This is a genomic window from Bartonella tribocorum CIP 105476, assembly GCF_000196435.1.
GTDB classification, from domain to species: domain Bacteria; phylum Pseudomonadota; class Alphaproteobacteria; order Rhizobiales; family Rhizobiaceae; genus Bartonella; species Bartonella tribocorum.
Map to the genome: position 1 here is coordinate 2,238,015 of NC_010161.1, position 115,343 is coordinate 2,353,357.

117 protein-coding genes, 1 tRNA gene and 13 pseudogenes (2 of these 131 cut by a window edge) are annotated in these 115,343 nt (G+C 40.3%); 56 read left to right on the forward strand and 75 right to left on the reverse strand.

The annotated features are described in order from the left end of the window. A protein-coding gene (locus BTR_RS09975) for an ATP-binding protein (RefSeq protein ID WP_012232347.1) crosses the window boundary here: on the forward strand, positions 1 to 812 show its final stretch. The gene continues 1,108 nt to the left of window position 1, outside the view; the window shows 812 of its 1,920 coding nt (coding positions 1,109–1,920); its start codon lies off the left edge, out of view; the stop codon is at positions 810 to 812. 16 nt (positions 813 to 828) lie between these two features. On the opposite strand, the gene BTR_RS09980 is transcribed toward BTR_RS09975, so the two are convergent. The 17 genes from BTR_RS09980 to BTR_RS10055 form a co-directional block, all read right to left on the reverse strand. Beyond that, entirely contained in the window at positions 829 to 1,056 is a 228-nt protein-coding gene (locus tag BTR_RS09980) for a hypothetical protein (protein WP_012232348.1), read from the reverse strand. Continuing rightward, positions 1,037 to 1,240 carry a hypothetical protein gene (locus BTR_RS13575; RefSeq protein WP_081458162.1) on the reverse strand — a complete coding sequence of 68 codons (204 nt, stop codon included), beginning with the start codon at positions 1,238 to 1,240 and terminating at the stop codon, positions 1,037 to 1,039. Before BTR_RS13575 ends, BTR_RS09980 begins: the two co-directional genes overlap by 20 nt. Then, on the reverse strand, positions 1,173 to 1,400 hold the full coding sequence (locus BTR_RS09985; RefSeq protein WP_012232349.1) for a hypothetical protein: 228 nt from the start codon (positions 1,398 to 1,400) through the stop codon (positions 1,173 to 1,175). Before BTR_RS09985 ends, BTR_RS13575 begins: the two co-directional genes overlap by 68 nt. Next, positions 1,397 to 2,059 (reverse strand): lysozyme, encoded by a 663-nt coding sequence (locus BTR_RS09990; protein WP_012232350.1) that lies wholly within the window; start codon positions 2,057 to 2,059, stop codon positions 1,397 to 1,399. Before BTR_RS09990 ends, BTR_RS09985 begins: the two co-directional genes overlap by 4 nt. Before the next feature lie 63 nt (positions 2,060 to 2,122). Beyond that, positions 2,123 to 2,452, reverse strand: coding sequence for a hypothetical protein (locus BTR_RS09995; protein WP_012232351.1), 330 nt, complete (start codon positions 2,450 to 2,452; stop codon positions 2,123 to 2,125). A gap of 13 nt (positions 2,453 to 2,465) precedes the next feature. After that, complete coding sequence (locus BTR_RS13580; RefSeq protein ID WP_012232352.1) at positions 2,466 to 6,509, reverse strand: phage major tropism determinant; 4,044 nt, start codon at positions 6,507 to 6,509, stop codon at positions 2,466 to 2,468. 21 nt (positions 6,510 to 6,530) lie between these two features. After that, the gene (locus BTR_RS10005) at positions 6,531 to 6,764 is read right to left on the reverse strand and encodes a hypothetical protein (protein ID WP_012232353.1); all 234 of its coding nucleotides are present in this window, start codon (positions 6,762 to 6,764) and stop codon (positions 6,531 to 6,533) included. 9 nt (positions 6,765 to 6,773) lie between these two features. Continuing rightward, entirely contained in the window at positions 6,774 to 7,904 is a 1,131-nt protein-coding gene (locus tag BTR_RS10010; RefSeq protein WP_012232354.1) for a phage tail protein, read from the reverse strand. Positions 7,905 to 7,911: 7 nt separating this feature from the next. Beyond that, positions 7,912 to 8,925 (reverse strand): tail fiber protein, encoded by a 1,014-nt coding sequence (locus tag BTR_RS10015; protein ID WP_012232355.1) that lies wholly within the window; start codon positions 8,923 to 8,925, stop codon positions 7,912 to 7,914. A gap of 8 nt (positions 8,926 to 8,933) precedes the next feature. Beyond that, positions 8,934 to 9,935: a phage tail protein gene (locus tag BTR_RS10020; RefSeq protein WP_012232356.1), complete on the reverse strand. Its 1,002-nt coding sequence runs from the start codon at positions 9,933 to 9,935 to the stop codon at positions 8,934 to 8,936. 12 nt (positions 9,936 to 9,947) lie between these two features. After that, positions 9,948 to 10,601: a transglycosylase SLT domain-containing protein gene (locus BTR_RS10025; RefSeq protein WP_012232357.1), complete on the reverse strand. Its 654-nt coding sequence runs from the start codon at positions 10,599 to 10,601 to the stop codon at positions 9,948 to 9,950. 37 nt (positions 10,602 to 10,638) lie between these two features. Next, positions 10,639 to 12,828: a hypothetical protein gene (locus tag BTR_RS10030; RefSeq protein ID WP_012232358.1), complete on the reverse strand. Its 2,190-nt coding sequence runs from the start codon at positions 12,826 to 12,828 to the stop codon at positions 10,639 to 10,641. 13 nt (positions 12,829 to 12,841) lie between these two features. Beyond that, positions 12,842 to 14,137, reverse strand: a complete 1,296-nt coding sequence (locus tag BTR_RS12015) for a hypothetical protein (protein WP_012232359.1) — start codon at positions 14,135 to 14,137, stop codon at positions 12,842 to 12,844. A gap of 34 nt (positions 14,138 to 14,171) precedes the next feature. Beyond that, positions 14,172 to 15,023, reverse strand: a complete 852-nt coding sequence (locus tag BTR_RS10040; RefSeq protein ID WP_012232360.1) for a hypothetical protein — start codon at positions 15,021 to 15,023, stop codon at positions 14,172 to 14,174. A 1-nt stretch (position 15,024) separates the two neighbouring features. Next, positions 15,025 to 15,450 carry a hypothetical protein gene (locus tag BTR_RS10045; RefSeq protein ID WP_012232361.1) on the reverse strand — a complete coding sequence of 142 codons (426 nt, stop codon included), beginning with the start codon at positions 15,448 to 15,450 and terminating at the stop codon, positions 15,025 to 15,027. Further along, a complete protein-coding gene (locus BTR_RS10050) occupies positions 15,450 to 16,907 on the reverse strand; it encodes a hypothetical protein (protein ID WP_012232362.1) in 1,458 nt (485 codons plus the stop codon). Before BTR_RS10050 ends, BTR_RS10045 begins: the two co-directional genes overlap by 1 nt. Before the next feature lies 1 nt (position 16,908). Further along, the gene (locus BTR_RS10055; RefSeq protein WP_012232363.1) at positions 16,909 to 17,616 is read right to left on the reverse strand and encodes a phage adaptor protein; all 708 of its coding nucleotides are present in this window, start codon (positions 17,614 to 17,616) and stop codon (positions 16,909 to 16,911) included. Between the two features lie 65 nt (positions 17,617 to 17,681). Between BTR_RS10055 and BTR_RS10060 the strand changes: the two genes are divergently transcribed. Together BTR_RS10060 and BTR_RS10065 are read left to right on the forward strand one after the other, a co-directional pair. After that, the gene (locus tag BTR_RS10060) at positions 17,682 to 17,990 is read left to right on the forward strand and encodes a type II toxin-antitoxin system RelE/ParE family toxin (protein WP_012232364.1); all 309 of its coding nucleotides are present in this window, start codon (positions 17,682 to 17,684) and stop codon (positions 17,988 to 17,990) included. After that, positions 17,971 to 18,255, forward strand: coding sequence for an addiction module antidote protein (locus BTR_RS10065; protein WP_012232365.1), 285 nt, complete (start codon positions 17,971 to 17,973; stop codon positions 18,253 to 18,255). The genes BTR_RS10060 and BTR_RS10065 overlap by 20 nt, the downstream gene beginning before the upstream one ends. 35 nt (positions 18,256 to 18,290) lie before the next feature. Here the strand turns inward: BTR_RS10065 and BTR_RS10070 are convergent, their stop codons facing one another. From BTR_RS10070 to BTR_RS10100, 7 genes are all read right to left on the reverse strand, one after another. After that, positions 18,291 to 18,671 carry a hypothetical protein gene (locus BTR_RS10070; protein WP_012232366.1) on the reverse strand — a complete coding sequence of 127 codons (381 nt, stop codon included), beginning with the start codon at positions 18,669 to 18,671 and terminating at the stop codon, positions 18,291 to 18,293. Between the two features lie 10 nt (positions 18,672 to 18,681). Continuing rightward, positions 18,682 to 19,062 (reverse strand): hypothetical protein, encoded by a 381-nt coding sequence (locus BTR_RS10075; protein WP_012232367.1) that lies wholly within the window; start codon positions 19,060 to 19,062, stop codon positions 18,682 to 18,684. Between the two features lie 22 nt (positions 19,063 to 19,084). Next, complete coding sequence (locus tag BTR_RS10080) at positions 19,085 to 20,212, reverse strand: N4-gp56 family major capsid protein (protein WP_012232368.1); 1,128 nt, start codon at positions 20,210 to 20,212, stop codon at positions 19,085 to 19,087. A 93-nt stretch (positions 20,213 to 20,305) separates the two neighbouring features. Further along, positions 20,306 to 21,193 (reverse strand): hypothetical protein, encoded by an 888-nt coding sequence (locus BTR_RS10085; RefSeq protein ID WP_012232369.1) that lies wholly within the window; start codon positions 21,191 to 21,193, stop codon positions 20,306 to 20,308. 13 nt (positions 21,194 to 21,206) lie between these two features. Continuing rightward, positions 21,207 to 23,225 carry a portal protein gene (locus BTR_RS10090; RefSeq protein ID WP_012232370.1) on the reverse strand — a complete coding sequence of 673 codons (2,019 nt, stop codon included), beginning with the start codon at positions 23,223 to 23,225 and terminating at the stop codon, positions 21,207 to 21,209. Continuing rightward, positions 23,210 to 24,538, reverse strand: a complete 1,329-nt coding sequence (locus BTR_RS10095; protein WP_012231638.1) for a PBSX family phage terminase large subunit — start codon at positions 24,536 to 24,538, stop codon at positions 23,210 to 23,212. Before BTR_RS10095 ends, BTR_RS10090 begins: the two co-directional genes overlap by 16 nt. Next, positions 24,519 to 24,851, reverse strand: a complete 333-nt coding sequence (locus tag BTR_RS10100) for a hypothetical protein (RefSeq protein ID WP_012232371.1) — start codon at positions 24,849 to 24,851, stop codon at positions 24,519 to 24,521. Before BTR_RS10100 ends, BTR_RS10095 begins: the two co-directional genes overlap by 20 nt. A gap of 211 nt (positions 24,852 to 25,062) precedes the next feature. On the opposite strand from BTR_RS10100, the gene BTR_RS10105 reads away from it, so the two are divergent. Continuing rightward, positions 25,063 to 25,464: a hypothetical protein gene (locus BTR_RS10105; protein ID WP_038474209.1), complete on the forward strand. Its 402-nt coding sequence runs from the start codon at positions 25,063 to 25,065 to the stop codon at positions 25,462 to 25,464. Positions 25,465 to 25,554: 90 nt separating this feature from the next. Here the strand turns inward: BTR_RS10105 and BTR_RS10110 are convergent, their stop codons facing one another. The 9 genes from BTR_RS10110 to BTR_RS10155 all read right to left on the reverse strand — a co-directional run bounded on the left by BTR_RS10110 (position 25,555) and on the right by BTR_RS10155 (position 31,640). After that, positions 25,555 to 26,076: a hypothetical protein gene (locus BTR_RS10110; RefSeq protein WP_012232372.1), complete on the reverse strand. Its 522-nt coding sequence runs from the start codon at positions 26,074 to 26,076 to the stop codon at positions 25,555 to 25,557. 15 nt (positions 26,077 to 26,091) lie between these two features. Next, on the reverse strand, positions 26,092 to 26,535 hold the full coding sequence (gene ssb / locus BTR_RS10115; RefSeq protein WP_038474212.1) for a single-stranded DNA-binding protein: 444 nt from the start codon (positions 26,533 to 26,535) through the stop codon (positions 26,092 to 26,094). A gap of 771 nt (positions 26,536 to 27,306) precedes the next feature. Further along, positions 27,307 to 28,062: a Rha family transcriptional regulator gene (locus BTR_RS10125; protein ID WP_012232374.1), complete on the reverse strand. Its 756-nt coding sequence runs from the start codon at positions 28,060 to 28,062 to the stop codon at positions 27,307 to 27,309. A 64-nt stretch (positions 28,063 to 28,126) separates the two neighbouring features. Continuing rightward, positions 28,127 to 28,426: a hypothetical protein gene (locus BTR_RS10130; protein WP_012232375.1), complete on the reverse strand. Its 300-nt coding sequence runs from the start codon at positions 28,424 to 28,426 to the stop codon at positions 28,127 to 28,129. 292 nt (positions 28,427 to 28,718) lie between these two features. Further along, complete coding sequence (locus BTR_RS10135; protein ID WP_012232376.1) at positions 28,719 to 29,117, reverse strand: hypothetical protein; 399 nt, start codon at positions 29,115 to 29,117, stop codon at positions 28,719 to 28,721. 185 nt (positions 29,118 to 29,302) lie between these two features. Continuing rightward, positions 29,303 to 29,764: a hypothetical protein gene (locus BTR_RS10140; RefSeq protein ID WP_012232377.1), complete on the reverse strand. Its 462-nt coding sequence runs from the start codon at positions 29,762 to 29,764 to the stop codon at positions 29,303 to 29,305. Then, a complete protein-coding gene (locus BTR_RS10145; protein ID WP_012232378.1) occupies positions 29,724 to 30,815 on the reverse strand; it encodes a DUF1376 domain-containing protein in 1,092 nt (363 codons plus the stop codon). The genes BTR_RS10140 and BTR_RS10145 overlap by 41 nt, the downstream gene beginning before the upstream one ends. Continuing rightward, complete coding sequence (locus BTR_RS10150; RefSeq protein ID WP_038474229.1) at positions 30,805 to 31,173, reverse strand: DUF1376 domain-containing protein; 369 nt, start codon at positions 31,171 to 31,173, stop codon at positions 30,805 to 30,807. The genes BTR_RS10145 and BTR_RS10150 overlap by 11 nt, the downstream gene beginning before the upstream one ends. Further along, entirely contained in the window at positions 31,173 to 31,640 is a 468-nt protein-coding gene (locus BTR_RS10155; RefSeq protein WP_012232380.1) for a crossover junction endodeoxyribonuclease RuvC, read from the reverse strand. The genes BTR_RS10150 and BTR_RS10155 overlap by 1 nt, the downstream gene beginning before the upstream one ends. Positions 31,641 to 31,715: 75 nt before the next feature. On the opposite strand from BTR_RS10155, the gene BTR_RS10160 reads away from it, so the two are divergent. Further along, on the forward strand, positions 31,716 to 32,426 hold the full coding sequence (locus BTR_RS10160; protein ID WP_012232381.1) for a hypothetical protein: 711 nt from the start codon (positions 31,716 to 31,718) through the stop codon (positions 32,424 to 32,426). Positions 32,427 to 32,578: 152 nt separating this feature from the next. On the opposite strand, the gene BTR_RS10165 is transcribed toward BTR_RS10160, so the two are convergent. From BTR_RS10165 to BTR_RS10170, 3 genes are read right to left on the reverse strand one after another with little or no spacing between them, the layout of a single operon-like run. Next, entirely contained in the window at positions 32,579 to 32,917 is a 339-nt protein-coding gene (locus BTR_RS10165) for a coiled-coil domain-containing protein (RefSeq protein WP_012232382.1), read from the reverse strand. Continuing rightward, entirely contained in the window at positions 32,868 to 32,996 is a 129-nt protein-coding gene (locus tag BTR_RS13720) for a hypothetical protein (RefSeq protein ID WP_280109589.1), read from the reverse strand. The genes BTR_RS10165 and BTR_RS13720 overlap by 50 nt, the downstream gene beginning before the upstream one ends. Positions 32,997 to 33,006: 10 nt before the next feature. Further along, on the reverse strand, positions 33,007 to 33,288 hold the full coding sequence (locus tag BTR_RS10170) for a helix-turn-helix domain-containing protein (RefSeq protein ID WP_012232383.1): 282 nt from the start codon (positions 33,286 to 33,288) through the stop codon (positions 33,007 to 33,009). Positions 33,289 to 33,408: 120 nt separating this feature from the next. On the opposite strand from BTR_RS10170, the gene BTR_RS10175 reads away from it, so the two are divergent. From BTR_RS10175 to BTR_RS10205, 7 genes are all read left to right on the forward strand, one after another. Next, positions 33,409 to 33,738, forward strand: a complete 330-nt coding sequence (locus tag BTR_RS10175) for a helix-turn-helix transcriptional regulator (RefSeq protein ID WP_012232384.1) — start codon at positions 33,409 to 33,411, stop codon at positions 33,736 to 33,738. Between the two features lie 262 nt (positions 33,739 to 34,000). Then, complete coding sequence (locus tag BTR_RS10180; RefSeq protein WP_012232385.1) at positions 34,001 to 34,420, forward strand: hypothetical protein; 420 nt, start codon at positions 34,001 to 34,003, stop codon at positions 34,418 to 34,420. A 48-nt stretch (positions 34,421 to 34,468) separates the two neighbouring features. Further along, on the forward strand, positions 34,469 to 35,215 hold the full coding sequence (locus tag BTR_RS10185) for a phage antirepressor Ant (RefSeq protein ID WP_012232386.1): 747 nt from the start codon (positions 34,469 to 34,471) through the stop codon (positions 35,213 to 35,215). Between the two features lie 12 nt (positions 35,216 to 35,227). Beyond that, complete coding sequence (locus tag BTR_RS10190) at positions 35,228 to 35,698, forward strand: hypothetical protein (protein WP_012232387.1); 471 nt, start codon at positions 35,228 to 35,230, stop codon at positions 35,696 to 35,698. Positions 35,699 to 35,837: 139 nt separating this feature from the next. Further along, complete coding sequence (gene bet / locus BTR_RS10195; protein WP_012232388.1) at positions 35,838 to 36,659, forward strand: phage recombination protein Bet; 822 nt, start codon at positions 35,838 to 35,840, stop codon at positions 36,657 to 36,659. A gap of 1 nt (position 36,660) precedes the next feature. Continuing rightward, positions 36,661 to 37,284 carry a lambda exonuclease family protein gene (locus BTR_RS10200; protein ID WP_012232389.1) on the forward strand — a complete coding sequence of 208 codons (624 nt, stop codon included), beginning with the start codon at positions 36,661 to 36,663 and terminating at the stop codon, positions 37,282 to 37,284. 81 nt (positions 37,285 to 37,365) lie between these two features. After that, complete coding sequence (locus BTR_RS10205) at positions 37,366 to 37,641, forward strand: helix-turn-helix transcriptional regulator (protein ID WP_012232390.1); 276 nt, start codon at positions 37,366 to 37,368, stop codon at positions 37,639 to 37,641. Between the two features lie 4 nt (positions 37,642 to 37,645). On the opposite strand, the gene BTR_RS10210 is transcribed toward BTR_RS10205, so the two are convergent. After that, complete coding sequence (locus BTR_RS10210) at positions 37,646 to 38,818, reverse strand: tyrosine-type recombinase/integrase (protein WP_012232391.1); 1,173 nt, start codon at positions 38,816 to 38,818, stop codon at positions 37,646 to 37,648. Positions 38,819 to 38,979: 161 nt separating this feature from the next. After that, positions 38,980 to 39,064 (reverse strand) — tRNA-Leu (locus BTR_RS10215). 195 nt (positions 39,065 to 39,259) lie between these two features. On the opposite strand from BTR_RS10215, the gene BTR_RS10220 reads away from it, so the two are divergent. The 4 genes from BTR_RS10220 to BTR_RS10235 all read left to right on the forward strand — a co-directional run bounded on the left by BTR_RS10220 (position 39,260) and on the right by BTR_RS10235 (position 42,173). Next, positions 39,260 to 39,865, forward strand: a complete 606-nt coding sequence (locus BTR_RS10220; protein ID WP_012232392.1) for a YqaA family protein — start codon at positions 39,260 to 39,262, stop codon at positions 39,863 to 39,865. Between the two features lie 12 nt (positions 39,866 to 39,877). Next, complete coding sequence (locus tag BTR_RS10225; RefSeq protein ID WP_012232393.1) at positions 39,878 to 40,447, forward strand: disulfide bond formation protein B; 570 nt, start codon at positions 39,878 to 39,880, stop codon at positions 40,445 to 40,447. A 715-nt stretch (positions 40,448 to 41,162) separates the two neighbouring features. Beyond that, positions 41,163 to 41,315 carry a hypothetical protein gene (locus BTR_RS13035; protein ID WP_012232394.1) on the forward strand — a complete coding sequence of 51 codons (153 nt, stop codon included), beginning with the start codon at positions 41,163 to 41,165 and terminating at the stop codon, positions 41,313 to 41,315. Between the two features lie 339 nt (positions 41,316 to 41,654). After that, positions 41,655 to 42,173: a type II toxin-antitoxin system PemK/MazF family toxin gene (locus tag BTR_RS10235; protein WP_038474236.1), complete on the forward strand. Its 519-nt coding sequence runs from the start codon at positions 41,655 to 41,657 to the stop codon at positions 42,171 to 42,173. A 1,381-nt stretch (positions 42,174 to 43,554) separates the two neighbouring features. On the opposite strand, the gene BTR_RS13725 is transcribed toward BTR_RS10235, so the two are convergent. The 3 genes from BTR_RS13725 to BTR_RS13240 all read right to left on the reverse strand — a co-directional run bounded on the left by BTR_RS13725 (position 43,555) and on the right by BTR_RS13240 (position 44,948). After that, positions 43,555 to 43,680, reverse strand: a complete 126-nt coding sequence (locus BTR_RS13725) for a hypothetical protein (RefSeq protein ID WP_280109590.1) — start codon at positions 43,678 to 43,680, stop codon at positions 43,555 to 43,557. A 101-nt stretch (positions 43,681 to 43,781) separates the two neighbouring features. Then, positions 43,782 to 43,994 (reverse strand): hypothetical protein, encoded by a 213-nt coding sequence (locus BTR_RS10245; protein ID WP_038474242.1) that lies wholly within the window; start codon positions 43,992 to 43,994, stop codon positions 43,782 to 43,784. Between the two features lie 291 nt (positions 43,995 to 44,285). After that, positions 44,286 to 44,948 carry a hypothetical protein gene (locus tag BTR_RS13240; protein ID WP_012232396.1) on the reverse strand — a complete coding sequence of 221 codons (663 nt, stop codon included), beginning with the start codon at positions 44,946 to 44,948 and terminating at the stop codon, positions 44,286 to 44,288. A 1,128-nt stretch (positions 44,949 to 46,076) separates the two neighbouring features. On the opposite strand from BTR_RS13240, the gene BTR_RS10255 reads away from it, so the two are divergent. From BTR_RS10255 to BTR_RS12815, 4 genes and pseudogenes are all read left to right on the forward strand, one after another. Then, positions 46,077 to 46,895, forward strand: coding sequence for a VIT1/CCC1 transporter family protein (locus tag BTR_RS10255; protein WP_012232397.1), 819 nt, complete (start codon positions 46,077 to 46,079; stop codon positions 46,893 to 46,895). A gap of 399 nt (positions 46,896 to 47,294) precedes the next feature. Next, the gene (gene dut, locus BTR_RS10260) at positions 47,295 to 47,831 is read left to right on the forward strand and encodes a dUTP diphosphatase (RefSeq protein ID WP_012232398.1); all 537 of its coding nucleotides are present in this window, start codon (positions 47,295 to 47,297) and stop codon (positions 47,829 to 47,831) included. 253 nt (positions 47,832 to 48,084) lie between these two features. Then, positions 48,085 to 48,509, forward strand: a pseudogene (dut, locus tag BTR_RS10265) (dUTP diphosphatase); the annotation flags it as partial. Between the two features lie 891 nt (positions 48,510 to 49,400). Beyond that, positions 49,401 to 49,742: pseudogene (locus tag BTR_RS12815) on the forward strand (Arm DNA-binding domain-containing protein); the annotation flags it as partial. A gap of 329 nt (positions 49,743 to 50,071) precedes the next feature. Here BTR_RS12815 and BTR_RS10280 read toward each other — a convergent pair. Beyond that, complete coding sequence (locus BTR_RS10280) at positions 50,072 to 50,677, reverse strand: biopolymer transporter ExbD (RefSeq protein ID WP_012232400.1); 606 nt, start codon at positions 50,675 to 50,677, stop codon at positions 50,072 to 50,074. Further along, on the reverse strand, positions 50,674 to 51,549 hold the full coding sequence (locus BTR_RS10285) for a MotA/TolQ/ExbB proton channel family protein (RefSeq protein WP_012232401.1): 876 nt from the start codon (positions 51,547 to 51,549) through the stop codon (positions 50,674 to 50,676). The genes BTR_RS10280 and BTR_RS10285 overlap by 4 nt, the downstream gene beginning before the upstream one ends. Before the next feature lie 1,026 nt (positions 51,550 to 52,575). On the opposite strand from BTR_RS10285, the gene BTR_RS10295 reads away from it, so the two are divergent. Beyond that, positions 52,576 to 52,914 carry an ElaB/YgaM/YqjD family protein gene (locus BTR_RS10295; RefSeq protein WP_012232402.1) on the forward strand — a complete coding sequence of 113 codons (339 nt, stop codon included), beginning with the start codon at positions 52,576 to 52,578 and terminating at the stop codon, positions 52,912 to 52,914. Between the two features lie 3 nt (positions 52,915 to 52,917). Next, entirely contained in the window at positions 52,918 to 53,361 is a 444-nt protein-coding gene (locus tag BTR_RS10300) for a hypothetical protein (RefSeq protein WP_012232403.1), read from the forward strand. A 574-nt stretch (positions 53,362 to 53,935) separates the two neighbouring features. Here the strand turns inward: BTR_RS10300 and BTR_RS10310 are convergent. Further along, positions 53,936 to 54,490 (reverse strand): nuclease, encoded by a 555-nt coding sequence (locus tag BTR_RS10310; protein ID WP_012232404.1) that lies wholly within the window; start codon positions 54,488 to 54,490, stop codon positions 53,936 to 53,938. Between the two features lie 323 nt (positions 54,491 to 54,813). Here BTR_RS10310 and BTR_RS10315 point away from each other — a divergent pair, with 323 nt between their 5' ends. From BTR_RS10315 to BTR_RS10400, 17 genes and pseudogenes are all read left to right on the forward strand, one after another. Beyond that, complete coding sequence (locus BTR_RS10315; RefSeq protein WP_012232405.1) at positions 54,814 to 55,164, forward strand: TrbC/VirB2 family protein; 351 nt, start codon at positions 54,814 to 54,816, stop codon at positions 55,162 to 55,164. Between the two features lie 18 nt (positions 55,165 to 55,182). After that, positions 55,183 to 55,506, forward strand: coding sequence for a VirB3 family type IV secretion system protein (locus BTR_RS10320; RefSeq protein ID WP_038474254.1), 324 nt, complete (start codon positions 55,183 to 55,185; stop codon positions 55,504 to 55,506). Continuing rightward, a pseudogene (locus tag BTR_RS10325) lies at positions 55,506 to 57,865 on the forward strand (VirB4 family type IV secretion/conjugal transfer ATPase). The gene BTR_RS10320 and the pseudogene BTR_RS10325 overlap by 1 nt, the downstream one beginning before the upstream one ends. Continuing rightward, entirely contained in the window at positions 57,862 to 58,590 is a 729-nt protein-coding gene (locus BTR_RS10330; RefSeq protein ID WP_012232407.1) for a type IV secretion system protein, read from the forward strand. The pseudogene BTR_RS10325 and the gene BTR_RS10330 overlap by 4 nt, the downstream one beginning before the upstream one ends. Positions 58,591 to 58,613: 23 nt before the next feature. Further along, on the forward strand, positions 58,614 to 58,880 hold the full coding sequence (locus BTR_RS10335; protein ID WP_038474257.1) for an EexN family lipoprotein: 267 nt from the start codon (positions 58,614 to 58,616) through the stop codon (positions 58,878 to 58,880). Positions 58,881 to 58,882: 2 nt separating this feature from the next. Next, a complete protein-coding gene (locus BTR_RS10340) occupies positions 58,883 to 59,299 on the forward strand; it encodes an EexN family lipoprotein (protein WP_012232408.1) in 417 nt (138 codons plus the stop codon). A gap of 2 nt (positions 59,300 to 59,301) precedes the next feature. After that, positions 59,302 to 59,706, forward strand: a complete 405-nt coding sequence (locus tag BTR_RS10345) for an EexN family lipoprotein (protein WP_012232409.1) — start codon at positions 59,302 to 59,304, stop codon at positions 59,704 to 59,706. 26 nt (positions 59,707 to 59,732) lie between these two features. Beyond that, the gene (locus BTR_RS10350) at positions 59,733 to 60,668 is read left to right on the forward strand and encodes a TrbL/VirB6 family protein (protein WP_012232410.1); all 936 of its coding nucleotides are present in this window, start codon (positions 59,733 to 59,735) and stop codon (positions 60,666 to 60,668) included. Between the two features lie 6 nt (positions 60,669 to 60,674). Then, entirely contained in the window at positions 60,675 to 60,962 is a 288-nt protein-coding gene (locus BTR_RS10355; RefSeq protein ID WP_012232411.1) for a hypothetical protein, read from the forward strand. Then, the gene (locus tag BTR_RS10360; RefSeq protein ID WP_012232412.1) at positions 60,959 to 61,630 is read left to right on the forward strand and encodes a VirB8 family type IV secretion system protein; all 672 of its coding nucleotides are present in this window, start codon (positions 60,959 to 60,961) and stop codon (positions 61,628 to 61,630) included. Before BTR_RS10355 ends, BTR_RS10360 begins: the two co-directional genes overlap by 4 nt. Positions 61,631 to 61,632: 2 nt before the next feature. Next, positions 61,633 to 62,484, forward strand: a complete 852-nt coding sequence (gene virB9, locus BTR_RS10365; RefSeq protein ID WP_012232413.1) for a P-type conjugative transfer protein VirB9 — start codon at positions 61,633 to 61,635, stop codon at positions 62,482 to 62,484. Positions 62,485 to 62,530: 46 nt separating this feature from the next. Continuing rightward, positions 62,531 to 63,718 carry a type IV secretion system protein VirB10 gene (gene virB10, locus BTR_RS10370; RefSeq protein WP_012232414.1) on the forward strand — a complete coding sequence of 396 codons (1,188 nt, stop codon included), beginning with the start codon at positions 62,531 to 62,533 and terminating at the stop codon, positions 63,716 to 63,718. Positions 63,719 to 63,781: 63 nt separating this feature from the next. Then, complete coding sequence (virB11, locus tag BTR_RS10375; RefSeq protein WP_038474261.1) at positions 63,782 to 64,834, forward strand: P-type DNA transfer ATPase VirB11; 1,053 nt, start codon at positions 63,782 to 63,784, stop codon at positions 64,832 to 64,834. 148 nt (positions 64,835 to 64,982) lie between these two features. Next, positions 64,983 to 65,387, forward strand: a complete 405-nt coding sequence (locus tag BTR_RS10380) for an EexN family lipoprotein (RefSeq protein WP_012232416.1) — start codon at positions 64,983 to 64,985, stop codon at positions 65,385 to 65,387. A 283-nt stretch (positions 65,388 to 65,670) separates the two neighbouring features. Then, positions 65,671 to 66,075: an EexN family lipoprotein gene (locus BTR_RS10390; protein WP_012232417.1), complete on the forward strand. Its 405-nt coding sequence runs from the start codon at positions 65,671 to 65,673 to the stop codon at positions 66,073 to 66,075. Positions 66,076 to 66,360: 285 nt separating this feature from the next. Further along, the gene (locus BTR_RS10395) at positions 66,361 to 66,741 is read left to right on the forward strand and encodes an EexN family lipoprotein (RefSeq protein ID WP_012232418.1); all 381 of its coding nucleotides are present in this window, start codon (positions 66,361 to 66,363) and stop codon (positions 66,739 to 66,741) included. 46 nt (positions 66,742 to 66,787) lie between these two features. Beyond that, complete coding sequence (locus tag BTR_RS10400; RefSeq protein ID WP_038474268.1) at positions 66,788 to 66,979, forward strand: hypothetical protein; 192 nt, start codon at positions 66,788 to 66,790, stop codon at positions 66,977 to 66,979. 62 nt (positions 66,980 to 67,041) lie between these two features. Here BTR_RS10400 and BTR_RS10405 read toward each other — a convergent pair whose 3' ends face one another. From BTR_RS10405 to BTR_RS10455, 11 genes are all read right to left on the reverse strand, one after another. Further along, positions 67,042 to 67,635, reverse strand: coding sequence for a Fic/DOC family protein (locus BTR_RS10405; protein WP_012232419.1), 594 nt, complete (start codon positions 67,633 to 67,635; stop codon positions 67,042 to 67,044). Beyond that, on the reverse strand, positions 67,622 to 67,810 hold the full coding sequence (locus BTR_RS10410) for an antitoxin VbhA family protein (protein WP_012232420.1): 189 nt from the start codon (positions 67,808 to 67,810) through the stop codon (positions 67,622 to 67,624). The genes BTR_RS10405 and BTR_RS10410 overlap by 14 nt, the downstream gene beginning before the upstream one ends. Before the next feature lie 196 nt (positions 67,811 to 68,006). After that, positions 68,007 to 68,255, reverse strand: coding sequence for a HigA family addiction module antitoxin (locus tag BTR_RS10415; RefSeq protein WP_012232421.1), 249 nt, complete (start codon positions 68,253 to 68,255; stop codon positions 68,007 to 68,009). A gap of 119 nt (positions 68,256 to 68,374) precedes the next feature. Next, positions 68,375 to 68,569, reverse strand: coding sequence for a hypothetical protein (locus BTR_RS10420; protein ID WP_244393465.1), 195 nt, complete (start codon positions 68,567 to 68,569; stop codon positions 68,375 to 68,377). Positions 68,570 to 68,620: 51 nt separating this feature from the next. Further along, positions 68,621 to 68,788, reverse strand: a complete 168-nt coding sequence (locus BTR_RS13040; protein WP_158305317.1) for a hypothetical protein — start codon at positions 68,786 to 68,788, stop codon at positions 68,621 to 68,623. A 260-nt stretch (positions 68,789 to 69,048) separates the two neighbouring features. Next, the gene (glmM, locus tag BTR_RS10430) at positions 69,049 to 70,410 is read right to left on the reverse strand and encodes a phosphoglucosamine mutase (RefSeq protein ID WP_012232423.1); all 1,362 of its coding nucleotides are present in this window, start codon (positions 70,408 to 70,410) and stop codon (positions 69,049 to 69,051) included. 570 nt (positions 70,411 to 70,980) lie between these two features. Then, positions 70,981 to 73,149: an ATP-dependent zinc metalloprotease FtsH gene (ftsH, locus tag BTR_RS10435; RefSeq protein WP_012232424.1), complete on the reverse strand. Its 2,169-nt coding sequence runs from the start codon at positions 73,147 to 73,149 to the stop codon at positions 70,981 to 70,983. 114 nt (positions 73,150 to 73,263) lie between these two features. Beyond that, positions 73,264 to 74,751, reverse strand: coding sequence for a tRNA lysidine(34) synthetase TilS (gene tilS / locus BTR_RS10440; protein WP_012232425.1), 1,488 nt, complete (start codon positions 74,749 to 74,751; stop codon positions 73,264 to 73,266). An 18-nt stretch (positions 74,752 to 74,769) separates the two neighbouring features. After that, the gene (locus BTR_RS10445) at positions 74,770 to 76,758 is read right to left on the reverse strand and encodes a tetratricopeptide repeat protein (protein WP_012232426.1); all 1,989 of its coding nucleotides are present in this window, start codon (positions 76,756 to 76,758) and stop codon (positions 74,770 to 74,772) included. 53 nt (positions 76,759 to 76,811) lie between these two features. Beyond that, complete coding sequence (gene pal / locus BTR_RS10450; RefSeq protein WP_012232427.1) at positions 76,812 to 77,330, reverse strand: peptidoglycan-associated lipoprotein Pal; 519 nt, start codon at positions 77,328 to 77,330, stop codon at positions 76,812 to 76,814. Between the two features lie 201 nt (positions 77,331 to 77,531). After that, entirely contained in the window at positions 77,532 to 78,227 is a 696-nt protein-coding gene (locus BTR_RS10455) for a DUF1013 domain-containing protein (protein ID WP_012232428.1), read from the reverse strand. A gap of 373 nt (positions 78,228 to 78,600) precedes the next feature. Here BTR_RS10455 and BTR_RS10460 point away from each other — a divergent pair, with 373 nt between their 5' ends. Next, positions 78,601 to 79,347: a YebC/PmpR family DNA-binding transcriptional regulator gene (locus tag BTR_RS10460; RefSeq protein ID WP_012232429.1), complete on the forward strand. Its 747-nt coding sequence runs from the start codon at positions 78,601 to 78,603 to the stop codon at positions 79,345 to 79,347. 628 nt (positions 79,348 to 79,975) lie between these two features. Continuing rightward, positions 79,976 to 80,904: pseudogene (locus tag BTR_RS12020) on the forward strand (tyrosine-type recombinase/integrase); the annotation flags it as partial. A gap of 51 nt (positions 80,905 to 80,955) precedes the next feature. On the opposite strand, the gene tolB reads toward BTR_RS12020, so the two are convergent. The 15 genes and pseudogenes from tolB to BTR_RS10550 all read right to left on the reverse strand — a co-directional run bounded on the left by tolB (position 80,956) and on the right by BTR_RS10550 (position 94,112). Further along, the gene (gene tolB / locus BTR_RS10480) at positions 80,956 to 82,281 is read right to left on the reverse strand and encodes a Tol-Pal system beta propeller repeat protein TolB (RefSeq protein ID WP_012232433.1); all 1,326 of its coding nucleotides are present in this window, start codon (positions 82,279 to 82,281) and stop codon (positions 80,956 to 80,958) included. Positions 82,282 to 82,324: 43 nt separating this feature from the next. Further along, complete coding sequence (locus BTR_RS10485) at positions 82,325 to 83,821, reverse strand: cell envelope integrity/translocation protein TolA (protein ID WP_012232434.1); 1,497 nt, start codon at positions 83,819 to 83,821, stop codon at positions 82,325 to 82,327. A 98-nt stretch (positions 83,822 to 83,919) separates the two neighbouring features. Beyond that, a complete protein-coding gene (tolR, locus tag BTR_RS10490) occupies positions 83,920 to 84,372 on the reverse strand; it encodes a protein TolR (protein WP_012232435.1) in 453 nt (150 codons plus the stop codon). Positions 84,373 to 84,386: 14 nt separating this feature from the next. Further along, positions 84,387 to 85,100, reverse strand: coding sequence for a protein TolQ (tolQ, locus tag BTR_RS10495; RefSeq protein WP_012232436.1), 714 nt, complete (start codon positions 85,098 to 85,100; stop codon positions 84,387 to 84,389). Between the two features lie 1,140 nt (positions 85,101 to 86,240). Then, complete coding sequence (ybgC, locus tag BTR_RS10500; protein ID WP_012232437.1) at positions 86,241 to 86,681, reverse strand: tol-pal system-associated acyl-CoA thioesterase; 441 nt, start codon at positions 86,679 to 86,681, stop codon at positions 86,241 to 86,243. 213 nt (positions 86,682 to 86,894) lie between these two features. After that, positions 86,895 to 87,986: a Holliday junction branch migration DNA helicase RuvB gene (ruvB, locus tag BTR_RS10505; protein ID WP_012232438.1), complete on the reverse strand. Its 1,092-nt coding sequence runs from the start codon at positions 87,984 to 87,986 to the stop codon at positions 86,895 to 86,897. Between the two features lie 13 nt (positions 87,987 to 87,999). Continuing rightward, a complete protein-coding gene (gene ruvA / locus BTR_RS10510) occupies positions 88,000 to 88,614 on the reverse strand; it encodes a Holliday junction branch migration protein RuvA (protein WP_012232439.1) in 615 nt (204 codons plus the stop codon). Positions 88,615 to 88,627: 13 nt separating this feature from the next. After that, positions 88,628 to 89,143, reverse strand: a complete 516-nt coding sequence (ruvC, locus tag BTR_RS10515; protein WP_038474282.1) for a crossover junction endodeoxyribonuclease RuvC — start codon at positions 89,141 to 89,143, stop codon at positions 88,628 to 88,630. 1,648 nt (positions 89,144 to 90,791) lie between these two features. Further along, positions 90,792 to 91,108, reverse strand: a pseudogene (locus BTR_RS13585) (DUF1465 family protein); the annotation flags it as partial. Positions 91,109 to 91,127: 19 nt separating this feature from the next. Continuing rightward, a pseudogene (locus tag BTR_RS10525) lies at positions 91,128 to 91,393 on the reverse strand (DUF1465 family protein); the annotation flags it as partial. A 19-nt stretch (positions 91,394 to 91,412) separates the two neighbouring features. Further along, a pseudogene (locus BTR_RS10530) lies at positions 91,413 to 91,678 on the reverse strand (DUF1465 family protein); the annotation flags it as partial. Between the two features lie 19 nt (positions 91,679 to 91,697). Further along, a pseudogene (locus BTR_RS10535) lies at positions 91,698 to 91,963 on the reverse strand (DUF1465 family protein); the annotation flags it as partial. Positions 91,964 to 91,982: 19 nt separating this feature from the next. Continuing rightward, positions 91,983 to 92,248, reverse strand: a pseudogene (locus tag BTR_RS10540) (DUF1465 family protein); the annotation flags it as partial. A 19-nt stretch (positions 92,249 to 92,267) separates the two neighbouring features. Beyond that, positions 92,268 to 92,786 carry a DUF1465 family protein gene (locus BTR_RS10545; RefSeq protein WP_012232441.1) on the reverse strand — a complete coding sequence of 173 codons (519 nt, stop codon included), beginning with the start codon at positions 92,784 to 92,786 and terminating at the stop codon, positions 92,268 to 92,270. Between the two features lie 183 nt (positions 92,787 to 92,969). Beyond that, positions 92,970 to 94,112, reverse strand: coding sequence for an OpgC family protein (locus BTR_RS10550; RefSeq protein WP_012232442.1), 1,143 nt, complete (start codon positions 94,110 to 94,112; stop codon positions 92,970 to 92,972). 358 nt (positions 94,113 to 94,470) lie between these two features. Here BTR_RS10550 and BTR_RS10555 point away from each other — a divergent pair, with 358 nt between their 5' ends. From BTR_RS10555 to BTR_RS10640, 14 genes and pseudogenes are all read left to right on the forward strand, one after another. After that, positions 94,471 to 95,133 (forward strand): thiamine phosphate synthase, encoded by a 663-nt coding sequence (locus tag BTR_RS10555; RefSeq protein ID WP_012232443.1) that lies wholly within the window; start codon positions 94,471 to 94,473, stop codon positions 95,131 to 95,133. Positions 95,134 to 95,444: 311 nt separating this feature from the next. Next, positions 95,445 to 96,185, forward strand: coding sequence for a TIR domain-containing protein (locus tag BTR_RS10560; RefSeq protein WP_041582708.1), 741 nt, complete (start codon positions 95,445 to 95,447; stop codon positions 96,183 to 96,185). 965 nt (positions 96,186 to 97,150) lie between these two features. Continuing rightward, positions 97,151 to 97,516: a helix-turn-helix domain-containing protein gene (locus BTR_RS10565; protein ID WP_012232445.1), complete on the forward strand. Its 366-nt coding sequence runs from the start codon at positions 97,151 to 97,153 to the stop codon at positions 97,514 to 97,516. Between the two features lie 793 nt (positions 97,517 to 98,309). Continuing rightward, a complete protein-coding gene (locus BTR_RS10570; RefSeq protein ID WP_038474739.1) occupies positions 98,310 to 98,675 on the forward strand; it encodes a helix-turn-helix domain-containing protein in 366 nt (121 codons plus the stop codon). A 362-nt stretch (positions 98,676 to 99,037) separates the two neighbouring features. Further along, positions 99,038 to 99,401: pseudogene (locus BTR_RS10575) on the forward strand (helix-turn-helix domain-containing protein). A gap of 336 nt (positions 99,402 to 99,737) precedes the next feature. After that, positions 99,738 to 99,941 (forward strand): hypothetical protein, encoded by a 204-nt coding sequence (locus BTR_RS13790; RefSeq protein WP_012232448.1) that lies wholly within the window; start codon positions 99,738 to 99,740, stop codon positions 99,939 to 99,941. A gap of 649 nt (positions 99,942 to 100,590) precedes the next feature. Beyond that, positions 100,591 to 101,634, forward strand: a complete 1,044-nt coding sequence (locus tag BTR_RS10590) for a tetratricopeptide repeat protein (RefSeq protein ID WP_012232449.1) — start codon at positions 100,591 to 100,593, stop codon at positions 101,632 to 101,634. Positions 101,635 to 102,536: 902 nt separating this feature from the next. After that, positions 102,537 to 102,902 carry a helix-turn-helix domain-containing protein gene (locus tag BTR_RS10595; RefSeq protein WP_012232450.1) on the forward strand — a complete coding sequence of 122 codons (366 nt, stop codon included), beginning with the start codon at positions 102,537 to 102,539 and terminating at the stop codon, positions 102,900 to 102,902. A gap of 384 nt (positions 102,903 to 103,286) precedes the next feature. Then, positions 103,287 to 103,745 (forward strand): helix-turn-helix domain-containing protein, encoded by a 459-nt coding sequence (locus BTR_RS10600; RefSeq protein WP_244393467.1) that lies wholly within the window; start codon positions 103,287 to 103,289, stop codon positions 103,743 to 103,745. A 288-nt stretch (positions 103,746 to 104,033) separates the two neighbouring features. Further along, positions 104,034 to 104,399 carry a helix-turn-helix domain-containing protein gene (locus BTR_RS10610; RefSeq protein WP_012232450.1) on the forward strand — a complete coding sequence of 122 codons (366 nt, stop codon included), beginning with the start codon at positions 104,034 to 104,036 and terminating at the stop codon, positions 104,397 to 104,399. A 385-nt stretch (positions 104,400 to 104,784) separates the two neighbouring features. Further along, positions 104,785 to 105,150, forward strand: coding sequence for a helix-turn-helix domain-containing protein (locus tag BTR_RS10620; RefSeq protein ID WP_012232453.1), 366 nt, complete (start codon positions 104,785 to 104,787; stop codon positions 105,148 to 105,150). A 658-nt stretch (positions 105,151 to 105,808) separates the two neighbouring features. After that, positions 105,809 to 106,384: an elongation factor P gene (gene efp / locus BTR_RS10630; protein WP_012232455.1), complete on the forward strand. Its 576-nt coding sequence runs from the start codon at positions 105,809 to 105,811 to the stop codon at positions 106,382 to 106,384. A gap of 11 nt (positions 106,385 to 106,395) precedes the next feature. Continuing rightward, on the forward strand, positions 106,396 to 107,187 hold the full coding sequence (locus BTR_RS10635; protein WP_012232456.1) for an inositol monophosphatase family protein: 792 nt from the start codon (positions 106,396 to 106,398) through the stop codon (positions 107,185 to 107,187). 21 nt (positions 107,188 to 107,208) lie between these two features. After that, positions 107,209 to 107,770 (forward strand): annotated as a pseudogene (locus BTR_RS10640) (inositol monophosphatase family protein); the annotation flags it as partial. 350 nt (positions 107,771 to 108,120) lie between these two features. Here the strand turns inward: BTR_RS10640 and BTR_RS10645 are convergent. The 3 genes and pseudogenes from BTR_RS10645 to BTR_RS10660 form a co-directional block, all read right to left on the reverse strand. Further along, positions 108,121 to 109,395, reverse strand: coding sequence for a hypothetical protein (locus BTR_RS10645; protein ID WP_012232457.1), 1,275 nt, complete (start codon positions 109,393 to 109,395; stop codon positions 108,121 to 108,123). A 639-nt stretch (positions 109,396 to 110,034) separates the two neighbouring features. Further along, positions 110,035 to 110,662 (reverse strand): annotated as a pseudogene (locus BTR_RS10650) (tyrosine-type recombinase/integrase); the annotation flags it as partial. Between the two features lie 425 nt (positions 110,663 to 111,087). After that, positions 111,088 to 112,878, reverse strand: a complete 1,791-nt coding sequence (locus BTR_RS10660; protein ID WP_012232458.1) for an ABC transporter transmembrane domain-containing protein — start codon at positions 112,876 to 112,878, stop codon at positions 111,088 to 111,090. Positions 112,879 to 113,087: 209 nt separating this feature from the next. Here BTR_RS10660 and rpmE point away from each other — a divergent pair, with 209 nt between their 5' ends. Next, positions 113,088 to 113,309 carry a 50S ribosomal protein L31 gene (rpmE, locus tag BTR_RS10665; protein WP_005774581.1) on the forward strand — a complete coding sequence of 74 codons (222 nt, stop codon included), beginning with the start codon at positions 113,088 to 113,090 and terminating at the stop codon, positions 113,307 to 113,309. A 659-nt stretch (positions 113,310 to 113,968) separates the two neighbouring features. On the opposite strand, the gene BTR_RS10670 is transcribed toward rpmE, so the two are convergent. Continuing rightward, positions 113,969 to 114,256: a hypothetical protein gene (locus tag BTR_RS10670; RefSeq protein ID WP_038474745.1), complete on the reverse strand. Its 288-nt coding sequence runs from the start codon at positions 114,254 to 114,256 to the stop codon at positions 113,969 to 113,971. Positions 114,257 to 115,032: 776 nt separating this feature from the next. Then, positions 115,033 to 115,343, reverse strand: a pseudogene (locus BTR_RS10675) (class I fructose-bisphosphate aldolase) (it continues 226 nt past the right edge of the window).

Genomic DNA, 115,343 nt, shown 5'->3' on the forward strand with positions numbered 1-115,343 from the left:
GCATCTTTACAGAAGATTCATTGATTGAAAAAGCAGAAAAAAAATATTCAAAAAGAAAACTAGAATTCAGAAAAACTCTTCGTGAAGGTAAAGGAATAGCAGAAAAGAATTTTAAAAAAGCACAAAAATTTGCTAGTCTAGAATTAACTCAATATATCGAATTCAGAGATCATATTCTATGCCAATTTTCTAATTTCCTACAACCAAATACCTTGGAAAAAGAAATTCATAATTTATTTATTCAAAAAAAATGTACTGCTGGTAAAAGTTCACCTTTAGCATTAAAAGAAAATAATTTATGGATACTTGATGACAACTTAATGAGCTATACTTATTTACAAAGTGAGAGGAATATAAAGAGCTTTCTTTTAAACGTTAATTCAGCTTCGCTTAGTGTTGAAGAAAATAATAAAAGATTATTGAGTCGACCTGATATAGCTCTGTATTTTGATTCTGAGGAAAGAAAACGGGCTGTCTTAATAGAGTTTAAAAGTCCTGTAGCAGATTATAAAAATACAGGCGTCGCTCAATTAATGTATTACGCTGAAACACTTAAGCAATGGGGTGTTGGGGAGATATATCTTTATCTCATTGCTGAAATAGATGACGCTTTCTCGAAAGTATTATGTGTTACAAATCATTTCACTAAAATTTTTTCTCCAGAAGGAGAGTATTACCGGAATTATTGGTCTGAATTCAACGCTTGTATACAAGTTGTATCTCCAAGAACTCTTTTGGAGAATGCAAAATTACGAAATAGCACTTTTATGGATATTATTAAAAAGGATTCATTGCGTCACAGATCATTATAAATAATCGATTAAACTTTCAAGCCTTTGTTATCCATTTTTTGAGGTGTGAGAAGGTATTCTCTAGGGTTTCTATGAAACGGGAAAAATCCATAACACACATAAAGATAAAAAGGGCTATCCACTTCATGATGCGTGACATCATCTTTAAGCCTTGGTAGGTCTCTATCATCTCATGAAGCAACTGTCGTTCTGTTTGTGAGAGATCTTGTTCCTCATGACGTTTTTTACTCATTTTGCCAACCACATAAGCGTGCTCCCTGTTGATTATGTTTCAAGATATCTCTTGCTAGGTTGGAACTGATGACGTTGATATCTTGCTTATCTAAATAAATGGGTAACCAACCAACACAAGAAACAGACTTATTTGCCCCGCACCCAACGAGACAAAGCAGAACGCACACCAGTATCACTTTTTTGATTAACTTCATTTTCAACCTCAAAACGGGTGATTGCTGTCTTTAAAGCTTTCTCTGTTTGCTTGTTCCGCTCACTTTTCTTGCCAAGGTGAAAGGCTTTGGCGAATGCCATTAAAAAAACGGCTAAAGCCGCTAACAGAAGAGACAGATTTCTTTTGAACCAAAAAATCACAAGCGCTGCTCCCGAAAACGCTTGGCAACAATCACAAGACCTGTACAAGCGGCTAAAACCATAATCCCTGCTAAAGCCCACTGAATTGGTCCATTGCCGACCAATAATCCTCCAAACCCAGAACAAGACCCTATAATCGGCGCGAGTGCTTCTACTTTGAAAAGACCTCTCGCCTCTTTCGTTTCCACTCTTTGATAGTTTGAAGAAACATAAGACCCTTTCGCCCACAAACCTGCTTCCGCTGCTCGACGGTTGGCTAATCCCGCAAGAAGCTTTCCACCGACCTTATTCCATTTCTGTAATTCTGCTGGAACGGCTTCATAATCCCCTTGATTCAGTTTTTTCAAAAGACTCGACTTGCAAAAAGCTGTTGTTCCTACATTATAACAAAACGACACCAATGCCGCGAATTGGCAATCTGTTAATGAAACCGTGACCGATTCCTCTACCGTCTTCTCAAATTGCTTTAAGTCTTCACAAAGGATTTCTTCTGCTCGCTCTTTCGTAATACGCATGCCTTTTTTGACAAGCGGGTTACCAGCATTGCTGGTGTGACCATAACCAATGGTCCAGATACATGCCGTATCTCTATACGCTTCTAAACGTAATCCTTCCCATTGTTTGATTAGCTCCAAACCTTCTTTGGATATCTTTCTCATCCCATCCTCCATAAAAAAAGCCCCACATCAGTGGGGCGGTATAAAAATCTTCTTTGATGATCTCTATTGACTATGCTCTTTGATCAATTGTTCCACTTCGTCAACACGAAAGCCAAGCTTAAATATCGGCGCATATTCACTTTCCTGTAATTCATATTGATAACGCTTTGCTATAGAAGGACCGTCTAAATCAACCGGCGTTTCTGTTTCTACACAAACCCTATGTGTATCATCTTCTATCCCCTCTTCTCCTTCACTGAGTTCTTTAACAAAGACCCAATAAAAACGCGTTGATAAAAGCATCTCTAGCCTTCTTACTGTTTCAATTTTGTCAAAAGAAAGCATGTTCAGATAATCTTCTTTGCTATTTAAGTGCTCTGGATAATCTATCATCTTTACATCCTCCCTAAACAAAATAACGTGGACGGCTACAACCACGCGCACATAATTGTTCATTACCTCTAGCAGAAGATATGGTGGAACGTGCAAAACATCCGCTATCTACACCATGGCTCCACCCTCCTCCTCCTGATAACCATCTCATTTCTAGCCTAGCCTGCCCCCTATTCGTTATTTGCATAGGAAATGTTCCTGATAAAAACTGCCAAACATAACCACAACCTTCCTCACAACCGATATGCGAGATCATACGACGATTGGCTGTATCAACGTGACCTCCTGAAGTCTTAGGAGAGGGTGCCTTCTTGCCCGTAATACTTGTTTTGTCATTACTTCCAGACATCGCAGATGCAAATTCCACATCACTTAGTAACGTTTTCTTGACACGCAACATATCTGCTACATGGTCTGTATAGATACGACCCGTTGTGATCGGAACATTATACGCAGAGCGGGTATTTTCACCCGTCCCTGACTGAAGATAAATATCAACCCAAAGATCTTGGGAGGGGTCATACACCATCCCTTCTGGACTACTATACGGGCGGTGATTCAAACACCAAACTGAATGGGGTAATATATCCCCTGCCCTATAACCAGACAATGGGTGAGCGGAAATCGTGCCAACATCCGTACAGAGCGTATGAAACCCTCCTATCTTGCGCGAGTTATTAACTGTGTAATCCCTTGGATAAGTAGAGTTTTCTGATAAAACCAGTTTGTGAGCCCCTCCTCCATCAAAAACCAAATAAACATAATAATCCTTGCCCGCAGAAAGAGAAGGAGTACTTATTCTTGTATCTACCGTATAACTTGCAACTAAAATATCATTGTCTAATGCCAAGGTTATACGCGTTCCTTTTTTCAACGTTAATTGACTTTTTCCTGTCGCAATAAGAAACGGCGTCGAAATGGAAAGGATTGCTAAATTGGACTGTTTTAGTAAAGTATTTATCTCTTCTGCTAGTGCTTTTGCCTGTGTAGCTGTTGTTTGAGCTGCTGTTGCCGTTGCGAGAGAACGCTTAATACCACCAAGCTCTTGCTTTGTTGTATCGACTGTTTTTTTGGCTTCTTCGGCTAGCACCTTCGCCTGATCAGCAGCTTTCTTGGCTTCTCTTGCTTCTTCTTGCGCTTCTTCAGCATCTGTTGCCGCAGAAGTAGCTGTCAATTTTGCCGAATTAGCGGCAAGCTTCGCTTCGTTCGATTCATCTTGCATTTCCTCCGCTAGCTCTTTGGCTTCTTCGGCTAGAGCTTTTGCCTCAGAAGACGCCATGACAACCGTTTCTAAACGACCTTTGACTTCGTTCGCTACGCTTTCTGCTGTTAAAGCCTTTGCTTTTATAGAAAGAATATCTGCTGTCGCTTTCTTTGCTAAATTTTTCGCATCTTCTGCTGTTTCTGTCGCTGTAGCTACCGATTGCTTTACTTCTTCCACTAAACCTTTTGCTTCTCCGGCTGTCGTTTTGCTTTCATTGGCTTTCGATAACGCTTCTGAAGCTATAGTGGAGGCTCCTTCTGCTGTTCGTTTTGCTTCTTCCGCTAGGCTCTTGAATGCTTCTGCGCCAGCACTTACCGCTTGTCTGTCAACACTCGCCGCCTGTTCTGCTGCCGCTTTGGCTTCATTCGCTACTTTTGTCGCTTGCTCTGCAACACTCTTAGCTGCCTTTGCAACTTGAGAAGCATCATCAGCCTTTGTGATTGCCGTTTGCGACGATTGTTGCGATTTCTCTGCTACTGTTTTGGCTTCTTCGGCTGTCCTTTTCGCTCTATCAGCTGTTTCCTTGGCTTTCTCTGCTTCACTCTTGGCTTCATACGCTTGGGAATTTGCTGCCTCAGCTCTTTTCTTGGCTTCTTCTGATGCCATCTGCGCTAAACTTACCGGAGCTTTAAAATTATCAACAACTTGATTGATATCTATAACGCGACTCATCGTTGATGAAGCTGTTTTTTCTGCTTTTTCTGCTATTGACCGCGCCTGTCCTGCTTCATGTTTAGCATAACCGGCTGTATCTTTTATAGCCTTTACCGCATCATTCGCCTCATCCGCCTTTGACCATGCTGTATTGGCTGTTTTCTTAGCTTCTTCAGCCGCTCTCTCCGCAGATTGGGCTATGGACTTCGCACTCTCCGCTAATTCCTTGGCTTTCCCTACTTCACCCTTAGCTTCATACGCGTAGTTATTGGCTTTCTCCGCTATTTTCTTGGCTTCTTCACCTGCTGTTTCCGCTAAACTTGCTCGAACTTTGGCTCCATCCGCCACTTCCTTCGCGTCGTAGGCTTTACTCAACGCTGTACTCGCTGTACTTTTTGCATTTTCTGCCTCACTACGCGCTTGTCCAGCATCATGTTTGGCATAACCGGCTGTCTGTTTGGCTTCTTTCGCTATCTTTTCAGCTTCACCCGCTACTGTCTCTACCTGTGATGCCTTCTTTTGTGCACCATCGGCTACCTTCTTTGCCTCTTCGGCTGTCGACTTCGCACTACCTGCTACTTGTTTTAGACCATCCAAAGCACCTTTCGTTTCTTCTGCTACCTGCTCTGCTGCTTCCGCTTTACTCTTTGCTGCTATAGCTATACCCTTCAACGCCTCTGCATCAATCTGCCCTGACCTCTCTCCTGAACGCGCTGCTGCCTCTGCCGCTGCTTTGGCTTCAGAAGCTATTCGCGTTGCTTCGGTTGCACTCTGGTGCGCTTGCTCTGATTTTGTCTGCGCACTATCCGCAGAATTTTTCGCTTCCTCTGCTAAGTTCTTGGCTTCACCAGACTTCATTAATGCTTCTGAGCTTTGTTGGCTTATCTCCTCCCCCTTCTGCTTGGCTTCATTGGCGGTTGATAATGCCGTTTCCGCTAATCCTTTAACTGCTTCAAGGGTTTTATTCGATTCATCAAAAGCATTCTTATTGTCCTGAACAAGTTTCTTTGCCTCTTCTGATAATGTTTTAGCTTCCTCAGCACTCCCCTTCGCATCCATAGCTGTGTTAGACGCACTATCCGCCGTTGATTTCGCTGCTCTAGCTTCACTGAGAGCTTGCTCTGATGTCTTTTGTGCCTCTCTAGATACCGTCGTTGCTTGTTCCGATAACCCTTTAGCGGTTTCAGAAATACCCTTTGCTTCTGAAGCTGTTTGCAATGCTTGTTCGCCTGCGCCTTTTGCCTCCTCTGATTTCTCCTTGGCTTCTCTTACCTCTGTTAAAGCTGTCTCTACTGACTTTTCTACTTGAGATACTGTTTTTGTAAGTTCTGTAACTGAATCCGTCGCCCGTTCCGATAACCCTTTTGCCTTTTCCGCCATATCCTTGGCATCATCAGCTGTCTGTTTGGCGCCAGCCGCCTTAAGACTGGCTTGCATGGCTACAGTCTTAACTTCATGACACGTTGCTACCGCCGTCGCGGATACTTGCGTCGTCTCGTTTGCCGTTTGTGAAGCTTCTCTTGCTGTTTGTTCTGCACGGGTTGCAATGATCTTCGATTCATCAGCTAACCTCTTGGCTTCGGTCGAGATATTAACGGCATTCTCACTTACCTGCTTAACCTCTTCAAAACTTTGCAATGCCGTATCCAATGAACCTTTCGTACTATTGATTTCCCCTGAGGCTCTATCGACTGCTGCTTTTGCCTCTTCTGCCATGTGCTTCGCAGCATCAGAAGCATTCTTGGCTTCTTCTGCTAAGCCCTTCGCTGTATCCGCTGTATCTTTCGCAAGACTAGCCGTTGTCGTGGCTGCTTTAACTTCTTCCTTCGCTTCATGAGACGTCGTAAGCGCCGTCGTGGCTGTTTGAACTGTTTTTGTCACTTCGCTAAGCGCTTGTTCCGAAACCCTCTTCGATTCTTCGGCAACCTGTTGCGCTCCATTTGCACGTGCCATGGCTTTTTCAGACTCTTGACGTGCATTTACAACCTGTTCTAACGGCGCAAAGGTTTCATACGAATACAAAGATGCCGTTCCTAAAAGCTTCGGAACAACAACCGTATCTTGCGATATCCCTTCTCTGATTTCCTCTTGTGTTGCTACCGGTATCAAATATTCATGACTATGATCGGGTATCTTCATCTGCTTTCCTCCTTACATCATTCAGAGAGCTTCATCCAATGAACACTCTTTCAAGTCTTCAACCTCTTCCCTTAAGGCTTCTAAGCACTTCTCTAAATCTTTTAACGAACCATCAAGCTCGCTTTTCAAAGCTGTTTTCAGTAAATCAAAAACACCATGAAGCGGGGCGTGAACAAAATGATCCCCCGAATACAAAACGACCCGTACTTGAGACGGGTCGCTAAGCTCTGATATGGCAAACGGTTTTAAGGTCATTTCAACTCCTCATGTCTTGATCCCATAAACGATACTCACATTAACCGGGCGCGTCTCAACACCACCAACACTCTCCGCCATAAGGTGATGTTCATGATGCGCTGTCATGACGCCTTCTTTGATCGGCGTCGAATAATATAAAAAGTTTGCAAAGGGGCTCCGGATAAACCAAGGCAAACGAGCTGGCTTATCTTTTTCTGTGAACCAAAAGGGAGCCTCTACCTGTGGACTTCCGGCTATTTGGTCAAATTCTTTATTACAGCTTGCCAAGGCATCCCCATCCAAGCCTAAACACTCTTCGTCTATAGCTCTCTTGCGCCTTCTCAAGGGCGCTTGAGAAGAAGAAACATCCCGTTTCTTTCGAGAAGAATGATCACCTGAAGACTCTGGACCAATAACATGTTCATGCGCTTTCAACGAACAAGCTTGTTGACTTGCAAAAGAACGCCAAGGGTCTAAATTGCGTTCATAGTCCATGCCTCTTAAAAACATTCCCCGAAAATCAGGAACATTAAACGTCGTAGCACCATCCCCTTGACCCCACGTCGTGCCTATCGCATCAAACAAGGCTCTATACGTTCTTCGCGAATAAGCACGCCCATCACAAGGTAACCAACCGTCCGGCAAGCGTTCCATGCCAAAAGGACCGATTAAACCAGACGGTAAACGTTTTAAGAAAGAAACTTTTCCCCTTGTGGGATTGAGAATTTGCCAACCGGTTATATCTTCATCGTAAATAACTCTATAAAGACTGCCATCTTGGATTTCGCCTCCCGTTAAAGCTAATAAACCAGTATCTGTTGCCTTATAAACGGGCTTGCCGGCTAAATTATTCAAAGCAATCGTAGTTGCCCCTACATTCTTGCCCTTCGCTTTAAAACAAAGCGATATCCCATTCTTATACTCTAAAAAATGAGAGGAACTTTGAAGACGTATCGCACTTGTCTTTTGTTTATCATCAAACGTAACAATGCCTTCAATCACACCCCCTATATCGGATAAATATTCACGCACACGCTGCATCATAAAACGCGCACTATTATTGACCGTGTTCGGATGTTGTCCTTCTGACCAATTAATCAGATTATCCGCACCACCATTCTCGGAGGCGCTTAAAGACCAATCATAAATCGTCGACATCTTAACCTCACGTCTTGATCGCAAACACAACACTCATATTAATCGGACGTGTCTCACTGACACCGGAACTGGTCAACGCAACATCACGCATATGAAGGTGTGTATGAGGAAAAGCTAGCGAATGACGAACCCGTATATCCTCTGCTCTCACCCCCAAACGTTCGGCTAGCTTTAACCTTTGCTGGTCATTAAGTGTATAACCCCAGATGATCGTCATATCACCATACCAACTCTCTTCCTCATTTTCATCATTAAAAATCGTAACGGTGTGACCCCCATGTTCATGCTTTCTCATGCTATCAGTCTGGAAAGTACCCAAATAACGAAAACGGTCTATCTCGCGGTCATCATCAACGCCACGCAAAAAAACACCACGCAAATCCGGAACGTTAAAATGGGTAACACTATCACTGCCCCCCCACCTGATCCATATCGCTTTGTAAAGAGCACTATACTCACTGCGCAAATAAGCCTTACCATCACACAACAACCAGCCCTCCGGCAAAACTTGCATCCCAAAAATCCCTATCGTCCCTGCAGGATAAACGGGGAGAATCGGCTCTGATGGTAAAGAAACCGGCGTAGGATTTAAGACATGCCAAGCATCTGCTCTATAGACCAAGCTATAAATGCACCCCTTTTGAAATTCCCCTCCCGATAAAGGACTGATGCCTAATTCCGTCGCCTTGTAAACGGGCTTGGCGGATAAATCATTCAAAGCAATCGTGGTCGCCCCTACATTCTTGCTCTTCGCTTTAAAACAAAGCGATATCCCATTCTTATATTTCAAAAAACGCGATTGGCTTTGAAGTCTTATCAACGTTGTCTGCTGTCCAACATCAACCGTAAACGTGCTTTCAATCACACCACTCGTATCCGATAAATACTCACGCACACGCTGCATCATCCCACGCGCACTATTATTCACGCTACTAGGGCGCTGTCCATCTGACCAATTAATCAACCCATCACAATACGCATTCTCAGAGGCTCTCAAAGACCAATCATAAATCGTTGACATCTTAAACCTCATGTCTTAATCGCAAACAAGACAGAAACATTGACTGGACGCGTTTCACCTTCTCCAGTGCTTTCCAAAATAACTTCTTGATTCTCATCAAAGGAATAGGGAGTTGCAACGTGACTCTTTAAATTCTCACTCTCTATACCCATAAAATTCGCTAGAGCTCCCCCTCCAAACAAGCCTAGACGATAACCTAATACCTCCGTCGTATTCCCATCCCAAAAGTTTTCGTTGCTGGTAAAATGAGGCATCGAAAGAGTTTGACCTTCATGTTGGTGAGACTGGATTAAATCTGTCTGAACACTTGCAAACCGACGATTGGGGTCTAAATTACTTCCACCATCAACTCCCCGTAAAAACATTCCTCGAAAATCCGGAACATTAAATGTCGTTACACTATCTCCTTCTCCCCAAACCGTTCCTATCGTCTCAAATAAATCGCGATAGTCACGACGCAAATAAGCCTTCCCATCGCAAATTAACCAATCTTTTGGAACATCACGCATACCAAACGTGCCTATAAATCCAGTAGGATAAAGACTGATTTCTTCTTCTCTTGGCATAGGGGTAGGATTAACAAGATGCCAATAGTCTTCACAAGACACCACTGTATAAACACACCCTTCTTGGAGTTCCCCTCCCAATAAAGGACCAACCCCTAATTCTGTTGCTTTATAAACCGGCTTGCCATCTAAAGCATTCAAGACAATCGTTGTCGCCCCAACATTCCTGCCCGTTGCCATAAAGCGCAAAACAATCCCATTCTTATACTCTAAAAATTGCGATTGGCTTTGAAGTCTTATTGTGCTCGTTTGTTGAACATGGTCATTGATAACAATGCCTTCAAGCGCTCCACCCGTATCCGATAAATATTCTCGCACGCGCTGCATCATCACACGGGCGCTCTTGTTTACACTGCTAGGATGCTGTCCCTCTGACCAGTCAATTAAAGCATCACAACGCGTATTATCCGCCGCTCTAAGCGACCAATCATAAATCGTTGACATCTCTCATGAATCCTAATTTCGGTAAAATGGTCCGTAAAATGCCCGCATGAATGGCGTCATTAAAGGGTTATCATCTTCATCACTCTCTTCTTCTTCCGAAGACTCTTCTTGTGATGCTAATAATGCCCGTAAAACCTCTAACATGTTGTCCCTATTGCCAAAACCACCTTGCACAATAGGGCTTGCTCGATAAGGCTGTCCCCCATACATCTGTAACACACGGTTAACAAAATCACTTGCGCGCATTGCGTTATTGCCTGCATTCAAACCAACCGCATTACTCCCAACCAATTGCGCTGCATTAGCATGGGGATTTTGCAAAAGACGCGCGGCTCCACCTGCCCCTTGTTGGTGTGCTAAATACAATTCTGCATCGGTAGGCGCCCTTCCCAAAACACGGCTTAAATGATTACGATTGTCAAGGGTCAAGCGCCCCATGGCATCTGCCGCTTGCATGGGATCAAAACGGTCTTGCAAACCATATTGTTTGGCGGTGCTGTCTATAAATTGATACAAACCACCCGCAGAAGAACGGGGGTTCCTTGCATTGGGATTGCCACCACTTTCCACTTGCGCAACACGGTATAAATAGCTTTCTGGCAAACCATAACGCGCTGCTGCTTGACGGATCGCTTCATCTACTGAAGGACTATAATAGCTAGTCATTTTGTTAGCTTTCCCCATTGTTGATATCACTATTGCATTACTCAGAATTCCTAGATCCCGCTGTCATCATTCCCCACATTAATCGAGATAAAGAAGCATGAAAGCGTTTTGCAATATCATTGTTTACAAGTCCTTTTTCATAATCATTAATGAAATCTTGAATAATTTTTGCTACTTGTTTGTTATTATATCCCCCTACTTTTAAAGAATCGAGCTCTAGCATTTTTTTATCTAGTTTCTGGAGAGCTTTTAGATTTTTCTGGCTTGTTGTCATCCTGTGTGCATTTCTTAGTATTCTTACAACAGCATGCGGAAATTGCCCAATATCTTTATATTCTTTAAGCCCTTGAAAAAGTTTTGGGCGTGCTCTATCTCTTAGCTCTGGAATTCCCTTATAGGTTTTATTATACAATTGTTCGTACTCAAAAGCGTCCTTTAGTCTCTTTACAGCATCTTCACCAAAAAGAGATTTTAGTTTTTCTACATAGCTGTCTGTGTTGAAAAGATTTTTATAATATTCTAACTTATCGCTAGAATTGAACATTTCATCATCAATCTTACTTCTTGTGCCTAATTTATAAGCATCTTCGAATGACGGAGCTCTATCACCAACAGATGACACTTTACCTTTACTTTGATATAGATTACTTTTATTCAGAGCCTCATTGATAGAAACAGAAGAACTCAAAGAATCGTATCCTTCTTTTATAGCTTTAGAGAGATCTTTATAAGAGGCAAAAACCTCCCTTGCTGTCTTATAATCCCCTGAAATGTCCTCTAGCAACTTTATAATATACTTTTCAAGTGAAACAAGATCCGCAGTGTCTATACCATTTAGATTATCACGTTTAATCTGATTGCTAATCTTTACTTTGGTTCGGTGAAGAATATCCATTATAGAATCAGGATATTTTTGTACATACGCCGCATCCGTAATTTTTCGATTATTGACATCTTGCGTAGCTTCTTCGTAAGCTTTCTTAAAATGTGAATGCTCCATTAACTGTTGCACCTTTTTTTGGTGTTCAGGCTTTAAAGCAGTACTTAATGCTGTATCATATAATGGTTGTGACTTTATACTACCTATATTATCAAAAGCTTTTTGAAGCTGTCCTGCATCCAGAGTCGAAGTAGATTTGTTTACTGACTCTTCTAAAACATCTTCAAGATCTCCACTTCCCTTTCTTTTGATAAAGTTTTCATCTAGAGCTTTGCCCATTCGTCCTGAAATTCCAGCTGCTCTTTTACCAAGCTCTTCATTAAGCTGCTCATGAAGCATCCTATTGTTTTGAACTATACCATAAATATGATTTTTAAATCCTGGAATAATATCACTAAGACGTGCTTCAGAACCACTTTTTGCAAGAGTATCTGGTAGGTTTTTTATCCCCGAATGATATGCATAACTAGCAATATTCCGTAAATCTCTCTTAGAAAAACCATCTGGAGCTTTCTTTCTTGCATTGCCGATAGCATTATACCCTCTCCCAGCAAAAGAACCTACGATAGAGAGAAATGGAGACGCTACACTTCCAATTGCAGCATTATTTATCCCACTATCTATAGAATCTTCCCATCCTACACCACTTCCAACTCCTGATAACGCTCCTGATAATGCACCTGATCTCACCGCTGTTTTAAGACCTAAATCTTTTCCTGGAATACCTATTGCTTCACCTAAAAGACGGGGAAACAAACCAGCTTTTCTAGCTCCAAATGCTGCTAACCCTAACCTACTCGCAATTAACGGCACTCCCCCTGTCGCTATCAATGGTAAAATAGACCCTATAACATTTCCACCAAATGATAACCAAGGGTATGCTCTATGTACTGCCCTCTGATAAGCGCGTGCCTTCTTTACAGCCTCATCATAATTGCTTCCTGATAAGTAGGAAAACAAACCTTGAAGCTCATCACTAAAGTTTGCTGTAAGTCCTTCTGCAGTAGAGCTTTTGAGAGCATCCCATATCGAAATATTTTCAGGAGGATATTCTTCTTCTAACTTTTGTGTTTCTTCTGGATGCTGCGTAACCCCTGTATAGCTATTTTGTGCATTCCAAATTTTTTCCATTATATCTTTATCTGAAATATGACCAATGATAGGAGAATAAGGTGTATAATTACTCGTCTGCTGGCTGCTATTTTTATACAATGCCGCTTGAATTTTTTCCATTATGTCTTTATCTGAAATATGGCCAATAATAGGAGAATAAGGTACATATCCCATATCAATTTCTCTTTCACTTGTTTCTTACGTAACCACCGTCATCTACAAAGAATTCACCTTTAGACAATCTATCCTCATCATCTTTATTTTTTACATGTGTAAATTGTGAAATAGGTAAAGTAGGCAATGATAGAAAATCATTATATTCAGTGTTCCAATTATTTAAAAGTTTTTGTGTATTACTCCTTGCCTTCAACACTGCCTCTTTTACAGCTATAATTTCTTCTAACAATACATCTCGCCTCAGGTTTGGATCTAAATTTCCCAAACGGGTCTGTAATGATGTAAATTCTTGTATATTCATATTTCCATACCCTGACGCTCCATTTGGTGACTTCTGTTTCATTTCCTCCAAAGTATCACGTGCAAGATTCTTTTTAATCGCTTCAATATTTGACTTTAATATTGCAGCGTCAGTTGAAGATAATATTGAAAATATTGGTGCGAATATATTTGTACCAGTTAATGTAGATCGAACTAGTTTTTCTGTATTCTCAAGTAACCTAATATTAGTATTCTGACTAACTAATTCAGATTCAAAAAAATTTTTTTGCTTTGTAAGCTTTTCTTTTTTTTCCTCATATGTCTTACTTCTTTTAACAACATTTGCTTCCCACTGTTTAGTCTCAGGATTAAAAACACCATAGTAATCAGGAGAAAGTTTAGGTGATGTATTATCTATTTGTTGAGAACTAGAACGTGCATTCATTCCTTGTGTAAACAACCCATTAAGCATTTGAGGATTCCGTGCCATGAACCGCGCTTCTTCTTCACTGTAGCCTTTAGATTTTAGATACTCGACGGTCTGGTTAACCTGCCCTCTTTGTTTATCGCCTTCATGCAAGTTCTTCAGCCCCTTGGCAAAACGTTGCCATCCAGACGAATCTGGACTTGCCGTTATCGCCCCCATAAGAAAATCATCAATATTTTTACTAACATCAGACTGTGAAAAACGTGAAAGTTTATCCCAAAAACTAGGTTCTGGTTTAGAATTCTGTTCTTGTGGTATAACTTGTTCTGTTGGAACAGATGCATGATTTCCTACACTAGGTGGAATTTCTTCTCTTGGAATTGGAGAAGGTTTATTTTCCTCACTACCTATCTGAGCAGGACGAATAGAACCTATTGGGGCAAAAGAAAAGGAACCTATATTGTATGGATTATTCATAGAAATCATACTAGGAAGAGCTGGTACTTGAGATCCAAATCTTTGATTTTCCTGTATTGCTTCCTGTAATAACTCTGTTCCCGTTTTTTTTCGTTTTAATGCCAAACTTCTATTTCTCTGGTCAAAATCCATAAAAACCATTACACTACCCCTTATTTTTCTAAGATTATTCAAACTAACCGGCAGCATTTGCTGCCTTTTCCGCAGCCTTCTTTAATCCAAAAAGCACCATCATAGCATTCTGCCAAGGGTCGTTACCATGCATCTTAGAGCCTGACATATTATTCGTTGTCGTGCCGTAATTTCTTGCAAAACCATGACCGGCGTTCATAAGCATATTCAACCTATTCCAACCGCTATTGTCTTGCTCCAGCCAACGTTCGCGATTGGCATCAACAACTCTCTGATTGTGAGTATCAAGCACTCCTCCCCCCTGTATGGCATTGGAATAAGCATTCCCATAACCCTGTAAGAAGTTATTGGAGGCTCCCAATTGATTTTGATTGGCTTGGTCTATCATGGCATTGGCTTGCATCATGCGGTCCGCATCACGATTATATTGCTCTAACATAGCACGCGCGTAGATAGAATCTCTTCCTTTCCGCACTTCCTCTCTGTGATCAGGAGTTGCATAACGACCAATCCCTGAGAAATATCTGTTAATTTGAGTGTCTGAATCATCTAATGCTTCTTGAAGTGCTTGTTTGAAATACGAATTTTCTCCCATCATACCACCAGAAGCTACATGTCGAAGATTCATCATTGATGATGTCGGATTGTAAATTGTATTCATCAAAGAGCGATTTTGATAATGGTTAGGAATACTACCAAGACCACCAATTCCATAGAGCGTCTGATCACTTAATGGCGCTACACGAGGACCGCCATAAACATTCCCACCCATCCCTGTATCATACAGATTATACGCATCAGCACCACCTCGCTTAAAGACATTCTGCATCCAACTAGGAGGGGCGCTTGTCTGAACCTGTTGTTGTTGTGTTGTTTCTGGTCTCTTGCTCCCCATTTCACAATTCCTTCCTATAATAAAGCATATCTATGCCATAACCTTGTTTGTTCAGTGCACGTTTCCAGCCTAAACGACCCAAGATCTCTATCTCAAAAGCACCATTCTCACGCGCCCAATCCTCTGCAACCTGCAAATTGTCAACTTGATCAAGAACACCCTTGCCACTACATTCACAAATCAGTGCGCGCTTCTTTCCTAAAACTGTCTGCTGTATCTGGGTCGTGAATGCCGCTAAAAAGCGCTCGTCATCATCCAAAACAAGCCATAACTGTTTTTCCCCCGTGCAAATGGCTTCAATAAGATCTTGCAACGTGATTTCATGTTTAAAACGTTCTACATATGCTCTAAAGGATGCAATGATGTCTTCCAGATAAGGCGCTATACGCTCCATATCCCAAGACGTGGTCAAATAGACTTTTGCCATTACCCTCTGCCTAAAGGACGTAAATCAACATCAAACCCCGTAATTGCCGTCCAAGGTTCATTTTTAGGAATGCGTAATTTAAACCGGTGATAACGATTGCGTGAACGACCGTGATAAGCACCTGTAGCATAGGAACATTCTCTCTCCTTGTGCCATGTGATCGGCGTCTGATGATTGCGAAGACGACGTTCTCCGATACTTAAAAGACCTTGCGTCGTATCAACTTCGGCAAACATCTTCGTGATAAAGTTAAAACTTCCATCCGGTGCCCCCATCTCTTGCGAAACAACCGTTGCCTCCATCGGTGCGCCCGTAAACATAACAAGACAATTGTTTTCATCAAAAGCACCAAGCATGGGAGCGCCACTTTGCCAACGAGGGCTGTCTAAAGAAGCAGGCAAGGACTCAAGATTGATCGAGATCTCATCTAACTGTTCTAAAGTATAACCTGTCGTAAATACGGGAAACAATGTGAAAGGCTTTCCCTGTAGCGTCGACCATTTCTGCAAGCCCCAATCATAAACAAAGGTCGTTTGCTCGTTATTACCTCTCTTTAATGACCAGTAAATCCGGTTATCAATGGGATCTATAACCCCTTGCATCTCATCAAGAGCAAACTTATCAAAGCTTTTAAAAACCGTTCTATCAACTTTCTCAAAGCCTATCGGTAAAAATTGACCATCAGCACTCATCTGATAAAAGCCACCATCACCAGCAAAAAAAGCATCACTGCCTCGACAAGCTATAGAGGCTGCACTGCGCGCCCCGCGCTTGTCTTGAAGCTTTTGAAAAATAAAAGGAACCTTAGAGCCTAACGTAAAACAACCAGCATAAATAGCAGAACGCAAAAAAACGAGTGGATTGCTCGATTCTGTCGCACCTTGCACATATTCTCCATCATTAAAATTATGATAATAACAATCTTTATCACCTACCGTCCAATGAGTTGCGTCATTCAAACCCGACCAATGAATACGATTGGGATGATCTGTCAATTGCATCAAACAAACAAAATCACCCCAAACCTTGACCAATCCTGCTTTCGGTGGATTGCCTCCTAATTCTTCAAACCGTTCAGAACTACGAACCTTGAAAACTTGCGGTTTATCATTTTTGTTTACCGCAATAATGGATTCGCCAAACAACGCAAAGGACCATTGATTATCCTCATTTGCTTGATAGGTCACACCGCTTTGGCTTATGTCTTTCCAACCCTGCGTTTGACTATCATAACTATAAAGCTTTTTGGCTCCTCCTACGATAATCTTAACCCCATTACCACTTCGAAACGCTATACACCCCAAAGGCTTTTCTCCCAAAGGAGCCGATACTACCATTGCGCTAGGCATAGGAATATAGCCTCCATCTGCCGGTAAAACATTCACAAGTGTATCCGTAAAGCTGCCATTGACGACCGAAACATCGGGGCGATAATCAGCGATTGGAAAATAAACCATTTTAGAAATCCGTTGGAATTATGCGTGTGACGTTATGACGTTTGGACGTCTCTGCACGCAATTCATGCAACTGCTCGGTAAAGTCATTATAAGCTGCCGTTGCACAATCGGGTTCTTTAAGGATATTCTTGTACAACTCATATTTTGCACGCGCCTTAATCAGATCAAACGCGTGCACAAACCATAGATGCTCTTCATCAACACGCTCTATCTCTGATAAACGCTGTGGAGAGAGTATGAGTTGAATCTGATAGGCTCTGTCCGGTGTGGGATAAAGATGCAGTTTCCTATCAAAATAACTGTAACAAACCGGTGTTCCTCGCTGCTCTGATGATAACGAAGACTCTAGAGAAAAAGGACTCCTGTGCTCTAATTCAATCTTATGATGTGGATCAGAACAAAGATAAACGCTCCTTATTTTGACAGCTGTTTCAATATGGCGGGTGTCCGTTGCATCATAAGCGCCTTGACCCGCCCGTGTTTCAAACACCACATCACGGCTTTCGTTAAAGTAAAAAGTTTCCCTCTCACAAAAACGAATAGCAGCAAAAATACTTTCTTGGATTTGTGCTACATACTCGTCCGTAATGTCATCAATCTCATCTTGGATAACAGACACCATGTGTGAAAGCGTTTTTCTATGGTGATAAACATTTTGACTAGCCGGTATTGGTCCGCCTGTCCTAACCCGAATATAATGACGCGTCATCAAAATACCTTTCTGTAAGGAATATTATTATTGACATTACACATCATGTGCATTACAGTGCACTAATGATATTCATTCATAAAACGATAGAATTTGATAATTGGCTTAAGAAACTCAAAGATAAAAAGGCTAAAGCGATTATTCTTCAACGTGTTGTACGCTTAAAACAAGGACTTTTGGGTGATGTTAAGTTCTTCAATAGCATAGGTGAAGTACGCATCCACTATGGTGCTGGTTACAGAATTTATTTTACCCAAAAAGGCTCTGATTTTATCCTTTTGTTATGTGGTGGAGATAAATCAACGCAGCAAAGGGATATCGAACAAGCGTTAAAGTTAAAAGAGGAGTACAGTGATGAAAACAACCCCATTTAAACCAGAAGAATATCTTGAAGACATTGAAGTACAACAAGCATTTCTCAATGAAGCCTTCAAAACTGGTGATGCCGCTCATATAGCGGATGCCATTGGTATCGTTGCTCGCTCTCAAAATATGCGTGCTTTAGCAAAAGAAACCAATCGCGAACGCAGTGGATTATATCGCTCCTTAAGTAAAACGGGTGACCCCAAGCTTTCTACTTTAGTCGCTGTCTTATCTGCCCTTAACCTGCAACTCTTTGTACAGTCTTCTACTTCATAAACTGAAGGAGAGTTAATAGATCTCTCCTCTCAATTTCAGTGATTGGTTACGAATTCAACGACTATACTTGCTTGACCAGCTTGGACTGTTTTATCGGCTTTGGCATAAAGCGTGACCTCTTTATCAGAGGGAACAAACTCCTTCTGATTAGAAATCGTCGCTGCTTTAATACCCGCTTGTTTGATCTCTAACTCACCAAATTCAGTCCCGCCAGCAGTGCTGCCTATTTTGACCTTTGTGTCCGAAAATGCTGTCTTAATAAACGCCTTGATCGAAATAATTAAAGCACCACGAGGGAGAGTGCCTATCTTCATTACGTTTTCTTTGTTTTCATAGCTAAAATTAAGACGCAAGAAGCTTACTTGCTGCGTATGAAGGTTTCTCCCCTGTAAGGGCTCTGGTAAATAATCTGCCATGTTGTATTCCTTAATGATTTGCCACAAATTGCACGACCACAACACATTCACCAGCATCTGTGGTTTTATCTCTTGTTGCATAAAGGGTCATTTCTTTATCCTCTGGAGCAAAAACCTTTTGGTCTGTTGGTGTAAAATCTTGTGTAGTTTGGGCTTTGATATCTTTTTCGCCAAACTCATTGCCCCCATAGCTGCTGCCAATCTTCAATTTCGCTTCGGAAAATGCCGTCTTCACAAACGTTTTAATTGAAGTAATCAAAGCGCCACGAGGCAAAATTCCGATTTTCTCTGTAAGATTCTTCTCTTTATGTGAGATATTCAAACGCAAGAAGCTTACCTGCTGCGTATGCAAATTTCTCCCTTGTAATGGAGGGGGTAATTGATCTGCCATGTCTTGTTTTCCTCCTTAATGTTTACGCTGCGGCTTCACCGCTGTAGGTAGGAATAACAATCGTTCCAAAATCTTGGGCTGTCTGTCCACTATTTGGCATTTGGAAACGAGTTTTCTTCATTCCTATCAAAGTTTTTGCTGCAACACCAAATTCACGTTCATAATCAAAATACTCTTCTTTAAGGGTGTAATTTGTTGCACTATGATTTTTCCCAAAACCTATAATTGCACTCTGCGCTCCTAAGAACACCGCACGACGCACACTTTTGACAGCTGTATGATCTGTCGATTTTACACCGTGAGTGACATGAATAGCTTCGCGTAAAATAACACCATTATACATGCCAAGAGAACCATCAAAGATTGGGTTCTTTGCACGAGAAGTCGCATAAACTGATTTTTGGATATCTAACCATTCACCAGCAGCTGTATTGGTGCGCAATTGCATCACTTGTGTTGGGTGCAAATAGAGAACGTAAACATCATCACCATTGACATGGACAGGAGAAATTTGCGGATTGGCAAGTTTTGCTTGTTTAACCGCTTCATCAATCAACTTCAAGCTAAAGCTATGTTTCGCTTTATCGGTGAGATCTTCATCCTTGGTTTTTGCATCGGGACGAATAATCCGTTCACTGCTTGGTGCCATGATTTCATTAAAGCCATAATGAACCGGTTTAATGTACACTTCTCGACCATCAACACTAATGGTACGGGCTGTATAACCACATACTTGCAAAAAGAACATGATGCTTAAACGATTGGCATACCAGCGAACCAAGCCTTCTTTGGCTTTCTTGCGTAAATTCGGGAGGATTCTCTGTTGGTCAATCGAGTCATCATTGGCAACACGTGCTGCATGTAAGAGCTCGTTAATTACCAACCGATCATTCATAAATTGAAGCGCTTCTTCATTGCCCTCTAAGGTTTCACCCTGCGTGACACCGTCCCCAAACAGATTGACCAACAAACTGAATGTAACGCTGTCCCCTGCACTCTTATGGGTTTCGTTATAAAGCTGGATAATACTATTCGAACTTTTGCCAATCAGAGGGGCAATTTTCGTCGCTTTCAAAACTTCATTGCTTAATTTCTGTGACCACAATTTCACCGATTGCGGATCATGAGTCCCTATATGTGTTGTTGCCATTTTTTGTTTCACCTTTCTTTGCTATAAAAAAACCGGCTTTAAAGCCGGTGGAAAACCCGCATCAGAGGCGGATTATGCTGTAAAATCTATTGCCTAATCGGGGTCTGCACCCATAATTTCATAAAAACGCGCTTCATTCTTCGGATTGGATATCCACACATCAAATTCCTTCTCTGACATATCGGATAGAGTTTGTTTAGTCATTGGTCCAGTACTCCCTCCTCCACCAGATGCCGTTAAGGTTCGCGCAGAATTCTGACGGTTTTGAAGCGCCGCAACTTGATTATTCGCTTGCACTGCTTGATTTTGATAGCCAAGATTTTGCGCTATCCTATAAAGCTCTTCTGCCGGATTGAGATCTCTTTGTGCACAAGTCGCTACAAGCGCATGCAATTGATCTTTTATAATCGCATCTATTGTGTTTTGATCTGCACACTCTGGATAAAGTGACGACCAAGACCTCAATTCTTTTGCACGCGTCTCATAAAGAAAATTTGCTGCCGCATCAAAATCACTGGATTTAGTTTTAAATGTCTCAACAGAATTATTGAAAAACTGACCAAGACGCATATCATGCTGTTGCTGTTCCTCAGCTTGTCTTAGCGCCTCTTTCTGTGCCCTAATATACGCATCTTGCTCTTGTAACTTTTTTCCCATCCAACCCATGTAACCAATAATGTCTTGTGTAGGGTCTGGAGGTCCACCTTCTCCTTCAACCATGGGTGTCTGGGCTTGGGGTTCATAAAACTTGACAAGCGCTTCACGGGCTTGTTTGGCTTGTTCTACAGCGCGCTGCTGCTCTATACTAGGAACGATTTCTGAAGGCTTGTCAACGGGCTCTGCAACCGGCTCTGAAGGTGTCGCATCATGGCTCTCAACTGTCTCGACATCATAATCGCTCTCAAAAGAGCTCTCATCATCAAAGACCGGTGCTCCAACCCTGTAATCTTCATTCATAGCTTCGTTCATTTCTGCATTCATTCTCTAACCTCTCTCAAATATGCATGCCTCTGTGCAATGCTATTCTCTCTCGCATAATCTGATTGTGTGCTTGTTCATTGAGAAGCTTCTGCCGTTCAATGTCATGCCTCTGTTGCATCATTTCTGCTTCCAATTCTGCTCTCTTTTGACGCATGAACAATTCAATCTGCTTGCCTTGCAAATCCATCTGTTGCATCTGACTTTTAGCAGCAATATCCTGCTGCTTTTCTTGCAACTTCATTTCTTGTTCCGGATTCATTTGCTGTTGCTGGGCTTGTTGTGCCATTTGCTGCTGTTGCATCTTCTCGCTCACACGATTAAGCAGAGACGCAGGCAAGGGTGAGTAACGAAGCAAATCAAGCATAATATCCGGTGTAACAGCATTTTGAAGCAACGGTAATAATTGCGTGATAATGCCAAAGGTCCGCTCTTTCTCATTCGGGCTGGTGGGCGCATCATCCACCACAATATCATAATCAACACTCATTACCGCTTCACGGGTCAACGGAATATATTGCGCATTCTCCTCACCCGATATCCGTACCAAGCGACCATCAGACAAATAATTCTGTATCAGGTGCAAAATGATCTTGCCCTGCCTTTTGCGATACAAACGCAAACCATCAAACAAACAAGCAAGCAGGTTAAGACTGGATTGACGCCGTTGTGCCTCTAAAATCCCTGCTTGTGAAACTTCTCTCGTTCCAATAAACTCTGGTGAGAGACCTGTAACTTGATTAATTGCTTCTTTCGCTTCATTAAACAGTTGGAAAAAACCGGTTGGAAACTGTGCTACGGGTTTGGGCTGTATCTTACCCCCTGCCAAAGCGCCATTTTTTAAAACCGTAATACTATCTACCCTGCTCCAACTCTTTACAGCTTCTCTCTCATCTTCAAATGCACCCCTCTCAGCCATAATCCCACCTTTGGATTGGCTATTGAGAATATGCATCACCTGACTAAAATATTTATTCGCCCACCGTTGTGGGTCTTTTGTCGGACGGACAACCCCATAAAATTGCCGTTCTATCTTATCAAAATACCCCGTGATACACTCCCAACCCAATTGACCCGCTGGAACCAAAGGTTGATCAGGGCATTCAAGCAGTTTTCTCCCTAAAAAGGCGCGTTTTACAACCTTTTTATTGAAAGCCGCCCCTTGGATATCGGGCATCATGCATTGGAGCTGCTTAAACTCCTCTTCGCTGTAATCACGAAGTTCACCCGTTTCCAAATCGGGCGCCTTGTAATATCTCTCGCTTTCAAACCAACGGCATTCCACTAGTGTGACCATCCGTCGACCGTTTTCAACATCAATGCCCTTCTCATCATCGTAAGCTTCAAGATCATTATGATGAACCCCTTCATAAGCAGCCCCATCACGCGCCCAATCCGCACTAAGTTCACTCCAATGAGCTTTGGGAAACATTTGCTTGGCTACGTCTAATGGCTTGCGGTCTACATACCACATGCGTTGTGCATCCGTTAAATTCGGTTGCACTGCCGCACTATCCCAAACCATTTTCAAAGGGTCTAAACGCGTAATGACCGGTTCACCATCAAGACTATTTTCGTAATCAAGCCGCGTATCGGTCCACCCCATACCGCAGATGACAGCATCTTGGAAAGCATCACTGTCTGCGTATTCCGCATGTGCCATATCACGAAACCATTCTGCTGCCCCTGTAAGCAATTCACTGGGCAATGCCTTGCCTATTTGACGGGGAATAAATTGCACTTCGCGCTTATTGTTGCGTTCTGAACCCACAACAGCATTCACAAGTGGGGCAATGCGATTAAAGGTCATAACGGGGCGGCGTTGCTCTTTTAAAGCCGCTAAATCTTGATCATTCCACTGATCACCATTGTAAAATTGAAAATCCTCCCTTGCGTGTTCACGCCATTTGTTCACATGCTCCACATCTTCTTTGTACCAACTGACTAACTTGCGAAACAAACCTTCTGTTGACAGATCTGATGCATTATGTTCTTTTTCTAAATGCTCTTCATCATCCATCATTCTGCCATCCATGACGTACTCTCATAGGCTTCTCTACCGCTATAAGCTTGTCTCTTTTGTCTCTGCATCGGTTGTTCATACCCCACACACATTAATCCAAAAGCATCTGCACCATGACTGGACCAATCATGTTCTGCTCCCAAACCAATATTACGCTTCTCATCCCATTTCTCATGATACCAATTCAGTGCCTTACGCCCTGCTACAGTCGTCTCTTCATTGAACCAAACTGAAGGCAAAATACGTCGCACTGCCTCTATTCGCATTTTGACAGCCCCAGCCCCTTGATTAGGAATGACCTGCGTTTCAAAACCCGCATCATTTAAAGCGCTCTCAAAACTCACATTGTGCACACGGTCTCTGGTCGCACCATCATGGGGGAGGACCATCAGTGCCTTCTCATAGCCATTGTGACGCAACCAACCGATATGCTCTGATAACGGCTGTCCTTGTGCTTCATAATAATCAAGCACTCTAATCTCTCTGCCTACAAATTGCGCTATCCATATCGCTGTCGCATCTGCCTTGGCTCCTGTGCCCCCAATATCCCAAAAGGCGCGTATCTGCATTAAAGGATCACGCGCAACACGCCCTATCCGCCCCTCTTGCTCCGCTGCCAACATTTCTTTTTGATAGTAAGCACCTTGAACCGCTGTAAGATAAGCCCCTTCCCATATATGCTTATAGGTCTCGGGGCGGTTTCTCAAATCATCAAGCCGCGCTTCATTCAAGATCTTGGGAAACTTCGGATTGTCTGACCAATTGATCTCTACACGCTTAATGGCTTCATTGTCTGAAAAGCGAAACCGACTTTCAACCGGTGCATTATCTCGCAATGGGTTCCATGTCACCCATAACTCTGCTCGCCACCCATCTCCCTCTTCACGCAAAGTTGGTATAAGCGTCTGCCAAGCTGTTTCTGTTACCGGCTCTGCCTCATCAACCCAACAGAGCAAAATACGCCCCATGGATTTGATACTGGCTATATTACGGTCCAGTCCAGAAAACTGAAAAGCTATACGACCATCATTTGACTTAATCGAAGCCTCTCCAACCTTGTAATATTCGCTTAAAAAGTCATGGGCTTCAATCGCCCGCTTAATCTCCTCCAATGAACTCTCTGCTAGCGAATTTTGAAACTGACGTGCACAAAGAATAGTCCCCGATATCCCTTGCATACCAAATTGATAGCCTTTTAAAGCAGCCATCAAGGCAAATGATCTTGTTTTACCAGACCCTCGTCCACCCCAAGCCGCGCGTACCAAAGCATCCCCTGCAAAAATAGGGATAAGTTTTGGTACAATCTTAATCTGTCTTGTCGTCATTCATTAAAGGAGCAATTTCTACACGCCCTATGATCTTAATCGCCCCCCCATCTTCTCCTGTTACCTGTAAAGGCAAGATCTTACCAAGCAACGCTAGATAAGCCGCAGGGCATCTTATTGCCTGCTTTTCGAGATAAGAGATTAACCCCTCTTTCCCATACTTATTGCCTGCCAATTCAGCCGCTTTAAGAATTGCCTCTTTCAAAAGTCGTGTATTCTTATTTGGTACACCTTTAACCCGCCCCATTCCTGCCTTAGGGGGTTTATATTTTTTCTTTGTTTGAGAAATCTGTTCTGTATTTTGTGATGTCATAAAATACACCCTCCCGATAATAAAAAACCCCGCATTTGCGGGGATTTTTGACTGTACCTTTCCCTCTCTAGACACAATACGCCCAAGTACAGCAATGTCATTAAATACGATTTGCTACACTTTGTCAACATAAAAATAACACATATTGATAAATTCAAAGGGAATCTGTTACAGAAAGCATAGAGATTTACAAGAAAAAGAAAAAACGATTATGGAAAAATTATTTATAATATTGATATTAGCAACTTTTGTTTTCCCATGTGGCATATTTCTTTATCATGGCTTCAAAAAATGGACATATCATTCAGCTTTTACAACAGGCATAGGTGGGGTTACGATGATGTCAGTAATTCTGTTAGGACAAGATAAAAATAAAAAAAAATTTTGTACTTTCATTGAAGAAAATGCCTATAATAAATCTTTTTGCGATATTTTATATAGTGATACTTTGTTCTTATTTCCTACAATAGCCATTTTAGGTTTAATAGTATCAATACTCTTTCTATGCGATGAACTTAATCAAAGAGATAAATCAATAGACGATCTATGCTATGAACTTGATAAAAAAAATCAAGAGTGTGAAAGATATAAAGAATATAACAACGATTTGTGATGAATTCATAAAAAACGAAAGAGGTGAAAAACGCCCCTTTGCACCTGAGCACTTTTACAAGAGAGCGGACACTACTTTCTTGCAGCGTAGTTATTTCCAATATCTATGAAGCACATTAAGAGCAACACGTAATGAATTCACAAGGTGTGATAGCATTTGATCTTCTATAACGAGGTACTGTAGCGCTGCATAAAGATTATACTGTCTATAGAGGCATTGCGCTTCTTTTAGTGCCTCTTGCGTGTTTATAAACTGCTCTGTTGCAAACGATACCCATTTGTCTCTTGCTTTATCATCAGCAGATGATGGCATTTCGTCATAAATTGCATTAGGCAATCCTTTTGCACATAGATAGTCGTTTCTTATCTGTAAATACTGTTGCGCGGCATCATATTGCTCTTGAGTAATCACGCCTTGTAAACAAAGCCGCCCTACGTAAGACCCAGAAAGTGGATTTTTTGCCTCGTATAGGGTTAAACCGAAGCGTTTTGCACGCATTTCTATTGCCAATTGATTAGCAGCTTCACGGAGTGCTTTTGCACGCGATATACGCCCATTGGCTTCTCTTACCTGCCCTGTTATTTTAGGGCGTCCCCTCTTGTTTTTTTTCACAACACCGCCTTTCGTTTAAAAAGGAACATCATCATTCATAACGGTATGGGGTGTATCAAGAGGTCTATAAATACTTCTCTCATAAGCAGATGATGACGGCTCTTGATTATCATCATTTTTGCCATCTAAGAGCTTTAAGTCGCCTTTGTACTTAGGCAAAATGACTTCTGTTACAAAACGTTCAATACCGTTTTTATCTTGCCATTTACGCGTTTGAAGCTGTCCCTCTATATAAACTTTGCTCCCCTTTTTGAGATACTGAAGCGCTATTTTTGCAAGATGTGGATTAAACACCACTACGGAATGCCATTCTGTTTTGTCTACTTTCTTATTGGTAGCCTTATCTGTATAGCTTTCAGACGTTGCCATACGAAAATTGACCACCTCGGCGCCAGATGACATTGTTTTGCTTTCTGGATTTGCACCTAAATAGCCAATTAAAATCACTTTATTAAGCATATTTGTAAGTTCCATTAAATGATATAAAGATCATAACATACTTTATGTGTTTTTACAATGTTTTCAATTGATAAAAAAGATATTTTCACATAAAAGATTAAGTTTTAAAAGCTGTTTTGATATTGCATTTTGATACGTTTTGTGCAATAAAAGGAATGTTCGTATACTTTCGAATAACAAAACAACATTCATGCATTGTAAAACAGAAGCCGTGTCAAGAAATTGGCACGGCTTTAATGCATTTAAATGGAATAGAAAAAACCAAACCCCAGCATAAAAGAAAGCCCCGTTACGTAAACACATAACAAGGCTTTCATGACTTTTCAATTTCTCAGGTCATACAAGATGTAGTATATTATGTGTAAAATTACAAGCGTTAAGACACAAAAAAACCGCGTCAAATTAATTGACACGGCTTTATTTTGTAGCGATTCTTAAAAAAACCTTTTTAACCTAAGGAACGGTTAAAATACAACGCCATCACGACGTTGCAAATGAATGGTAACATGATCTATTTTAAGATGCAAATTGAGAAAAAATACACTTGCGTTTATACACAAAATATGTGATTTATTAGTTAGTTTGTTTATAGCAAATTCCTTACTAATGAGATGTTTTGAATATAAAAGCCGTATCAATTCATTTTGATGCGGTTTTTATGTATTAAGGCTTGTGTTTTTACACGTTTTGTGTAATATGTATTTAGTGTGATGTATATATTTCCTGTGAAAACAAAAGCCGCGTCTTTAAAGGACACGGCTTTTTTGTTAATTATTGCATATTTCCGTAGATTTGCTCTCTTAAACAAGCCAATCCTTTAGATGTAATCTTAGTTGACGGTACAGTTTTTTCTGTACCATCATTTTTTTGAATAGTAATGGCTGTGCAATCCATTAGTCCTTTTTGTATTTTATCTTGATAAGGTAATAATGGACCGCTTGGTACTCTTTTGTAAACCCAACCATATCTTCGTAAGTAATCTGATAAATCCTTAGGTCTTATTTCCAATATTTTTGCAGCATCTATAATACCAAACAAACCATCGGAACGCTTTAAACCATCAAGAGCTATTGCTTTTGGTTTTAACTCTGCAATTATGATATCTTTACGCTCATTTTCGTTTTTTAGATGAGTTAATACACCTAACATTACCTGCGGACTTGAGTAATCGATTTGCTGTGATGTTGAAACTTGCTTTTCTAATTCCTGCCAACGGTCAATTATTTTTGCTCGTAAAGCGGTGCTGTAACCTGAAACGAGGATTAAGCATTCACGCTTTGGAAGGTTGTAACAAGGGCGGGTTTCACCTTTTGCATCAACATAAGTTCCGATGAAATCAACCAATCCAAATTTGGATCCGTTAAGTTCTTCAAGCATTTTCTTGATATCACGCATAATATGCGCATGTTGCTTACCACATAACTCTGCGATTTCACGACTAGACATAGTTTGAATACTATCATCTATGTTGATTTGATTTACGTTTGTTAAATTTGTTTGATTTATATCGATTAAGGATTGCGGCATCTTTTTTTCCTAAAAATTTAATAAAAGTTAAAAAGAAGGCGCCCCCGCCGCGCCCGCACGTTATTTAAGCAGCTTCGTTTATGCTATGCACATTATCAAAATCAGGTCTATAAGCTTTCAAAAGAGACGCTATTGAGTAAATTGGTTCTGAACGACCAAACTCTGTAATGATTGCTAAAATTTTTGTAAAATTAGGCATTTCGTTTTGTAATTTTAAAACCAAAACCTTTTCTAAATCTGCCATTAATTCCACTAAAGCATTGCTATATTCGTCTTCAGTATAATCAGTGTTAACTTCTTTACACACTGCCATCCACAAATCACATAAGAAATCAGTGGTTATTTTTATTTCGTTTTTTTCCATTTTAATGCTTTCTATTGGTTAGAAATTTTTGATTGACAACCCATAAGGGCGCCGGGCGCTCAAAACACGGCCAATAGTCCGTCGCTATACTTTTCCCTCGCGAAGGGTATTGTATGGCATAGCTACACCCGACATAACCATTATACGCTCTTAAAGCATAAAAGAAAGTCAGTATTTTAAAGAAATGGGAGAAACCTTTTCGTGGTTTATCCGCTATTGGTCAGTGTTTTGATCACTTGCCAACCTTAATAAACGACCTTTTCTTTAAAGTCAATACGTATTTTTTATTTTTTCACTTTTTTTCATTTTGATAAATACCTAATTGAATATCAAGCGCTTTTTCTAGTTCACTGTCTATATCATAAGCTTGTGAATAACATTTCTCATCATCGTTTGTACGTTTTTTGATTTTCCTATTTACCTCATCTATCAAAGGTTCATAACTCAATACGCTTCTTGGTAAATCACCACCGTATATCCACGCTTTCACTTGCGCTTTGGTACTATAATCAACATTTGAAGGCATCTCTTGATACTGCCCACCATCGAATTCCTCGTATTCTCTTGATCCATCTTCGTATTCATACAAGTTGTAAAAATACTCTGCCACCCCTAATCCCCATGGTGCATATCCAACCGCTGTTGCAACAAATTTCTTTTGAATAGGCTGTTTACGTTTTTTTAAAAACATCTGGTTTAATATCCCCTTGCTTAAATCCATAACTTTACCAATGGATTTATTTACCTCGAAATGGGCTGTACAGAAGCGTTTTTAATTTCGATATGGTTTACACCATAAAATATCCAAATCGCTCTGTACGGTACCTTTTTGTCGATTTAAACGCATATCTAATCCAATATGAATACCAAACTTCACTAATTTGCTGTTTGCTTTTCAATTCCTTTTAAAACCTCTTCTAATCCCTTCGAAGGCTTTTCCATGCGTTCTGATGTGATTACAACCTTTTGATCCGTTGCCTTGATCTCTGGCTTTTCAAGATTCTTGAGAATGCGATTGGCTTGGTAGCGAATATCGCTTTCAAGTTTTTCGCAATAGCGATAAAAATCCGCTGTTGATGGCATAAAGGTTGCGTTTAAACCCTCTGCTTTACCTTTCAAAGCGTTCTTTGTTGCTGTTTGCAATACCCAGCTGCTTATGCCTTCAAGAGTGTAGAGATACGCAAGTGCTGTCGCTTTCTCATCTGATCCCATGGGGCTCTTAAGTCCATTTGAAAGGACAAGATACGTTGTTTGAATTTCTTCTTCGGTTGCTTTCTTTTCAAGCTTTTGTAACGCATCATGGACTAATGAGGTAACTCTCTCCGCTTCTGCAATCAATGGCTTTTGCCCCGTTTTCCAATGGAATGGTGGTTCGGTTATCATCCTCGAATAAAAATTTGTACACACTGTCTGAATTTTTAATATTGGACATGTGCTGTGCAACTCGATAACTCCATCCACGCTGCTGTTCTGTTTTTTCAGTGATTGGCTTTCCATAAATTTTTCCTTTCTGTAAATCTTCAATTGCTCTTCGCACCCAATTACGCCACGTTGCTTGCCAATCGATTTTGGTTGCATTTGCTCCAGCTTTTGAACGCCAGTAATCTCTAAATTTTGCGATTTCGACTTTGATACGCTCTGGAGGCAAGCCTTCGTTGATTGCAAAATCGTAATCGGGTTCAAAATCCGCAGGCAATCGACAGCCTCGATTAGCTTTTGACCGCTTGGCTCTTTTGAGAACGCTTGCTTGCTCGTGAATGAGAGGTTGGTTTTCTGATGTCGTTGCGTTTTGATCTGATTGGCTTTCAATCGCATCAACCTCGAGTGACGCTTCAATCAAATCCGTTGTTTCTAAATCTTCAAATTCAGTTTCTTTTTTTGATAATACGATAGTATTATTTTTTTTATTATATATGTGATTGTGGTTGTGGTTGTGATTGGCATCATCTAGCATTGCATAAGCATTGCTTGTAGCATTGCTTGTAGCATTGCTTGTAGCATCATAAGCATCATGCTTAATATCACAAGCATCTTTTGGATTTTTATCCCATCTTGCCTTCGCTGCTTTCTGCGCTCTCTCTGAAAATTTGTTTAAATTTTCATTTGAGTTGTTTAGTTCCTCTTCAACTTGTAAACTCCATAAGCGACCATCTTCTAAACAAATGATCTTCTTATCACGTAATAAAAACTCTAACGCTTTATTAAAAACCTTTTTTGAACAGCCCGCGCTATGTGCCAATTTGTCTTGATCATAAAAAATGGGTTCTCCACTTTTACGCATGTGCCATTTTAATGTAACGTATGTTGCTATTTGAAAGGCTTTCATGCCATTCGTTTCTGCAAGACAATCCGAAGGAAAGCTGCGAACCCAAGCCAACTTAGTTGACATGTATTGCCTCCTCTCTTTTCTTACTCCACCTTGCTAAAGCGGCTTTTGAAGCGTTTTTTGAAGCTTTATCTATTGTCTCAAAATCAAAGGCTACTGACTTATGCCATAAGCTGCCATTCTCTAAACGCGTGATATGACCAGTGCTGATTAAACTCTCTAACGCCTTTTGAAACGTTTTCACTGAACACCCACACCAACTCGATAAATAAGACGCATTATTTATAAGAGGCGCTTTCCTATCATTCATTAGCAATACAAGTGTTGTATAAACAGCCTTCTCGGTCGCTTTTAAGCCCATAAGATCTTTTAAAAACTGATCTGTACTAAACTTTACCCACGCCACTTTATTACTGGACATCACTCTAAGATCTCCTTCTCTTTAACCAAATATAAAATTGCTAAAGCATCCGCTTCATTATCATCACAAGGCACATGCCCTTTCGAACGCATTGCCTCTATCATCTCTTCTTTCGACGCATTCCCCTTCCCCGTCGTCGCTTTCTTAATCGTACTTACGGGTATCCCCTCATACGGTATCTCATGATCTTCACACCACGCCGTTAATGCTGCTAATAAACCACCGTAAACATGCGCTGCATCGGTTCCAACATGACGCCTCACCTCTTCAAAATACACCGCGTCAATATCACCTGCTGTATGCTTTATCTCATTAAGCCATTGCTTAAAGCGTAAATAACGCATTCCCCCGCCTTCAAAACGACGGGGTTGCAAACTCATCGTACCACTGAATATATGACCATTTCCCCCTCGTATCGCCCACCCCATCTTCGTACCTAGATCAAAACAAAGAATCGTGTTAATCACCGCACCACTCCATACAAAACGTATTTTATAAGATTGTTTTTTTCTGAAAATGAAGGAAAGAAGGGTGTATAGAATATGGAAATACCACTTGATATACTCAGTAGTATCATCTCTGCTCTCATTGGTAGTACGATCTCGTTTTTGCTGTCATGGTGTGTGAGAAACGCAGACCTAAAAAGAGCAGAGAAAACTCGACGAGAAGATTTATGCAATGTAGAAAAACAGTTTAACCATTTAGAAGACCAAAATAAATCATTGCAAAAGCAAGCTACATTAGCAGAAAAACACGTCAATTTTTTACTAAAAACAAAAGAAGAGCTGGATTTAGGACCATCGCTACTTTTTAAGCCTAATAGCCCCACTCCAGATGAAGATGACCCTAATAATGGCCCCATCAGTATAATAGTACGTATCATAAATCCTACCGAACGAATAATTCAAATGGATAATATCTGGATAGATAAAAAGTGCCCTTTCGAATTTTATAAGATAAAGTGTTGTCCTCCTAGACTTAGTCAAACGATAGAAATTTATCCAACATCATCAAAGCACATTAATCTTATAAATCCTAAAACTAAACCACAAATACTATTTAATGGATACACTGTTGCTCCATTTAACATCGACCCAAGAGAAGAAATTAAATGGGAGATTTTTATCCTGCCCCAAAATTTAGATAAAGCAGCTTCTCCACTCTTCATTTTAGAACACACCTCATCAAATCATCCCCAAAAAACAATGAAGTCTATTTTTTGGACACATTTCGTCGGTTGTTTTTCAGGCTAAGCTCATCCTCTAAATCCCATATTATTTTGTTTTTTTCGTCTATCTCATCTCTCAATTCTTGTGTCAGTTTAAACCAGTAATAAACTTGATAGAGCAGATAAAAATTAGTAGCCATAAAAATAGCTGTAGGTATCATTGCCATCTCTCTCTCCTCACTTACTTTTCTTCTTATTTTTATGAGACTTTTCTTTTACAGATTCACCACGCTGCTTAAGCTCTTGTGTAAGTTTTTCTATTTCTTCACCACGTGATTTAGCTTCTGCTTCAAGGGTATCTATAATTTCGTTTTTTCGTTGTAATTTTTTTCTGTACTCGTCTCTAGTTTCTTTAAGTCTCTTAATTTCCTCTTCATATTTTTCTACATTCTCATCATATCCACTAATGATCTCTCTAATTTCTTCGCGTTCTTTTTTTAAAGCCCTAGCTGCAAATTCTTCATCTTCAATCTTCCTTTTTAAGCGCCTTAACTTGATCTCGATAATACAAAGCAAAACGAAACATCACTCCGCATAAAAGCAATGCTCCAAACACCACACACACAACTATCGCTATCATTTCATTTAAACTCATTTTGATCTCCTTAATGCTGCAAAGTCTCGCCGGTGTGATCAACACCGCGGCTCTTGCAAATTTTCGACAATGGGGAGCGTTGCTCTTGCATTAATGACTGCAAACGCTCGGGATAAAAAAAATCTTCGGGACGCAAATCTATCCCATGATCACGCGCATAGGTTAATAATTTTTGTTGGTGTTTTGCTGGGATAAAATCATGCCATCTAGAAACAGATGACACATCTCTTTGCACTATAACTGCTACAGTTTTTAAGCCACCTAAATATTTTATAATTAATCTCGCAGGCATATGTAATCTCCATAACAGTGCAATAAATAATTGCGTTTTATGCACAAGTCAACAAAATTATGCGTTTTTGTCATTTTTACACATTTGCATAAAAATATATTTTCAAGGATTATACAAACTATGGAACAAGATATTCAGTCCAAACTTAAGCTATGGATTAAAGAGCGTCTTAAAGAACGAGGACACGGCGCACAAACATTATTAGCATTACATTTAGAGCTACACCCGTCAGCAGTGAATCGCATGCTTAATACCTATCAGAATGGGAAAACGCGAGATATAACAATAGATGAACTAGTGAAAATTTCTGAATTTTTTAATGAACCTCCACCCAGTTTTTATAAAGAAGTAGACTTGGATTTTATGAAAATATGTGCATCGCTTGATCCAGTCGACAAAGAAGCGGTGCTTGATTTTCTTGAATTATTAAAAAAATTAAAAACAAAATAAGTAAGAATTAACTGCTCTTTTTCATTAAATAATGAGAAAACAGATTCTATTTTTTTATCTATATCGCTCATAAACATCTCCTAAATTGTGGATAGCGCATAAATTAATTATATATTTTAAGATTTATTTTTGCGTTTTATGCAAAATTTTAGTTGACTTGTGCATAAAATACAATTATCACAGCACCATACCCCGAAAAAAAAATCCTATGTCAAGGCGTTTTTTTCAAAATGTATTTAAATATTTGATAATGGAGGCGTTTATGGAAAAACCAGTGTTTATAAATTCTGATGAAATTCTCTTAGTCATCTGCGAAAATGAAGAACAAAATCTCGCTAAATCTGGCCCGTTCTTAGAAGAAAAGGACATGATCAAATTTATCGACCAAGCCGATAATGCTGTTCAAATCTTCCGTGTGGAACCAACAACTAATCGTTGTGAAGATATTTCTGAAGATCTTGCCGAATGCTATCTTAAAGAACGTGAAGAACAGTGCTTCAATGGAAACATACCTCACGACTTTGTTCTACACAGCTCCGCATACGATTTTTTTTTAGAAGAAATCGAACAGCAGCGATATGAAGATGAAACTTACGGTACTTATGAACAGCAGCACCGTCTAACTCTTTCGGATGTCATTCCAAACTACCCATCCTATACACACTATAGAGGGCGTTTTTAAGAACGCCCCTTCTCTCATCAAGATTGGTAATTAAAAGAGATCATAAAAATGGATAATCCTATCACTATTACAAATAACACCATTAACGAAGAAAGCGTTCAAACAGTCAACGCACGTGAATTGCATGCCTTTTTAGAAGTAGGTAAACATTTCTCTACTTGGATTAAAGACCGCATCAAAAAATATAACTTATTAGAAAATAAGGATTATTTAGTTTTACCCAATTTTGGGGAAAACCTCCAAGGTGGTCGTCCTTCTAAAGATTATGCTCTCACTCTAAACGTAGCCAAAGAACTTTCTATGATTGAGAACAATAAGAAAGGTAGAGAGGCCCGTTTATACTTTATCGAATGTGAGCGGCGTGCAAAGCAGGCAGCAATACCACAACAAATCGACTATTCAAGTCCAAAAGCTATGATGGGCTTTTTGAATTACCTACAAGGACAAATAAATCAACAAGATACTATCATTGAATATTTAAAACCAAAAGCAATGGCTTTGGAAAGCTTGCAACGCTCTGATGGGCTCTTCGGTCTTACTGAAGCTGCTAAAATTCTCGAAATGCAACCAAAACAGTTCATTCAGTTCCTACAGAAAAAAGGATGGGTGTATCGACGCACTTTCGGGGCTCCTTTGTTGCCTTATCAAGATAAAATCCAAAAAGGTCTTATGGATTGTCCTACACACACTGTTCAAACCGAAAATGGAACAGAAAAAGTCATTCCTTCAGCAAAAATTACAACAAAAGGCATGGGGGTGCTGTCTCAAGAAATGAAACGACAAAACATGCATTAAGAGGAGGTTATTATGATAAAAAAGAAATACGAACTGACCGATGAAGTGGATGAAGTTGGCGGACACACGCTTTACCGCATACGTGCATTAAAAGATTTTGGATATGTCAAAAAAGGTGACCTTGGTGGTTTTATACAAAAAGAGAGCAACTTAAGCCATAAGGGAGACTGTTGGATTTTTGGCAATGCACAAGTTTATGATAATGCCAAAGTTTATGGTGATGCGCGGATTTATGGGAATGCACTCGTTTCTGAAAATGCACAAGTTTCCGATTATGCCGAAGTTGGTGGTTCTTCTGTTAGAGATAATGCCAAAATTTATGGCTATGCACGGATTTATGAAAATTCTGTTATAGGGGGGAGTGTACACGTTTACGGAAATGCTAAAATTTATAATCAAGCATATATTCGCTGTCGTGTAGACATTGCTGGAGATTGTAAAATTAGTGGATCCACCGTGATCTTAGATCGTGAGAAGCAATAAACCATGGAAAAAAAAATACGAACTTACTGATGAAACTCTATAGCCTTAAGAGATAGGCTTCTAATAACCAAATAACCATTTTTCAAAACAAGCGTGGTTCACGCCACGGGTGCATCATACGTAAAATAAGGAAACAATAATGACAAATTCTCCTTTAACAACAATGGCAAGCAAATATGGCTTTTCTCATGAGCAATTCCGTAAAACAATTATTAAAACATGTATCAATCATAATTTCTCTGATGAAGAATTCGCTGCTTTTATATCGGTGGCAAATACTTATGGGCTTAACCCATTAACAAAAGAAATCTACGCACTCCCTAAAAGAGGTGGCGGCATTATCCCTGTTGTCTCTATTGATGGCTGGATTAAGATCATTAAATCTAATCCTCAATTTGATGGTATGACCTTTCAAGATCAACTCGATAAAGACGGTAATATCATTGCCATTAAATGCGCTATTCGTCTCAAAGGTATTCAAGACCCTATCGAAGTCACCGAATATTTAAATGAATGCAAACAAAAAAGTGACACTTGGCAAAAATACCCCGCTCGTATGTTACGTCATAAAGCAACTATACAATGCGCTCGCTATGCTTTTGGTTTTTCTGGCATTTATGAAGAAGATGAAGCAGCGCGTATCAATGAAGCAAGCCGGAATACACAAATACAATTTGTTTCTCATACCATGCTCGAACAAATCAAACTGTTAATTAAAGAAACACAAACGAATGAAAATATTCTTCTCTCTTACGCAAATGTCGAAAACATAACAGATCTGTCTTGTGAAAAAGCACAAGAGATTTTAGAGCTATTGGAAAAAAAGCAAAATATTCAAAAAGAAAGAGCTCTACAATCTCACCCGCAACAAGAGCAAATAGACGCGCCTATACAAGATGCCGAATATATTCATATCCAAGATATCGAATATGCACCAACTCAACAACAAACGGCGGTGTGAGATGGAACAAAGAACAGCACAATGGTTTCAAGCACGGTTAGGAAAAGTCACCGCTTCAAACGTTTATAACGTTATTAGTAAAACAGCAAAGGGAACCCCTACAAGTAAGTATGAAGATTACAAAATCAAACTTATGACAGAGCGTTTAACGGGTGAAATAAGCCAATCTTATCCAACGCCGGCTATGCAATGGGGCATTGAACATGAAGAAGATGCTCTAAAAGAATATGCATTCATTTATGATACAGAAATCACTCAATGTGGTTTTATCCAACACCCCACAATCAAAATGGCGGGGGCTAGCCCTGATGGGCTTATTGGTGAAAACGGTTTAATCGAAATCAAATGCCCACAATCAATCAACCATTTACGCTTTTGTATAGATGATGAGATCAAACCAGAATATCATGCGCAAATGCAATTCCAAATGGCTTGTACGGAACGTCAATGGTGTGATTTTATCAGTTATGACCCACGCTTTACCGGAGTTTCATCTCACTTGCGTATGAAAATCAAACGCATCTACCGTGATGACAAACAAATTGAACAGATTAATCAAGCGGTCGAAGCTTTTTTAGCAGAAATAGAACAAGAGATACAAAGAATCTCTACAAAAGCCGCTTGAAACTATGGGGGTGCTTATCCTCACCAATGCCTCCTAGCACCCCCACCCTTTAATTATTATAAATAAGAAGGATTTCTTTAAATGAATGAAGAAAAATTAACAGAATCAATAGAAAAAGTAAGTATATTTGAACGGGCTTTATTATCAATGCGCTTGCAAAGACTCGTCAATATACAAGATCTTTCAATTTATCTTGGAATGTCTATGACGTGCATTAGAGAGCTTGTAAAAGATGGAAATTTCCCTAAACCAATAAAAGAAGGGCGATATTTAAAATGGGATATCGTTGAAATTGACCGCTATATTGAAAGCAAAAAAGCCGAAAGAAACTCTATAGAGATACCACCACTATCGTAAACAATCAACGCCCAGTCACAAAAGATGACCACTGTTCTAAAAGAACACGACGCTGTTCTAAAAAATCAGTCCTCATATAAGCTTTTGTGACTGAATTCCCCACTGAATGAGACAACGTAAATTCCGCAATTTCAAATGATGTTGATGTTGTCTCTGCTATCCAATCACGAAGACTAGATCTGAATCCGTGTGGTCGATATGCAATCCCTCTATCTTTCATAAATTTAGAAAGTGTCATATCCGATATAGGATTTCCAGAGTTTCCAACAAACAAAAATCCATTTTTTTCGATTGTTTTTGCTTTTTCAATAATAGAAATCGCTTCATCTGTAAGTGGTACGCGAAAATCAAAAACCTTTCCAACTATTCCCTTCATATTTTCTTTTGGGATTGTCCATATTGACTGATTAATCTCCTCCAACCGTATATGCCTAATTGGCATTGAACGAACGCCGGTTAGAATTAAAAGCTTTAAGGCTAAATTCGATACAACATTATCATCTAAAGATTGATAAAAAGCTGGAACTTCTTTCCATGGCATTGCTGGAATATTTTGAACATTTTGAATAAATTTTCCCAATAAAGCTTTTGCTTTTGGTACCAATTGCATGTCCACATCTATACCACGCGCTGCGGCATGTTTTATAGCAATATTCAAACGCGATAAAGCCTTGCTTGCTGTTTCGTTTTTGGTTTTCCAAATAGGGGATAAGCATTCTTTTATATCAATCTGCGTCAATTCAGTAATTGCTATATCTCCAAGTTTAGGAAAAACATGCAATGTGAGAGGTGTTAACCACCTTGCTGCGGTTCCTTCATTTTTCAATTCGCTTTTTTTAGCTTCAAAAGCACTTAAAACTATTTCTCTTAAAGAAATACTATCAACCGCTTGTCGTAACTTTTCATTTTTCCTTTTACGAATCGGGTCAATACCTTGTTGCAAAAGATCACGGCAAGCTGTAGCCTTAAGCCTTGCTTCTTTCAAAGATACAACGCTACAAGAGCCTAACCCCATTTCACGACGTTTTTTATTGAAATCGAATCGAAAAACCCAACGCCCTTGATTCTGTGCTGTTTTGATAAGCCATAATCCAGCCCCATCTGCATATTTACCTTTAGGCAAATTTTTTACGGATAAGGTGGATAATCTATCACGCGTTCTTGTTTTCCTAATCACTTTTTAAACCACCTTTTGAACCACCTTTTGAATTGCGCTTTTGACGGATTCACCAGATATCAAGGTCGTATAAAAAATACAATTTTAGAAATAAAAACAATGAGTTATAAAGGAAATAAGATAAACGACGATACCTAGTGATATTGTAGAAAATCTATAAATGGTGCGGGTGGTCGGACTCGAACCGACACTCCTTTCGGAACCAGATTTTGAGTCTGGCGCGTCTACCAGTTCCACCACACCCGCACTTGTATTATAAAAGACAGACCTGTCGATTATCTCTTTGCACTATATGAAGAAGCATAGATTCGTCAACACCACACTTCTTCTTTTTTAAGAATTTCTCTCATTTTCTTCTCTGTTTTATGGAATATTTTCTTTATCGGATTTATAGCAATTTCATTTGTAAAGTTTTTACCTCTTAAATTTATAAAAAACCTCATGATATTAAACAAATTAAAGCTTTGGACGATTTCTTTAGCAAATCGGCGTACAGCACCACACTGGCTTGGTTTCATTGCCTTTATTGAAAGTTCTGTTTTTCCAATTCCCGTAGATGTTTTATATATCCCGCTGCTGCTTATCCGTCAAAAGCAAGTTTATCGCTATGCTTTGATTGCAACGATCTGTTCTGTTTTGGGAGGTATTGTCGGTTGGTTTATCGGACATTTTGCCTATGATACCCTTGCCAAACCTATTTTAGAATTTTACGGTAAAGTTGAAAGTTTTGAAGCTTTAAAAAACAGTGCAACCCTGCAATTTCTGATTATTTTATTGATAACATCAGGTTTTTTTCATCTTCCCCCCATCAAGATTGTCACAATTTTGGCCGGTGTGATGAGTGTACGTCTTGAACTTTTCATTCTCATTTGTATTTTTTCCCGAGGTGCACGTTTTTATCTTCTCGCGTGGCTGATTAAACATTTTGGACAAAAAGCAATGAATTTTCTACGACAACATTTCAAATGGATTGTCCTCATGGGGTGTGTTAGTCTCCTTTTAATTTATGGGATTTTCATCGTTTTTTTAAACAAGCAGCTTTTATAAGGAACAGACCCAATGGCATGTGCTTTATCTTCCCATTCATTTTTAAAGAAGCACCTTCATCTTGAACCCAGTAGAAAAGAACAAAGTTTATGGGCTTTTTTTCTCGCTTTTTGCTTGTCCGCCACAATAGGTCTTGCCCTTGGTTTTGAACATCTTGGCGGGTATCTTCCTTGCGATTTATGTCTTATCGAGCGTTTTCCCTATTACGGTGCCATACCATTTTTGCTCTTAGCAGGTTTTGGCGCATGGTTTTTTCGCATGTCTTCTTGGATACAACTTTTATTTTTATGTGTTTTTGTCTTAATGAGCATCAGCCTTGTTCTCGCCATTTATCATGCCGGTGTTGAATATGGCTTTTGGACCGCTCCCCTCAGTTGTGGTTCAAACACCGTACGCAAAGCCTTAGACGTTAACCAACTGCTTAACCAATTAAACAACATTCACCCTCCTTCTTGTTCTGAAGCCCCCATACGTTTTCTTTTTCTCTCATTTGCTGGTTGGAATGTTGTCTCAAGCCTATTTTTCACCCTTATAAGCCTCTATATTACGTCAAAAGGCATTCTTTCAGGCCACAAGACATAACAATCACCCGCCCCCCACGCGCACAAGAGCATGCTTGCTCTAAAAAAAACACCTCATAGCGCAATGGGGTCTTCACAAGCATACAACATACTGATTTTAATGAAAAATTATTCTTTTTCAACTTAAATCATAACCCTGAATATAGTCAGATTTTCTCATTTCAAATCATCTGCGACATGAATCAATGTCACTTGTTTGCACGTCATAAGCGCGGCTGATGTGTGGGTAAAAATTATACAAGAAAGGAGTCAAAATGGTCCTTATGAACGCTCTCAAGTGCTAAGGGCTGTCGCAACATGGGAGTTGATAAAGTGTGGATGGTACCGTCTCGCTTCTCCATAAACGCAGCTGATGTGTAGGTAAAAATTATACAAGAAAGGAGTCAAAATGGTCCTTATGAACGCTCTCAAGTGCTAAGGGCTGTCGCAACATGGGGGTTGGTAAAGTGTGGATGGTACCGTCTCGCTTCTCCATAAACGCAGCTGATGTGTAGGTAAAAATTATACAAGAAAGGAGTCAAAATGGTCCTTATGAACGCTCTCAAGTGCTAAGGGCTGTCGCAACATGGGGGTTGGTAAAGTGTGGATGGTACCGTCTCGCTTCTCCATAAACGCAGCTGATGTGTAGGTAAAAATTATACAAGAAAGGAGTCAAAATGGTCCTTATGAACGCTCTCAAGTGCTAAGGGCTGTCGCAACATGGGAGTTGATAAAGTGTGGATAATACCGTCTCGCTTCTCCATAAGTATAAAAATGGAAGTGCTCAATGGCTTTATCATTATACCATTCATAGTTGGCGCCGTGAAATGGGGGTGACGAGCATTAAAACATGTTTCTTAAAAAAAGCCCGTGAATTGGCAACTGGGTAGCGTTCTGTTTTGCAAACACCCATCACAAAGCCTCCAGAGCATAAAAATTACCCCCACGCATCCCACACACATCATCTCCCCTCAAATTTCTGCTCATTTTTAAACAGATGAAACAACCTTTTGTTGTATAATATCCCTGTGTTTTTTCATACATTTGCAGGTTTTATGTTGTTATCAATGTTTTCCTCTCCAAAGGGAGGAGAAACAACAAAAACAACGAATATTTTTATTTTATTGTTTTGCTTCTCTGTACGCATAGGCAATATTTTGATAGAAGCAAGCTTTAGAAAAGTGATTAGAGAATAAGTGAGGGGACCCATAAATATTGAATGGTCAACCATGCCTGAGGATAAAAACACACCCCCTCCCTCGCTTACTCCTTTAGATATCTGTCACCTTGAAGCTCCGCCTACTGTAATGGAACATGATCATGCCGCCTGGCGAGAACATGAGAAATTCAGGGATTTAAATGCGCCTTACACAAAACCCCCGCATATAAAACCTCGGCTCAAATCAGCCCCTCGCATTCGGCAAGTTTTTTGGTGCGATTTTCCTCATGATTCGATCTTACCCGAATTCTGGAAAAAACGTCCTGTTTTAGTGCTCTCTAAGAATGCAAAACTCTATGGTAATGTTACGGTTTTGCCATTTTCGACAAAATCGCAACCGAACAATCCTGCAGCTTATGCCCTACAATCTCCGATAGAACGTAAAAAAGCATGGATTATCTGCAATTATGTAACAACAGTTTCAGTAAGCCGTCTGAGTTGTTCACGGAGCATTCCAAGGTTATCGGAAGAAGAATTTCATAAAGTTGTTGCGCTTATGCTTAAACATTTACCGCGTTTACAACATTGACTTTTAAAAAAAATAAGCGTATATAAATAAGTACATACGGCATCAGCAATGGTGGCCGCTTCCCCGCAAGGGGAGATAGGAACGAAGGAGTGGAAAACCACTCCTTTCGTCATTTAGGCGTTCCCTTTTACTTAAGATATCCAACAATATCATCATCCTAATCAACGCGAAAAAAAGAACGATGACAAACTGAAATGAAGAAGCTTACCCGATAGGAAGGCTTATAATTTTCCCTCAATGCCCCCTCTAGAAAACGCGTTTCATAATAAACAGCCCTCAGGATCTATTCTCCTTACAGGGGGACTATTTCCTTCGAAAAAGAAAGCAAGAGATCACTAAAATCTAATCCGAAGTCAGTGCTTTCAAAAAAATGATAAATCACTCACAACACAAAAAAGAAGCCTATTGATAATAGCCCTCACTCTCCGTACCCCGCCTTCTCCAGCAAACATCCGCTTACCATTTGTGAACTTTCGTCATATCATTTTACAGAGAGAAAAAAGGAGAGATTTACATCTTTCTCTAACCCAAGTAGATAACCACGTAGAAATCAGCGCACCACCCGTTTTTCTTCCTGCACAAAGAACATCATAGTTACTGCCTTAAACTTCAATGCCCTCGCCCATCTCTCATAGCTTTCAGTCGCGCAAATAAATTTTCACCCCTCATCTTATCTTTTTGCCTCTCAAACCCTCTTTTCACAAAAAACTTCTACAAAAAGCAAAAAACTTCACCTTTTGAGAATACAACCATGACAAGCAGAAAGATTCTCGATAAATGAGAACATTTCTCATAAAGTATACAAGGCATTGATTTATAATGATAATTCACTATTTTGTATGTTGAGTGAGAGTCTCGAATAACGTAAGATTCTTTCATTTCAAACCTATGTATGTTGAATCAATCAAAACCACTCATTTGCACAGAACAAGTGGGATGAGCGTGTGGATCAAATTTATATAAGAAAGGAGTAAAAATGGTCCTTATGAACGCTCTCAAATGCAAGATCTGTCGCAACATTTTAGGGCTGGCAAAGTGTGTGATGGTGCCGGCTTGCTTCTTCACAAGCAGAAAGGCTCCCGTATATAATATAGGCTTCATATCAACAAAAAACGATACCAAGCGACTGAATTGATTTGCTTTACCGCCAATTTCTGATGCTCTCACCGCCTCTTTTTTTGCACCTCATATCAATACTTCTTTTTTTACACCCCATAAAGGATAAAAAAATTTTTTCTTTGCAAAAAAAAGCAATTTTAATGATCAACTTTATTTCCAAGAAACGCACCCCTTTAGCGGGATATATTCTCTTTCCCTATCGCCAGCACTTGTCATTCTCCCACCATTGATCCCCATCACACCCTAAAGCATAGCCCGTTCATCACTTCCATTGACAAGAGATAATAGACAAGAGATAAACGAGAATGTTGATCATCTGCATATCGGCAGCATAGCATTCTATCGTAACCACGCCATACCATTGTTTTTCTTTTTGCATTTCCCTCATGATAAATTATATCCTTTTCATATTGTGCCATAGAGTGTTTTTTTCCATAGCGTAAATTTTTCAAGAGAAATCCTTTTTCGCTCACAGATGACAAAATTTCTTTATGGAGAACGCGCATGGCGCTCAGCTTTGACCTTTTCCATAACAAAGGTAAGTTCAAACTTTAACCAAAACGACAATACACCTATTCTAAACGATTTACGCACCACCTCATTGGCAACAGGCTGCTCCAATATCGGTGTATTTATCGGTGCATTGATTTGAGAATTTTTTGCGCTTCCACGCCCCATAAAAAAAGAAAATATTTTGATCATGTTCAATTCCGTTATTGTGAATACCGATTGAACGATGCCAAAAAAAATCAAACAAAAATAGAGGGATAAGTTACGAAAACTACAGGGTAAATTTTGCTGCCCCAAAATGTCTATTTTTCTTCCTCTAAACAATCCTTGAAACACTATAAAATATTTTATTATTTAAAAACAATTACTTAAAACCTAGGGGAGAAAGGTAAAAACTTCCCCCAGAAAAGGAGATTATCTTCAAAATTATCAAAAAAAGCAGCACACTTTTAGTGATCTTTTTGTTTTTTTCTTTTGGTAAAATCAATTGGCAGGTGTCTTAGGAGCCCCTCCGGTAGGTTCCCAATTAGCAACACTTGAAATCTGCTCAATAACATCCTCTTTTAACTTACCAGTTTTCTTATTGTGTAAATCATATTGATCAGCATTCTGTCGCAACCATTCTGCAAGCGTTGCTTTAACAGTTTTACCACCCTTAGCCTCGTTCACCGCTTCCCAAGCTGCAACAGCTGCAGCAAGCTTTGAAGCATAGCGTGGATGCGTTGGATCTTGAAACATATATTTTTTATCCTTAGTGTCACGAGAATCATCCTCAGGGAAAAAATTTTTAGGTCTCTTACCACACAATAAAAGCCATTCTTTCAAATCATCTAGAGAAACAGAAGAATATGCAACAATAGGATTCTCGTCCAAACGAAACCCCCGAAAATCACAAAGATAGTACCATTCTACCCTTAATTTTCCCTCTTCTACTACTCTTACTATCTCTTGATAAACAGCTCGGAACAAAGCAACTTTAGCGAGCGGTACTCTATCCCCTCCTTCGTAAATATTGCTGTTTTCAGGTCTGTTTTTGTTGGAAAATTCACATATGAGTGGATTCAAGTCAGCTATCAATAACGCTGCCTGCAGTATTGTTAGTTTTTGAGAACGTAAAAGCCATTCTAAACTTTCATCAATTTCCATATATACCCCGCCTTTTTCTACAAAACTTAACATATTTTTCAAAACGCTAAGAGCAATCTCCTTCACTACACAGAGATTATACTCCCCTCACATTGCAGCTTATCACACTTTTTAATAAGCCCACACCCCTCCTTGTGATCTACAAGCAAATGATTTGAATTGATTCAAGATAACAAGTTTTGAAGTAAGAGAATCCTACTGAATTTGGGGCTTTCATGCAAGATATAAGGCAAGTTACAAGGCGATAAATTGCCCTTCATAAAGCATCAATTTTCATGCGTAATCAAACAATTGGATATGATCATATCTCTCTCATTTATGCACTGCCACCCTTAAATCTATCCCCTGCAATCACAGCCCAAAAGATAATTTGTTAACTCTGACAGATCCACCTAAATACAAAAGCTATAACAACGCTCAATGTGCATCAATATCATAAGAATATTGGCTTATACCTAAGCAGGATGCGGAGCGTAAAACTGTGCAAATAAAATGCTATAATGAAATGTGCTAAAAGCTGTCATAACATTGGGAACAGAAGGGTATGAGAGTGCCGGCTTGCTCTTTTGTGAAGCTTGAAAGTGAGAAGACTCAATGGCGTTTGTATTATTTCATGGGGGCTTTGCCGCTCTCACCTTCTATACGCTTCACCTATACGCTTCACGGATGCCCTTGTAAAATAGGCTTTTGTTGCTTGAAAAAAGTCGTCTTTAAAGAATGATCTCAAAGTGCAAAAGTTGTTATCGCCTTTTGAACGCATCAAATAAATGATGACGCAGTCCTCTTTCTTTCCCTATATTCTTCAAACATCAATATGAGAATGCGCCATTGAAAACTTTCTTTTAGCAAAATTGAGCAAAATAAGCATATTTTCTCTCAAGACTATCACGCAGCCCCTCTCAGACCCCACTTTATAAATCACCCCACTCGATAAATCACCCATTTGATAAATTCTCTTGTACTTCCTTGTATTTTCCAGATTTGCCAACTTTACTTGCATAAGCCCCAGCACTCGTTTTTTTTCCAGCGCAACCTTTTTGCACTTTTTCAGTTTTTAACTTTTAGGTTGACTTTCAGTTTATTTTTCTTCATGTTTTAGAATTATTCTAAAGTGCAAAGGAACAGAGAATGTTGAAATCGTTTTTTTCATTTGTACAGCGTAAAACTCTGTCCTTTCGTTCAGCACAAAAAATGCTGCTTCAAGCGCTCAAAGCAAAAGAGAAACATGCCGCGCTTTATTTAAAATATGCAAAAGCTCTAGAGCCCTATTCCTCTAAAGAAGCCGCGGTTTTTACCGCCATGGGGCTTCAAGAGCTTGAAAATTATAAACAACTTTTGTGTCTTTCTTGCCATAATCGTGCCCATACGGTGGGTGGCTCGGGTGGATTATGTGAGCAAACTTCTTTTATAAAAAGCAAAGGGAGCCAAGCTTCACAGAAAAAAACAGCGGCAAATCACACCATAAAAAAGCCCTCGAAAGCGGAAAAACAAACCCTTTTGACATGGATTCAACCAGGTCTTGCAGGGTTAATGGACGGCTCTGTCTCGACTCTTGCTCCCATTTTTGCCGCAGCTTTTGCCACAGGAGAAACGCATCAAACTTTTTTGATAGGGCTCTCAGCTTCTATTGGTGCGGGACTTTCAATGGGTTTTACAGAAGCAGCCCATGATGATGGAAAATTATCAGGGCGTGGTTCACCCTTAAAAAGAGGTCTTGCCAGCGGCATTATGACAACATTAGGGGGATTAGGTCATACGCTTCCCTATTTGATCCATTCTTTTTACCTCGCAACGGTGATTGCCTTTATCATTGTTTTTTTCGAACTAGGCGCCATCGTCTGGATTCAGAACAAATACATGTCGACCCCTTTTTGGCGCGCCTCTTTACAGGTCATCATTGGGGGGGCTCTGGTTTTTGCCACAGGGATTCTTATTGGGAGTATTTAAAAAAAACATATCCCCGGTAATTTCAATCTCTCATATAATTTCGATCTCCAAAAGAGTTCCTTTTAGCAAAACATCAAATCACCATTGGAAATGCCCTTCTTAAAAGGGCTCCTAATGGTGCTTTAATATTTCTGTAGTATCTAAGAAATCTTATAACAAATCATTGAGATCTCAAATGCACGTGTTCCTTCATAGGCATAAGCCATCATTGATAATGCATTTATAATGCCATTCCGGAAAATTTCCTTGGTGGTGCTTTGGCGTCTTATGAATCACAAGAGATGATCACCAAGCTCTGGGGACAACCTGCATCAAAAAACTTTATCGACTTGTTTTATGGCTATCTTTTGTTAAAGTAACACTTTTCTTGAAATCTCACATTTTGGAAATACCTTGATCATGCCGAACACTGCAACCAACGCCCCTCTAAACACCCAAGAAAATGGTGTTTCTTCTCACTCTTCACACCCTTTGACTTTATTCGTTCAGCGTCTTGAACACGGACAAGGTTTAGAACTTCCTCACTACGCAACAGCGGGTTCTGCGGGTCTTGATCTGCGTGCAGCCCTTGGAGAAGAAGAAACGCTTGTTCTTGCCCCAGGGCAGCGTGCTCTTATTCCAACGGGTCTCATTTTTCATTTATCACCTGGGCTTGAAGCACAAATACGTCCACGCTCTGGTTTAGCTTTAAAGCACGGCATCACATGCCTCAATACCCCAGGAACCATTGATAGTGATTACCGTGGCGAAGTCAAAGTTCTTCTCATCAATTTGGGTCAGGAAGACTTTTCTATTGAACGGGGAATGCGCATTGCCCAAACAGTCATCGCCCCCGTAACCCAAGTCAATGTTTGCGCTATTGAACCAGAACAAAAAAACCAAAACCATAACCAAAGCCGTGGAACAGGCGGTTTTGGTTCAACAGGACATACTTAAAGCAGCTCTAAAAAATCTGCTTTTAAAGAAACACGGACTCATTCCAACGACTCTTTCACTTCTGGCTCTTCTGGTTTCCGTGATTTTTTGGAGATCTTTGGTCGTTAAAGCGTGGAAGCAAGAGTAACGTCCATTTACGCCCAAGACTCCTTCGCTAAACACGCCTCTAAAGCAGCATTCTTTTTTCTCCTATCTCTTTTCACGCTTTACAATCTCGTTACTTTATCAATTCAGCCGTCTTGCGTTTGAAACAATGAAACTTCCTTATATGGCTGGTTTTGCTAGTCTTGATCTGCGTGCAGCCCTTGGAGAAGAAGAAACGCTTGTTCTTGCCCCAGGGCAGCGTGCTCTTATTCCAACGGGTCTCATTTTTCATTGATCACTTGGGGCTTGAAGCACAAATACGTCCACGCTTCTCATTTAGCTTTAAAGCACGGCATCACATGCCTCAATACCCCTGGAACCATTGATAGTGATTACCGTGGCGAAGTCAAAGTCCTGCTCATCAATTTGGGTCAGGAAGACTTTTCTATTGAACGGGAAATGCGCATTGCCCAAACGGTCATCGCCCCCGTAACCCAAGTCAATGTTTGCGCTATTGAACCAGAGCAAAAAGACGACCAAAACCATAACCAAAGCCGTGGAACAGGCGGTTTTGGTTCAACAGGACATACTTAAAGCAGCTCTAAAAAATCTGCTTTTAAAGAAACATGGACTCATTCCAACGACTCTTTCACTTCTGGCTCTTCTGGTTTCCGTGATTTTTTGGAGATCTTTGATCGTTAAAGCGTGGAAGCAAGAGTAACGCCCATTTACGCCCAAGACTCCTTCGCTAAACACGCCTCTAAAGCAGCATTCTTTTTTCTCCTATCTCTTTTCACGCTTTACAATCTCGTTACTTTATCAATTCAGCCGTCTTGCGTTTGAAACAATGAAACTTCCTTATATGGCTGGTTTTGCTAGTCTTGATTGACATACAGCCCTTGGAGAAGAAAAAACCGAAGAAAAAACCTTAGCACTTGAGACAATGCCCTATTCCAGCACGTCTTTCATTGATCACTTGGGGCTTTTAAACTTTTAAAGTACACATCCTTCCACGCTTCTCACACAAACCATACCCTTCACATGCGCCTCAACACCCCTGAAACGTTTGATGATGATGACCCAGAAGACGCATCAGCTTGATTGATGATTGATAAGAATAATGCATTGTCTTATAAAATAAGAGAGCCAAATGCCATGAGATTTTCTCATGGCAAATCTGTTTGTGTCCCCATCAAAGCCAAATCTCTTATCGGTTACAAGTCCATGACAAGCGCTACTGGCCAGTGTAAATAAAAACTGGAAAAATGCTTCTTATGACCTCATGTGCCAAAGACTGTCAAAATCTTGCACAATACATTGATTTATAATGATAATTCACTTTTTTTGTATTTTGAAGGAGAGTCCCGAAACCGTAAGATTCTCTCATTCCAGACCTGTTTATGTTGCAACAACCAAAACCATTTGCTTGCACGCCATAGAGTAGGATAAGCGTGTGGATAAAAACTGTACAAGAAAGGACTAAAAATGGCTCTTATGAACGCTCTCAGTACTAAGGGCTTATCACAATACCCACGAGCTGGCAAAGTATGTGATAGTGCCGGCTTGCTTCTTCACAAAGGTAAAAATGGTGGAGCACAATGGATTTATCGTTATATCCTTCACAAGCACCGTCGTGAAATGGGCTTAGGTGCCTTAAGAGATGTTTCTTAAAACAAGCCCGTGAATTGGCAACTGGGTGGCGCTCTGTTTTACGTGAAGGTCATAGCCCTATCAAAGATAGGCGACAAACAAAAGCGTGAAGCAATACATAATCTTCATTCCTTAAAAGAGTTTGCCGTAAATGCTTTTGAGAGAAGATGCAAAGAATATAATGATACCCGCTTGCTTTTTTATGAAGCATCAAGATGAAGTTTCCAATCAATTTTTTTAATGATTATTTTATGAGGGCATCCTTCATGGATACCATTGCAGAAGCTTTAGATGCATTAAGATACAAACAATGACAACAGTTGTTTTATACCGTACTTCTTGCAGCAATATAGCAATATTGAGAGCATTTTATAATTTGACAAGACTTAATTTTACGCTCTCCAGCGCATACGCGGTTTGATCAATCGATAACAATTCCATTATCAATTTCACTCTGTAACTTTGATGAAAGTGTTCTATTTCCTTGTTTAAAAGGCTCTTTTTTATCACGGCTCAAAAGCCATTCCAGAAGTTCCAGAAATATGAGTATTTACGGCATCGCTCATTGTTGCCGCCTCCTGCCCCACCATGTTAGCACCCGCTCCCTCAAGGGTACCGTCTGCCACAACAGGTCCATTTTTCGTATCGGCTGTTTTATGATTGCCCCCACCTCTTGCAGCAAGATTGGGAGAATTTTGTAATCCGACAAGACCAATTTTACGATATCCAGCCATTCGTATTTGGTTTAACAAATCGATGACAATACCATAATCAATTTCACTATCTGCTTTGATTAAAATTTTTGTTTCTAAATTTTGTTTGGTTTCTCTTAACAAAGTTTCTCTCAAGGCTGCTTGTTCTATAAGATGATCATCAATGTAAAGAGAATGATCTTTTTGCAAAGTGACATAAAGGGGCTCATCAGGTTGAACCACTGAAGGGACTTGCGTTATAGAAGGAAGCTGAACAGGAATGACAGATGTTGCCAGTGGCGCAGCAACCATAAAAACAATCAGCAACACCAACACAACATCAATAAAGGGAGTCACATTGATTTCGCTGTGCAACCCACTTTCATCCTCATCCCAATCATCATTAAAGCTTGCTTTCATTTTGTATGACTTTTCTGTTGTTTTTGCCGATCAAGTTCGCGGCTCAAAAGCCTTTCAAGAGCAGCAGCGATATCCCCTAAATCACTACGATAACCATTCAAAGCACGCATAAGACTATTATACATAACAACGGCGGGAATAGCTACAAAAAGCCCCATAGCCGTTGCAAATAAAGCCTCAGCAATTCCAGGAGCCACCACATCAAGTCGCGTTGTTTGCGATTGAGCAATCCCAATAAAAGAATTCATAATTCCCCACACCGTTGCAAAAAGACCAACAAAGGGTGCAATGGCACCAATGGTTGCAAGAACAGCGTTCCCATATGCAACCCGGCGTATCGCAGCCAGCAAGCAGCGCGACAAAAGCGAATGAACTCTTTCTTTTAAACCTTCATGAACATCGCGGACATAAACATCGCGAGAAGCACCTCCATATTGATCGTTTTCCTCATAAAAGAGAATATCTTCAAGCGTTTGTACACTTTTCCTTGTATTCGCTCTCTCACCAGAGCTTTCGCTTGTCCCTTCGGGAGAAGCAAAATGAACCTGTTGTGTAGAAAGATAGACCTCTTTAAGAACCTCTTTGAGAAAAAAGACCCCCGCCCCTTTGCTTTCTTTCAAGCTCGCAGCCAAACGCGTAAGAGTCTGAGCATTAAGAACCAATCGGAGTTCATGACGCACGCGTCGTTTTGCCAAAGTGATCTCAATAATTTTCACAAAAGCAATTGTCCAAGACACAAGAGAAGCAAGCAACAAAAGAATGATAACAGCTTTCACCACCCAATCAGCAGCCATAAACATAGAAAAAGGAGAAAAATCATGCACTGCCAATACAGCAGAACTATTCTCTAAAGGGACTGTTTCAGATTCCATTTCTCTCTCACACTCTTGTGATCTTAATCTTCTTTATACACTGGACCGTCATCCCGCATAGCATTACTGTTCCACAATGCCATTTCCCTTCAACGTCACTTTCGCATTCCTCTTAAGAAAGAAAACTTGATAAATCAAGTATAGTTTTCTTCCCTAAATTCTCTTTTATCCTAAAGAAACTCTTCAACAAATTTATCTTACTCACTCAATTTACGCTGTAAATTTGGCAAAATGATAAATGTATCAGAAATATCCCATATAATATTTTAATTTTTAAAAATAACACATTGACTTATAAGAATAATTTATCATAACGCCTCTTGAATGATCCTCTTATATCGCACGCTTTTCTCATTTCAACGGCTCTTGAATAAACCCAACAAAACATTTCCTTATACGAAATAATTTGTATGAAATAAGCAGCAAAGATGGAATACTTGAAGAAAAAGATATTCACCTCTTAAAAAAAATCAATTCTCTGAAATCTCCTTTTTACAATTAAAAAGGTGCCATAAGTCATTAAAAAGGACGGTCGCGCTCTTTTAAACAGACAAAGAATACAATGCGGAGTGTTCATTTAGCCCCTCAAATGCATAAGAGAAAAGAACAGGCTATATTATTTTTCTTCTCTGCTTCAAAAGTATAAAAACGGCATACCTCCTCTTGCAAAATTTTTCCTGCAAAATCGCCATCACCATATTTTTCCCTGTCACACGTCTTTAAAAAACAAGTTTCAACATACTCAAAAAAAAAACTGCACCACGAGAAACTGAAGAATGAAGTCAATTTCAACAGAGAGGTTTCCTTACCGACAGCGCCTAATCTTATCAGCCAAATTACATCTTATAGACGGCATTATAGGCGAGATTTATTTTATCAAAAACAATTTTAAATTCGACAAAATGAAGGGAACCAAAAAAAACTTTGGACGTTACCCAAGCAGTAAAAATTTTCACTCCAATGCAAATGATTACGATGAACACACCAACACAAATATAAAATAGATTAAGAGAGGGAAAAAACATCATGGCCAATAATAAAACACCACAAAAAAATAAAACCGCCGCAGAAAAAGACCTACAAAACGAGCTCCAGGGACAACTAGAAACGTTACGTCATGAAATTTCAGGGATGACCTCAACACTGACAGATCTTGGTGCAAAAAAACTCAATGCAGCCAAAGACAAAGCGGAAAAACTGTATCACTCAGCGAAAGAAAGCAGTGAAGACATCATGTCCCAAGCAAAAGACAAAATCAGTGATCTTGAACAAACCATGAACCAATGCGTTCGCAAAAATCCTGGCAAAAGCGTTTTGTTTGCTGCAGGGGTTGGTTTTATTCTTTCTCAATTACTGCGTCGTTAAACAATGCATAAATTTATCGCTCCTCTTTTAAACCATCTTGTCGGTGGAGGGCTTAAAAGCACGGTTAAGCAAGTGCGCCTTCAAGCCATTTGCTGCGGATTGATTGGCATTTCATTTTTTATGGCTTTGCTTTTTTTATGTATTATTGGTTTTCTTGCGTTATGTACTATTGTAAAGCCTCTTACCGCCGCCAGTATCCTGTTTTTAATTTGGCTTTTTCTTGGAGGGTTAGCGTTTATGATCAACCGATTTCTTAAGGCTTATCAACGCTATGACCAACAAAAAAAGACCGAAGAACAACGCCACAAGCTGATGACAGATGCGACGATTTCCAGCCTAGCTGTTCTCAGTCAACATATCCCTTTTGCCAAATTGGGTGTCCCCATTCTGGGACTAGCAACATATTTTCTGTGGAAAAAAGATAAAAAAGACCGCTTTTCAGACTAAAATATGCAAAGCTATCGTTCTATCCCCCCCCGGGTGTTTTCTTTCCTTCGAGAGAGAAAACACCCTTTTGTTTTCCAAGTCTTTTTAGCGTCTTCAAGCTTTTGAGAAGAAATTCCCTTCATTTTAGCTCAAAATTCCATAGAACCTCTAAAATCCCTTTCGCATTGCGCACCCTATTTTTCAAACATAGCAACATGAGGCAATGCTTGCGTTAAAAATTCTGGTTTGTTTTGCAATTGGTTGTTTTTTGAAAAAGGTCTGTTTTTGCCTTTCTCTACACACTTTCATCAGCCCTTTTACCGCGACCCAAGCGAAGAGCCTTTCATTTAAAAAAAGCGAAAATGAGGCATAAGAAGGGAACGCACTCCCATATAGCGCTGTAGTGAACAACCCATACATGTAAGCGAGCTTTAAACACAATAATTTTCCAAACACAATAATTTTTCATGACGAGAGTTGTCCACTAAGACCTATGGGGCTTGTGGTCAACTTTTACCTGATAAGGCTCGTTGTGGAATATTGTCTTCATTTTTAAACAGCACCAAAGAAGGCGCTTTATCCGTTATGGTCAATATCAATTATGATCAATGGGATTATAACTCCCGTGATCTCTTCGCCAATCTTCTGGTTGTTGAAATTGGCTTGACCACAAGCCATTTTGTGCTTTTTGAGCGGTCAATTGTAAATTTTTATAGTCTGCTGGAGATGGAAAATTATGCTGATCTTTTGTCAAAACCATCAACCCTTCTGCAAGCCCCAAGCGTGCAAGATCAACGCCATCCACAAAACATTGAGCATAATGAATTTGTTTAATGACACGGGATTGCCGACAGGTAACATTTTTGTCGATTGTTTTTGAGACAAGCCACGCCGTAACAAAAGCACCACAGGGCCACTTAATCCCATTGCGTGAGGCAAATTGACGCATTTCACAAGTTTCCACACCATATAAGCGGATATCACGAATAATCCTCTTTCTCCATCCATCATCCACGGGCGTGATCATTTTAAAGGTCACACCACTTGTGACCTGAATAGCACCCGAATAAATGGGGACATTTTCTTCATAAAATTGTGATACCAATGGTTCTTGGTTCAACACCACGTTTTGTTTGTTTACATAATCCATCAACTTTGACTTTGGATTTTGAACGGATTTTTCTATTCTCTTTTTTGGTACTTTAAAAAAGCTGTTTGAATAAATTTTTCGGCATTTTTACTTAAATAAAATAGTCAAAACAAAATAATAATACAAATTAAGACAATATATTCAAACACTAATCGAACATTTTAAAAAGTATCATTTTGAATATTATTTATATTATTGTTTATTAAATCATAAAATAATTAAATATTGGTAATTTAAATATTTTTTTCATTTTATATGAGACATTGTTAATATTTTAAATATTAATTTAATAATCAACTATTTAAATAGCGTGGGGGTTTTTCATGAAAAACATGAATAATTCGTTCAGTTGTGGACACACTTTACAAAAAGGTATTTTATCTAATCCTCAAAAGAAATGGTTAACAACAGTATTAATGCTGTTTGTTGCCTTCATTGCACTTAGTGAGCCAGCATTTGCAGATGGCGGCTTCGGAAAAATTGAAAGTGCTCTTCAAAAAATAATCTCAGCCTTAACAGGACCAATTGCAAAATCAATTGCAACCATTGCGATTGCCGGTATTGGGATTGCCTGGATTGCTGGTTATGTTGAAATGCGTAAAGCTTTTTTTGTTTGTGTTGGCATCGGCATTATTTTTGGTGCACCACAGATCGCAGCAATGTTTTCTAGTTAAACTTTGTCTGTCAAAGCCATGAAAGAGCACGGCAAGCTAACAGAAGATACGTTGTTTCTTGCTTGCACGCGCCCTGCAATGATTGCAGGCGTGACGGTGGAAGCTATGGGATTAAATGCGATAGGAGCGATGATATTGTTTATTATGACAGGCAATATTTTTCTTGTAACCATTGGTATTGCCATGCATTTCATATTCAAAGAAATCCTAAAGCATGATCACAACAAATTTCGTATTCTTCTGACATGGCAAAAGACAACTATTTTTGCCAGAAATTCTAGTCTATGGGGTGGGGGAAGTGTTTCTCCATTACGATTAATTCGTAATTATGAGGAATTATAATGAATGCTGCTCAATGCAAACGTGAAAAGCAGCCAGAGGCGATCATTCCTTATGTGCGCCATGTTAACAAGCATATCATTGCGCTGGATTCACGAGCTCTTATGTCCGTTATTGCGCTTGAAGGTCTTAACTTTGAGACAGCAGATATTATTGATCTGAATGTGCTACACGAACAGCTGAATAATCTGTTTAAAAACATTGCTGATGAACGGATAGCGCTTTATAGCCATATTATCAGGAAGCGTGAAACGGTTTATCCGGATGGCACTTTTAGATCAGCATTTGCGAAGCAATTAGATGATAAATATCGCGAACGGATGGTTTCTCAGGAGCTTTATCGCAATGATCTCTATCTTTCAATTTTGTGGAATCCTCACGTTGATAAAACGGATAAATTAGCGGAATTTTTCAAACGTTTAGGAAAAGCCAAGCAAGAAAAAACGGAAGTTGATGAAGAATCCATTCGCAAGCTTGAAGATATTACGGCAGATGTAATTCAAAATTTAGAGCGTTATGGCGCAAGAAGATTGAGTCTTTATGAACATGAAGGCAATATTTATTCGCAGCAAAGTGAGTTTATCCATCAATTGGTTGGGGGTCGTCGTGAACGAGTTCCTCTCACATGGGGGACGATAGCTTCGACGGTTTACTCAGACCGCATTATTTTTGGGAAAGAGATCATCGAAATACGCACTGAAGCAGGACGTCGGTTTGCGGGGATGTTTGGTTGGAAAGAATATCCAGCAAAAACGAGAGTCGGCATGGCGGATGGTCTGTTGACGCTTCCCTTTGAGTTTATTTTCACCCAATCATTTGTTTTCAAGAGCAAAAATGTTGCCAAGCAGATTATGGGACGCAAACAAAACCAAATGGTCAATGCGGGAGACCGTGCGGGCTCACAAATTATGGAACTGGATGATGCGCTTGATGATCTTGAATCGAATCGTTTTGTTTTAGGGGAGCATCATTTATCGTTGGCAGTTTTTGCGGATGCCCCGCAAGAGTTAGCGGATAATCTTGCCAAAGCACGTTCTCAGCTCACAAATGGTGGAGCTGTGATTGCACGGGAAGATTTAGGGTTAGCGGCAACTTGGTGGGCACAATTGCCTGGCAATTATGCGTATCGCACGCGTTCTGGTGCGATAACAAGCCGCAATTATGCAGCGCTTTCTCCATTTCATTCTTTTCCGGTTGGCAAAATAGATGGCAATGTATGGGGACCCGCGGTAGCCTTGATGAAGACCTCTGCTGGTTCACCATTTTATTTTAATTTTCACTTTGGTGATTTAGGCAATACGTTTGTTTGTGGTCCCTCTGGTTCTGGGAAAACGGTTATTGTTAATTTTTTACTAGCACAACTTCAAAAGCATGATCCCAATATGGTCTTTTTTGATAAGGATCGTGGTGCGGAACTTTTTGTCAGAGCGGGTGGCGGCACCTATATGCCTTTGAAAAATGGAAAACCCACAGGCATAGCACCGCTAAAAGGCTTAGACTATAACAATCCAGCAGATAGAGTCTTTTTGCGGCAATGGATTATCAAGCTTGTTTCTTCTGAAGATCAAAAGATCAGTGAAGCGGAAAGACAAGATATCACGGCCGCTGTTGACCAGCTTGCTCTATTGCCAAAAGAACAACGGACGATATCCGCCTTACAAATGTTTTTTGATACCACGCATAGAGAAGGAATAGCGGGACGATTAGAGAGATGGTGTAAAGGCAATGCCTTGGGGTGGGTTTTTGACAATCCGGATGATGACATAGGCATTGATGCCAAATTTATTGGTTATGATATGACGGATTTTTTGGACAATGTGAAATTCGTCCACCATTAATGATGTATTTATTTCATAGGATTCTGTCTCTGATTGACGGGCGTCGTATTATCATTGTCATTGATGAGTTTTGGAAAGCGCTAGAGGATGATTCCTTTAAAGCCTTTGCGCAAGACAGGCTAAAGACCATTCGTAAACAGAATGGTTTGATGTTATTTGCCACGCAATCACCCAAAGATGCGATTAATTCGACGATAGCGCACACCATTATAGAGCAATGTCCCACTCAGATTTATTTTCCCAATCAAAAGGGCAACCACTCGGATTATGTAGAGGGTTTTAAATTATCTGACAGAGAGTTTAACCTAATACAAGCAGAATTAAGCCGGGAGTCACGGCGTTTTCTCATCAAGCAGGGGCAAAGTTCTGTTGTAGCAGAACTCAATTTACGGGGCTTTGATGATGAAATAGCCATTTTAAGTGGCACCACCAAGAATATTGAACTTTTAGAGACCATTATGGAAGAAGTTGGCAAATCTCCAGAAAAATGGCTCCCCATTTTCCAAGAAAGGTCAAAACAATGAAAAAACTTTTATTGGCAACAGTCTTCTGCGCAATTTCTTTTGAACCTCAAGCAAATGCCTTTGGAGTGGGCGAGATGGTATTTGACCCTACAGCTGTGGCAAAATTGGCTGATCAGTTAAAACAAGGCGCAGACCAACTCAATCAACTAAAAAGTCAACTAAACCAAATGAAAGAATTATATAGCTCTTTAAATGCCAAACCTGATATCTCGGCATTAAAAAACCTGTTTAACCAGCAAGGGAGCAATGGCGCTCTGCCTTCTGACTTTAATAACTTTCAACAATCGATGGGCAGCGGTGGCGGTGGCGGGAGCAGCAGCAAAAACGCACAAAAATGGCAAGAAGAGCTTAAATACAAAGAGCCCTCAGGCGGAGCAGGATCAAAAGAGGCGGTAGATGCTTTTTACGCAGAGGAAGTAAAAAGAGCTGAACAGCGCGTAGTAGGACAAGCAGCAAAAGGCCAAGATGTCTACGAAGAAGCCAGTGAAACACAAAAAGAGATTAACAAGCTTCTCGATGAACTTGGAAGTACTGAAGAGGCTGGTAAAATTCAAGGTATTCAAGCAAAACTAGAAGCAATACAAGCAGGCCTCCAAACAAAAGTTCTCCAAATGCAAGCCGCCGCCATGATTCAACAAGCAGAAGAAAAAGCGGCAGAAAGACGTGAAATGGAAGAATTTAAAGCACGAACTAAAGCTTTAGCCCAAAAAATGCGTGGTCAATAAAGGATAAAAAGAGGGGCTTGAACATGAACAAGATCATCATAACAACATTGCTACTTTGCACAGGGCTTATGGCTGCTGGCTGTGAAAAAACCTACAGCGTAGAAGAATTAAAAAAAGACAAAAAACTGATGGAAGAAGTACTCGTGAAATGTTTGACATCAGGGGATCTTAAATCGAAAAATTGTAAAAACGCAGAGCAAGCTGAATTTGAAACCCGTAAGAAATGGGGAGGTTTTGGCTCTACAAATGATGAGCAGCAAAAATCTGAAAAACAAGGGGACAGTCATTAATCATGAATAAAATCATCATACTAGCATTACTACTTTGCACTGGAATTATCGCTGCTGGCTGTGAAAAAACCTATAGCGTCGCTGAATTTAAAAAAGATAAAAAATTGATGGAAGAGTGGAATGCTAAATGTGGATTTGCAGGAACTTCAAAAAATTGTGAAAACCTAAGGTTAGCACAACTTGAACTTGAAAAGGAATATGAAGCAAAAGCGGAAGAAAGAGCGCGTGAACGCGAAGAAGAAAACCGTAAAGCGATGGAAGAATATCGAGCCGAACTACGAGCTAGACATGAAAAATGGAAAATTGATTTTGAAAAAAGGAAAGCTGAAATAGAAAAAAAAGAAGCCGAAGAAAAAGCAAAAGAACAAGCCGAACAAGAAGCGAAAGAGCGCGCTGAAAAACAAGGGGACAGTCATTAATCATGAACAAGATCATCATAACAACATTGCTACTTGGCACAGGGCTCATCACAGCTGGATGTGAAAAAACCTATAGCGTCGCTGAATTTAAAAAAGATGAAAAATTACGCTTCGAGTGGGATGCGAAATGTGGATTTGCAGGAACTTCAAAAAATTGTGAAAACATGCGGTTAGCATTTTTAGAACTTCAAAAAGAATATGAAGCACAAGAAGCAGAAAGAGAACGTGAAAATGATGAACGTTATCGTAAAGCAATGGACAAAGCTAAAGCTGAAATGGAAGCCGATCTTGCAAAAATGAGAGAAGAGAATAAAAAATTCCGAGCTGAACAAGAAGCGAAAGAGCGTGCTGAGGAAGAAAGAAGAGCAAAAGAGCGCGCGGCAGAAGAACAACAAAATAACCATTAAGACACAATGAAGAGCGGAGCATCTCAATGGCAGTAGACAGCAAAGGCATATTCACTGATATAGATAATATGTTGATGAAACCACTTACAGATACAATGGATAAAACCATTAACCATCTTTCATCAAGCTTAGGTGCTCCGCTTAAGCTATCTTGTACGCTTTACATTATATTCATGGGCTACAATATCATCTATGGGCGCTCTTCCATGCCCTTATGGGAATTTATAGTGACAACTTTCAAACTCGGCATCGTTGTTTCACTTGCCACAAAGGCTGCTCTTTATAATGAGTGGGTCAGTGGTATATTTTTCCATGATCTGCCAAATGCCATTGCAAACGTCACACAAGGAGCACATGTGGATCGAAATGTATGGGATAATATGATAGGCAAAGCTGGAGCACAGGTTTTGGACGCAGCAAACAAGTACACAGGTCTGACTCAAATGGGGATGTTTATTGCGACATGGATTGCTGGTTTTATCTGCCTAGTTATTTCTGCCTTTTTTTGTCTAGTCGGTTTTGTTGTTTCATTATTTGCTAAATTGGGTTTGTTTCTTGTCCTATCAATAGGACCACTCTTCATAAGCCTCTATATGTTTTCCTCAACCAGAAAATTCACAGAAGCATGGTTAGGGCAAGTTGCAAACTTCATCATTTTATATGTGTTAGTCGTGCTGCTTGGTGGTTTATATGTCAAGATTTCAATGACCGTTTTTTCAGAAGGTGTTGACAATATCTTCACTACTTTAATTCAGTTCTTGGTTGTTGGTATTGGGGGTATTTTTCTTTTCCTCAGACTCCCTGATATCGCATCAGCTTTAGCCTCTGGGGGGGCTTCTCTTACAGGCTCATGGCCAGTTGCTAAAACAACGGCTCAACTAACAGATAAAGCTGCTAAAGCTACAACCAACATGATAGCGAAGGGTATAAAAAAATTAGCATCACTATTAGCAAAGGTCTAAGTTAAAATGCGGGAATTTAAAAAAATCGGGGTCATCTTGCCATTTCTTTTTCTCAGTGGCTGTATGTCATCACCAAACACGCTGAAGTCACTGCCAAAATGTGATGGATATTCTAAACGTCCACTCAACCGATCCATGTGGAATTGGGAAGGGAAAAAACCAACGTCCACGCCCATTATCATCAGTAACAACACCCCCTCCCCTCAAAAAGAGGGAAAGCTAGAAACGCTGCTGGCACAAAAACCAACGGATGAGGAAATGAAATCCTATAAAAATTGCGGGCAAAAAGCATGAAACAAAAAGACATCGAACAATATATTGCTGAGGCGCGCTCTTTTGACCAAGACCGCATGCTCGCCTCACGCCGCACCACCCGCGCTTCTCTCGCTATCGCTGCGATATCCGTTATCGTCGCGCTTATCTCCTCACTCGCGGTCATCACCCTCACACCGCTTAAAACCGTAGAGCCTTTTGTCATCCGTGTGGACAATTCAACCGGTATCACAGAAGTCGTGGAAGCCTTAAAAGAAGGTCCCACAAACGTTGATGAAGCCATCACACGCTATTTTGCCGCAAAATATGTACGCTGCCGTGAAGGCTTTGCCGTAGAAGAAGTACAACACAATTTCCAAACCGTCTCTCTGCTCTCTTCTCCTGAAGAACAAGAAAGATTTGCCAGCTGGTACGGCGCAAGAAATCCACAAAGTCCTCAAATTCTCTATAAACACGCCAGTGTCACCGTCACGATAAAATCAATCTCCTTTATCAATCAAGATGTTGCTCAAGTGCGTTACTACAGAACAATCCATGACAATGAAAACAACAAAGAATTCATTACCCACTGGGTTGCAACGCTCACCTTTGAATATATCAATGCCCCTATCTCTGTCCAAAACCGTTTGATAAATCCTCTTGGGTTTATTGTTAATGAATATAGAACTGATCCGGAAGTGGTCAACTGATCATGACAAAAAAAATTCTTTTTCTCATTCTAAGCCTCCTCGCCCTTTCTCCTACACCTTGGAGCAACGCCAGTGTTTTTCCCACCCGCGCGCCAAGCGACAGCCGTATTCGCTTTATCAATTATGATGCTTATAATGTCACAAAAATTATTGGCTCCATCCGCTCATCCGTACAAATAGAATTTTCTGCCAATGAAGAAATCGCGCATGTTGCCATTGGCAACAGCGTTGCATGGGAAGTAGCACCAGCGGGTAATATTCTGTTCCTCAAAGCACGAGAAGTCCAACCCATTACCAATCTCCAAGTCGTCACCACAAAACTTGATGGCTCAAAACGTTCCTATCAATTTGAACTCATGGTCAAAGATGGAGAAATTTCCTCTGGACAAGAAACCTATTTCCTTGTGAAATTTCGCTACCCCCAAGAAGAAGCAGAACAAAGAAGACTCGCCGCCCTTCTGCGCCAAGAAAAAAAACAAGCCCAGCAGATTGACGGTGCCTTCAACGCTTATGAAACCTACGGACCACGCAATTGGGCTTACACCGCGCAAGGATCAAGCATCCTTGAACCCGCCGCTGTTTATGACAATGGAAAAACCACAACATTTTCTTTTCTAGGCAACCAAGAAATCCCTGCCGTTTATATTGTAGGCAGTGATGGAACAGAATCGCTCGTGCCAAAAACCACAAGAGGCAACATGGTTATTGTCCATGCCATTAGTGCCAGATTCACCCTAAGACAGGGAAAAAATGTCCTATGCATCTTTAACGAAGCCTATCAACCAAAAGGCATCAATCCAGATACCGGAACCACCTCACCATCTGTTGAACGTAAAGTCGCATCAGATCTTTAAACATCTTTAAATTTTAAATAAAGCGGGAATTCAAAGGGGACAACATATGAGTGATAAAACCACCATAGAAGATCGAGGATCAATAGGGGATAAACGCAACAATATCTCACAAAGCCTTGGCAAAAAAATAGTTGTTGCCATCGCCTGTATAGGAGTCTGCGCCTACGTGGTCTGGAACATTCTCTCATCTCCCACAGAACAAAAAGAAACCGCAAAAGCACATAAAAAACAAGCACAAAACTTTCATAATTCCCTCGCGCCTTTAGAACTCGCCCCCGCTGATCCGCGCGCAAAAATGGCGCCCATAACCCTCCCCCCCCCACAACCACTCGCACCAGAACCCAAAAAAGATGATCCCTTACTTGATGCCGCAAGACGCGCCCCTGTTCTTGCTTTTGCCAAAGGCTCTAAGTCTCAATTAAAAGACATCGTCAACACAACTCTCAACCCCCTTGATAAATTCAATGCCCTTGAAAACCTCGCCAAGATGAATACGCAAAATTCTTCTGCCCTTCAAGACACACAAAATTTTGCCACCCTTTTACAACCTACCAAAACAGAAGAAGCCAAAGCAAAACTCATCGGCAATAGAAACTTTATCATCGCTATGGGAACTTCTATCCCCTGTATCTTAGAAACCGCCTTAAACAGTGACCAACCAGGCTTTGCCAGCTGCATTATTAACCGCGATATCCTCTCTGACAATGGTCGCGTTGTGTTACTTGATAAAGGAACCCAAGTGATTGGCGAATACCGCGGAGGGATCAAACAAGGTCAATCCCGCCTCTTCGTCCTCTGGACCAGAGCAAAAACCCCAACCGGTGTCATCATCCCCCTTGCCTCACCCGCAACCGACAGTTTAGGGCGAGCCGGTTTTGATGGCAACATCAACACCCATTGGTGGGAACGCTTTGGCTCCTCCCTTTTGCTAACCGTTATTGATGGTGCCACAACCACCCTAACAAATAAAATAGCAGGCAAGTCCAATAAAGGCGGTTCAAACAACTCTGGAGGTGGCGGTTTTGAAGGCGCAAACAACACCGGAAAAGAAGCTGCCAGTATTGCCCTTGAAAATCAAATCAATATCCCCCCTACCTTAGAAAAATTTCAAGGCGAACTGGTCAACATTTTCGTCGCAAAAGATCTCGATTTTTCCTCCGTTTATAAATTAACAATCACAAGAAAAAAGAGAAACACTTTCTCGCGCTCTACCCCCAGCTATTCCTTTTTTTAATTCTCACATTCACCAAACCCCATAAAGTAAAGTTAAACCCCATAAAGTGAATAAAGCCATATTATGCCAACAGCAAAAAATGCAGAACGCGCCTCCATCGTTTTAACAAAATTAAAGATCTTAGATGACTTCCTCAATAATGAAAATTTATTTGAAATTGTTGTCAATCGCCCTGGCGAAGTAATTGTCGAAGGTCCAAATGGTTGGCAAACCCACACCATACAAGAACTCACCTACAGCGAGCTAGAAGGCATTGCAAAAGTTGTTGCTGCCTACACAACACAGAAGATTAGTGTAGAAAACCCTGTTCTCTCCGCAACACTTCCCAATAACGAACGCATACAAATTGTCATGCCCCCTGCTGTTGCCCCCAACACCATCAGCATGACCATTCGCAAACCCTCATCACGCACTTTTTCCCTTGAAAGTTTAAACGAAAACCAGTTGTTCTCTGTCACACAAAGCGTCAGTTTCACCCCCCTTAAACAAATGAAACAACGAGAAAATGAACTCTCCGATACAGAAAAAGAACTAACAGATCTCTTTATCGCCAAAAACTTTTGTAAATTTTTAGAACGCGCCGTTATCACTCAACAAAACATCTTAATATCTGGAAAAACCGGTTCTGGAAAAACAACCCTCTCCAAAGCTTTAATTGCCAAAATCCCTGACTATGAACGCATTCTCACCATTGAAGACACCCCAGAACTGGTCGTTCCCCATTCCAACAAAGTGCAACTTTTTTATTCAAAAGATAACCAAGGCTTAGCAAAAGCAGGCGCAAAAGAACTGCTTGAATCGGGCTTGCGCATGCGCCCCGATAGAATCCTTCTACAAGAGCTGCGTGATGGTACAGCCTTTTACTATATCCGTAATGTCAACTCCGGTCACCCCGGCTCTATCACCACGGTGCACGCTTCAACAGCCCTTGCAGCCTTTGAACAAATGACTCTCCTTGTCAAAGAAAGTGACGGTGGGGGGAATTTAGCACGCGATGATATCCGCGGCTTATTAATCTCTATGATAGATGTCATCATCCAATGCAAACGTTTGGAAGGCAAATTTCGTGTAACAGAAATCTATTACGACCCCTTCAAACGCCGAGATGCTTTTTAAAAAAAATGCAAAATCAAGTCAATAAACATGAAAAAGAAGCTGAAAAGCAACTAAACTATAGGCAAAGATATCTCTCACAACATGCTATCTGCGCTCTAGATTTATCATCACTGGTTATAAAAACTGAAAGGAAAAAGGGGAAATATTGATGAATAAAGTTCTCATAACAACATTGCTACTTGGCACAGGGCTCATCACAGCTGGATGTGAAAAAACCTATAGCGTCGCAGAATTTAAAAAAGATGAAAAATTACGCCTAGAGTGGGATGCTAGATGTGGATTTGCAGGAACTTCAAAAAATTGTGAAAACCTAAGATTAGCACAACTTGAACTTGAAAAGGAATATGAAGCAAAAGCGGAAGAAAGAAGTCGTAAAGCTAAAGAGAGTTTTCAAAAAATGGTTAGAGATTCCGAAGCTAAAATGAAGGCTAGACTTGAAAAAATGGATACTGAAAATAAAAAAATACTCGAAAAACAAAGAGCAAAAGAGCGTGCTGAGGAAGAACAAGAAGCAAAAGAGCGCGCGGCAGAAGAACAGCAGAATAATAATTAAGACACAATGAAGAGCGGAGCATCTCAATGGCTGTAGAAAGCAAAGGCATATTCACTAAGATAGACAATATGTTGACGGATCCCCTCACAGAGATAACGGATAACATCTATTGCCCTTTAGATGCTCAACTTAAAGAGCTTTATGCACTATATATTACATTTATGGCAACAATATGTCTGTGCCCTAGATTTATCATCACTGGTTATAAACAACCGATAACCTAGCATAATTTAAAAATTATGCTCAAACCTTGTAAAACTGAAAGGAAAAAGGGGAAATATTGATGAATAAAGTTCTCATAACAACATTGCTACTTGGCACTGGACTTATCGCTGCTGGCTGTGAAAAAACCTATAGCGTCGCAGAATTTAAAAAAGATGAAAAATTACGCTTCGAGTGGGATGCGAAATGTGGATTTGCAGGAACTTCAAAAAATTGTGAAAACATGCGGTTAGCATTTTTAGAACTTCAGAAAGAATATGAAGCAAAAGAAGCAGAAAGAAGTCGTAAAATTGCAGAAGAAAATCGCAAAAGATATGAAGAATTTATGGCGAAACAAAAAGCCAGAATTAAAAAAATGAGAGAAGAGAATCAAAAATTCCTTGCTGAACAAAGAGCAAAACGACGTGCTGAGGAAGAACGAAGAGCAAAAGAGCGCGCGGAAGAAGAACAACAGAATAATAATTAAGACATAATGAAGAGCGGAGCATCTCAATGGCAGTAGAAAGTAAAGGCATATTCACTAGGATAGACAATATGTTGATGGAACCCCTTACAGAGATAACGGATAACATCCATTGCCCTTTAGCTGCTCAACTTAAAGAGCTCTATGCACTATATATTACATTTATGGCAAGATTATGTCGCTGCCCTAGATTTATCATCACTGGTTGTGAAACAACCTATAACACAAGCATAATTTAAACATTGTGCTCAAACCTTGTAAAACTGAAAGGAAAAAGGGGAAATATCGATGAATAAAGTTCTCATAACAACATTGCTACTTGGCACAGGACTTATCGCTGCTGGCTGTGAAAAAACCTATAGCGTTGCAGAATTTAAAAAAGATAAAAAATTGATGGAAGAGTGGAATGCTAAATGTGGATTCGCAGGAACAGCCAAAAATTGTGAAAACTTAAGATTAGCGCAGCTTGAACTTCAAAAGGAATATGAAGCAAAAGCGGAAGAGAGACAGCGTAAAGCCGCAGAAGACTTGGATAAAAGATTAAAGGCACGTAGGGATAAAGAACACGCTGAATATGTAAAATGGAAAGCTGAATTTGAAGCAAAACAACGAGCTAAAGCTGAAAAAGAAGCGAAAGAAAAAGCTGAACAGAAACAGGGTAGTGATTGAATCACAAGCGTTCATACTTAGAAAAATTAGATAAAACGGACATGCAATGGCATTTGAAAATTTACATATTTTTACCACTATAGATACAAATTTAGTTCATTCCATTACAAAAATAATGGATAAAACCATTTCCAATCTTGCAGCGTCTTTAGCTACTCCGCTTAAAGCATCTTGTACAATCTATATTGCATTTATGGGGTACAATATCATCTCTGGGCGTTATTCTATCCCCTTATAGGACTTTTTAACAACAGCTTTCAAACTTGGCATCATTGTTGTACGCACCACAAACGCCGCTGCTTATAAGAGATTGAGGTTTTGACGAATAAGTACAGACAAGTGTTCAGAATTCCCAAAATGGGCTGCAATTGATGCCTTTGTCATTTCCTCTCGCGTGATACCGTCCCAGTTGATATTATAACCAGCTTCACGAGCAAGTTGCCCCATAAATTCACGCAACGTGCGCCCATTTCCCTCTCGAAAGGGATGCAAGGCATTCAACTCTCCCATGTAATATCCTGCTCTTTGGCTAAATTCATCTGCATCAAGACCACGCAGATACTGTTCTTTTGCAAGCTGTTGCGTAATCTTCGGTGTATAACTTTCAATCTGATGATAACTCGCAAACATACTATTGCCTTTGGCAATATCTATTGAACGGATCTCTCCCGCCCATTCATAGACGTCACCAAACAGTTTTCTATGAATCTCTTTCATGTGATCGAGATCAAACTTACCACCCGTAGCAGCACGCATAAGTTCAAAAGACCTTACATAAGCGAAAGTAGATTCTACACGCTCCAGTGCGGTTTTATCCTGAATTTCAAACCGATTATACATCACACCAGTTTTAGGATCAGTATAAGGATCACCGCCCCCTTTATATTTCTCCACGTTTTATCCGTTCCATAAGATCCTTGATTACATCACTTGTTTCAAGTTCTCCAATAATAACCCGCTCCATTTGCTCCACGACTTTTGGATCTGGTTCCAACCCCTCTAAACGTTGACTTGCTAATGCATTTTTAGCAGCAAAGCGACGTCGCTTAATTTCGTCTTCACTCAACATATAAAATCCTCCTTTAGCTTATCTTCATCATGGCTCGAATAAGCCGCTGACACAAGACTTTATTCCTTGCTTTACCGTGTCACATCTTTTGATTTTATACGCTCTATCTCGCGTTATTTTGCTCTCCCCAATATCTCTGTTGCAAAAATTTAACAGCCGTTTGAAACTCTTTTATGCAATCTTTATCATGAGACTGTTATTGAGAAATTTCTTTTGATAAATCATAATTTGTTTGCACTGCAAGCCACATACGTGCTGTGCTTACACCAGCCATTTCAAGCCTAATAGCAAGATGAGCACTCATAGCGGCTTTTCCATTTAAAACTCTAGAAAGTGTTCCACAAGATACACCAAGCCACTCTGCTGCTTCATTAATTGATAAACCAAGCTCTTTGATCACATCTTCACGCAATAACTCACCGGGATGTGAAGGATTCTTCATCATTGTTTAGATCTCCTTTTTGATGATAATCTAGATAATCAACTATTTAGACATCGACGCCATCAAAACGAAATATTACACGACTCTTTCCATTGACAATAACTGACCAATAATTCTTGAGATCACTTTTTAGCAGATACAATCAAAAGGACGCATAACTTTAAATCTTTTGGTGCTACATCTCCTTCAAGAGCACCTAAATCGGCATGGGCGGCTCTAATCCCTTTAGTCGTACCAGTATTATAGAAGGCTTCAATCCTTTTATGTTTAAATCCTAAAATCCTATAGCGTGTAACACGACAAGATACAAAAAACATTTATTATTTTTATATCACATGGCTTTTTTTACTTTATAAACATTAGAATTATCATGAAAAAAATTTATCCTTCTCATCTTTGTATTTTTCAAGGGCAGCACCCACGCGTGTATCATGATGAGTAATCGCATCCATCAACTCTGTCACAACCGTATCCAACACCTCTCGTGCATCCCCTTCCGCCATAAGGCGAACCAACACACTTGCAAAACAGATCACATCCTCCGTTAAAAATCTTGAGTCAATGATACCACACATTGCCGCAAAAAAACTTAAGAACTCTTCTCCCCCACTTAAAAGACCCCTTCTAGAACATATCTGCCAAGATCTTCTCCTACCCCCCTCAACCATCATAGAAAACATCGCCAAAGGCTACCCACTTCCCCCAACGAATATTCCTTCAATAAATCATCTTAGCAGCTTCCTTTTATTTTTCAAAAGATGACCTGATCGCTTACCCTCAAAAAATTCAAGATTCCTCAAATACAGTCCACGCGTGTATCATGATGAGTAATCACATCCATCAACTCTGTGACGACCGTATCCAACACTTCTCGTGCATCGCCTTCAGCCATAAGGCGGATAACGGGTTCAGTTCCAGAAGCACGAATAACCAACCGTGCCTCTTTTCCCAACCGCTTCTCTGCTTGATCAATAGCCGTTTTGACGGGATTTTTTTTCAAAACATTTTTATTTTTAATCGTTACATTTTTTAAAATTTGCGGTACAGGTTCAAACCGTTGACACAATTGGCTCATAGGATTTTGACTTTCCTTCATACAAGCTAAAATCTGCAGAGCTGCCACCAACCCATCACCCGTTGTTCCAAAATCACTAAGCACAATATGCCCCGAAGCCTCACCTCCAACATTATATCCCTTTTGGCGCATGGCATCGACAACATAACGATCTCCAACTTTTGTCCTGATAAGGTCTAACCCTTTGCCGTTCAAAAACCGCTCCAGTCCCAGATTGGACATAATCGTTGTGACAACCCCATTGCACCGCAATCGTCCCATTTTATGCCAATTTTCAGCAATCACAGCAATCAACTGATCCCCATCAACCGTTTGTGCTTTTTCATCAACAATGAGAACACGATCACCATCTCCATCAAGAGCAATGCCTACATCAGCACGCACTTCATGCACTTTGCGTTTTAAAGAGCTTAAATCGGTTGAGCCACATTTTTGATTAATATTGGTCCCATTGGGTTCATCATGAATAGCAAAAACCTCAGCTCCTAATTCCCATAAAGCCCGGGGGGCGGCTTTATAAGCAGCCCCATTGGCACAATCCACAACAATACGCACAGCATCTAAGCGAACATCACGGGGCAATGTTCGTTTGGCATATTCAATATAACGATAAATATCCCCCTCGACCCGTTTTGCAGAACCAATTTCGGCAGAACTTGCTAAAGATTTGGAAAGATCTGTATCGATCAATTGTTCAATTTTTGCTTCCATATCATCTGAAAGTTTAAAACCATCAGGACCAAAAAGTTTAATTCCATTATCATAGAAAGGATTATGAGAAGCAGAAATCATCACCCCAAGATCCGCGCGCAAAGAGCGGCAAAGCATTGCAACAGCAGGTGTTGGGACTGGTCCTAATAAAAAAACGTCCATCCCCGCAGCAGTCAATCCTGAAACCAAAGCATTTTCCAACATATAGCCAGATAACCGCGTATCCTTGCCAATCACCACACGACGCGATTGATGTTGTGAACGGAACAAAACCCCTACAGCCATCCCCACCTTCATGGCAAAATCCGGTGTCATGGGAAATGAATTGGCTTTCCCCCGAATTCCATCTGTACCAAAATATTTTTGCACCATGCCTCTTTCCTTTATACTTCTTCCCTTGACTTTTCTCTAAAATTCTAACAGCCCCATTGGTACAATAGTCCCCCTTACCCTATACCCCTCACCCTATAAATGAAACCATTGGACTCACCCCTCATCTTTTTAGATGATAAAAAAATCTTCTTCACCATCTACACACCAAATCACTCTCAACCAAAGGATAATTTCACGCCCTCAGTCCAAATCGGCAAGGCAACCCATCGCCTAACCTCACGCCCTTGACCCAAATCCGCAAGGCAACAAATCACCTAACCTCATACCCTTGACCCAAATCCGCAAGAGAACCCATCGCCTAACCTCATACCCTTGACCCAAATTCGCAAGGCAACCCATCACCTAACCTCATACCCTTGACCCAAATTCGCAAGGCAACAAATCACCTTATCCCTTGCTAAACCATCATAATACAACGGCTTTGCTTAATTTTTTCCTTCCATATTTTGGCAAAGATCACATCAAAGGCGCAAGCAATGCTCGCGCCCTTCTCAAAGAATTCAAAATTTTTCCCAAAACATAGTCCCTCAAGCAATCTTAAAAAGGATTTTATTTTCCTTTATCAGATCCCGCAGGTTTTGACTTTTTTTCAGCACTGCTTTTACTGTGAGAGTGATTGACTGATTTTGTAGTATCTTTTGCACCTTGTGCCTTTTTCTCCGCTTCATCCGATTGCGCTCTTTTAGACTCAGTATTCTTGGAGTGAGTACCACTGGATTTTACTGTTTTCTTCCCAACAACGCCCTCTGCCTTGCCTGCCTCACCTTTAACGGCCTCTTCTTTATGGGACACTGTGTTAGGTGTTATTTTAGCATCTTTTTCATCGACCACAGAGTCCCCTACCTTCACGGTTCCAGTTTTTGGAACAGAAGAAGTCCGCGGTGCAGCACCCTCATCTTTCTGTGTGCGTGAAGGAGGCTTTCCTGCAATGACCTCGTTAATTTCAGCACCGGTTAAAGTTTCATATTCCAACAAGCCTTGTGCTAAAGCAAACCATTCTTTTCTTTTTGTTTTCAAAATATTGGTCGCACTTTTATAAGCATCATCAATAAGCTTACGCACTTCCATATCAATCATGCGCGCTGTTTCTTCAGAGACATTTTGTGTTCGCGCAACAGAATGCCCTAAAAAGACCTCATCTTGGTTATCGCCATAAGCGACATTTCCAAGCAGATCAGAAAATCCCCACCGTGTGATCATTGCGCGGGCTAATTTAGTTGCTTGTTCAATATCAGAAGAAGCCCCCGATGTGATATTTTCCTTTCCAAACTTCAATTCTTCAGCCACACGCCCGCCCATCATGATAGCCAAACGCGAAATCATCCACCGATAACTCATGGAATAGCGATCACCTTCAGGCAATTGCATCACCATTCCCAATGCCCTTCCCCTTGGAACAATGGTTGCTTTGTGGACAGGATCAGCAACCGGCACATTGAGCGCTACGATAGCATGTCCTGCTTCGTGGTAAGCAGTAAGTTCTTTTTCCTCTTGTGTCATAGCGGTTGAACGGCGTTCAGCCCCCATCATCACCTTATCTTTTGCGTCTTCGAATTCTTGCATTGTCACGACTCTTTTATTACGGCTTGCAGCCATAAGAGCAGCTTCATTGACAAGATTCATCAAGTCCGCACCGGAAAATCCTGGTGTTCCCCTTGCCAAAATTTTTAAGTCAACATTCGGGGCTAAAGGCACATTGCGCACATGCACTTTCAAGATTTGTTCACGCCCAGAAACATCAGGGTTTGGCACAACAACTTGTCGGTCAAAACGCCCTGGTCTCAATAAAGCAGGATCAAGCACATCAGGGCGATTTGTTGCAGCAATAAGAATAATACTTTCATTGGGCTCAAACCCATCCATTTCGACAAGCAATTGATTTAAGGTCTGCTCGCGTTCATCATTTCCACCACCAAGTCCAGCCCCCCGATGACGTCCAACCGCATCAATTTCATCGATAAAGATAATACAAGGGGCATTTTTTTTAGCCTGTTCAAACATATCACGCACACGGCTCGCCCCAACACCAACAAACATTTCAACAAAATCAGATCCTGAAATAGTAAAGAATGGCACATTGGCTTCACCCGCTACAGAGCGCGCTAACAAAGTTTTACCGGTTCCTGGAGGACCAACAAGCAAAACACCGCGAGGAATACGCCCCCCTAAACGTTGAAATTTTTGTGGTTCGCGTAAAAATTCAACAATTTCTTGGAGATCTTGTTTTGCTTCTTCAACGCCTGCAACATCTTTAAAGGTAACACGTCCTTGCGCTTCATTAAGCAATCTTGCTTTTGATTTGCCAAATCCCATTGCACCGCGTGATCCATTTTGCATTTGTCGCATAAAAAAGACCCACGCCCCAACAATAATAATAACAGGCAACAAAGAAAAAAGAAGATTGAGGAAGATACTATTTCCAGAGCTTTCAGGAATAGCTTTAACATTCACGTTTTTGCTTTCCAATTTTTGTATCAAACCTGGATCACGTGGTGCAAAAGTTGAAATAGTTCTGTGTTCGGCAGTTTGTCCTGTTAACTTTTGACCTTGAATGGTCACCGATTTTAGCTCATTATTCTCAACCTTTTGCAAAAATTCAGAATAGGAGACTTCTCCACCACCAGAACGTTGACTATCTCCATTAAAAATAGAAAACGATATAATCAAAATCAAGGCAATAACTCCCCAAATGAGGAGAGAGCGGTAATTGGAATTCATATTCAGCCCACTTAATCAAATATATATTTCAAACAGTTCCTCTTAACATATAACCTTGTCATCCCCTTGCCAAGGGATGAGAGGCGGTTTATTCTCTTTTAGAGTCATTTTTCTTTATCTTTTCACCTCAAGATTAAAAAAAGGTTCAACAACATTCACTAGCGCAGCATCTTCGCGTGAGGAAAGCCAATCGAAAGGCGCCATAATTCGCTTGATAATAACATTTTTATGAATAATTGCTTGAGAAATCAACTCTGGAATATCACACCCTTTATCATTTGAAAGCATCAGCAATGATTGTAAGGAAGGAAAATGAGGCTTTTCAAGATTAGAATTGCTATTTTGTAATAAAGATTTCAGCTGTTCTAAATTTGCCACTCCAACCTTTATAGCCTCAGATCCATGATTTGTAATGCGATAACGCCCATCCCATAGAAGAGTTTCATCGGGCTCCACAAGAGCCTCTTTCATATTTCGCCTTTCACGCCACAAAGCAATACCCTCTTTATTATATTCAATAACACAGCCCGCACATGTAAAACGCCGCTTTTCTGGAGAATTGAGACAGAGTTTTTGCACAAGCATGCTTAATTTTTGATTAGAAAGCAAATAAAATCCCCCTCCCATCAACACAGCAAACAGCCCGACAACAAAAGGGAAACAGGAATGTTTCTGTAAAAATGGTGCAGGTTTTACGATGAAACAACGTCCATATTGAACCGTAATATCCAGAGCTAAAATCAAATCAGCAATATTTTGTGCTTGTTGACGACGCTGCCATGCCGCTTTATTTATTTTTTGAGCAATATTAACAAGCTTTTGTGAAGAAAGAGATTGGCGCACACGCACACGTTCAAAATTGCGATCTTCGTTTGTGGGATCATCAATCCATGTTTTTCCTTGTAAGCGTAAATAGTTCCGTAATGTTTGGCGTTGTACGCCAAGAAGCGGTCGAATCAAGCGCACTTTTCTATGCAACAATGCCTCACGCGGAATACAGGATAAGCCACGCTCATAGAGAACCCCATAGCTTTTTTCGGCAATATTTTTTCTCGTTTCTCTGACATAATCTTCATCACGCCTAGCACCAGCTTTATCGCGCAGTGCTCCGGCAAAACCGCTTGCAGCCCCCCCATCACACATAGCACCAACTTCATCGCGCAACGCACCTCTCCTCTTTTGAAGACGTTGACACCGCATTTGATAGGTTTCAACCTGATCATTGAGTGTATGTCCCGTCATAATAAGGGATGCACCTTGTTTTTGCGCTTCCTGAACCAAGAGATCATAGCGTGCAATACGAGCGCTGAAAGCAAGATGCGTCTTTGGTTTTTTGCCTTCCCACCGCACAGTGATATGTTTAATGTGATGATCACGACAAATTTCCGCAACAATTTCTGCTTCACGCGCGGATTCTTTACGCAGTTGATGATCAACAGTGACAGCAATTATTTCCGGAGGAATTAAGAGCGTTTCCAAATATTCTTTGACCAAAAACATCAAAGCCAAAGAATCACTTCCCCCAGAGACGGCAAGAATCACTCGTCGACACGGAATAAAATCCGATGTTTTAAAGAGATTTCTTGCCAGTCTAACGCACACCCAAAACGACCTCGCTGCTTATTTTGCGGGTTTACAAAATACAGACTCTAACATTTGATGACGTTTTTTGTTTTTTGCAAAAAGAGCACAATCCTCTTTATTTACCTCAAGAGCAACCATACTTCTTGCTAATTTCAACAAAATCTCGGAGGTATAGAGCTTCTTTTTATCGGCATACCATGCGGTAAGATAAACCTGTGCTGCTTCATGATAGCGTTTTTGCCCCAACAACGATTCAGCCAACCAAAATAAAGCATCATCACTCAAAGGATCTTTTTTGTAACGATTTTGAAAAGTGCAAAAGCTTTTTTCAGCATCAACATAGTTAGCAGAACGAATAAAATCATACCCTTCCTTATACAAAGTTTTGGAAGAAGCAAGAGTGTCACTCTTATGTGCTTCACTATGAGCATTTACGTCACGCACTTTTTTTAAAATCTCCCCTGTTGCCACTGCATCATGGTCTTTCACATCAGCAATCTTTGTCTGATCACCCACACTCAGCTCCTGCACCCTCTCTTCTTTTACAGTCTGAGATTGTTTATCTAACGCAGCATTTTCAATGGAACAAGAATAAACAGAAGAGTCTTTTTTATCAAAAAGCCGGTGAAACTGCTTTTTAACATTTTGCAAATTGTTATGCTCAAGCACCATCCGTATTTTATGCAAAAGCTTATCTAAATCATAATCTTTAAATAACGCCTGCTGATTCTCTAAAATAATCCCTTGATGCTCTGCAACATTTGAAGCTTTCTTAATGGCATCAGAAGCCGCTTTATCAACAGCTTCAGAGGCTTTCTCTACCGCATCAGATACCTTATCAGCAGTTTCAGTCGCTTTTTCCGCCGTATCAGTAATAGCTTTATCAGCAACATCAGAAGCTTTCTTCACCGCATCAGATGCCTTATCAGCAGCCTCAGTGGCTTTTCCCACCGTATCAGTAGCAGTTTTATCAGCAACACCAGAAGCTTTTTCCACCGTATCAGCAGCCGCTTTCTCAGCAACACCAGAGGCTTTCTTCACCGCATCAGTAGCAGCTTTATCAGCAACACCAGAGGCTTTCTTCACCGCATCAGTAGCAGCTTTATCAGCAACACCAGAGGCTTTCTTCACCGCATCAGATGCCTTATCAGCAGCCTCAGTGGCTTTTCCCACCGTATCAGTAGCAGTTTTATCAGCAACACCAGAAGCTTTTTCCACCGTATCAGCAGCCGCTTTCTCAGCAACACCAGAGGCTTTCTTCACCGCATCAGATGCCTTATTGACAGCTTCAGTGGCTTTTCCCACCGTATCAGTAGCCGCTTTCTCAACAGTATTAGGTGCTTTCTTCACCGCATCAGATGCCTTATCAGCAGCCTCAGTGGCTTTTCCCACCGTATCAGTAGCAGCTTTCTCAGCAACACCAGAGGCTTTCTTCACCGCATCAGATGCCTTATCGGCAGCCTCAGTGGCTTTTCCCACCGTATCAATAGCAGCTTTCTCAACAGCATCAGGGACTTTCTTCACCGCATCAGATGCCTTATCGGCAGCCTCAGTGGCTTTTTCCACCGTATCAATAGCCGCTTTCTCAACAGTATTAGGAGCTTTCTTCACTGCATCAGATGCCTTATTGACAGCTTCAGTGGCTTTTCCCACCGTATCAGTAGCAGTTTTATCAACAGTATTAGGGGCTTTCTTCACCGCATCAGATGCCTTATCAGCAGCCTCAGTGGCTTTTCCCACCGTATCAATAGCCGCTTTCTCAACAGCATTAGGAGCTTTCTTCACTGCATCAGATGCCTTATCGGCAGCTTCAGTGGCTTTTTCTACCTTCTCAGTAGCCGCTTTCTCAGCAACATCAGAAGCTTTTTTCACCGCATCGGAATCTTTATCGGCAGCATCAACTTTATCCGTATCATGTGCTGGATATTCAGAAGCCTTTCGTGCTGCACTTTCAGCAAATGAAGCAGAGCAAGCTACGAAAACCGCCATATAAAAGAGTGTTTTCCAATTGATTTTACGATACATTATTTTCTCCCCTTAAGAGCTCATTGAATGGTTGAAACAAACCATTCGCTTTTTTAACGACTGTTCATGTCACTCAACGTTGTCACGGCACGTCGATTTTGATTCCAACAGGAAATATCATCACATACTGCGACAGGTCTTTCTTTCCCGTAAGAAATTGTTTGAATCCGTTGCGCAGACACACCAAGAGACACCAAATAATTTCGCACAGCAACAGCACGGCGCTGTCCAAGTGCCAAGTTATATTCACGTGTTCCCCGTTCATCAGCGTGACCTTCGATCATAATAGAATAATAAGGATAATGAAGCAACCATTCTGCTTGGCGCGTTAAAATACGCTCAGCATCGGCATCCAATGAAGAAGAATCGAGACTAAAAAACACGCGATCCCCCACGTTAACCGTAAACTCCTGCCCTGAACCTGGTCCCTGATTCAAAGCAGCATCATTCATATAAGCACCATGCATACCATCAAGTGCACCGATATTTTTTTTGCCACACCCACCCAAGCACAGTGAGAAAAACAAGAGAATAGCTAAAGAATGAGAGAAGGTATTTTTGGTAGAGCGCATAGTTTGTTTCTCCTCGAATTTCGTAAAGAAGGGCAAATTCTTAAAAATACTTTTAAGAATAACCATTAATTCCTAATGAAGACGAAATTTTTCTGTTTTTTTATCATCATTTTTCAGTCTCTGCCAATTTTCTTCCCTCCAGCTCTTTCTCTAACATTTCCATGAGAAATTGAGAAATTTTGGACTTATACATCATGCTGTTTACGCATCCTCTTGCTCTTGACGCTCTTTTTGCAACGCGTTCAATTTTGCAAAAACTTTATCAGCATCAAAAGTCTTGTGTGGATTTTCTTCACGCTCATTTTCCTCGAGAACAGCGTTTTCGGTCACAGAAGCAGGAAGCAATGACCTATCTTCCTCTGCAGCAACAGGACGATTTTTTGCCGCGCGCTGGAGTTCAAAATCTAGATCGATTTGCGAACACAAGCCAAGTCCTACAGGATCAAGAGGAGATAAATTCGCGCTATTCCAATGGGTTCTGAGGCGGATTTGTTCAATCGTTGCTTTTGTTGTCCCAATCAAGCGTGCAATTTGTGCATCTTTCAATTCGGGATGGTTGGTCACCAACCATAAGATACCATTGGGACGATCTTGACGTCGAGAAAGAGGGATATAGCGCGCTCCTTTACGTTTTTTTTCAGGAATATGCACCCTCGATTGAGAAATTTTCAAGCGTGCGTTTTGATCCGCCTCCACCCGTGCAATTTCACTGCGCGTCAACTGCCCAGAACTAATTGGATCGAGACCTTTAATACCATAAGCTGCCTCTCCATCGGCAATAGCTTTTACTTCCAAGACATGCAATTTACAAAATTCTGCAATCTGCTCAAAAGAAAGAGCTGTATTATCAACCAACCAAACAGCTGTCGCCTTGGGCATCAAAAGTTGCGTTGCCATTTTTATAAATCCTCTTTTGCGCCTCTTCTATGAGGCAGGTTACCGCCCACTCAAGAGCACTGAAACTTTTTAATTATATATTCGTTTTCTCTACCCACTCTTAAAAATAAAGCGAGGCATGGAAAAAACCATTTTGCCATGAGATTATATTCTGTTATAGCGTGATTTTTTCTCAACGACAAGAGATCTCTCTTGGAATGATCCTCAACGAAGGTGTCTTTACCTTTAAGATGAATTTTCTTATAAAGGATTTATTCGATTATTTCACCTCATGCTGTGGCATATTTATTTTTGGTGGGATGCGTGTTTTATTGCCTTAAATTCTAACAGAGCATCCAACTGGAAGGACAGCCCTCAAACAGGAAGGAAGACTATGGCAGGCCATTCACAATTTAAAAATATTATGCATCGTAAAGGGCGCCAAGATGCAGTGCGCTCGAAAATATTTTCTAAGCTTGCACGCGAAATTACCGTCGCAGCGAAACAAGGTGCTCCTGATCCAGCCATGAATCCACGTTTAAGGCTGGCGGTCCAAAATGCCAAAGCACAGTCAATGCCGAAAGATAATATTGAACGCGCGATTAAAAAAGCTTCAGGAACCGATGTCGAAAATTATGATGAAGTCCGCTATGAAGGCTATGGACCAGGCGGTGTTGCTGTCATTGTTGAAGCTTTAACAGACAACCGCAATCGCACCGCTTCAAATGTACGTGCTGCCTTCACCAAATCAGGAGGTGCCTTAGGGGAAACAGGGTCTGTCAGTTTCATGTTTAATCGGATTGGGGAAATCATTTATAAGCCAGAAGCAGGAACAGCAGATCACATCATGGATGCTGCCATTGAAGCGGGTGCCGAAGATGTACAATCAGAAGAAAGCGGCCATCATATTACCTGCGCATTTGAAGATATTGGTGAAGTTTCAAAAACACTTGAATCAAAACTTGGTGAAGCAGAATCGATTAAAACAATTTGGAAAGCCACTACCCTTGCTCCAATCGATGAAGAAAAAGCTTTATCCGTTTTACGACTGATTTCAACATTAGAAGAAGATGATGATGTGCAAAATGTTTATGCTAATTTTGATGTTAGCGATGAGATTTTGGCAAAATTGTCCGTATAATTCCCGCCTTTTAGCCCTCTCTTCATCTATGAGGGACTAAAAAAATCTATCACCCTTTGCCCACAATATAAAACCCCCGCGTCAATAGCGGGGTCAATCATTTATAAAGCCCAAGAAAACCATAATCAATTGCAATAAATTGCATAAAAAAGCGAAGTGAAGAAAAAACTCATAAAGCAAATACCCTTGAACGCTTAAATAGTTTTGATGATAAAAGCGTACAAAACTCTTTCATCTTACACTTTTCTTCTATATTTTAATCTTCTATATTTTAAGAATGCCTCCTATAGCTCCTCTCTCTTTGTTCTTTAGAATTAACCTTTCCGCCCCCTCTTCAAATGATGAAAATTTTTGCTCTGATCTGGTTTGTAAACAATTCGGATTTTTTAGACACATTCCCATCATCATGCATAAAATTACTTGAAACTGAAAGCAACACAACTTTCCTCTAAATACGCATCACATTGATTTAAAGGAGAGTTGAGCATTTTAATGTGAAGGAGATTCCTTAAATATCGTAAGATTATCGCATTTGAAATCAGTTTATGTTGAATCAATCAAAACCATTCGCTTGCACGTCATAAGCGGGATGAATGTGTAAATAAAATTGGGATACGAAAGAACTAAAATGGCTCTTATGAACGCCCTCAAATGCAAAGTCTGTCGCAACACCCACGGGCTGGCAAAGTGTGTGATGGTGCTGGCTTGTTACTCAATAAGCGTAAAGATGGAGGTGCTCAATGGATTTTACGGTATACCCTTCACGGGTGCCGTTGTGAAATGGAATTGGGTGCGCTTTGAGAGATGTTTTTTTTAAAAAGCGTGTGAATTGGCAACTGGGTGGCACTCTGTTTTACGTGAAAGGTGTTCCTCCATTAAAGAACGCGATAAACAAAAGCGTGAGGCAATAAGCAATCTTCATTATTGGAATAAGATATTGCTTTGGGTACTTTTGAAAGCCGTAAAGCTGAATTAAAAGAAGATGGCAAGGCTGGAAATTGGTTTTCACCTTTAAAACTCCATGTTCTTTCCAAATTGGGTTGCCTCCCCGTTTCTGAAATTACCCAAACAGAGATACGCAATACCCTTGCTCCTATTTGGCATACAAAAGCTGAAGTTGCTTATAGAGCTTTCAAGTGTCTTAATATGTGTCTTAAACATGCGGTTGCATTAGGGTTGGATGTTGATTTACAACAGCAGAAAAAGCACAAGCTTTATTAAGCAAACAACGTCACAAAACTCCTAATAGACCAGCTATGGATTGGAGAGATGTTCCGGCTTTTTATAAAACACTGTGTGAAGCATCAATCCCTAACACTATTGGCTTTGCATCTGCTTATTTTTACAGGCGTTCGTGCAAATGCCTTGCGTCATATGCGTAAAGATCAGATTGATGCGGATATATGGATAATTCCTGCTGAAAATATGAAAGGACGGCGTAATGTTCCGATAGAATTTCGTGTGCCTTTATCAATAGAGGCATTAGAAATTAAAAAAGCACGTTTGCTTTCTCGCAATGATTTCTTTTTTTCTGCAACCGGTCGCGGTCCTCTTTCTGATAAGACTATATTCCCTCTATGTTTTTGTATTTTTCTCAAGCATTTTGTTTTATTGTATATTAAGCAATGGCGACCACGCCGGATCGGAAGCATCATTGGGTGTGGGGAGTTGTCGTTCATTGCGTCCCGTAATGTCAATGGTATAGATTTTGGGTCCCATACCGGGGTTTTTGCGAAAGAACATCAACACACGTCCATTAGGCGCCCAAGTGGGACCTTCATTATGAAACCCTGTGGTTAAAATTCGCTCTCCTTGTCCATCAGGGCGCATAACACCGATAGAAAATTGTCCGCTTAATTGTTTTGTAAAGGCGATATAATCCCCCCGTGGCGACCAAATAGGTGTCGAATAACTCCCCTCATTTGAAGAAATACGCTGAATATCACTGCCATCCGCATTCATTTTATAAATTTGCGGCTTTCCGCTACGATCTGAAGAAAAGACAATTTGTTGTCCATCTGGTGAATAAGAAGCAGAGGTATCAATAGCAGAAGTTGTTGTAAGACGTGTCATGGTACGGGTGCGTAAATCCATGGTGTAAAGATTGGCGCTCCCATCATTTTGCAGCAAACTCATAATGACCTTTTGTCCATCAGAAGAAAAACGCGGAGCAATTGTCATGTTATGAAACGTTCCAATCAACTCTCTTTGTCCCATTTCAATTTGTTGGAGATAAACATGAGGCACTTGATTGTCCTCATAAGCCATATAGGTCATTTCTTGTCTTTTGGGTGAGAAACGTGGTGTAAGCACCAATTCACTCCCATCAGACATATAAATCAAATTTGCGCCATCTTGATCCATCATTGCTAAACGTTTAATACGTGCGTTTTGGGGACCTGTTTCATCGATAAAAACAATTCTTGTATCAAAATAACCACTTTCCCCCGTCATCTCACTGTAGATCTCATCTGCAATCATATGAGCCACACGCCGCCACCGTTCTGTCGCAGTATAAAAACGCCGTCCTTTCAATTGCCGCTGTCCAAAAACATCCCATAAACGAAAATCAACCCTCAAACGTCCGTCGATTTCTCTCATGACTTGCCCCATCACCAAACCTTGCGCCTTTATTTTCTGCCATGAAGCAAAATGCGGTTGTTTATTCGGATTAGAAATTTTTTCAAAAAAATTTTCCTTATCAAGTGGTACAAAAAGCCCCGACCGTTCAAGATCAGCTGTCACCACAGCCGTTATTTTAGATCCAATCGAATCATTCGAAATAAAGTCTGTAATTGCAATGGGAATAGGGTTAAAGTCAGCGCTCGAAATCGTTCCTTTCAACTGCGCATAAACTGATGACATACTTGAAAGCCACAAACTACAAGTGACTATAAACCACGTAAAAACTCTATGTCTCGTTATAGTCATCATGGAATGTGTCCTTTCGTTAAGCGAATGTATTTTCTCTCATTTATCATCTTATTTCTTGGAGGGGATCAACATTAAAGTCAAACCCCTGCCCCCACAAGCCATATTGATCACGGGGAAGATCTGCATAAGGTTGGCATGAGAAGACAGCAGCATACACCTGCCTGATCATAATCGCTTGTTGACTCTCAAGACCACTTACAGGCTCAATAATAGGATCGCCCATAACCATCCCTTCACGATCTAAGTAAAATCGCAACCGCACAACGGGACGATTTTTTAAATCGCCACCAAGCGCCACAAGTTTAAGCTTCTGTTGAATACATCCCCCCGCAATATTGACCAATGTTTGTGCCATTTTTGTGGTATCATGAATATTTTTTCTTGCCCCCAAAGCTTCTGGTGTATGAGAACGTTTTGCTCCCCCTCCTTGTGACCGCGCACGATTGAGCAAATTATTTTCTTCCATGGCTAAAATATCTTCAATAGTTTGTTTTTCTTGATTTTTTTTGTTAAGCTTTGACATCTTTTGATTCAAAGCCCCCTCTTTCTTCATTGGAAATTCTTGGTCAAATTTTGGTTTAAACTGCGGAAGAAGAGGTTTTTCTGGAAGTGCAATTTTGGGCGCTTGAGGAACAGTCTGCTCTGCTGGGACCTTTTGTACCGTTGGAGCCAATTCTTTCGGTGATATCATCTCTTCACTTTTGTGCGCAGGCTTAAGAGAAAGCTTGGGCGGCGCATCCTCTAGCGCTTGCAAAGGCATCTCAGGTGCAACCTTCAGGGCGTCCTCTAGCGCTTGCAAAGGCATCTCAGGAGCAACCTTCGGGGCGTCCTCTAGCGCTTGCAAAGGCATCTCAGGTGCAACCTTCGGGGCATCCTCTAGCGCTTGCAAAGGCATCTCAGGTGCAACCTTCGAGGCGTCCTCTAGCGCTTGCAAAGGCATCTCAGGTGCAACCTTCGGCGCATCCTCTAGCGCTTGCAAAGGCGTCTCAGGTGCAACCTTCGGCGCATCCTCTAGCGCTTGCAAAGGCGTCTCAGGTGCAACCTTCGGCGCATCCTCTAGCGCTTGCAAAGGCATCTCAGGTGCAACCTTCGGGGCGTCCTCTAGCGCTTGCAAAGGCATCTCAGGTGCAACCTTCGGCACATCCTCTGTTTTTGCTTCTACTGATTCTGTAAGCTTGGATGTTTCTGACGGATTGCTTATCGGCGGCGGTGTTGTCTCAACGGATTGGGGTTTTTCCTTCGGTTGAAAAGGCGCAAGACTATCGCGTTGCCCCTCTCCAATATGGCGGGCATCTTCTTTCTCTTGGGGTTTAGTGGTTGGTTTAACGGCGGGGACCGCATGGATAGGCGCTTTCACGGAACCTTGTTGAGAGGAAAACTCTTCCATCAAAGGCGCAAGAGTAATGGGAATTGCTTCCAATGGTTGTGGTAAAGAAACAGAGTTCATAAACTGAACGGCACCCCAGCCGAGAAAAATAACATGGACCACAAGGGATAAAGCCAAGCCTCGTTTCATGCTATGATAAGAGCCTTTGTTCATTCTTTATGCCTTCATTGATACCTTGTATTTTTTCATTTTTAATCACACTGTACTCTTTTAAAAATTTTAAAAACAACTATTTAGGCGAATTTTATTATTTATTGCGCGAGACTTGCTAGTGCAACTTGAGAAAACCCAGCTTTTTGAATATCGGCAAGCAATTTTAAAACTTGTTGATATTCAACAGTTTTCGCAACCCGTACAAAAATTCGTTGATCTTTTTGTGTTGCATCCGCTTCCAGAAGCGCTTTAAGCTGTGCAATCAATGCCTGTGATGTTTCATAGTAGTCTTGATGAATGGCAAAGCGCCCTTGCGCATCAAGTGAAACCGTAAGGGGCGTTTTTTGCGCACGTACGGGACCCGCTTGACTGCGTGGCAAATCCAAAGGAACACCGTTTACTAAAAGGGGGGCAGAGACCATAAAAATAATGAGCAACACCAGCATCACATCCACAAAAGGAGTGACATTGATCTCACTCATCAGTTGGCTTCGTGAGTGATGCCGCCTACGTATCTTTTTTTGAGAAGAAGAAGCAACAGAAACGCCCATGGATAAGCTCCTTTTTATAAAGAGGAAGGTGCTGTGCGTGTTTCATCAATACGCCGCGAGACAATGGTTGAAAACTCATCAGCAAAATTTTCTATTTGTGCAATGATGCGCGCACTTTCATGGGTCAACTTATTGTAGGCAATAACAGCTGGAATTGCTGCAAACAAACCAATAGCCGTTGCCAAAAGTGCTTCTGCAATCCCTGGCGCGACAATGGCAAGAGACGTATTTTGAGAAGCTGAAATAGAAAGAAAAGACTCCATAATCCCAATCACTGTTCCAAAAAGACCGATAAAGGGTCCCGCAGATCCCAGTGTCGCAAGAAAACTCAACTTTGATTCTATTTTTTCACTTTCACGTCCCAGCGTTAGATCCATCGCCTTATCAATTCTGCTCTGCAAACTTGTCGAAGTATGGGTCCCTTTTTCAAGAGATTTTTTCCATTCAACCATTGCCGCCATAAAAACGGCAGATATGCTATTGGTACGTTGACTTTTACATGAAGCATAAAGATCTTCTAGTGCTTTGCCTGACCAAAATGTCCGTTCAAATTGCTTTATTTCACGCCGTATTCTCCGATAGGTAAAAATTTTATCAAAAATAATGGCCCAACTCCAAACGGAAGCAAGCAGCAACAAAACCATAACAACTTTAACGACGAGACTCGCTTGCATAAACAAATGCAACATTCCCATTGTTTCCGGATTCGTTAGTTCTATATGCGGCATAATTCTTGTCCCTCTAAATGAAAGGTGCATTCCTTAAAATTCTATAAAACAGATTGTTTTATAGTTTCTAAATTTAAGTAAAAAACTTTAGTCTCACATAAATCCATACGCTAAAACAAGACCTGTTTCTTAAATTTCTTTAAAAAGTGATCACGAGAAGCATCCCTCAATACACCTCTCCCTCATTTCACAACGACATAAACCCCTCCCTCTCTATAAATAATATAAAGCATGATATCACATCTATTATGCGTCCCCATCTTTACGTTTATGAAAAGAACGCTAAACCATCATACGTGTTTCCAACTCAAAATGTTGCGATAAGTCTTGGCTCTTGAAAAGCTTTACAAAAGGCAATTTTATACCTTTCTTAATCCTCGTTTCCCCTCACGCACCAACCCCGTCTGTGACAAGAAAAAAAATGTAAAAGATAAGAAAATGATTTTGATGAATTCACAAAAGAGCTTGAAAAGAGAAAATCTTACAAGTCTCAAAATTTTCATTTAAATTGCAACACACTGAGTAATCATAATCAATAAATATGTTATCATCATGAAAGGTTACGCCTTGCCTCAAGCTATTGTTTCTCTCATTTTCCCTTAAGCTTAATAGGATTACGCCATCGAGCACAAAAAAACTAAAAATAAATCATCATAAAATGCCTCATCCCATGCCCCTCATCCCATGCCCCTCATGTAGGTCTCATCATGTAAGTTGCATACAATCGAGTGTAAATCTCCTATAATCTCATTGTGCTGTGAATTTTTTCCTTTCAATGCGCATCATCTCTTTGGCACCACGGTATAGCTTCAAAACTTCCCCAACGTGCAAAAAAACTTTTCATCCTCTTTGACTTGATGGAACTCTTTGACTTGATGAAAACTGCCCCCTTCATTCTCTTGGCTTACTTGCGATCTTTAACCACTATGGCATTAAAAATGATACATAAATTTTTACACATTTTTCCAATGGAGCACATGCTACCCCTTTATGAAAGAGTAAGTAAACGGTTTTAATTATTTCAACGTGAAAAAGATTTGGAATGAGAAAATTTTACGACACCCGAGGTTCTCATTCAGATTGCATAACGCTCTATTATCTTTATAAATCAATATGCCGTATATCCAACGTACAACACTTTTAACCAAGCATTTTTGCAACAAGCTCTTTGGGTAAACGTCTCGGTTTTGCCTCCTCATTAATCAGAGCAATTTCAACTTTTGCTGTGACCAAAGTGGTCGCCTCATGTACAATCGCTTGCTCCATAAAAAAGCGCGCCCCTTGGATATGATCAACACGTGTTTTAACGACTAAAAGGTTATCAATTTTGGCTGGTCGTGAAAAACTAATTTCCATATGGCGCACAACAAAAAACAGTTTTTCCCCCTCAATCCCTGCTGCTAATATCTTATTATTAAAACCGGTATCCCGTAAAAACTCTGAACGTCCCCGTTCAAAAAATTCCAGATAACGCGCATGATAAACCACACCGGAAAAATCTGTATCAGCCACATAAACACGCACCTGAAAATTATGAAAAGCATTTGTATGATTGCTCTTGAAATGTGTTATTTCTGTCATTGACTTCATGTCCCATAAAATTATTTAAGTTAGAAAATTGTTTATCAATCAAAAGATTCAACACATTTTTGTGTTGAAGTTGTGAAAAGCCAAAGCACAAAATCCTCCATCGTTTTAAACCTTTTCAGCCAAAACACACGGACACGCAGAACACCTCTGATCCTTATAAGCGTCTGTGATAAACTATCTGCACAGTTTTTTTAAAAAAATGCCTTAGTCATCTTCCCCATCCCATAAAGTTGTCTGAAGTGATACATTGTCTTGAGCATCAGAAAGTTGCGTACGCTTTTGTATCGACGTTGAAGCAGGCGCAGCAAGTCCTAAATGGCTCCAAGCCTTTTCCGTGAGAATGCGACCACGAGCCGTTCTTTGAATAAAACCTTGTTGGAGAAGATAGGGTTCCACAATATCTTCAATCGCATCGCGTGGTTCTGATAAAGCAGCCGCAATGGTTTCAATGCCCACCGGTCCTCCTAAAAAAGTTTCCGCAATCAGGAGTAAATAACGCCGGTCAAGGGGATCGAGCCCCAGATGATCCACCTCAAGGCGTGAAAGCGCTTCATCAGCGATTTTTCGATCAATTTGTTTTGCTTGTTTTACCAAAGCAAAATCACAAACGCGCCGTAAAAGCCGTCCGGCAATGCGCGGGGTCCCCCGTGCTCGGCGTGCAATTTCATGCGCACCATCATCACTGATCTTGACAGCAAAAAGCCGCGCATTACGCTGCACGATATATTCTAATTCCTCTATCGTATAAAAATTAAGACGAATGGGGATGCCAAAACGGTCTCTCAGCGGTGTGGTCAAAAGCCCCAACCGTGTTGTTGCCGCCACCAAAGTAAATTTAGCCAGATCAATTTTAACTGAGCGTGCAGCCGGCCCCTCTCCAATGATCAAATCGAGTTGATAATCTTCCATGGCTGGATAAAGAATTTCCTCAATCGCCGGATTTAAGCGATGAATTTCATCAATAAACAAGACATCGCGTTCTTCAAGATTGGTCAAAAGAGCAGCCAAATCTCCTGCTTTAGCAATGACCGGTCCTGAAGTAGAACGAAAATTAACGCCTAATTCTTTTGCCATAATCTGTGAGAGTGTTGTTTTTCCCAGTCCCGGTGGTCCTACAAACAAAACATGATCCAACGCTTCTTGTCGCGTTTTTGCGGCTTCAATAAATATTTTTAAATTTGCCCGTGCCGCTTCTTGACCAATAAAGTCATCAAGAACTTGTGGTCTTAGGGAACGATCCGGATCGTTGGGAAGGGGAGCGGGACCCAGAAGGCGTTGATCTTCATCTTTATGCATTGTTACCTTTTATTCAAGTAGGAGAAGAAAGCAATTTGAGACTATGGCGTATCAGCAGGGCAGAAGACACAGCCTCCCCCTCAAGAGCGTTCATCGCAAGAGCAAGAGCACGGGCAGCTTGCTCCCGTTCAAAGCCTAGCTTCATCAATGCGGAAAGCGCATCATGGGCAGGTTGATGAGTTATCTCACGCTGCGGAACTGAAACAGTCTTGACCGCCTGTTCAAAGGGGAGTGTTTTACTTTTCAACTCTCCCACAATTCTTTCACTAACTTTTTTACCAACGCCTGGTGCGCGACTAATCATCGCCACATCGTTTAAGGCAATAGCTTGTGCAAGTTCATCTGGCGATAAAGTCCCCAAGATTGCCAAAGCAACCTTTGCCCCTACACCTGGAACATTTTGGAGCATACAAAACCACTCCTGTTCAGCTCTTGTCGCAAAACCAAAAAGGCGGATTGCCTCTTCCCGAACATGGGTTTCAATAAAGAGACTTAATGCCTCCCCAACAGAAGGCAAAGAAGGACGCAACCGATTTGAGATAAAAACGACATACCCCACACCATGAACATCAAGAACAATATAATCTTCAAAGATATGTTCAAGCGTACCCTTTAATTTACCAATCATATCGCCATCCCAATCATATCGCCATCCTTGCCTGATAAGATTGATCAATCCTCTTACGATGCATGCTATGACAAAGAGCAAGAGCAAGGGCATCCGCCGCATCATTGCTATCAAATTCAGCCCGTGGGAGGAGAACTTTAACCATCATATGAATTTGTTCTTTAGCGCCATGTCCAACACCAATAACCGATTTTTTGACTTTGTTGGGGGCATATTCAAAAACAGGACAATTGGCTTGTGCAGGAACCAGTAGCGCAATGGCACGCGCTTGCCCAAGTTTTAGCGTTGCTGTAGCATCTTTGTTGACAAACACATGTTCCACCGCAGCTTCATGGGGCATAAATTGATGCACAACCTCTGAAAGACCTTTATGGATTTGACAGAGTCTGGAAGCCAGATCACACTGTACATCAGAAGAAACCGTCCCTGCCGCAACAAACTGAAGACGATTGCCCGCAAGATCGATAACGCCCCATCCCGTATACCGTAGTCCGGGATCAATGCCTATAATACGAATCGTCTCTGCCATAAACGCTAGTTTATACACTTTTCCCCCTTTTGAATAAAGGCTCGCCCACAAAGAAAACAGCAGCAAAGGACAAAACCAGTAAAAAGAAGGACATATGTTATGAGTTTATACATTTAAACACACGAACAAACGAGACATAATGCCATAAAACAAAACCATTCATACCTCACAAGAAAGCAAAAGCAATGCATAAAAATCCCCCTTTGATCTCATCTCCCCCCTCTATCTAATCTTCAATGTCATAACGATTAAACCACCACAAGCGAACAAGGAGAGAAGCCATACTTTGATCTATAAATGGCAAAAATGCTTCTCAAATGCTTCTCTATGGACGAGATAGACTTCACGAGGTCTTTTTACGTTATACGCCCCATGATATGGACGTGAACAAACATTGCGAGGTATTTTTTACATCCCCCTCACAACACAATAACAAGAGCATTGCATAAGCAACCGAAATCCCATAAAGACAGCCCCCCATGATCCCCCATAAAGCATTTTTACGACAATTTATTTTGTGATTTTGGATGTTTTATTTTCCGTGAAGAGAGCCCCTCCTCTACCCCTCCTCCTTAAAACTGAGAAAACCCAAAAACCAAAATCCCAAAAACGAAAACAATGCATCATGATCATGAGAAAACGCATTGATTGACAAGGACACCCTAGCATTCTTTATGTTGAATGAAAGTTCCAAACATCAAAAGATTTTTTCATTCCCAACCTATTTTTATGTTGTATCTATAAAAACCATTCCCTTGCACACCATAAGCGGAAGAGCCCCATGGAGCGCGAAACTGTACAAGAAAGGACATACTTCTTATGAACCATTTCAAATATAAAGCTCTGTAACAACATGAGGGGTTAGCAAAATGTAGTATGATGGGGCTGGTTTTCTCTTTTATGAAAACACAAAGATGGGGAACTCAATGGCTTTTAGACACTTTATGGGGAATTTTATGCACTACTTCATAGAGAGATGATTTACCCTTATACTATTCACGGACGATCGTCACGAAAAGGGGGTGGTGACGCGTTAAGAAATATTTCTTTAAAGCAAGCGCGCAAATTAGCAACACCAGTATATTCTGTTTGAAACGTTCAGTATAACACACACTTTCCAGCAATTTTATGAGACATAAATTACAGAGCTTTCCCTCCTCCCCTCCTCTCAAAGGACGAAGATTCCTACCAGCGTTATCTTATAAAAAACAATGACTCTCGATGGCTTTTTACTGTTGACCACTTATGTGCCCCCTTCATAGGCGCTAAGGATAAGCCCTGCCCTCAACACATACGTACTGTAATTTTAAATACTGAATACATCACAGCTATGTGCCTTATATCTCTGCCTTAAACGAGGATATTTTACGGTAGAATAAGATAAATTGATGTCCAAGAGCTTGGCTAATATCCGGCATAGCCTGATCATTCTCATCGCTAAGATAAAATCACACAATATCAAAAGAAAGCGTTCCAGCGACAACAAACTGAAGCCTATTCCCCACAAAATCAGCCGCAGCCCATACTCCACACCATCATTCGAAATCAATGCTCCCCTCTCTGTCATAAACTCAAGATATTTTTCCACACTCAAAGAGAAGCTAAGCAGAAAAAACTCTCCAGATTAGTCTTAGTCGCGAAATTTTAGTCACGACAACAAATATACCGCTCGAAATATCACACAAAAAAAGCCAAAAAAATATCCCCAACCACCGACTGTTTTCAACAATTCGATTTGTTTGTCCATTGGATTTTCATTACTCAAGTCACAGGAAGCAGCCGTCTCCCACCCTGCGCGCATATACTTGATGCGTGCCTCTCAAACGAGAGTGAATGAGCAACAAATTGGCGGAAAATTTCTGGGAGTTCGTCCCAATGAGCGGTTTCAAATTCTAGGGTCGGTGTATGAAGGGAGACTTTCACGATTTCTTTTTTTATTTGTTCGGATGACATTTCTCCTTTGCGCAAAGTAAGAAAATATCCTCTAAGAACGCCCAAAGGCGGTTTTCAGCAATTCGATTTGTTTGTCCATTGGATTTTCATCACTCAAGTCACAGGAAGCAGCCGTCTCCCACCCTGCGCGCATATACTTGATGCGTGCCTCTCAAACGAGAGTGAATGAGAAACAAATTGGCGGAAAATTTCTGGGAGTTCGTCCCAATGAGCGATTTCAAATTCTAAGGTCGGTGTATGAAGGGAGACTTTTACGATTTCTTTTTTTATTTGTTCGGATGACATTTCTCCTTTGCGCAAAGTAAGAAAATATCCTCTAAGAACGCCCAAAGGCGGTTTTCAGCAATTCGATTTGTTTGTCCATTGGATTTTCATCACTCAAGTCACAGGAAGCAGCCGTCTCCCACCCTGCGCGCATATACTTGATGCGTGCCTCTCAAACGAGAGTGAATGAGAAACAAATTGGCGGAAAATTTCTGGGAGTTCGTCCCAATGAGCGATTTCAAATTCTAAGGTCGGTGTATGAAGGGAGACTTTCACGATTTCTTTTTTTATTTGTTCGGATGACATTTCTCCTTTGCGCAAAGTAAGAAAATATCCTCTAAGAACGCCCAAAGGCGGTTTTCAGCAATTCGATTTGTTTGTCCATTGGATTTTCATCACTCAAGTCACAGGAAGCAGCCGTCTCCCACCCTGCGCGCATATACTTGATGCGTGCCTCTCAAACGAGAGTGAATGAGAAACAAATTGGCGGAAAATTTCTGGGAGTTCGTCCCAATGAGCGATTTCAAATTCTAAGGTCGGTGTATGAAGGGAGACTTTTACGATTTCTTTTTTTATTTGTTCGGATGACATTTCTCCTTTGCGCAAAGTAAGAAAATATCCTCTAAGAACGCCCAAAGGCGGTTTTCAGCAATTCGATTTGTTTGTCCATTGGATTTTCATCACTCAAGTCACAGGAAGCAGCCGTCTCCCACCCTGCGCGCATATACTTGATGCGTGCCTCTCAAACGAGAGTGAATGAGAAACAAATTGGCGGAAAATTTCTGGGAGTTCGTCCCAATGAGCGATTTCAAATTCTAAGGTCGGTGTATGAAGGGAGACTTTTACGATTTCTTTTTTTATTTGTTCGGATGACATTTCTCCTTTGCGCAAAGTAAGAAAATATCCTCTAAGAACGCCCAAAGGCGGTTTTCAGCAATTCGATTTGTTTTCCTACTGGATTTTCATCACTCAAGTCACAGGAAGCAGCCGTCTCCCACCCTGCGCGCATATACTTGATGCGTGCTTCTAAACGCAGTGAATGAGCAACAAATTGGCGGAAAATTTCTGGGAGTTCGTCCCAATGAGCGGTTTCAAATTCTAGGGTCGGTGTATGAAGGGAGACTTTCACGATTTCTTTTTTTATTTGTTCGGGTGACATTTCTCCTTCACGCTCTGCCCGAAGAAGAAGGAGTTGAGAGGCAATTTGCATAAGTCGTGTACTTAAATACATCGCCTCTTTTGCATAGAGTGCAGAAATTTCTGCCGAAAGGGAACGTGCTACAACTTTCCCTTCTGAATCGATATAGGCTGCTGTTTTTTCAATCAGCGCCATTGTCTCTTCATAAAGACGATTAAAAGCATTTTCAAAAGCATTATGCTCAATCATGATAATAGGTTCATCATAGGGACGTTTATGTACGCTCACGCTTTTATACTCCAAATATCAGCACAAAACCACACCACTCAACGAACAGAGTCTTAAAAAGTTTCTTTTGTTACTGTATAGAATGCTTTTTTTTGAAATGACTACCTCTTTTATTTTTTTTGTGCAATGCGCTTTTTATACTAAGGTTAACGCTGCTAAACAAACTCTATGGGAGCGTTTTTCTTATAAACGGATCAGTTTCCTTGAAAAAGCCCCCTGCAAAAACCGCTGTTTTTCACAATAATAGGCCACTCCAAATTGCAGAGCAATCCCCGTTATCATTAAGAGGCTATCGGAAAAAAACGTTCCTGTCATCACTGTTTTTACAATTTGTCCAAACATCGCAAAAATAGTTCCCGTTACAAAGACCGGTAAACTATGTTTTCCTAAGATTACTAAAGGATGTTTCTCTGAAACATAAAACCATTTATTGACACGCGGTAAGCATAGAATGAGGAAGGATAATGCAAGAACATGGAGCAAACGTGGCAAGCTTAAAAAGGTTTTATTAAAGTTGATTAACGGAGAAGACCAACCGAGCCATCCCAAAATGCCCCACCAATTTAAGCGCACCCATAATAGTGCCAACAAGAGATATACTACCGTACAAACCAGCCAAAAAGACTGAAAAGCGATTGTTTTACCTTGTTTGAGTGCTAAAGTGCTGGTCAAGCCTATGACAAATAAGAATTGCCAAGAAAGAGGGTTCAAAAACCATTTTCCCTCTATAGGATAAGAAGGGGGAGCAATTTTATAAAATCCGCAAGTAAGATAGAGTATAAACGAGCCCCAAAGCAGCCATTTTGTCTGTTTACAACTCAAATAAAGGATGAAAGGTGCAAAAAACATCAAAACGATATAAAGTGGCAGAATATTATTATAGCCCAATTGATGCCCAAAACTTAAAGTGCTTAAAAATGCGATAACAGGCTCTGTAAAAAAGAGCCCCACATTATTCATCGTTAACAGTTTTTCTGTTCGCCATAAGAAAAAAGCTCCTAAAAACAGGCTTAACGTAACAAAAGTGGTCAAAAGATACGCTCCGTAGAGCTGCAAAGCTCTCTGCCAATATTTTCTGATAATAAAAGCAAAAGGCTTCTGCTGTAACCGCCCATGAAAACTTAACCCCAGCGAAATTCCTGAGAGCAAAACAAAAATCTCTGCAGAATCAGAAAAACCAAAATTTTTATGGGTCATATGCTCATAGAGCGTTCCGGGAATATGGTTGATGAAAATCGTCAATAAAGCTAAAGAACGAAACACATCAATGCGTGTATCACGACAAAAAGGCTGCGTATTATGATCAACAACGGCTTGATATTTCATCAATGGACTCCCACACGTCACAAAGCCCCTAAGTCACATAAAAAAAGTCGTTACGCCCATCACAAATGAGATATGATGAAACTTTAACTTTTAAGAGTCAAGTTTCTTTTTAAGTGTTATTTTTTTTTAAGGCAAAAGGATGAAAAACACTCATGCGTGTATCACGACGAAAAGGTTGTATCGTATACTCAACAACAGCTTGGTATTTCAAACATCTTGTATTTCATATCAATGCACTCCCACACGTCTCCCCTTGAAATCATGGGAAAATAGTGATTACCCTCATCGCAAACAAGCATGAATAGGATGAAACTTTAACTTTTAAGAATCATTTTTTTATAAAAATCAGGGATATGGCATGACACAACAAACAAATAAACCGATTGAATCCCCTCTTTTTCCTCAATTGGTTTTAACCCTCGATATTCGACGCAACACGCCGCACAGTTTTTTGCGTCCCATTTTGCAAACAAAATCCTTTGCATGCGTCATTCTTTACGATTCTGAAAAGCAAAAAGATAATGGCTCTTTTTTACAGCAACAAGCACAAATTTACGCAGAAGATATTCAAAACAATGACGCTGCTCTTCTCATCACTGATGACAGCCGCATTGCAGGACGCATAAAGGCTGATGGTTTGCACATAGAAGATGATCTTAATGCACTTGAAAGCTTTAAAAACCAGCAAAAGGAACAAAAAATCTTAGGCTTTGGCAATCTACGCAATCGCCATAGTGCCATGCTTGCAGCAGAAACAGGTGTTGATTATCTTCTGTTTGGCAAATTAGGAGCTGATAAAAAACCCCATGCGCACCCCCGTAATCTCCAATTAGCTGCGTGGTGGGCAGAGATTATGGAAACCCCTGCCATTATCCAAGCAGGAAGCGATTTTGCAACCTTTGATGAAGCCTTAAAGACTGGATGTGAATTTGTCGCTGTAGAAGAAGTTATTTTGGGGAACGACAATCCTTTAATATTGCTTAAAACAATGCAAGAAAAATGTGAAAACACCCCCTTGTAATGTGGGAGGGGAATTCATAAATTAAGTGTTAACTTTCGTGTTGCCTACATAGAACACACAATGGAACATAAAAAACAGGAGAAAAATTTGTTTCGTTTATTCATAATTTAATCAGATTGCTTCATCACACATTAAAATTCCCCATCATTTAGTCAAATTTTCTCACGTTTCAATCAATTGAATGGAAGGTGACGGTTTTCTTTGTGCATAGTATAAGAAAATGAAATCATAAAATTATTTAAATTCAAATATTTATAAAAATGAACCACTATTTTATATTAAAAGCTAATAATATCGAAAGAATACACACAGTGAAATATAGCGGAACGTTTGAAGACCTTAAAAATATAGTTAAAACAGCTGGATATAAAATCAAAGAAACTAAATCTCTATCACTTAATTCCTCTGGAGGATACCAGATCAAAACCTTCAATGGAGGAATTATTAATTGGTATGAAAATACAGGAACAATCAACTTTCAAGGCAAAGAAAATATAAAACAGAAGTTAAGAGAAGACTTAGCAAAGCATATAGAAGAAAAATCACAAACCTTTTCCCCCAAAACGGCTTTCAATACCTCAAATAAAAAAATTTTTATCGTTCATGGTCATGACCACGTTGCCCTAAAGCAACTTACATCTATTCTTAATGATCTTAATCTTGAACCATACATTTTACAAAATACTGGCGGGAATGGCTTAACCATCATTGAAGCTTTAGAACAAGGAATTTGTAATGATTTCATAAAATTCGGTATTGTGCTGCTTACTCCCGATGATATAGGTTATGCCAAATCTAAAGGTAAAAAAACAGCACAGCCCCGTGCGCGACAAAACGTTATTTTCGAGATGGGAATGTTGATGAATGCACTTTCTCGCAAAAATGTCGCTATTCTAATAAAACAAGAACTTGAACTCCCTTCAGATATTCATGGAATTATATACATTCCTTTTAAGAAACACGTAAAAGAAACACTTAAAGATCTTTCTTATCGACTATGTGAAGCCGGCTTCAATTTAGATGCAAAAAAAGTTTCTCATGCATCACGTTAAATTTGAATAACACTTATCTTTAGTTTTTAAAACGCACGCCCCCCCAAAAAAACCATGGCACTCCACCGCATCTCATAGCCCCCCCACGTTCTTTAAAGACAAAGAAACAGTCGCCCCCTGCTCTTCTTCAATAGCCAAGCGGTGGTGCAAATTTTAATAAAGAAACCGCTTGTGAATTCATTACCGTGGAAAAAATCATTTTAGACCTTTTGATAAAGGCGGCTTTGATATCATGTTTTTGGTTATCGTTTCAGAGAGGTTAAAAGGCGGATAGGCTCTCATTAAAAAACTATCTTTTATTGTAAATTGTCTCAAATTCCTTTATGAATCAAAAGGTCTCTTGGTCGCATATGCAACGATCAAGAGGGCTCTAAAGCCTGAAAACTCAAACATGAATTGATCCGGCTTTGCGGGTGTCCTGAAATTCCGGGAGTTTTTGCTCTGTCCAGGTGCTTACCAGCACTAAAAGCAAAAAGGCTGACTAGAACTCAGTATTTTCAAGCTCCCGGAATACCCATGCGAGGGCGCTCGCAACCGGCGGGAGGGTAAAATGCAAACCAACAAGCTTAATTAACGACATTTTCATTGGCAAAGAAAACACACTATATCACTTACCCGCGCAAACAATCTCCAGTAAGAAAAATAGTTATGCTTTATTACTTGCATCAAAATTACTTGCATCAAAACCACACGGACTCTCATTAAAAACTATTTGTTATTGCCAACCTCCTGAAATTCCTTTATGAGTTAAAAGGTGTCTTGGTCGCATACGCAACGACCAATAGGGATCTAAAAACCCGAAACCTAAACATGAATTTACCCCACTCTGTGGGTATCCCGGAATTCCGGGAGATTTTGCTATGTCCAAGTGCTTACCAGCACTAAAAGCAAAATGCTGATTTAGGTTCAGTGTTTTTAGACTCCCGGAATACTTATGCGAGGGCGCTCGCAACCGGTGGGGAAAAATGCAAAATCAAAATCTTAATATTGATCTTTTTGTTGGCAAAAAAATTCGCTTGAGACGAAAAAGGCTAAAGATGTCTCAAACAACTTTAGGAAACGCTTTAGGAATAAGTTTCCAACAAGTTCAAAAATATGAAAAAGGCTTAAATCGTGTAAGCGCAGGGCGTTTAATGGAAATTTCTGATATCCTCAATGTTCCGATTTCCTTTTTTTATGCGGATATCATCACAAAACAACATGCCCTCTCCTCTCACGATGAAGTCATCTCGAACACAGAAGAATACCAACTGCTCAAAAAATTTAGAGTTTTGACCACGATAAAAAAGAGAGCTATTTTGCAGTTACTTTCTGATGAGAATACAAGCTAAAATCATGCGATAGCGCACACTACGCTCTATTCAAAGTCACCCCTTTTGTGAACGCTTTATATTGCTTGCATCAAAAAACACGCTGCCTTTCGCTTTACAAACCCTATACGTTAAGAAACGCTCTTTTTTATTACCATTCCCCTAAAAATTACTTTATGAATTGAGAGATGTTTTGATTGCATACACAACAGTAAGGAGAGCTCTAAAGCCTGAAAACTCAAACATGAATTGACCCACTTTGCGGGTGTCCTGAAATTCCGGGAGATTTTGCTCTGTCCAGGTTCTTGTCCGCACTAAAAGCAAAATGCTGATTTAGGTTCAGTACTTTTAACTCCCGGAATACGCATGAGAAGGCGCGCGCACTTGGTGGGGAACAATGCAAACCAACAAGCTTAATTAACGACATTTTCATTGGCAAAGAAAACACACTATATCATTTACCCGCGCAAACAATCTCCAGTAAGAAAAATAGTTATGCTTTATTACTTGCATCAAAATTACTTGCATCAAAACCACACGGACTCTCATTAAAAACTATTTTTTATTGCCAACCTCCTGAAATTCCTTTATGAATTAAAACATGTTTTGGTCGCATACGCAACGACCAAAAGGGGCCTTGAAAACCCTAAGTTCTAGCGTAAAGATGAATCCACTTTGTGGGTATCCCGGAATTCCGGGAGTTTTTGCTATGTCCAGGTGTGTTTCCGCACTAAAAGCAAAAAGGCTGACTAGAACTCAGTATTTTCAAGCTCCCGGAATACTTATGCGAGGGCGCTCGCAACCGGTGGGGACAATGCAATCTCAAAATCTTAATATTGATCTTCTGGTCGGCAAAAGAATTCGCTTAAGACGAAAAAGGCTAAAGATGTCTCAAACAACTTTAGGAAACGCTTTAGGAATAAGCTTCCAACAAGTTCAAAAATATGAAAAAGGCTTAAATCGTGTAAGCGCAGGGCGTTTAATGGAAATTTCTGATATCCTCAATGTTCCGATTTCCTTTTTTTATGCGGATATCATCACAAAACAACATGCCCTCTCCTCTCACGATGAAATCATCTCGAACACAGAAGAATATCTGCTGCTTAAAAGATTTAGAACGCTCACCACTGTAAAAAGGAAAGCCTTTTTACAACTCATCATGGATGAACATGCAAGCTAACATCATTCGATAGCGGCGCAAAACACGCTCTGTTCAAAGCCTCTCTCAATGTGGTTATTTTATTGCTTTCACGCAAAACACATCACCTTTCATTAAAAAAGCTGTTTTTTATTGTAAATTTTCTGAAATCACTTTACACATTAAAAGGTGTCTTGGTCGCGTACGCAACGACCAATAGGGATTCAAAAACCCGAAAACTCAAACATGAATTTATCCCACTCTGTGGGTATCCCGGGATTCCGGGAGTTTTTGCCATGTCCAGGTGCTTACCAGCACTAAAAGCAAAAAAGCTGATTTGAGTTCAGTATTTTTGACTCCCGGAATACTCATGCGAGGGCGCTCGCAACCGGCGGGAGGGTAAAATGCAAATCAACAATCTTAATATTGATCTTTTTGTCGGCAAGAAAATTCGCTTGAGACGACAAATGCTCAAAATGTCTCAAACAACTTTAGGAAACGCTTTAGGAATAAGCTTCCAACAAATTCAAAAATATGAAAAAGGCTTAAATCGTGTCAGCGCGGGACGTTTAATGGAAATTTCTGATATTTTGACTGTTCCGATTTCTTTTTTTTTATGCGGATATCATGCCAAAACGACAGCCCCACCATGATGAAACTATCTCCAGTAGAGAAGAATACCTGCTGCTTAAAAGATTTAGAACGCTCACTTCGATAAAACAAAGAGCCATTTTACAATTACTCTCTGAACCCAATGAAAGCTTTTAATATCACGTGAATACGACAGGCTCTGTTTACCCTACAGACTCTGTGCATCTGCATACATCACAAACATCCCCGCAAAGAGCAGCGCTTGAAAATTTATTGGATCAATCTGCAGGAGCACCCCATGCAATCATTTGACTTTGTCTGTTAAGCATAAGTTTTAAATACCATGAAAGATGATGGCAGTTTTTTAAATAATGTGTAAATATTGATAAATAAATACTTGCTGAGATACCGATACGTGATAGTATAACGATAGAAAAGGTTCTTGTCTTATCTTGTGCAAGAACTTTCTTAAGAAAAAACGAGTCAGAAAAAAGAAAAATGATAGAGGGGGGAATGAAGATTTTAAAATATTTATTTCTGTCACAACTTTTGTTAGTGGCTGGTTGTGCATCTCCAGGGAACTATGTATCAAATTATGTTGATGAAAATCTTGCGGCGGAGAAGAGGGTGGGGGATTTAAAAGTATACGATTTTTCTAACGATGTCAAAAGATCTTTACCAATCAATCCAACCACACTTCTCCTCTTATCAAAGTGATACAATAGACAACTTTACGCCTTTATTTATCGATCTGTTGCGGCGAACGGGATAGAATGTGATTTATACAGATCAACCCCAAAAGCAGCAAAACATGGGTGTGGGGTTGTTTTACACACGAACACCAAAGGATGATGGACATATAATTTCTGTGCTTCAGTATGATTGGTCGGGAGAACCAAATTATTATCTACGTATTTATCAGAATAAATAAACCCGCTCTTTGAAGATGGACATTCTCTCTATTTCGAACATAAAGACTTAAAATTTTTTGCAAAAGATAAAGAAATTTGCACCTCATTTTAACGGATCTAACAAGTGCTCCTACACGCTCTCTTTTTCTCAACATTTCGCATTTTTCATAAGCAATTCGTCACATATTTTAAAAAGTAGCCTCATCATAGACGCTTTTTTATTTTAAAGTTATAGATATTTATTAAGAGAAGATAACCTCTCTGGATCATTCATTCTTGTTGTTTAAAATAGCACTGTTTAAAATAGTCTGGTTCTGATCAACGTTGATGCTATTTTTATAAAGGGGCCTAAACCTCCCTTAACGGAAATGAAAAATAAGAAAGCCATGGGATTCGGCTTGTAATGATGAAAAAAAAATGTGAAAATTCTGTTTGGTAATGAGGAGGAGAAATCGATGATCAAAAGAAGTGTTCAACTGCTTATCCTAGGAATGATAGGGCTTGCAAGTTCTGTTTTAAATTCTGCTGGAAACACTGATGAACTCTCAGATTTTGAACACTCTTTCAATACAATTCAAGAATCTTCAACCCCAGAAGAACCTTTTCAGCCCTTAAAAGCTGGAGACTATGACCAAGCTTATGACTATTACATTCAAGGCTATTATTTAAAAGCTTTTCGTGAAGCCCTCCGCCGTGCTGAAAAAAATGATCCTTTTGCGCAAACGCTTCTTGCCCGAATTTATATGGAAGGATGCGCTGTTCCCGTTGACGGGGCGCGGGCTGCTTTATGGTTTGAACGTGCAGCAAAACAAGGGGAACCCCAAGCCCAACTGCGCTATGGGCTTATGCTCTTTGATGGTAATTTTGTAAAACAAAATCAAGAACTTGGTGAACAGTTTATTCGAAAATCTGTCAACGCAGGTGTTAAGGAAGCCTATTTTTATTATGGACAACTTCTTCTTTATAAAGCCTCCCAGGAAAAACAAACTCTCCCCGGCGTCTCTTCTCAAAGCCGTGAAAATGAAGCCATCGAGCAAGCTTTAAAATGGCACTTAAAAGGGGCTGCTCTTGGGGATGCAGAAGCTGCTTTTGCAGCGGCAAAAATTCTTTCCTTAGGCACTTTAAATCGACCAAAGGATGAGCGTAATGCCCGCAAACTGCTGGAAGTTGCAGCTCAAAACAACCACTTAAAAGCGCAACTTCATTTAGCACAATGGCTTATACAGGGACGCGGAGGAGAAAAAGATTTTGACCGTGCTTTTCATTTGCTGCTTCACAATGCCACCCACATGGTCGCCCCAGCACAAATTTCCCTTGCAAGACTTTATCGAGACGGTATCGGAACAAAAGGCGATACGATCATGGCAGCAGCATGGTATCTGCTTGCAAAGGAGGCAAAAATGCAAGCTCCTGATCTTGAAATAATGCTCCAAGGTATGGACAATACACAACGAGAAAAGGCGCAAAAAGAAGCCATAAAGCTCCTTCCTGTTTTTTAAAAAGCACTTAACAAACTTAAATTTTGCTTAGCACAAATTTCTCTCAAAAAGGCTTTATCAAAAGAATAAACAAAATGATACTTCAAGACACAGAAGGCAACAGGCACAAGAACACCGCCATGCTCTATACCAACAACGCCATGCTCTAGCGGCTAAAGAAGGCAAAAGCCCCTGATCTTGAAAGAATGCTCCCCCTCTATCCCTTCTTTACTTCATACCCCTGCTTTGCTTCATAAAAGTACAAGCTCACACTATCATAGGCTTTGCCAATCCTCAATATTGTAGAATCCTTTAACCCTTAAGAAAATTCATAAAACACATTTTTATTTTTATAAAAACGCTTGAGAAAAATGCTATTCTTTGCTTCAAAGAGATAAAGTTGATAGAAATTCCGGGAGTTTTTGCTCTGTCCAGGTGCTTGTCCGTACTAAAAGCAAAAAAGGCTGATTAGGTTTCAGTATTTTCAAGCTCCCGGAATACGCATAAAAGGGCGCTCGCACTTGGCGGGGACAATGTAATCTAACGCATGTGATAGTGCACACCACACTCTCGATAATGCGATACGCGTTGTTCAAAGCCATACTCCCTCGATATGAATGCTTTATATTACTTTCATAAAAAAACACCACCTCTCATAAAACTGTTTTTTATTGCCAATTTCCTGAAATTCCTTTATGAGTTAAAAGGTGTTTTGGTCGCATACGCAACGACCAAGAGGGAACTGAAAATCCTAAAACCCTAGCGTAAAAATAAACCCACTTTGTGGGTATCCCGGAATTCCGGGAGATTTTGCTATGTCCAGGTGCTTGTCCGCACTAAAAGCAAGATGCTGACTAGGGTTCAGTGTTTTCAGACTCCCGGAATACTTATGCGAGGGCGCTCGCAACCGGCGGGAGGGTGAAATGCAATCTCAAAATCTTAATATTGATCTTTTGGTCGGCAAAAAAATTCGCTTAAGACGACAAATGCTAAAAATGTCTCAAACAACTTTAGGGCACGCTTTAGGTGTAAGCTTTCAACAAATTCAAAAATACGAAAAAGGCTTAAATCGTGTCAGCGCAGGGCGGTTAATGCAAATTTCCGATATTTTGAATGTTCCGATTTCCTTTTTTTATGCGGATATCATCACAAAACAACAGCCTCCACACCATCACGATGAAGTCATCTCCAGCACAGAGGAATACCTGTTGCTCAAAAGGTTTAGAACGCTTACCTCGATAAAACAAAGAGCCATTCTACATCTTATCATGGATGAGAATGCAAGCTAATACCACGCACGAGCGCACCACATTCTCTATAAAGCGATACGCGCTGTTCAAAGCCATACTCCCTCGATATGAATGCTTTATATTTCTTTCATAAAAAAGCACACCGCTTCTTATTCAAAAAACTGTTTTTTATTGCCAATTTCCTGAAATTCCTTTATGAGTTAAAAGGTGTTTTGGTCGCATACGCAACGACCAATAGGGATTCAAAAACCCGAAACCTCGTACATTAATTTGTCCCACTCTGTGGGTATCCCGGAATTCCGGGAGTTTTTGCTATGTCCAGGTGCTGTCCCAGCACTAAAAGCAAAAAAGCTGATTCGAGGTCAGTATTTTTGACTCCCGGAATACTCGTGCGAGGGCGCTCGCAACCGGCGGGAGGGTAAAATGCAATCTCAAAATCTTAATATTGATCTTTTGGTCGGCAAAAAAATTCGCTTAAGACGACAAATGCTAAAAATGTCTCAAACAACTTTAGGGCACGCTTTAGGTGTAAGCTTTCAACAAATTCAAAAATACGAAAAAGGCTTAAATCGTGTCAGCGCAGGGCGGTTAATGCAAATTTCCGATATTTTGAATGTTCCGATTTCCTTTTTTTATGCGGATATCATCACAAAACAACAGCCTCCACACCATCACGATGAAGTCATCTCCAGCACAGAGGAATACCTGTTGCTCAAAAGGTTTAGAACGCTTACCTCGATAAACAAAGAGCCATTCTACAGCTTATCATGGATGAGAATGCAAGCTAACACCACGCACGAGCGCACCACATTCTCTATAAAGCGATACGCGCTGTTCAAAGCCATACTCCCTCGATATGAATGCTTTATATTTCTTTCATAAAAAAGCACACCGCTTCTTATTCAAAAAACTGTTTTTTATTGCCAATTTCCTGAAATTCCTTTATGAGTTAAAGGGTGTTTTGGTCGCATACGCAACGACCAATAGGGCTCTAAAACCCGAAAACTCGTACATTAATTTGTCCCACTTTGTGGGTATCCCGGAATTCCGGGAGATTTTGCTATGTCCAGGTGCTGTCCCAGCGCTAAAAGCAAAATGCTGATTCGAGTTCAGTGTTTTAGACTCCCGGAATACTTATGCGAGGGCGCTCGCAACCGGCGGGAGGGTGAAATGCAATCTCAAAATCTTAATATTGATCTTTTGGTCGGCAAAAAAATTCGCTTAAGACGACAAATGCTAAAAATGTCTCAAACAACTTTAGGGCACGCTTTAGGTGTAAGCTTTCAACAAATTCAAAAATACGAAAAAGGCTTAAATCGTGTCAGCGCAGGGCGGTTAATGCAAATTTCCGATATTTTGAATGTTCCGATTTCCTTTTTTTATGCGGATATCATCACAAAACAACAGCCTCCACACCATCACGATGAAGTCATCTCCAGCACAGAGGAATACCTGTTGCTCAAAAGGTTTAGAACGCTTACCTCGATAAAACAAAGAGCCATTCTACATCTTATCATGGATGAGAATGCAAGCTAATACCACGCACGAGCGCACCACATTCTCTATAAAGCGATACGCGCTGTTCAAAGCCATACTCCCTCGATATGAATGCTTTATATTTCTTTCATAAAAAAGCACACCGCTTCTTATTCAAAAAGCTATTTTTTATTGTCAATTTCCTGAAATTCCTTTATGAGTTAAAAGGTGTTTTGGTCGCATACGCAACGACCAAGAGGGTCTTGAAAGCCCGAAAATCTAAGCATGAATTTACCCCACTCTGTGGGTATCCCGGAATTCCGGGAGTTTTTGCTATGTCCAGGTGCGTCTTCGCACTAAAAGCAAAAAAAGCTGATTAGGTTTCAGTACTTTCAAGCTCCCGGAATACTTATGCGAGGGCGCTCGCAACCGGCGGGAGGGTAAAATGCAATCTCAAAATCTTAATATTGATCTTTTTGTTGGCAAAAAAATTCGCTTGAGACGACAAATGCTAAAAATGTCTCAAACAACTTTAGGGCATGCTCTAGGTGTAAGCTTTCAACAAATTCAAAAATACGAAAAAGGCTTAAATCGTGTCAGCGCGGGGCGGTTAATGCAAATTTCCGATATCCTCAATGTCTCGATTTCCTTTTTTTATGCGGATATCATCACAAAACAACAGCCTCCACACCATCACGATGAAGTTATTTCGAATACTGAAGAATACCTGTTGCTCAAAAGATTTAGAACGCTCACCTCGATAAAACAAAGAGCCATTCTACAGCTTATCATGGATGAGAATGCAAGCTAACACCACGCACGAGCGCACCACATTCTCTATAACGCGATACGCGCTATAAGGTGCTACACGCTCTGTTCTTAACAGACCTCATACACCTTTAAAGGACACAAAGCCCCTTCCCAATCCAATTTTTCAGCAATCAAGCTTCTCAGAACAAAACTCCGCTTTCCGTTTCATGGGGTTGATTTCACAAGATTATTCGGACAAGTTTCCCCACACAATATCCACGCGTCATTCTCATAAAAACGCCTCATAGATTTACAGAACTTCTCTCATCCGTCTCAATGAGATTTTACAACACCAACAGGATAAATTTCCCCCAAATCCTCAAAAATCTCAAAAATTTTTGTGCAAATTTTTAAAAAGCTTGCGTCTTGGCACTTTTTATGGTCTTGCAAAGAACTGAAAAGCAAGAATACATCAAGGTCCTTTTTGTCCTTAAGCTTTTCTCTGCAAAGCTCATAAGAAAACTTATGAGAGAACCCCATGAGAAAATTCATGGTAAGACAGATGAAAAGTACACAAAGACCATGAGGGAACCGCAAAACGAATAAAAGGTTTTGAATCTAAAAACAACAAAAGAGTTCACTGTTAAGGCAGCAAAGAAAAGCGCCATAGGGACAAAGTAAGAGAACTCTTTTTGCAAGAAGAGAATTGGATAGAAACGATGAAAATTAATGGCAATGAAATTCGCCCCGGGAATGTGATAGAGCATCAAGGAAGCTTGTGGGTTGCTGTCAAATGTAATGCCGTTAAACCTGGAAAAGGTGGTGCATTTAATCAGGTTGAACTAAAAAATTTACTGGATGGTACAAAACTCAATGAACGCTTTCGTGCCGCTGAAACGGTTGAAAGGGTCCGCCTTGAACAAAAAGATTTTACCTTTCTTTATCAACAAGGGGATGCTTTGGTTTTTATGGATTCAGAGTCGTATGAACAGCTTGAACTCCAAAAAGACTTTGTTGGTGAACGTGCTGCTTTCTTGCAAGATGGGATGACTGTCACAGTTGAACTTTATCAAGAAAAGCCTATCGGCATCTCCCTACCTGATCAAGTTGCTGTCACGATTGTCGAAGCCGATCCGGCTCTTAAAGGACAAACGGTGACCTCCTCTTATAAACCCGCCATTCTTGAAAACGGGATTCGTATTCTTGTGCCCCCTTTTATGAATGCCGGTGAGCGTATCATTGTCGACACCAACGAGTTGATTTATTTGCGTCGTGCAAATGAAAAAGATAAATAAAGGAATAAAAAATGGCCCATTCTGCAATCATGAATGTCATGGTGCAAGCTGCCATGAAAGCAGGACGCTCGTTGGTGCGTGATTACGGTGAAGTGCAAAATTTGCAAGTGTCCTTAAAAGGACCAGCCGATTACGTCAGCCAAGCCGATCGCAAAGCGGAAAAAATTATTTTCAACGAATTAAGCAAAGCACGCCCCAAATTTGGTTTTCTGATGGAAGAATCTGAGGAAATCGTTGGAGAAGATTCACAACATCGTTTTATTGTTGACCCTTTAGATGGCACCACAAATTTTCTCCATGGCATTCCTTTTTTTGCTGTTTCCATTGCTTTAGAAAGCCAAGGCAAAATCGTTGCAGCTGTCATTTACAACCCCGTGAATGATGAGCTCTTTACCGCAGAACGCGGCAGTGGTGCTTTTTTCAACGACCGGCGCTGTCGCGTTTCCGCACGGAAAAGATTAGAAGATTGTGTCATTGCCACCGGCATGCCTCATTTTGGACGCCCAGGTCATGGAACCTACCTTATTGAATTACGCAATATGATGATGGAAGTTGCTGGACTTCGCCGTTTTGGTGCTGCGGCGCTTGATTTAGCCTATGTTGCTGCTGGAAGAACTGATGGCTATTGGGAAGACAACCTGCAAATTTGGGATATGGCTGCTGGAATATTGATGGTTCGCGAAGCCGGTGGTTTTGTCACCGATAAAGAAGGGGGGGATGATATCTTCCGCAAAAAGAACATCATCGCTGGCAACGAACACATTCGCACCAAGTTAGAAAAAGTTCTCAAAAAAGGCATTTAGCTCTCAAAAAAAATCTTAAAACCACCAGATTACGTCAACCAAACCGATCACAAAGTAGAAAAAATTATTTTCAATTAACTAAGCAAAGTGCGCCCTAAATTTGGTTTTCTGATGGAAGAGTCTGAGGAAATCGTTGGAGAAGATTCGCAACATCGTTTTATTGTTGACCCTTTAGATGGCACCACAAATTTTCTCCATGGCATTCCTTTTTTTGCTGTTTCCATTGCTTTAGAAAGCCAAAGCAAAATCGTTGCAGCTGTCATTTACAACCCCGTAAATGATGAACTTTTTACCGCAGAACGGGGCAGTGGTGCTTTTTTCAACGACCGGCGCTGTCGCGTGTCCGCACGGAAAAGATTAGAAGATTTGTGTCATTGCCACCGGCATGCCTCATTTTGGACGCCCAGGTCATGGAACCTACCTTATTGAATTACGCAATATGATGATGGAAGTTGCTGGACTTCGCCGTTTTGGTGCTGCGGCGCTTGATTTAGCCTATGTTGCTGCTGGAAGAACTGATGGCTATTGGGAAGACAACCTGCAAATTTGCAATAGAACGCCCCGCATACAAATAGTTCACAAAACCATCACCAACGATCAAGCCCCTATAAACCCCTAAAGATACAATGACAGCCTAGCCAATATTATTGACACTGTTGTTCCCCTCAATTCCCCTACAAACAAACCAGAAAACAAAAAGCACCACCACAACAAAACGCTCTCAAAAACAATAAATATACCTGCTGCAAAAACCCGCCCCTACTCTTCTTAAGAAATCACCCTTACGCTGCCGAAAAAAGATTGCCTCCAAAAACCTACCCTCTCCTCTCCCATAAGAACTGTCACATATGCCTCTCACTGCTTTTCACCCCTACATAGCAACAGAAACTTCAGCAAATCCATTACACTCCACCCTCCCCCTTCATTTAACCATTATTTTAGATAATCTATGTAATGCCCACGAGATTTATAGTAACAAAAATCCTTATTCTCAAAAACCGCAGCCTGCATTTTACTTGCAACCTGTTGTTGATCCTCTTTAATAACCTCTTCGAGTTTCTTTACCTTCTCATCACCGAAGATAATTTTTAATTTTTCTTGTGAATTTCCTATTTCGACAAGCATTTTCCAAAAGATCCATTGATTATCACATTTCTTATTTGACACCTTCATCCATTCTCTGGCTCCTAATTTGTAAGCTTTTTCAAATGTCGGAGTCTCTTTAGCAATACGTAACCCCTTTTTCTTTTCTTTATCTCTCTCTTTACAAGTATCGATTTCATATCTAACCGTAGAGTAACGACAATTTTCATCAAAGGCCATATATCCTTCTTTCACCGTATCAATAAGCTGCTTATAGTAAATAAAAGTCTCTCTCGCCTTCTTATAATCACTGGAAATATCATATAATAATGACAGAAGTTCTCTTTTATAAATGCATAGTAATTCAGAATCCCCCGGCATATTATAATACCAGCACGGCAGGATCTCTTCTAGCGTTTCATATTCCGTATATTTGGGTAGGTCTTTATAATAGATTTCCATAGATGCTAGCTCTTCATAGCACCCTGAAGCTTTATCTTTTTGTTGCTGTTCATATTCAGCTTTAAGCATATCATCAACCACATATAAACACCAATGAAGCAACAACGTCGTAGGCTTATATCGCTTTTTTCTCGTAAAAGGATCCACAAACTCTCGTAATTTGATACCATTCTGTCTCATTAACCTTACAACTTTACGATAAATTTTCTTAAAAATTGGGCACATCATTAATTCATTTATTCTTTCAGTGTGCTCAGCAGTGAGTTCTTTTGTCAGCGCTTCACCATACAAAAACCACGCTTCTCCATACCCTTGCATACAAATATCTTTTATCATCAAAGGCCATTGTCCTTTAGATTCAGAAAAGTCTCCAGGACTTTTTATCTCCAGTATACTCCTCTCCCAATATCTTACTTCTTCATCCCATTGTTTAATCCATTCTTGTGGTATTTTTCGTGTTTTTTGAAAAAGCCTTTGCTCCCATTGTGCAATAATATTTCGATATATCGCGCACTCTCGATCTTTCAGCTGCAGAAATTGCTCACATTGCTCAAGTTGTTCACTTAATTGCTTTTTTTGATGATTTGCTAACCAAAGATTATAAATTATAATTCCTGCTATGATTATTCCTACTATAACTATGAAAGTATCGTAATCACCCATCCTCGCTCCTTTTTCTCCTCACCGACATTTCACACAGCTCTCTTATCGACTCCTCGATATTGTATCAATATGTATATAACGGATTCAAAGTTTTCTATATATTCTGCGTTAACAAAAATAGCATACAAAATATAGATAATAATATTGATAAATACAAACAATTCGTATTTTAATTATACTATTCTTGTGCTTTATACGCTTTAAAGAAAAGCTTTATAACTCTTAAAATGAACTTCCCCGATAGAGTGGTTCAAAGTACTCAAAAGCCTAACACAGCAAAACATGGCTGCGTGCTCTCTTAGCTCTGTTTTGCAAAATCGATAAAAAGCATTTCTCAACCCATTTATCGGCTCTTTTTCCATAAGCCGGCACCATCACACATTTTGCCACCCTCCAATGTTGCTACAACCCTTAAAACTTGAGAGGATTCATAAGAAGCATTGTTCTTTCTCAAGTGTTTTACGCCATACAAACTTCCCTACTTTTTACATGCAAGAGACATGATTTTAATTGATTCACCATCATAGGTTTAAAATAAGAAAATCCTATGATTTTAGAAGCTCTCATCCAACGTGGAAAACAATGAATTATCCTTATAAATCAACGTGAAGACAGTTATAAAGAGAGCGATCCCATTCAATTCATAGCTGGTCTATTAATGGTTTTATAGAGTTGTTTACCTAAGAGAGCGCGTGCTTTTTCTACTGCTTGTAAATCAACATTTAATCCCAAAGCAGCCGCATGTTTGAGACAAATATTAAGACGATTAAGAGCTCTATTAGCTGTTGCTGCTTTTGTATGCCAAATGGGAGCAAAGGTATCACGTATCTCTGTTTGTGTAATTTCTGAAATGGGCAAACATCCTAATTTAGGGAGAATATGAAGTTGTAAAGGCGAAAACCAATCTCCATTTTTCCCATCTCTTTTTAATTCAGCTTTACGGCTTTCAAAAGTATCCAAAGCAATATCTTTTAAATAATGGAGACCGCTTATTGCCTCACGCTTTTGTTTTTCACGTTCTTTAATGGGGTCACGCCCTTCACGCAAAACAGAACGCCACCCAGTTGCCAATTCACGGGCTTGTTTTAAAGAGAAATGTCTCAAAGCGCACCCAATCCCATTTCACGACGGCGCCCGTGAAGGGTATAACGATAAATCCATTGAGCACCTCTATCTTTACGTTTATGAAGAAGCAAACCGGCACCATCACACACTTTACCAGCCCGTGGGTATTGCGATACAGCTCTTGGCATTTGAGAGCGTTCATAAGAACCATTTTTAGTCTTTTCTTATACAAATTTGACCCACACAATCCTCCCGCTTTTGACGTGCAAGCAAGTGATGTTGATTGATTCAAGATAAACAGATTTGAAATAAGAGAATCTTACGATATTCGGGACTCTCATTCGATATGAATAAGGCTGAATTATCTATATAAATTAATGCGTTGTCAATGAATAAAGATTAACTTGGCATCGTTTTATATTCTACATAAAGAAAGCATTTTTATAAAGATGCTCCCTTTCAAGTAGAAAAAAGCACAACCAGAATTCAAAAAGAAAAACGCCTCAATTTTTGCCCCTCTTTTTTATCTTAATTCTTGCCTCTCTTTTTCCCATGAGCCCTTAAATGATCATCCTCTGCTTGTAAAAATGGTATTCCCCCCAATTACTGCTCTTGCATTAAGAACCCTTATTCGGGTGAAAATTGCAATTTTGCAAGATAAGCATAAACACCATTTTTTGCCACAAGTTCTGCATGGGTTCCTTCTTCCACAAGAGCGCCTTTATCCATCACGAGAATACGATCCGCTTTTAAAATGGTTGCCAAACGGTGCGCAATCACCAATGTTGTACGGTTTTGCATCAAACCTTCTAAGGCTTCTTGCACAAGTTTTTCACTTTTTGCATCTAAAGCAGATGTCGCTTCATCAAGCAGCAAGAGCGGTGCATTTCTTAAAATCGCCCGTGCAATACCAATGCGCTGTTTTTGCCCCCCAGAAAGCATGATCCCACGTTCTCCAACTTGTGTCTCCAAGCCATCAGGCAAAGTTTCAATAAATTCAAAGGCATTGGCTGCTTTAGCAGCCGCAATAATTTCCTCTTCCAGGGCATTTTCAGTCCCAAAAACAATATTATCGCGCAATGTACCATCAAAAATAGCAACATCTTGCGGAACATAAGAGATTGCACCACGTAAATCTTGCAGAGAAAGGCGATCAATTTCCAGACCATCCAACCGAATTTTTCCACTTGTTGGGTCATAAAAACGCAGGATTAAAGAAAAAATGGTACTTTTCCCCGCCCCTGAAGCACCAACAAAAGCAACTGTTTCACCGGCGTTGATAGAAAAGGAAAGCGAGCGTAAAATCTTCTCTTGTGGTCGAGAAGGATAGGTAAAATCAACATGATCAAAAATAAGTTCGCCTCGAACAGGGCGCTCCAATGATAAAGGATTTTTAGGTGCTAAAATCATAGGTTTTTCCTGCAACAATTCGGCCAATCGTTCAGCCGCACCTGCTGCTTGAATGAGTTCTGCCCCCAGTTCTGATAATTGCGCAAAGGTTGAGGCTCCAAAAACGGCATAAAGGACAAATTGCCCTAATGTCCCCCCTGTCATCGTCCCATTCAAAACATCATGCGATCCAATCCACAAAACAGCCACCACACTGCTAAAAACCAAAAAAATCGCAAAACCAGTAAAAAAGGAACGCAAAATTACAGAAGCCCGTGCTGTCTGAAAGGCGCGTTCTATCATCCGTGAAAAACGTGTCGCAACAAATTTTTCAGCGGTAAAAGCTTGTACCGTACGAATAGCGCTAACCTGTTCTGTTGCAACAGCATTAGCATCGGCGACACGATCTTGCGCCGCGCGTGTGCGTGTACGTACCCTGCGTCCAAAAGCCACCAAAGGAATTGCCACAACAGGAATAGCAGCCAGAACCAGCAAAGATAATTTAGCATTGGTGATCACCATCATCACGACAGCCCCGATCACGATAATCAACTGACGCAACGCGGTAGAAGCTGTCGAGCCAACAGCCAGTTTTATTTGTGTCGTATCTGTTAGAAGTCTTGAAACAATCTCGCCTGAATGCGACCGATCAAAAAAAGCTGGCGAAAGTTTCATAATATGGATAAACACATCCCGTCGTAAATCGGCAACAATCCGTTCTCCCAAGGTGATGACACAATAATAACGGCAAGCTGAAGAAAAGGCGAGAATCAAGGCTAATAAAAACAAAATGCCAAAGTAAAAATTGATATGTCCATGGCTTGAGCGAGAAAATCCATGATCAAACATTTGGCGGATCGCTATGGGTAAAGCTAATGTGACAAGAGCTGCAACAGACAAAGCAAGAAAGGCAAAGATAAACAACCAACGATAGCGCAAAAGATAAGGAACAAAAATGGCAAGCGAAGAAAAGGAAGATTTCTCAAGAGAGGATTTTGTAGATTTTTCTGAATGACGATATAATTTCATAAAACTTCGCTCACTATATTAAAGGATTTATAAAACTATTAAAGGATTTATAAAACTTGACAAAATGATGTATCTTGAACACTTGTTTTTTAATGCGTGCTCAGCTATAGGAATAGATACTTTAATCAATGTATCAAAAAGACAAAGGAAGCGCACTTAAAAAATCGAGTAAGTGTTCTTTCATTCTGTAAACGTAAAAGGTTTGACGCATGAAAGCGAATATTCATCCTAACTATCACAAAATTACCGTTGTTATGACGGATGGAACTCAATATACAACGCGCTCCACTTGGGGAAAAGAAGGGGATACGCTCAATCTAGATATTGATCCAAGAACACATCCAGCATGGACAGGTGGGTCCCAGACACTTGTAGACCGTGGCGGTCGCCTTTCTAAGTTCAAAAATCGTTTTGGCAATATTGGTATGTAAAAACCTCATTCTCATGGGGCACAAAGATTTTAAACCAAACGATTGCCTCATTAGAGTTATGAGGCTTTTTTTGTGCTGTAATGGAGTGCACTTTAAAGAGTGATTTAAAAACGCATCCAACAGAAATAGATCGGTCTCAACCCCTTATAAATCGTGGTGGTTGCGTTTTTTTTAATTCAAAAATCATTTTGTGATATAGCTATATCAAGAGCACCTAAAATACGCCTTAGTGGCTAAATATAGGTGTTTTTTCCCCTTATAGCGTATCAGTTTTGTAGAAGGCTTTGAACCCTTTATATTTAAATCAAAAAATCATAATTGGATTATATTGCATAAAGATGCTTTCTCATTTTTCCATTTAGCACACGATAACATACCATTGAGTCCCCCTAAGAAGCTTTCCTCTTATATCATGACTTCATAAGCCGCGTGAAAAAGACAAAACAAGCCGTTTGGGTGTCTTAAGGTCAAGGACGCAGTGAGTCCACCCTACAAGACTTCCGCCCTACAAGATTTCCATTGTGCTTAAGGACCAAGGTTTGTTATAGTTCCTTCATTAAATGCAGCTCTAATGTCATGATTTTTGAGAACAATTCTTAAGAATTTGAGAGACTGCCTGCCTCTCATTTTGATTTATACACAACCAAAGTGCGCTCTCTTTATTCAGGGAGAATAAGAACATACCCTTCAGGTGCTAAACGGTATAAGAGAGCATCATACCCCCACATAGCAGACATGCAGCAAATAGAAAAAACGCCTTCACCAATTGCTATGAGTAGTGTGAACGATATAGCGGCTTCATCTGCTGTTGCTTCGCGGCGTTGTAAGTAGTATCCGACAAAAAAGAAAAAGCACGTGAGTCCACTCGCTCCCGTAAAGAAGCTTAGTACGGTATGAACCGGTCCACGCATGTTGAATAAGATAAGAAAAATTATGAAAAAAAACACTCCGAATATTCCAGCGAATATCCCACGTACGATATGGCAAAATTTTCGCATCATAATTGCAGAAACGCTCTGCTCTGCGTATCGATTTTTTTTGGTGCTTGTATTCTTAGAAGATATGCTGTCCACAACTCCCCCCTCGATTTTAAAGCCAAAATGCTACGAGATTAATTTTCTATAATGATATCATAACAAAATACAAGAAAAATTTATTCATTTTAATGAAAAAAGAGGTGTTTTATTGAAATACAAATCTATTTTTGTTAGCAAAAGCAACTAAATCCGCTCGTTAATAAAAAGACACCCCCTTGAAGAAGAAGCTATCCTGAAGCACAAAAGTTTCATAAGCTATATGTCTAATCCAATCAGAAATCACAACTCTTCAATCGACCCGCTTACCCAACTTTTGAGATTGCACTCAAATGGATTGTGCTGATGACAAGCAATAATAACATGAATAAAGAGAAAATATCACAATATCAAACTCTTCTTAAGATAGTACCAACTTTATGATTTTCACTTCAAAAAATAAGAGTCCATCTCACGAACCATAACACAACGAAGATACTGCGCATTCACGAATTTCCTTTAAAGTACCTTCTCCCCTTCTTACAATCGCACCTCTCCCGCAATCTTATCTCTCGATGCAATTCATAAAGACTTTTAAAATATCCAAGGAGAAAACGCTCTGAGAAAGCTTTCAAGTCTAAAATACCCCCATCATTTTTATCATGATGAGGATTTCCCAATCACGCAGAAACATGCAAAATATTCCCCGTTTAAGCATAGAGCTTGTGCTTCAAACGCTCACTTTTTCTTGGCTCTTTTGTCCCCTGCTCTTTTGTCCATTGTCCTAAAGCCGCAAGATGGTTCATCTGCGCACGGTGATGAAATGCTTTTTGTGCAATAGCAATATTCTCATCTTTTCCAGCCCATGCTTTTAAAGCAGCCGCTTGCAAAGCACGTCGATCAAGAAAAGGTCAATTTCCAAGGCAATGCGCCCAAAGCATTGATCGTGAATAAATGGGGCAGAAAAATGCGCCGTTGCTTCCTGATCTGACTGCCCGTAAGACAAGAAAAGCAATTCTTA

Excerpts from the sequence above, each read along its gene's own strand:
- BTR_RS13575 (WP_081458162.1), bottom strand. The coding sequence starts at position 1,240 with ATGAAGTTAATCAAAAAAGTGATACTGGTGTGCGTTCTGCTTTGTCTC.
- BTR_RS09990 (WP_012232350.1), bottom strand. The coding sequence starts at position 2,059 with ATGAGAAAGATATCCAAAGAAGGTTTGGAGCTAATCAAACAATGGGAA.
- BTR_RS09995 (WP_012232351.1), bottom strand. The coding sequence starts at position 2,452 with ATGATAGATTATCCAGAGCACTTAAATAGCAAAGAAGATTATCTGAAC.
- BTR_RS13580 (WP_012232352.1), bottom strand. The coding sequence starts at position 6,509 with ATGAAGATACCCGATCATAGTCATGAATATTTGATACCGGTAGCAACA.
- BTR_RS10005 (WP_012232353.1), bottom strand. The coding sequence starts at position 6,764 with ATGACCTTAAAACCGTTTGCCATATCAGAGCTTAGCGACCCGTCTCAA.
- BTR_RS10010 (WP_012232354.1), bottom strand. The coding sequence starts at position 7,904 with ATGTCGACGATTTATGATTGGTCTTTAAGCGCCTCCGAGAATGGTGGT.
- BTR_RS10015 (WP_012232355.1), bottom strand. The coding sequence starts at position 8,925 with ATGTCAACGATTTATGATTGGTCTTTGAGAGCCTCTGAGAATGCGTAT.
- BTR_RS10020 (WP_012232356.1), bottom strand. The coding sequence starts at position 9,935 with ATGTCAACGATTTATGATTGGTCGCTTAGAGCGGCGGATAATACGCGT.
- BTR_RS10025 (WP_012232357.1), bottom strand. The coding sequence starts at position 10,601 with ATGACTAGCTATTATAGTCCTTCAGTAGATGAAGCGATCCGTCAAGCA.
- BTR_RS10030 (WP_012232358.1), bottom strand. The coding sequence starts at position 12,828 with ATGGGATATGTACCTTATTCTCCTATTATTGGCCATATTTCAGATAAA.
- BTR_RS12015 (WP_012232359.1), bottom strand. The coding sequence starts at position 14,137 with ATGGTTTTTATGGATTTTGACCAGAGAAATAGAAGTTTGGCATTAAAA.
- BTR_RS10040 (WP_012232360.1), bottom strand. The coding sequence starts at position 15,023 with ATGGGGAGCAAGAGACCAGAAACAACACAACAACAACAGGTTCAGACA.
- BTR_RS10045 (WP_012232361.1), bottom strand. The coding sequence starts at position 15,450 with ATGGCAAAAGTCTATTTGACCACGTCTTGGGATATGGAGCGTATAGCG.
- BTR_RS10050 (WP_012232362.1), bottom strand. The coding sequence starts at position 16,907 with ATGGTTTATTTTCCAATCGCTGATTATCGCCCCGATGTTTCGGTCGTC.
- BTR_RS10055 (WP_012232363.1), bottom strand. The coding sequence starts at position 17,616 with ATGACGCGTCATTATATTCGGGTTAGGACAGGCGGACCAATACCGGCT.
- BTR_RS10060 (WP_012232364.1), top strand. The coding sequence starts at position 17,682 with ATGATATTCATTCATAAAACGATAGAATTTGATAATTGGCTTAAGAAA.
- BTR_RS10065 (WP_012232365.1), top strand. The coding sequence starts at position 17,971 with ATGAAAACAACCCCATTTAAACCAGAAGAATATCTTGAAGACATTGAA.
- BTR_RS10070 (WP_012232366.1), bottom strand. The coding sequence starts at position 18,671 with ATGGCAGATTATTTACCAGAGCCCTTACAGGGGAGAAACCTTCATACG.
- BTR_RS10075 (WP_012232367.1), bottom strand. The coding sequence starts at position 19,062 with ATGGCAGATCAATTACCCCCTCCATTACAAGGGAGAAATTTGCATACG.
- BTR_RS10080 (WP_012232368.1), bottom strand. The coding sequence starts at position 20,212 with ATGGCAACAACACATATAGGGACTCATGATCCGCAATCGGTGAAATTG.
- BTR_RS10085 (WP_012232369.1), bottom strand. The coding sequence starts at position 21,193 with ATGAATGCAGAAATGAACGAAGCTATGAATGAAGATTACAGGGTTGGA.
- BTR_RS10090 (WP_012232370.1), bottom strand. The coding sequence starts at position 23,225 with ATGGATGGCAGAATGATGGATGATGAAGAGCATTTAGAAAAAGAACAT.
- BTR_RS10095 (WP_012231638.1), bottom strand. The coding sequence starts at position 24,538 with ATGACGACAAGACAGATTAAGATTGTACCAAAACTTATCCCTATTTTT.
- BTR_RS10100 (WP_012232371.1), bottom strand. The coding sequence starts at position 24,851 with ATGACATCACAAAATACAGAACAGATTTCTCAAACAAAGAAAAAATAT.
- BTR_RS10105 (WP_038474209.1), top strand. The coding sequence starts at position 25,063 with ATGGAAAAATTATTTATAATATTGATATTAGCAACTTTTGTTTTCCCA.
- ssb (WP_038474212.1), bottom strand. The coding sequence starts at position 26,535 with ATGCTTAATAAAGTGATTTTAATTGGCTATTTAGGTGCAAATCCAGAA.
- BTR_RS10125 (WP_012232374.1), bottom strand. The coding sequence starts at position 28,062 with ATGCCGCAATCCTTAATCGATATAAATCAAACAAATTTAACAAACGTA.
- BTR_RS10130 (WP_012232375.1), bottom strand. The coding sequence starts at position 28,426 with ATGGAAAAAAACGAAATAAAAATAACCACTGATTTCTTATGTGATTTG.
- BTR_RS10135 (WP_012232376.1), bottom strand. The coding sequence starts at position 29,117 with ATGTTTTTAAAAAAACGTAAACAGCCTATTCAAAAGAAATTTGTTGCA.
- BTR_RS10145 (WP_012232378.1), bottom strand. The coding sequence starts at position 30,815 with ATGTCAACTAAGTTGGCTTGGGTTCGCAGCTTTCCTTCGGATTGTCTT.
- BTR_RS10150 (WP_038474229.1), bottom strand. The coding sequence starts at position 31,173 with ATGTCCAGTAATAAAGTGGCGTGGGTAAAGTTTAGTACAGATCAGTTT.
- BTR_RS10160 (WP_012232381.1), top strand. The coding sequence starts at position 31,716 with ATGGAAATACCACTTGATATACTCAGTAGTATCATCTCTGCTCTCATT.
- BTR_RS13720 (WP_280109589.1), bottom strand. The coding sequence starts at position 32,996 with ATGAGTTTAAATGAAATGATAGCGATAGTTGTGTGTGTGGTGTTTGGA.
- BTR_RS10170 (WP_012232383.1), bottom strand. The coding sequence starts at position 33,288 with ATGCCTGCGAGATTAATTATAAAATATTTAGGTGGCTTAAAAACTGTA.
- BTR_RS10175 (WP_012232384.1), top strand. The coding sequence starts at position 33,409 with ATGGAACAAGATATTCAGTCCAAACTTAAGCTATGGATTAAAGAGCGT.
- BTR_RS10180 (WP_012232385.1), top strand. The coding sequence starts at position 34,001 with ATGGAAAAACCAGTGTTTATAAATTCTGATGAAATTCTCTTAGTCATC.
- BTR_RS10185 (WP_012232386.1), top strand. The coding sequence starts at position 34,469 with ATGGATAATCCTATCACTATTACAAATAACACCATTAACGAAGAAAGC.
- BTR_RS10190 (WP_012232387.1), top strand. The coding sequence starts at position 35,228 with ATGATAAAAAAGAAATACGAACTGACCGATGAAGTGGATGAAGTTGGC.
- bet (WP_012232388.1), top strand. The coding sequence starts at position 35,838 with ATGACAAATTCTCCTTTAACAACAATGGCAAGCAAATATGGCTTTTCT.
- BTR_RS10200 (WP_012232389.1), top strand. The coding sequence starts at position 36,661 with ATGGAACAAAGAACAGCACAATGGTTTCAAGCACGGTTAGGAAAAGTC.
- BTR_RS10205 (WP_012232390.1), top strand. The coding sequence starts at position 37,366 with ATGAATGAAGAAAAATTAACAGAATCAATAGAAAAAGTAAGTATATTT.
- BTR_RS10220 (WP_012232392.1), top strand. The coding sequence starts at position 39,260 with ATGATATTAAACAAATTAAAGCTTTGGACGATTTCTTTAGCAAATCGG.
- BTR_RS10225 (WP_012232393.1), top strand. The coding sequence starts at position 39,878 with ATGGCATGTGCTTTATCTTCCCATTCATTTTTAAAGAAGCACCTTCAT.
- BTR_RS10235 (WP_038474236.1), top strand. The coding sequence starts at position 41,655 with ATGCCTGAGGATAAAAACACACCCCCTCCCTCGCTTACTCCTTTAGAT.
- BTR_RS13725 (WP_280109590.1), bottom strand. The coding sequence starts at position 43,680 with ATGAGGGAAATGCAAAAAGAAAAACAATGGTATGGCGTGGTTACGATA.
- BTR_RS10245 (WP_038474242.1), bottom strand. The coding sequence starts at position 43,994 with ATGATCAAAATATTTTCTTTTTTTATGGGGCGTGGAAGCGCAAAAAAT.
- BTR_RS13240 (WP_012232396.1), bottom strand. The coding sequence starts at position 44,948 with ATGGAAATTGATGAAAGTTTAGAATGGCTTTTACGTTCTCAAAAACTA.
- BTR_RS10255 (WP_012232397.1), top strand. The coding sequence starts at position 46,077 with ATGTTGAAATCGTTTTTTTCATTTGTACAGCGTAAAACTCTGTCCTTT.
- dut (WP_012232398.1), top strand. The coding sequence starts at position 47,295 with ATGCCGAACACTGCAACCAACGCCCCTCTAAACACCCAAGAAAATGGT.
- BTR_RS10280 (WP_012232400.1), bottom strand. The coding sequence starts at position 50,677 with ATGAAAGCAAGCTTTAATGATGATTGGGATGAGGATGAAAGTGGGTTG.
- BTR_RS10285 (WP_012232401.1), bottom strand. The coding sequence starts at position 51,549 with ATGGAATCTGAAACAGTCCCTTTAGAGAATAGTTCTGCTGTATTGGCA.
- BTR_RS10295 (WP_012232402.1), top strand. The coding sequence starts at position 52,576 with ATGGCCAATAATAAAACACCACAAAAAAATAAAACCGCCGCAGAAAAA.
- BTR_RS10300 (WP_012232403.1), top strand. The coding sequence starts at position 52,918 with ATGCATAAATTTATCGCTCCTCTTTTAAACCATCTTGTCGGTGGAGGG.
- BTR_RS10310 (WP_012232404.1), bottom strand. The coding sequence starts at position 54,490 with ATGGATTATGTAAACAAACAAAACGTGGTGTTGAACCAAGAACCATTG.
- BTR_RS10315 (WP_012232405.1), top strand. The coding sequence starts at position 54,814 with ATGAAAAACATGAATAATTCGTTCAGTTGTGGACACACTTTACAAAAA.
- BTR_RS10320 (WP_038474254.1), top strand. The coding sequence starts at position 55,183 with ATGAAAGAGCACGGCAAGCTAACAGAAGATACGTTGTTTCTTGCTTGC.
- BTR_RS10330 (WP_012232407.1), top strand. The coding sequence starts at position 57,862 with ATGAAAAAACTTTTATTGGCAACAGTCTTCTGCGCAATTTCTTTTGAA.
- BTR_RS10335 (WP_038474257.1), top strand. The coding sequence starts at position 58,614 with ATGAACAAGATCATCATAACAACATTGCTACTTTGCACAGGGCTTATG.
- BTR_RS10340 (WP_012232408.1), top strand. The coding sequence starts at position 58,883 with ATGAATAAAATCATCATACTAGCATTACTACTTTGCACTGGAATTATC.
- BTR_RS10345 (WP_012232409.1), top strand. The coding sequence starts at position 59,302 with ATGAACAAGATCATCATAACAACATTGCTACTTGGCACAGGGCTCATC.
- BTR_RS10350 (WP_012232410.1), top strand. The coding sequence starts at position 59,733 with ATGGCAGTAGACAGCAAAGGCATATTCACTGATATAGATAATATGTTG.
- BTR_RS10355 (WP_012232411.1), top strand. The coding sequence starts at position 60,675 with ATGCGGGAATTTAAAAAAATCGGGGTCATCTTGCCATTTCTTTTTCTC.
- BTR_RS10360 (WP_012232412.1), top strand. The coding sequence starts at position 60,959 with ATGAAACAAAAAGACATCGAACAATATATTGCTGAGGCGCGCTCTTTT.
- virB9 (WP_012232413.1), top strand. The coding sequence starts at position 61,633 with ATGACAAAAAAAATTCTTTTTCTCATTCTAAGCCTCCTCGCCCTTTCT.
- virB10 (WP_012232414.1), top strand. The coding sequence starts at position 62,531 with ATGAGTGATAAAACCACCATAGAAGATCGAGGATCAATAGGGGATAAA.
- virB11 (WP_038474261.1), top strand. The coding sequence starts at position 63,782 with ATGCCAACAGCAAAAAATGCAGAACGCGCCTCCATCGTTTTAACAAAA.
- BTR_RS10380 (WP_012232416.1), top strand. The coding sequence starts at position 64,983 with ATGAATAAAGTTCTCATAACAACATTGCTACTTGGCACAGGGCTCATC.
- BTR_RS10390 (WP_012232417.1), top strand. The coding sequence starts at position 65,671 with ATGAATAAAGTTCTCATAACAACATTGCTACTTGGCACTGGACTTATC.
- BTR_RS10395 (WP_012232418.1), top strand. The coding sequence starts at position 66,361 with ATGAATAAAGTTCTCATAACAACATTGCTACTTGGCACAGGACTTATC.
- BTR_RS10400 (WP_038474268.1), top strand. The coding sequence starts at position 66,788 with ATGGCATTTGAAAATTTACATATTTTTACCACTATAGATACAAATTTA.
- BTR_RS10410 (WP_012232420.1), bottom strand. The coding sequence starts at position 67,810 with ATGTTGAGTGAAGACGAAATTAAGCGACGTCGCTTTGCTGCTAAAAAT.
- BTR_RS10415 (WP_012232421.1), bottom strand. The coding sequence starts at position 68,255 with ATGATGAAGAATCCTTCACATCCCGGTGAGTTATTGCGTGAAGATGTG.
- BTR_RS10420 (WP_244393465.1), bottom strand. The coding sequence starts at position 68,569 with ATGTTTTTTGTATCTTGTCGTGTTACACGCTATAGGATTTTAGGATTT.
- glmM (WP_012232423.1), bottom strand. The coding sequence starts at position 70,410 with ATGGTGCAAAAATATTTTGGTACAGATGGAATTCGGGGGAAAGCCAAT.
- ftsH (WP_012232424.1), bottom strand. The coding sequence starts at position 73,149 with ATGAATTCCAATTACCGCTCTCTCCTCATTTGGGGAGTTATTGCCTTG.
- BTR_RS10445 (WP_012232426.1), bottom strand. The coding sequence starts at position 76,758 with ATGTATCGTAAAATCAATTGGAAAACACTCTTTTATATGGCGGTTTTC.
- pal (WP_012232427.1), bottom strand. The coding sequence starts at position 77,330 with ATGCGCTCTACCAAAAATACCTTCTCTCATTCTTTAGCTATTCTCTTG.
- BTR_RS10455 (WP_012232428.1), bottom strand. The coding sequence starts at position 78,227 with ATGGCAACGCAACTTTTGATGCCCAAGGCGACAGCTGTTTGGTTGGTT.
- BTR_RS10460 (WP_012232429.1), top strand. The coding sequence starts at position 78,601 with ATGGCAGGCCATTCACAATTTAAAAATATTATGCATCGTAAAGGGCGC.
- tolB (WP_012232433.1), bottom strand. The coding sequence starts at position 82,281 with ATGATGACTATAACGAGACATAGAGTTTTTACGTGGTTTATAGTCACT.
- BTR_RS10485 (WP_012232434.1), bottom strand. The coding sequence starts at position 83,821 with ATGAACAAAGGCTCTTATCATAGCATGAAACGAGGCTTGGCTTTATCC.
- tolR (WP_012232435.1), bottom strand. The coding sequence starts at position 84,372 with ATGGGCGTTTCTGTTGCTTCTTCTTCTCAAAAAAAGATACGTAGGCGG.
- tolQ (WP_012232436.1), bottom strand. The coding sequence starts at position 85,100 with ATGCCGCATATAGAACTAACGAATCCGGAAACAATGGGAATGTTGCAT.
- ybgC (WP_012232437.1), bottom strand. The coding sequence starts at position 86,681 with ATGACAGAAATAACACATTTCAAGAGCAATCATACAAATGCTTTTCAT.
- ruvB (WP_012232438.1), bottom strand. The coding sequence starts at position 87,986 with ATGCATAAAGATGAAGATCAACGCCTTCTGGGTCCCGCTCCCCTTCCC.
- ruvA (WP_012232439.1), bottom strand. The coding sequence starts at position 88,614 with ATGATTGGTAAATTAAAGGGTACGCTTGAACATATCTTTGAAGATTAT.
- ruvC (WP_038474282.1), bottom strand. The coding sequence starts at position 89,143 with ATGGCAGAGACGATTCGTATTATAGGCATTGATCCCGGACTACGGTAT.
- BTR_RS10550 (WP_012232442.1), bottom strand. The coding sequence starts at position 94,112 with ATGAAATATCAAGCCGTTGTTGATCATAATACGCAGCCTTTTTGTCGT.
- BTR_RS10555 (WP_012232443.1), top strand. The coding sequence starts at position 94,471 with ATGACACAACAAACAAATAAACCGATTGAATCCCCTCTTTTTCCTCAA.
- BTR_RS10565 (WP_012232445.1), top strand. The coding sequence starts at position 97,151 with ATGCAAAATCAAAATCTTAATATTGATCTTTTTGTTGGCAAAAAAATT.
- BTR_RS10570 (WP_038474739.1), top strand. The coding sequence starts at position 98,310 with ATGCAATCTCAAAATCTTAATATTGATCTTCTGGTCGGCAAAAGAATT.
- BTR_RS13790 (WP_012232448.1), top strand. The coding sequence starts at position 99,738 with ATGAAGATTTTAAAATATTTATTTCTGTCACAACTTTTGTTAGTGGCT.
- BTR_RS10590 (WP_012232449.1), top strand. The coding sequence starts at position 100,591 with ATGATCAAAAGAAGTGTTCAACTGCTTATCCTAGGAATGATAGGGCTT.
- BTR_RS10595 (WP_012232450.1), top strand. The coding sequence starts at position 102,537 with ATGCAATCTCAAAATCTTAATATTGATCTTTTGGTCGGCAAAAAAATT.
- BTR_RS10600 (WP_244393467.1), top strand. The coding sequence starts at position 103,287 with ATGCAATCTCAAAATCTTAATATTGATCTTTTGGTCGGCAAAAAAATT.
- BTR_RS10610 (WP_012232450.1), top strand. The coding sequence starts at position 104,034 with ATGCAATCTCAAAATCTTAATATTGATCTTTTGGTCGGCAAAAAAATT.
- BTR_RS10620 (WP_012232453.1), top strand. The coding sequence starts at position 104,785 with ATGCAATCTCAAAATCTTAATATTGATCTTTTTGTTGGCAAAAAAATT.
- efp (WP_012232455.1), top strand. The coding sequence starts at position 105,809 with ATGAAAATTAATGGCAATGAAATTCGCCCCGGGAATGTGATAGAGCAT.
- BTR_RS10635 (WP_012232456.1), top strand. The coding sequence starts at position 106,396 with ATGGCCCATTCTGCAATCATGAATGTCATGGTGCAAGCTGCCATGAAA.
- BTR_RS10645 (WP_012232457.1), bottom strand. The coding sequence starts at position 109,395 with ATGGGTGATTACGATACTTTCATAGTTATAGTAGGAATAATCATAGCA.
- BTR_RS10660 (WP_012232458.1), bottom strand. The coding sequence starts at position 112,878 with ATGAAATTATATCGTCATTCAGAAAAATCTACAAAATCCTCTCTTGAG.
- rpmE (WP_005774581.1), top strand. The coding sequence starts at position 113,088 with ATGAAAGCGAATATTCATCCTAACTATCACAAAATTACCGTTGTTATG.